Raw genomic sequence first — 113,075 nt, 5'->3', positions numbered from 1 at the left:
GCTCGCGGCGGGCGCGCAGGAAGCGGGCCAGTTCCCGCCGGGGCATAGCTGATCTCCCTGGTACGACTCGTCCCTGGCAGGCTGCTCGCTGCCGGGGAACCCTCGGGGCATGAACGATCGCACAGCACTCGTCACCGGTGCCAACAAGGGCATCGGCAAGGAAATCGCCCGGCTGCTCGCTCAGCAGGGCTGCGCGGTGCACGTCGGCTCCCGGGACGCCGAGCGCGGACGGCGCGCCGCGGAGGAGATCGGCCGCGGAGCCCGCCCGCTGGTGCTGGACGTGACCGACGGCGACGCAATCGGCCGGGCCGCGGCGCAACTCGACCGGCTGGACGTGCTGGTCAACAACGCGGGGATAGCGCCGTCGCTCGCGCCGCCGCAGGAGACCGGGATCGAGGAGTTCCGGCGGACCTACGAGACGAACGTGCACGGCGTCCTCGCCGTCACCAACGCCTTCCTGCCCGCGCTGCGCCGGTCGCCGCAGCCGCGCATCGTCAACATCTCCAGCGGGACCGGATCGTTGGCCTGGAGCACCGACCCCGATCACGGGTTCAGCGTCAGCGGGGGCGACGGGGCCGCATACCGCTCGTCGAAAGCCGCGCTCAACGCGCTGACCGTCTTCTACGCGCAGGCGCTGGCGGGGGAGGGGTTCAAGGTCAACGCGCTCGCCCCGGGACTGCGGGCGACCGACCTGAACGCCAGGGCGGCCGGTTCCGACGGAGACCCCGCGGAGGTCGCGCCGGAGGCGGTCCGGCTGGCTTGGCTACCGGCGGACGGCCCCACGGGCCGGTTCTTCTCCTGGGACGGCAGCTCCGTGCCGTGGTGATCCCCGGTGCGGCCGTCGATGCGCTCCCGGATGAGGTCGGCGTGCGCGCAGTGACCGATCACGTGGATGCAGATCCAGCGCAGGTTCACGACACTTCACCGAGAACGGCCCTGCGAGCGCAACTGCAGGAACAGCTCGGGCAGCATCAGGTAGCTACCGGCGAGGAACGCCGCACCCCCGGCCAGGAAGCCGAGCTTGACGATGATCGCGCCTTGCGGCGCTTCCGCGGTGGGCAGCCCGACGTCCGGGAAACCGGGCAGCGACCCCACGATGAACCCGACGGAACCGAGCACGAACAGCACACCGACCCACCAGGACACGTCCCGCGGCTCGAAGCTCAGGTAGCCGTGCCCGGCCTCGGCGAGCTGCAGCACGCTGGACACCAGGAACAGCACGCTGCCGAGCAGGCTCGTCCACCACAACCCGGCCGCGGGCAGCAGCTCGGCTTTCGCTCCCAGTGCGAAGATCGTCTCGTAGTTGAACACCAGCGAGCCGATCAGCAGCACGAACGGTGTCCAGAACGACAACCGCCGCGGCTCGAACCCGAACCACCGGTAGCGGCTCGGGGCGTGCGTGGTGCGGTCGATGCCGACCTCGTCGTCGGAGTTGAGGCTCTCGAACAGCTGCCCGTAGATGCTGACGGTGTAGAGCAGCGCGCCCAGGAAGTAGCAGGACTCGGCGTAGATGGCCATCGCGTGCTGGCCGCCGAACACCTCCGGCATCAGCGATCCGGCGGCCCCGGCGACGAACAACACCGAGCCGATCATGAACGCGACGGCGATCCACCAGGCCATTCGCTGCGGGGCCCAGAACCGCAGCCACGGGTTCGGGATCGGCGCGCCCACCGGCACGTGCGGGGCGGCGCGGCCGGTCGCGGTGACCGGCCCCGCCCCCTTGCGGCCGTGCCGCGACTCCCACAGGTATCTCGACCGGTCCGGCGTCCGGTAGGCGACCCACGAGGTGAACGGACGCGGACCACCGCTGCCGGAGACCGACCACTCGCGGGGGACCCGCGGGCCGATCCGGTGTCGTTCGGAACCGGTGTGCAACGGGCTTCCTGTCGTCGGGGTCGAGTGCGCACGCAGTCTCCGCCGCAGCGCCGCCGACCGCATCCGGCACCTGGCTGCGCTGCGGCGCAGAGCCCGCGCTTGCCGGCGAACCGGCCGCTCGAGCGATCGGCGCCGGGCACGGCTCGACGCTCAGCCCAGCAGCGCCGGGGCGAGTTCGCGCAGCGCGGGCAACGGGTCGTCGCTGAGGCTGTCGCCGAGCACCTGGATCACCACGTGGTCGGCCCCGGCCTCGAAGTGCTGCCGCACCCGTTCGGCGATGACGGCGGTGTCGCCCATCGCCACGACCCCGTCGGCGAGCTTGTCCGAGCCGCCGACCACCACGTCCGACTCGTCGAAGCCTTGCCGCAGCCAGGAATTCCGGTAGTTCGGCAGCCGCGAGTACATGTCCAGGTGGTTGTGCGCGCGGCGCAGCCCGGTCTCGCGGTCGGTGGTCAGCGCAACGGCCTGCTCGCTGACGATCCACTTGTCCGGCCCGAGCAGTTCGCGGGTGCGCGCGGTCTGCTCCGGGGTGATCAGGTACGGGTGCGCGCCGTCGGCCGCGGAGCCGGACAGCTCGATCATCTTCGGCCCGAGCGCGGCCAGCAGCTTCGCCGGTCGCGGCGCACCGGGCTCGATCTTGTCCGAAACCGAGTCCATCTTCTGCAGGTAGTCCCGCATGGTCGCCAGCGGTTTGGCGTAGCGGCCGTAGGTGTTGTCCACCAGCGGGCCGTGGCTGACGCCGAGCCCGAGCACGAACCGGCCGGGGTGCAGCGCGCTCAGCGTCCGGCTGCCTGCCTCGGCCGCCAGCGCATCGCGGGCGTGCACGTTGGCGATGCCGGTGCCGACCGCGAGCCGTTCGGTGGCGCCCAGCAGCGCCGCCGCCTGGGTCAGCGATTCCTTGCCCGCCGCTTCGCCGTAGAACAGCGAGCCGTAGCCCAGCTGCTCGATCTCGCGGGCGTGCGCCTGGACGTCGCGGACCGGCCAGGCGTCGCTGGTCCACCACACGCCGACGCGGGAACTGAAGTCGATCTTAGCCATGACCCCGATGCTAGTCCCGCGGCCGGGACCGCACCCATTTCCGCGTCATCGATGGCTGATTCCCGTTCCAGCAGGTACAGGCGAACGTCCGCACCGGACTGCGCCCATGCTGCGGTTCTCTGATCGAGGCGCGTCGTGGCGTGCTGCTGCGCAGTTCCGAAGGAACTTGGTCAGCCGTCGTGGACCGACAGGCCCCGTCTTGCACAACATCGATGCGCTCGCGGTAGTGCCCGGGCATGCTGTCATTCGAGGTCGGTGACCAGCACGTTGCCGCCGCCGTGGGAGGCGAGTTGGCGATGGGCGCGTGCGATGGCGTCTTTCTCGGTGCCGGTGAGCCGGGCGGTGTGCTGGCCTTCGGCATCGGTGATCTGCCACGCATCGTCGGACAGCGTGCGGGAGACGTACCTGGTGTGCCGGCTCATGCGTTCGCCGCGGTGTGCAGCGGTACCGGTGCGGACGCGGCCTGCGGCGCCGATGTGCGCACTCCCGCGGCCAGCAACGGGTCCTGCAACCGTAAACGTGCATTGATCACGCTGAACGCCAGCCCGCGATGCGCCGCGTAGGTGCGCACGGCGGCAAGTAGATCGATGCCCGCGTCGTCGATGTCACCGGCCGCGGAGAGGTCGAGGACCGTGTTCGGGGGCGCTGTCAACAGGTGCAGCCACAGCCTCTCGGCCAGTGCGGATGTTCCGGATCCGGTGATGTCACCGTCTACCGGGAAAGCGGCTGGGAAAGTGGGACAGGGGGTTGTTGTCCGCATTGGACTCCAATGCAATAAGAGGGCTCAGCCGACCCGGCGCGAGCGGTCGCGGCTGCAGGTGGCTGGATTCGGGAACGTCCGCGGGGAGCCGGGGCGACGGTCACGGACTCGGCTCTACCGGGCGGGAAAAGTGTGCGAGCGAGAAAACTCGCCGGGATGTCGTGCGCCCGTGGTGGGCTGTTCGGCACGAGTGGCGCGCTCCGGCGCGAAGGCGCTGCCCCGGGATCGACACGGCTCGACCGCGCGACGCGGGAGCAGTGTTGGGGGGTGCCCTGGTGCCCCGCAAAGCGGGGCACCGAGCGTGATTTCAGATCGCGCGGACGACTTCCGCCTGGGCGCCCTTGGGGCCTTGGGTCACCTCGAAGCTCACCTGCTGGTTCTCCTCGAGACTGCGGAAGCCCGTGCCGTCGATGGCCGAGTAGTGCACGAACACGTCCGGCCCGCCCTCGTCAGGGGCGATGAAGCCGAAGCCCTTCTCCGAGTTGAACCACTTCACGGTTCCGTTCGTCATGTGCTGTCTCCGTTCGAGAGATGGGAAGTATCACGGGCCGCCGCACCGCGCGACGATCCCGGGCCGGGGATCTCAGACGGCGGCTCAACTCCAGCAACACCAAAGACAGCAGCTCGCCCGCATCAACATCCTGCGAGCGTGCGCAAACACGAACCCAGAAACAACGACCACCACGAACACTACGCCTCGTTCGCGATCTTGCCGTCGCCACGCCGCCCGCGACCGGTCGAGGTGGTCGAGCCGACGGCGGCGCAAACCCCGGCGAGACACCTCTGCGCCCGCTGTCCGGTGCAGCCGACCTGCTTGTGCTCCGACCTGCACCCGGCGTCTGCTACCGCCGAGCTCGCCCTCCGGAGGATCAGTGCGGTCCAGGCGAGCCGTTTCCTCCAGGAATCCTCTGCCCAAGAGCCGGGTACCTGACTGGAAGCGCTGCTATCGCCGGGCGACGTTTCGCGTTGCGCAGCCAGAACGCGGGCACGCACGGCGGCCGCGGATAGCTCGCGCCGGTGCCGCGAGCCCGGTGTGGCGTGGGCGTGGTTCGGCGGTGGCAACAGCGTTCGAGCAATTCGGTGCCTGGTCGCCGAGGTGTGCGGAGAGGTGATTTGCAGTGGCGCAAGGTAGTTCGGGACGCGCCGACGTTCGGCCGTCGGTGCAGGAGCAGGAGGCTCGGATTCCGCAGAGCCGCGGCAGCGGCGAGTCCGCGCAGCCCGCGCAGGCATCGGAGCGAGGCAGGACGACCATCGCGGCGTCGGTGGTCCAGAAGATCGCCGGGATGGCCACGCGGGAGGTGTCCGGCGTGCATTCCATGGGTGGTGGAACCTCACGCGCCGTCGGTGCGTTGCGCGAGCGCATACCCGGTGGCGGTTCGACCTCGTCGACATCCGGCGTGCGGGTAGAGGTCGGTGAGAAGCAAGCGGCGGTGGACCTCGATCTCAGCGTCGAGTACGGGGTCTCGATCGTGGAGTTGGCGAGGTCGGTGCGCCGGAACGTCATCTCGTGCGTCGAGGAGATGACCGGGATGGAGATGGTGGAGGTGAACATTTCGGTCAACGATGTGCACTTGGACGAGAGTTCCGAGGGGTCCTCGGGTGAGGCGCGGCCGTCTTCCGGCGGCCGTGTCGAGTGAAACGGGCAAGGCGGCTGGAGGTGCGCACGCCCGTCTTGGCGCACGATGAGCCGGGCGCTGCTGCTGGTCTCGGCGTCGATCCGACGAACTGTTGCCGTGCGGGAGCCTGTCCAGGCTGCTGAGTATGGCTGCACGTCTGGTGACGGATCGGTCGGTGCCGCGAAGCTGGAAAATCGACGATGCAGCCGCGGCACTGGCGGCGGTGCTGGAATGGGTGGGGGAGGCCAGCAAGTACTTCGGGGCGACCATGCAGTTGTACTGGCTCCGCCCCGCTGACTTCGACCAGGTGCTGCAGGGCTCGCTGCCACTTGGTTTCGAGACCGAGTAGATTCCCGGCTTCCGCTCGCGCGCTCCGGCGAAGCCGCGTGCACCGATGAACCCGGTCGCGGCCGTTCGTACGCGGCCAGCCGGCGGATCACCAACGCCATTCCGAACCCGCCCGCGGCTTCGCCGGGGCATTTCCCGGACGCGGTGCTGGAACGGCGTCGCCGGTGACGAAACACAGCGACTGCCCGCGGTAAGTCCACTTCGGACAATTTGGGTCCCGTGACCCCAGCTGGCGGGCCGAGCGCGAATCCCGCCGTCGTTTCCGATGTGTTCCGGCACCGTGGGACGCAACGCAGTTCGGCGGCGTGCTCGAACGACGTTGATCACGCGAACAGGGCGGGAGCCCACGAACCGGCGTTTCCGGCAGGACACGCCGGAGCAGGGACGGGCGGGAAGGCCCCGCGACCGAACTTTACCTAGCTCACCGTCTGATACTCGGCGCAACGCACGGCCGCGTCCGTCGCCGCGGTGTGTGAACAGCCGTGATCGAGGGTAAGTCGGGTGACGTCAAGAGATCACGCGTGAAAGAAGGACCCTGCCGCAGATGCGGCACAGGCGGCGGTTCCACCGCCGCACGGGCCAAGGGCGTACAGCCGCGTTGCGCCTGGCGGGCTGCTTCCCGTGGGTGCTCGGTCGGGGCACGTCCGGTCCGACCACCGGTGAGGCGATGACCTGGGAGGAGCACTTGCGAGCCGGTACTACCGAGCCGCGCGAGTCCGGCTTCCGAGCGGTCGCCCGGTTGCCGTTTTCATGTCGCCGAATACCCGGCAAACTCGGTGATCCGCTGGTTTCGCCGCGCAGCTCGATCATGGATTCGATGGCCATGTCCCTGCGGAGTGCGGCCTTGATACACCGTGTCGGCGCCTATGGAGCTGCTCGCCCCCGGGAAAAAGCTCGTGCCGGTCCCGTGAGGCGCAGTGACCAACGATGATGAAGGGAGTGACATGGCTGGCAACGGTGGCCGGGGCGGAAATCCGGGAGCGCGCCCGCGTCATCGCAACCGGGTGACCTACGCGCTGCGTGAGTTCTTGGTGGTGCCCTCAGTGGTGACAGGCGTGTTAATCCTGTTGGCGGTAATCGCCAGCGTGCTCGATCGCAACGCGCAGCTATGGGCAATGCCGGCGTATCAAGCTATGGCGACGGTGGTACCGGCAGAGGCGACCACCACGTTGCTGTCCACAGTGACTCCGGGTCTGCTCACAGTCATCTCGATCATCTTCTTCGTGCTGCTGATGGCGGTGCAGCACCAGTCGGCGACCTACAGTCCGGTAGTGCTGGACCAGTTCCTGCGGCGCAGACTCAACCAGGTCTTCTTCGGTGTCTTCGTCGGCCTGACCGTGTTCTGCCTGCTGGCCTTGGCCCTGGTTCCAGCAGGAGCGATCATGGCGGGAACACTGGCCCTGCTGCTGACCGCGATCACGCTCGTGTGCCTGCTGGTGTTCGTCTACAGCACCGTCGACCAGATCCGTCCGAGTGCGACGGTGTGGATGTTGCAGCAGCTCGCGGTGCAAGCACAGAAAGGCCAGCAACCACTGCACGCTCGTTGCCGGGCGCAAGCAAAACTCACCGACATGCCGGCCACCGAGGTCACCTCGGGACAGGCCGGCTATGTCGTGCACATCAACGGCGACCTCTTGGACCGGGCCCTGCGCCCGGTCAGCGACACCGCCGAAGTCGAGCTACAAGTGTCCATGGGCGATCACGTGGTGCGCGGCGGCCTGCTGGCCGAGGTACGCGCCGAGGACCAAGCCGAACGCAACCGCCTCGCCGGGACCGTCCTCGATGCGCTGTGGCTCGGTCGCATGCGCGACCTAGGCCGCGACGCGGCCCACAGCGTCGATCACCTCTCCAACATGGCCTGGGCGGCCACGGCCACTTCCGCGGACCCGGAAGGTGCGCAGATCACGGTCGAGACGCTGCACAGCCTGCTCATCACGTTTCAAGAGCAGGAACGCTGGCACTCCGCCGGTGCGCACGGAGGCGAGCTGCCGCTGGTCTATAAGGACCCGGTCATCGAGAAGATCCTTGACGGGCTCACCAGCGTCATCGCCGCCTCCGGGCAGTCCGGACAACACCAAACGTGCGGTGCCGTCGTCACCGTCCTGTCCCGGGCACTGCCCCAGCTGGAGCCCGGCAACCAGCGCATCGCCTTCGACCGCCTTCAACGGGTACTGCCGACCGCGCTCGACCACGTATTCACCTCCGAGATCGAACACGCCTTCAACGCCATGCAGCACGCCATGCACCGGACCGAACTGCCCGAAGGTGCCAAGCGCATCCGGCAGATCAAAGAGCAAATTCAGCAGAACCAGCGCCTTGCCGATCCTGCCGAAGAATGAGCCCGCGGCCGGGAGGCAGTACAGGCATCGCCTTACCGAGCACCGGATCCGGATGCCTGGAAAGCACACCCGCGCCGAACCGGAACCGGCAACAGAGGCTCGTGATATCGCACCGCGCGGGCGATCCGCGCCGCGAGCGTGTTAGCTGGGCACGAGGCGGGATGAGACGATTTCATCGACGTTGATGTTTGGCCACGGCTCGTTTCGGTGACAGTGGCGATGTGAACGAGATGGAGATGCGCGGCGAGAAGCGCGTCGCCGCGGAAGAGGTTCCGCGAGGAGTACGTGTCGCGGGCGCGGTGTGCTGGCGGTTGCTGGCCATCGCCGCGGTGGTGGCGGTGGTGTGCTGGCTGGCCGTCACGCTCTACGCGGTTGTCACAGCGACGGCCGTTGCGTTGCTCCTGGCGGCGTTGCTGGCGCCGGGCGTGGAATGGCTCGTGGGTAAGGGCCTGCCGCGCACCTTGGCAGCAGCGGTGGTGCTCGTCGGTGGGCTGGCCGCGGTCGGCGGTGTGCTCACCCTTGTCGTCACCACCGTGATCCGTGGCTTGCCGGGCCTGCAGGAACAGATCGGCCACAGCGTCGAGGCCACCCATCAATGGCTGCAACACGGGCCGCTGCAGCTGAGCCAGGGGCAGCTCGACCAAGGGCTCGAACGGCTCACCACCACTATCCGCAACAGCGAAGCCACGTTGACCTCGGGCGCACTCAGTACCGCGAGTACCTTGCTGGGGTTCCTCACCGGACTGCTGCTCGTGCTGTTCACCCTCTTCTTCTTCCTGCGAGACGGGCGCAAGATCTGGGATTTCGTGCTTCGGGTGACGGTTCCGGGTTCCGTGAGGGCTCGTGTCGACGTCGCGGGATTGCGTTCGTTCGCGTCCTTGGTCGCCTACATCCGAGCGACCGCGGCCGTGGCCCTGATGGATGCGGCCGGTGTCGGAATCGGCACCGCGTTCGTCGGCGTCCCCCTGTCGGCTGTCCTGGCGGCCTTGGTGTTCCTGGGCGCTTTCGTGCCCTATGTCGGGTCGATGGTCACCGGGACCGTTGCGGTCCTCGTCGCCTTGGTCACCACGGGACCTTTCCCGGCGCTGGTCGTCCTGGCCATCGTGGTGGGCGTGATGCAGCTCGAAGGGCACGTGCTGCAACCGCTCATCCTCGGTCACGCCGTACGGCTGCATCCGCTGGCGATCGTCCTCGGTATCACGGCCGGATTCATCCTTGCCGGGGCGGTCGGCGCGGTGCTGGCGGTACCGATCACCGCCATTCTCAACGCGGCGATTCGCTCCCTGGTACTGGAACACGGCGAAACGGTGGCAGCGGACCCGACCGACACCGACGAGGCTCAGGTCCCCGCGACATCAGCACAGGCGTCCGGCAGCGAAGAATCCCGGTGACCGATACGCCCGGCGCCGGTGCCGCCGGGACGGGCTCGCAACGTCGGTGCCCACTCGCGATCCCGCGTTCAGCCCCCGCCCCTTGCCGTGCACCGTCGGCCTGGGTGCCGCAGGCGTGAGTCACCTGGCTGAGGGGTATTCCACGCCAGCCACCGCTAGAGCGACCGAGACGGACGACATGACCACGACCGCACCCCGCAGATTCCTCGCACGCCGGAGAATCGCCGGCCCCGGCCATCGGGGGCCGTCATTCGTCAGGAGCCATCGTCTTGATCACGTTGTTCACCGTCGGCCCCTTGCTCGCGCTGGGCGCTGCGGTCCCCTTCGCCTGGGGGAACGGTCTGGATCGTCACTTCACCCACCGTGCGTTCCGACCTGCGCCCGCCACGGTGTCGGTCGCGGGCGACTCGACGTCTCCGCCCGCGCGATCCGGGTGTTCGAGAAGCTCGGCTGGGCGCACCAAGTTCGGTGGGCCACACGGCAGCGCCTCCACAAACGGACGGCACGCAGCACCTGACCGCCACTGGACAGGAAGCGAGGTGGATTCGTGGGCGTACCCGGCTACGTCTGGGCGCTGACGATCGCGGGGATCGTCGCGCTGCTGCTGTTCGACTACTTCTTCCACGTGCGCAAGGCGCACACGCCCTCGTTGCGGGAAGCCGCCGGGTGGTCGGCCGTCTACGTCGGCATCGCGATCGTGTTCGGCCTGGGAGTGTGGATCTTCGGCGGTGTCGTCATGGGCACCGAGTACTTCGCCGGCTACGTCACGGAGAAGGCGTTGTCGGTCGACAACCTGTTCGTGTTCCTGGTCATCCTCGCCAGCTTCCAAGTCCCGCGGGCGGACCAGCAGAAGGTCCTGCTGTTCGGCATCGTGTTCTCGCTGCTGGCCCGGACGGGGTTCATCTTCCTCGGCGCCGCACTGATCAACACCTTCGCGTGGGTGTTCTACCTGTTCGGGCTGATCTTGCTGATCACAGCGGGGAACCTGGTCAAGCCCCAGACGTCCGAGCAGCGCACTGCCGACAACCTCCCGGTCCGGCTGGCCAAGCGGTTCCTGCGGACCTCCGATTCCTTCGACGGCGACAAGCTGCTGACCACCGTCGACGGCAAGCGGGTACTGACCCCGATGCTGCTGGTGATGGTCGCCATCGGAGCCACCGACGTCCTGTTCGCACTGGACTCCATTCCGGCCATCTTCGGGTTGACCCAGGACGTCTACCTGGTCCTGACGGCCACCGCCTTCTCCTTGCTCGGGCTGCGGCAGCTGTACTTCCTGATCGATGGTCTGCTGGACCGGCTGGTCTACCTGTCCTACGGGCTGGCCACCGTCCTCGCCTTCATCGGCGTCAAACTCGTCTTGCACGCGTTGCACGAGAACAACGTGCCGTTCATCAACAGCGGCCGATCGGTTCCCGTGGTCGAGATCAGCACGGGGTTGTCGCTGAGCGTGATCCTCGGCGTGCTGGTGGTCACCACTGTCGCCTCCCTGGTCAGCAAAAAGGGTCGCGCGCAGAACGCCATCTCGGGCGCCCGGCGGCACGCGGCGGAATACCTCGACGAGGGCTACGAAACCGATCCCGCCGTTCGCAGGCAGATCTACGACAAGATGCTCGCCAGGGAACGGCAGCTGAGCGCGCTGCCGGAGAAGTACCGCGAGAAGCTCCGGAACGATCAGGAACTGGTGAGCCTGCTTCGACAGGCCCATGCGAAGCATCAGGCCACCCGCGTTCACCCGTGAACCCGGCGCGGACGGCGGCCGATGAGATCCGCTCGGCAGCGCGGACCGCGTTCGGGAGCGGCGGCGGGGTCGCGAGTACGCACTCGGCATCGACAGTGCGGTGGCCAGTTCTTGGGTGAATATCGCTCGCCACCGGGTGGACTGCGGGGTCGACAGTGGCACGTGTGACCCGTAGCGTCGATGGTGGCTGGTTGAGCAGTAGCTGGCACACCGAACGAGGACGCCGCTTACTTGCTCCCGCCGCCCTTCCCCTCAGAACGGTGGCTCGATCGTTCTCGGCCCCTCACCGGCCCGGCGACCGCGAAAAGTCGTGATCGCGACGAACAGGAGACGCGCGTGCTGACACGCAGTTCTGCCATCGACCTTCCAGTCACCACTCCCGAAGTCGACATCGACGGGACGACAGCGGCCACGAGACGACCGACGTTGCTGCTGCGGATGAATTTTTCGGACCGGCACCTGGCGGTGTTGAGCGCGTTCGGAGAGCTGGACGCCGCGACGGCGCCGAGCTTGGCCGGGTTGCTCTGGCCCCGGCTGCAAACCAAGTTGGCGGCGATCGTGATCGATCTCAGCAACCTGACTTTCCTCGCCGTCGCCGGCCTGGAACTGCTTTCGGATGCCCACGCCCATGCCTGGCACCGGGGGATCGCCTTGGGCATCGTCAACAACACCCGAACGGTCGAGCACGCACTGGCGGCCGCCGGGCTGGCGGCCACTCTGCCGACCTTCGCCGACTTGCGCGAGGCCCGGGCGGCGATGTTGCCCGGACAGCCCGCATCAGCCGCTTGATCGTCCACTGTAGAAAGAGTTTCCGCGCCAAGAATTGCGAGCAGCGATGACGAACCGAACCCAGGACCGGTGCCCCCACTGGATCCGAACCGTGCGCACCGAGTCCGCCACCATCGCCGCGACCCGAGCCCGGTTCCTGCGCGGTCCCGGCCCGCGTCGCGTGCCAGACCGCTCGTGCAAGTCCGTGGTGTTCGCGGATCCGGCAGTGTAGCTGGTCACCTGCGAGGAGTGCGGCTGCTGGTGAGTTCGTCGGTGATCGCGGTGAAGAACCACGAATGCGTCGGGCCGTCGAAGACCTCGGCGACGTCGACCAGCGGATCGCGCCCCTCGGACTCCGCCTGCGCCCGCTCGGTGCGCTGGTAGCGGATCCACTCCTGCGCTTCGGCGAGCCTGCCTTCCGGGATCCGGTACAGCGCCAGGTACCGGTGCGGGCAACCGCCCTCGACCTGTTCGTCGGCGAGCACGAACCGCTGCGCGGTGGCGAACCCTTCGAGCTTCTCCAGCACGTCGAGCACGTGCTTGCCGCTGTACCAGTCGTTGAACTCCTGCTCGCGGTCCGGTTTGGCGTTGCTGACGACGAGCATCAGGTGTTCGGCCATCGTGGACTCCTCCGCCCTGCGGGTCGACTGCGACCAGCAAAGCAGAACCATTATTACCATTGCAATGGTCACTGCTCGACCGAGTCGAGCACGAACCGAGCCCGCTCGGCAACCGGCAGGCGCGGCAGTTCCACCAGCTCGTAGCCGTGCTCGGCGTAGGCATCGGCGACCGCCTCACAGGTCCGCTCGGCCAGTTCGGCCGGTTGTTTGCGCTCCTCGTCGGTGCGGTATATCGCCGGCCACGGCGGGGCGAGGAAAACCCTTGCGGCATAGCGGAATTCTCCCGCCGCGGCGTGCACGTGCGCGGGCACGGCAAGTCCTTCGACGCGCAGGTAGCCGATGATGTCGGGCAATCCGTGGTCGAAGAACGTGATTCCGGTTGCCATGCGGTGGGAACGCATTTCCCAGCACAGCATCAACTCGGCGAACAACTCCCGATCACGCCACGGCAGTCCGGGGCCGCCGAGAGCGGCCTGGTCCCGGATGATGCCGCGACCGGCCTCGGCCGAGCATGCATGACCGGCCGCGGCGAGCGCGTCGAGCAGCGTGGTCTTGCCGGCTCCCGGCCCGCCGGTGACGACGATCCGGGTGGGTGGTGCGCACACGTGTACTCCGTATTTCTTGCTGTCAGGGGAAAATTCGCAGCGATAGCTGGGCGCGGCAGGCGGAGATCCGGATTTCGCGGCAGGATCGCGTCGTTGACTTCGAGCGAACTGAAAGTTCTAGCGTCGTAGGCGGTGGGCACCGGGTCGCCGCGGACTCGATCCGCCCTGTCCGGGCGGTCCGGTGCCCACCGGCGGGCGGCCGGCCGGCCACCCGTTCCGCACCTGGCCGAGGAGCGACATGGAGCGAACTATCCCGCCTGAGCAGTTCGATCGCGGCTACGCCGAGGGCGATCCGCCCTGGGTGATCGGCGAACCGCAGCCCGTCGTGGCCGAACTGGCGCGCTCCGGCGCGTTCGGCGGCACCATACTCGACGCCGGTTGCGGGACGGGAGAGCACGCGATACATCTCGCGCTGCTCGGCTACGAAGTGGTCGGCGTCGACACGGCGGCGAACGCGCTGGAGCGGGCGCGGGCGAAGGCGGCCGAAGCGGGCTGCACGCCGCGCTTCGAGCTCGCGAACGCTCTGGAACTGCCGCCGGAGCCGCGTTTCGACACCGTCGTCGACAGCGCCCTGTTCCACGTTTTCGGGCCGGCGGATCAGCGTCGGTACGCGCGTTCGCTGCACCGGGTCTGCCTGCCGGGCGCTGTTGCCCACGTGCTCGCGCTGGGCGAGGCCAATGCGGAATTCGGTCCGAGCGTGCGCCAGGACGAGATCCGCGATGCGTTCGCCGATGGCTGGGATGTGGACTACGTGCAGCCGAGCCGCTACGCCGGAATCGCCTACGGGGAACCGGCCCGCGTGCTGGGTGTCCGCGACGGCGACCGCATCGAAGTCCCGGCATGGCTGGCGCGCTTCCGGAAGCGCTGAGCCGTTCCGGACCGCCCCGTTCTGTCCACTGAGGACTAGACGGTGCGCCGCGCCGGTGCGCGACCGCGGGAGGCGTTGACACGGGGGATGCCGGTTTCTAATGTCATCTACATAAGAAACCGGCATCTACATATGAAGATGAGTGGTTATGACCGCGACTTCGGATCCGCCTCCCGACACCGCCCGCTTCGTCGCACATCTCGACGCGCGGATGCGCGCCGGGGTGCTCTGCTTCCCGCTGACCCCCTTCACCGCCGACGGCGAACTCGACCTCGACGCCTTCCGGGAGTACTTCGCGGGCCAGCTCGAAGCCGACCCCGCTGCGGCCTTCGTGGCCTGCGGCACCGGTGAGTTCTTCTCGCTGACCCTCGACGAGTACTCCGCGCTGCTGCGCACCGCGGTCGAGGTCGCCGACGGCCGGGTGCCGGTGCTGGCCGGTGTCGGCTACGGCTGGGCGCTGGCGCGGCAGTTCGCCGAGCGCGCCGTCGACGCGGGCGCCGACGGCGGCCTGCTGATGCCGCACTACCTGGTCAAAGCCCCGCAGCACGGCCTGGTCGAGCAGGTCCGCAAGGTCGCCGAGCACACCTCGCTGCCGCTGATCGCATACCAGCGCGACTACGTCCGGTTCACCGCCGCCAGCGCGGCCCGGATCGCCGAGATCCCCACCGTGATCGGGCTCAAGGACGGGCACGGCGATCTGGACGGGCTGCAGCGCATCCGGCTGCGCACGCCGGAGGACTTCCTGTTCTTCAACGGTGTGGCCACCGCCGAGATGCAGGCGCGTTCCTACGCCGCCATCGGTGTCGGGCCGTACTCGTCGGCCGTGCACGCCTTCGCGCCCGAGATCGCCAAAGCGTTCTGGAGCGCGTTGCACGCCGGTGAGCACGAGCGCGTCGAGCGACTGCTGCGCGAGTTCTACCACCCGCTGGTGGAGCTGCGGGACCGCCAGCCCGGATACGCGGTTTCGCTGGTCAAGGCGGGCGCGCGGCTGCGCGGCTTGTCCGTCGGGCCGGTGCGCGCACCGCTGGCCGATCCCGGCACCGACGACCTCGCCGAGCTCGGCGACCTGATCGAAACGGGCCTCGCGCTCGTGTCCTGAACTCCGGAGGCCCCGCATGTCGAACTCCACGAGCATGTCGAACCCGGCACGCATCGCCGAAGTCCGCGTCACCCCCATCCTGATCAGCGACCCCCCGCTGCTGAACGTGCAGGGCGTGCACCAGCCCTACACGCCGCGCACGATCGTCGAAGTCGTCACCGGCTCCGGAGCGAGCGGCATCGGTGAGACCTACGGCGACACCGACTACCTCAAGATCGCCCAGGCCTTCGGGCCCGAGCTGGTCGGCGCGCCGCTGACCGCGCGCAACGACCTGTTCCGGCTGGTTTCGGCCGCGGCGGCGCAAGTGCGGACCGCCGAGCTGGACAACACCGTCGTCGCCGAGGGCCTGCGCGGCTCGCGGACGCAGCACAAATTGGTGCACAGCGTGGTTTCCGCGTTCGAGGTGGCGATGCTGGACGCGCTCGGGCACGAGACCGGGATGCCGGTGCACGCGCTGCTCGGCGGCAAGGTGCGCGACCGCGTGGAATACAGCGGTTACCTGTTCTACCGCTGGGCCGAGCATCCGGGCGAAGGAGAACCGTCCGACGACTGGGGCGCCGCGCTCGACCCGGCGGGCGTTGTCGCGCAGGCGCAGCGCTTCGCCGACCGCTACGGGTTCCGCTCGTTCAAGCTCAAAGGCGGCGTGTTCGAGCCGAAGCAGGAGGTCGCCGCGATCCACGCGCTGCGCGAGGCGTTCCCGGACGCGCCGCTGCGGCTGGACCCGAACGGGGCGTGGTCGGTCTCGACGAGCCTGGAAGTGGCCGCCGCGCTGGAAGGCGTCGCGGAGTACCTGGAGGACCCGACCGCCGGGACCACGTCGATGGCCGAGGTCGCCGAGCGCACCAGCCTGCCGCTGGCCACGAACATGTGCGTCACCGCGGTCGAAGAGGTAGCCGAGGCGTTCACCCGCGACGCGGTGCAGGTCGTGCTCTCCGACCACCACTACTGGGGCGGGCTGCGCGCCACCCAGGACCTGGCGGCGGTGTGCCGGACCTTCGGGCGCGAGCTGTCCATGCACTCCAACACGCACCTCGGCATCAGCCTGGCCGCGATGACCCACGTGGCCGCGACGATCCCGGAACTCGGCTACGCCTGCGACACGCACCGGCCTTGGCAGACCGAGGACGTCATCACCGTCCCGCACACCTTCACCGGCGGTGCGGTCGAGGTCACCGACACCCCGGGGCTCGGCGTGGCGCTGGACCGCGATTCGCTCGCGCGGCTGCACCAGCGCTGGCTGGACAGCGACGTGCGCGGCCGCGACGACGCCGCAGCGATGCGCCGCGTCCATCCGGAATGGACATCGCCGAGCTTCCCCGTCTGGTAACGCCAGCGGCCGGTTGGCCGCGCCGCACAAGAAAAATCGGAGACGTCAATGACGACGGTGCCGCCTTCGTCCACTGCGGACGACCCAGCGCTGCGCAGCGCGGTGCGCAAGTTCTTCCGCCGCATGATCCCGCTCGTGGTGCTGATGCTGATCATCAACCAGATGGACCGCACGAACATCGGGTTCGTGCGCGCGGACCTGGAGGCCGACCTGGGCATCGGGGCCGCCGCCTACGGGCTCGGCGCCGGGCTGTTCTTCGTCGCCTACGCCATCTTCGAAGTGCCCAGCAACATGCTCATGGAGCGCTTCGGCGCGCGGGTCTGGCTGACCCGGATCATGATCAGCTGGGGCGTGGTGGTGTTCCTGATGTCGTTCATCACCAACCCCGCCACGTTCTACCTCATGCGGTTCCTGCTGGGCGTGGCCGAAGCCGGCTTCTTCCCCGGCGTCATGTACTACTTCACCCGCTGGCTGCCGGACCGCTACCGCGGGCGGGCGACGGCGATCTTCCTGGCAGGCTCGGCGGGGGCCTACGTCGTCACCGGGCCGGTCACCGGCGGCCTGCTGGAACTGGACGGGGTCGCCGGGCTGGCGGGCTGGAAGTGGATGTTCCTGTCCCAGGGCGCGCTGTCGGTGCTGATCGGCATCGTCGCGGCGTTCTTCCTGGTCTCCCGGATCCCCGAGGCCAAGTGGCTCTCGGCGCAGGAGAGATCGGCGCTGTCGGCCGCGGTGGCCGCCGACGACGCGAACCGGCAAGCCGCCGGAGCGCGCACGTCCAAGGCGCGGTTGCTGCTGGAACCGCAGGTTCTGCTGCTGTGCTTCATCTTCTTCGCGATTTCGCTGACCGGCTACACCATCACGTTCTGGTTGCCGAGCCTGGTCGACGGCATCCGCGGGCTGCCCGACTTCGGCGTCGGGGTGGTGAGCGCGATCCCGTGGGCGTGCGCGATCGCCGCGATGTACGGCATGGGGCGGTTCACCGACCGCACCGGCGTCCGCAAGCCGTACGTCTCGGCGGCGCTGGTCATCGCGGCCATCGGCACGTTCCTGACCACTCTGGGCAGTCCGTGGTTCGGGGTGGCGGCGATGTGCGTGGCCGCGGTCGGGTTCAAGTGCTCGGCGTCGATCTTCTGGCCGATCGCCCAGCAGGGCCTGGACGGGCGGATCGTCGCACCGGGCATCGCGCTGGTGAATTCGCTGGGCAATTTGGGCGGGTTCGTCGCGCCCACGGTCATCGGATTCCTGGAGCAGTCGACCGGCTCGACGACCATCGGGCTGTACGGGCTGTCGGTCGCTTCGTTGCTCGCGGCGGGTTCGGCCACCCTGATCGGCCGGGGACGCGATCGCGCCGCCGCCGTCCCGGCCGGTTGTTGACCGCCGCAGCGCCCGTCGGCGCCGCCCGGACCGGGCGATGTGTACGGTTGCAGCGGGAAAGCGGGCGCGGGAAAAAGGGCGCCGTGGCGGCGTTTTCGCGGTCGCCGGGAAGTGCGGGATGAGCATGGCGGAGGGCCAGAAGGGCGTGCGCGACGTCAAGTCGGCTGCGCGCACCGTGGAAGTGCTGGAAGTGCTCGGCGCCCTGGAAGGGGAGCCGGTGAACCTGCGCGAACTCGCCGAGCGCACCGGTGTTCCGCGCAGCAGCCTCTACGCGCTGCTGCAGACCTTGGTGGCGCGCGGCTGGGTGCGCACCGACGCCACCGGCTCGCTCTACGGCATCGGGATGCGTGCGCTGCTGGTCGGCACGTCCTACATCGACGGTGACCGGCTGGTGGCCGAGACCAAGCCGTACCTGGACGAGCTGGTCGCCGAACTCGGCGAGACGGTGCACTTCGCCCGGCTGGACGGCGCGGACGTGGTGTACCTGGCCACCCGGGAGTCCAAGCACCACCTGCGCCCGTTCAGCCGCGTCGGCCGTCGCCTGCCCGCCAGCGCGACGTCGCTGGGCAAAGCGCTGCTGGCGGAGCGCGACGCGGCGGAAGTGGCCGCGCTGCTACCGGATCCGCTGCCGATGTTCACCGAGGCCACGCTGGACCGCGACGGACTGCGCTCGGACCTGGCCGCGACCCGCGAGCGCGGCTACGCGGTGGAGGACGGCGAAAGCAACCTCGGGGTGCACTGCATCGGGGTGGCGCTGCGCTACGACGAGCCCGCCCAGGACGCGATCAGTTGCTCGGTGCCGACCGCGCGGGTGACGCCGGAGTTCGAGCGCGAAGCGGTGCGGCACCTGCTGCGCGTCCGGGACGCGATCGAGCGGGCCGCCCGCAGCTGGCCGCGCTCGCAGGTGTCCTGGCGCTGATTCGTGCACAGTGGACTCATCCGGTTTTTGCCGTGCCACATCGGCAAAACCGGATTACTGTCCACAGTGGCTCATGAAGCGGTGAATCGCGGTGCGGAACGCATCCCGCACCGCGGCCCGCCTCCGCCGCTTCAGTCCTGCTCGAGCGAGAGCGCCTGCGCGGGACACACGTCGACCGCCGTGCGCACCGCCTCCGCGGTCTGCTCGGTGGTGCGTTCGGTCAGCAGCAGGACCGTGCCCTCTTCCTCGTCCTGGTCGAACACGTCGGGCTCGGTGAGCACGCACTGCCCGGCCCCGACGCACCGGTCCGTGTCGGCGATGATCCGCATGTTCCCTCCTACCAGGCCACCGGCAACCGGTGCAGCCCGAAGATGTTCGCATCGTTCTTGAACGGTAGCTCGGACACCGCGGCGTCCAGCCGCAACCCGGGAATTCGCCGGAACAGCGTGTCGAACACGATCCGCAGTTCCGCGCGGGCCAGGTTCTGCCCGAGGCATTGGTGCGGCCCGAAACCGAACGCCAGGTGGTTGCGCGCGCCCCGCTCGACGTCGAGCTCCTCGGGCCGGTCGAACACCTCGGCGTCCCGGTTGCCGGACAGCGCCAGGCCGATGACGCCCTCGCCGGCCTGGATCAGTCCGCCGCCGATCTCCACGTCCTCCAGCGCGACCCGGGAGGTCGCGAACTCCGCGATCGTGAAGTAGCGCAGCAGTTCCTCCACGGCGCCTGGGGTCTTGCCCGGATCCGCGGTGATCGCCGCCAGCCGTTCCGGGTTCTCCAGCAGCATCAAGGTGCCCAGCGAGATCATGTTGGCGGTGGTCTCGTGGCCCGCGATCAGCAGCAGCACCGCCGTCGCGACCAGCGCCTCGACGTCGACTTCGCCGGCCGCGCGCTGGGCGGCGACCTGCCTGCCCAGCAGATCGTCGGTGGGCTGGGCGACCTTGCCGCGGACGAGTGTGTCCAAATAGGACTTCAGATCGCCGATCGCGGAACCGCGCTGCTGCGGGGTCGCGTCCCGGTTGAGCAGCGTGGCGCTGCGGGACTGGAAGAAGTCGTGGTCCGCGTAGGGAACCCCCAGCAGTTCGCAGATCACCAGCGAGGGCACCGGCAGCGACAGCTCGCGCACCAAGTCCGCGTGTGGCGGCCCTGCCAGCATGGCCTCGACGTGCTCGTCGACGATCTGCTGGACGCGCGGCAGCAGCGCGTTGATCCGCCGGACGGTGAATTCGCCGAGTACCGCCCGGCGCGCGGCGGCGTGCTCGGCTCCGTCCATCGAGATCATCGATTTCGGGAACTGCTCGCCCTTGGGCCGTTCGACCTGGAGCGGGAAACCCGGATTGCGGCGGTCCGAGCTGAACCGCGGATCGGCGAGCATCGTCCGGACGTCCTTGTGCCTGGTCAGCACCCGGACCCCGCGGCCGTCCGGCAGTCGGCCGCTGCCGAGGCGGCCCTGCTCGCGAAGCTGCTGGTAGGCGGCGGGCTGGCGGAACGGGCACTCGCGGGTCATCGGGAAGGACGGTGCTTGGGAGGCGGCGGGGTCGGGCATCCCGGCTCCTTATGTGGAGGGAAACAGTCCGGTTACTCTCACCCAGGTTAGCGAAGCGGAGGATTTCCATCCACCTGCGTCCGGGTGAGAAGATCCGCGGCGACGAGGAGGAAGATCCCATGACGTCCGATTCGACAGTGCCGGATACGGCGGATCGGCGCGCTGTGCTCCAGCTACGTCAACTCCGGCAACCTCGGCATTCCGATCGCGGTGTACGTGCTGGGGGACGCGTCGCTGGTCGCGCCGGTCCTGCTGCTGCAGCAACTGGTCATCACGCCGATCGCGCTGGCGGTGCTGGACCTGTCCCGCCCCGGCGCGCGCGGGCCGTGGTGGTCCCGGCTGACCGCTCCGCTGCGTAATCCGGTGGTGATCGGGTCGCTCGGCGGGGTCGCGGTCGCCGCGACCGGCTGGCAGGTGCCCGGCGGCCTGTTCGACCCGATCTCGCTGCTCGGCGGGATGGCGGTGCCCGCGGTGCTGCTGGCCTTCGGGATCTCGCTGCGCGGCAGCAACCCGCCGGGCCGCAGCCCGGAGCGGGGCGTGGTGTTCCTGTCGGTGGCGTTGAAGTCGGTCGGCCAGCCCGCCGTGGCGTGGCTGCTCGGCGCGCTCGTGTTCGGCCTGAGCGGCGCGGTGCTGTTCGGCGTCGTGGTGACCTCTGCGCTGCCGGCCGCGCAGAACCTGTTCACCTACGCCGCGCGCTACGAGACTTCGATGACGCTGGCCCGCGAGTCGGTCCTGCTCTCCACGATCCTGGCCGCCCCCGTGATCGGAGTGGTCGCCGTCCTGCTGGGCTGACGAGCTCTCTTCCCGCGCGCGCCGAAATTCCCGAGCGAACGGACCGTTGGCCCGATCTATTGGGACCAACGGTCCGTTCACTCGGAAACGGCGTTGTCGGAAGCGGTGCGCGAGTCAGGGACGCGTCGTGGTGCGCACGAAATCGAGGGCCTGCGGCCAGGACAGCTTGTAGGCGGTCGCGTTGACCTCCTTGTCCTGCCTGCCGCGGGCGCTGAACCCGTGATCGGCACCCGGGTAGTTGTGCACGATGCTGGCCCCCGTTTCCCGGCCGTTGAGCGCGGAATCGAGCGCGTCGAAGCTCTCCCGCGGCACGAGGTGGTCCGCACCCGGGTACAGCATCATCACCGGCGCCTGGATCCGGGCGGCGTGCTCGGCGGCGTCCAGCGCGTGGTTCGCGGCCGGCGGGATCGGCACCGTCGGGTGGTAGGCCACCACGTTCGCCAGCCGCTGGTCCCGGCCGCCGAGCAGCAGCGCGAAGCGGCCTCCCATGCACCAGCCGATGACACCGACCCTGGACAGGCCGAGTTCGTCGAACATGTGCGTGAGCAGGCGTTCCAGCTCGGCAAGCACCGTCTCGTCGTCGAGCCGGCCCATCAGCTCGAACAGCTTCTCGTGCGCGGTGTCGTCGGCGTTCGGGCCCTGCCACGGGTCCCAGGACAGCGCGGTGACCCCGGTGCCGACCAGGTCCGCGGCGAACTCCCGCACCTGCTCGCTGACACCGGTGACCATCGGCAGCAGCAGCATGCCCGCACCGCCGTCGTCGTCCGGCCGGGCGAGGTACACGCGGGAGGAACCGACGCTGGTGAACTCAGCGGTGATCGTTTCAGCCATGGCGCCACCATATGCGCCGTCCCGGCACCCGCGCCCAGCCGGGAGCGGACGTTCGGGCGTGCGCACCCGATTCCCAACCCGTTGGATCGGGTTTACCCCGGGATCTCCGGCACCTACGGTCCTCGCATGCCGCACCGGCCGATGCTCACCACTCGGGAGCACGTCGACCTCTCCCGGGTCTGCGCCGCGCGCTGTCCGCGCTGTCCGCGCTGACGCCCCGGTCCCGCTTCACCTCATCCCGCGCTCCGCCGTTCGGGCGCGGCCGGCGCGCGTGCGCGCCCGATCCCCGGAGGAGTGCATGAGCACCTCGCGACGCTCGTTCCTGTCCGCGCTGACCGCCGCGCCGGTCGCGCTGAGCCCGATGTTCCTCGCGGCGTGCGGCGGCGATCCGGCGGTGCGCGCGGACGGCAGCGTCGACCTCAGCAAGGTCACGCTGACCGTCGGCGACCAAGCCGGGATCCAGCAGTCCCTTGTGGACGCCGCGGGCGTGCTGGGCGACGTGCCGTACCAGCTGCGCTGGTCCCAGTTCGCCGCCGCTTCGCCGCTGCTGGAGGCGTTGCGCAGCGGCGCCGTCGACATCGGGTTCGCAGGCGACGCGCCGACGCTGAACGCGCTCGGCTCCGGCGCCGACCTGAAGATCGTTTCGGCGACCCGGGCGCAGCGCTCGTTCGGGCAGGCGATCCTGGTGCCGCCCGGCTCGCCGATCAGCACCGTCGCCGACCTGCGCGGCAGGACCGTGTCCCCGACGACGCCCGGCAGCGTCGGGCACTACCTGCTGCTCAACGCGCTGCGCGAGGCCGGGCTTTCCGGGCGGGACGTGCGGATCAGCTTCCTCGAGCCGGTCAACGCCAGTGCCGCGCTGAGTTCCCGGGCGATCGACGCTTGGTCCACATGGGACCCCTACACCGCGGCGGCGCAGGTGGAGCAAGGCGCCACCATCCTGCGTGACGCGCGAGGGCTGTCCTACGGGCTCAGCTTCATCAACGCCTACCAAGAAGCGCTGGACGACCCGGCGCGCCGCGCGGCCATCCGCGATTTCATCGCCCGCTACAACCGGGCTCTGGAGTGGGCGCGGGCGAATCCCGCGGCGAACGCGCGGGTTTACGGCGAAGTCAGCCACCGCGGGCCGGAGGTAGCCGGGCTCGTCGCGCAGCGCCAGCAGCGCGTCGGCGGACCGGTCGACGGCCGGGTCGTCGGGCAGCTGCAGGAGATCGCCGACAACTACGAGCGGTTCGGCGTGCTGCGCGAGCACCTCACGATCGCCGAACACGTCGACACCGGGCTCTACTGACCCGCCCGCTCCGCTCGCCGGAGGGGCCGGGGCGCTGCGCTGCGAACCCCGGCCCAGGTGCGGATCAGCGCAGCGGCTTGCGGCCCACGCCCGCCCAGATCGCGGCCTCTTCCGGCGCCGCGAGGTCCAGGTCCGGGGTGTAGTTCGGGCTGCGATCCTCCGGGTGCCACTCCGAGGTCCAGGTCATGCCCGGCGCCAGCATCTCGAAGTCGCCGAAGAACGACCGGATCTCCTCCTGCGAACGCCAGATCACCGGGCTGGTGGAGCGGTCGTACATCTCCTTGATGCCGACCAGCTTCTCGTCCATTTCCGGCAGCACGCCGTCATCGGTGACCTGCGAGATCGCCAGGAAGGAACCGGGCGGCAGCAGCTCGCGGTAGCGGGCCATCACCTGCGGGGAGATGTCGGTGCCCTCGGGGCCGAGTTGCTGGACGTGCAGCACCGCGATCAGCAGCACCGCGATCGGCTCCTCCAGGTCCAGCACGCCGGTCTCGATGGCGCGCTGCCAGAGCTTGTCCGGGTTGCGGAAATCGGCGTTGATTACCGCGTGCCGGTCGGTGTCGCCGTCGGTCTCCAGCAGGACCTGCGAATGCGCGACGGCCACCGGCTCGTGGTCGACGTAGACGACCCGCGAGCCCGGCTCGACCTCGTCGGCCACCGAGTGCGTGTTGCCCATCGTGGGCACCCCGGAGCCGATGTCGATGAACTGGTGCACGCCCTGCGAGACCAGCCGCCGCACCGCGCGGTGCAGGAAGAGCCGGTTGTTGATGGCGATCGGGCGCAGCAACGGGTACTTGTCCAGGACGCTTTCCCCGAACGCGCGGTCGATCGCCCAGTTGGCGTCGCCGCCGAGGTAATAATCGTAGACCCGCGCGACGCTGGGCTTGCTCAAGTCCGCTTGCTGCGGGGGGAACGGGTCGTCGTCCACATCGCTCATTCGCATGGTCCTTCATTCACGACCGGGTGATCTTGGGACGCATAGTAGTCCTCCGGACGCCGGTTGTGACGGGCGCCCTGAGGAATTAATCCCAACTGTGATGCGCCAGGTCAGAAGGACATCTTCGAGCGGAACTCCGCGGCCAGCCCCTGCAGGAACTCCACCGACTCGTTGACCTCGAGCGCGGCGCCGCGCAGCCGGTCCCAGGAGTCGACGAACAGCTCGAAGTCGCTCTCGTCGTCCAGGTAGATCCCGCCCGCGGCGTGCTCGATGAACACGAAGTCCTTGGTGGCGTCGGAGAAGCGCATCATCGTGAAGTCGTTCGGCACGAACGCCAGCCGCACGTCGAACGGCAGCACGTGGATGAACACCCGCGGATAGCGCTCGCCGAGCTCCAGCAGGTGCTCGACCTGGTCCAGCGCCACCGGCGGGTTCGGCCCGCCCGGGATCCGGCGGAACGCTGCCTCGCCCAGCACGAACCGGTAGTACGGCGGGCGGTCCAGGTCGAAGACCTGCTTGCGGTCCTGCCGGTTGCGCACCAGCGATGTCACGTCGGTGGCCCGGTCCTCGCTGAACTGCGTGAGCATGTAGTGCTCGGACTGCAGCGGACCGGGAATGCGCTCGCCGTGCCAGCTCAGGATCTCCCCGGCGGCCGGTTCGAGGTCGGTGAAGGTGCGGAACCAGTGCGGCACCGCCGAGCGGTAGCCGGACCACTGGCCGCGCTGGCCTGCACTGCTGCGCGCCAGCTCCAGCATCACTTCGGCTTCGGTGTCGCTGGTCTGGAACGCTTCCAGCATCGACTTGAGCTCGGCCTGCTTGACCGCGACGGTGCCGGATTCGATCTTGTTGACCTTGCCCTGGCGGCACCCGAGCAGCTCGGCGACCTCCTGCTGCGTCATGCTCGCAGCGATCCGGGCCCGCCGGATCTCGTTGCCGAGCTGTCTGCGCCGCGACGTCACCGTGCTCGGCACTCGGACTCCCCGATCTTCGTTCGCTGACCCGACAAGCAGATCATGGTAGCCGAGGACGGTGGGCGGGACCGCCCACCCGGCCCGGTGCCTGAATTGCCCCGAGATTCACCCTTCAGGGGAATAATCGACCCGGGGCAACCGGACGATGGTGATCACGGCAGGTCGAACGCCCCGGTGCGGGCCGCCGACAGGAAAGCCCGCCACCGGCGGGCATCGAAGACCAGGACTCCGTCGTCGATGTTCTTGCTGTCCCGGACTCCGATCGGGCGACCGGCGCCGAGATCGTTCACCTCGACGCAGTTGCCGCCGTTGGGGCCGCAGCGGCCGGCGGAGATCCAGCCGTGCCGGGGGAAGTCCGGGGTGTGCGTTGTCGCGTTCGGGGTGTGCACCTCGCGCCCTCCTTGGGTCGACTCGACAACAAGATTAATCGTTCACTAGGATTAATCTCAACAACGGAGGGAGCAAAGATGCCCAGCGTTGCCGAAGGCTCCGCACGTCCTCGCCGCGCGCCCGCTGCTACCGGGTCCGACCAGCGCGTTTGGGTGCTGCGCAGGCATGTCCGCGTCTCGCTGCGCGAGGCGCACGCGATCACCACCGTCGACTGGGACGCCGGGGTGGCGCGGACCGCTTGCGGGCTCGCGCTACGGCCCGAATCCATCGCCGATGTCCCGGAGGGCGGTTGCATGCCCTGCGTGACGTGCGTGGCGGCCACCCCGATGCCGACCTCCGAGTCCAGCGACCCGGAAATCGACGAGCGGCGCTGAGCGCAGACCGGCCGTGCGTGCGGTTCGGCGCCCTACGCTCGACCGCGACCGGCACCCGACCGCGGCCGATGCTCGACCGCAGCAGGTCCTCGACCGCGGCGGAGACTCGCATCCGTCCGCGAGCCGTCCGGCCGCGGGGGTCGTCGCGTCCGGACGATTCGCCGACGCTGATCTGTCCGGAAAGCTCAATCGACTGACCGGCGATGTCATGACCTAGATCACTCGTACGACTTAGCGTTCTCGTCTGTCCGGCGTCGCGCCGTGCTCCACAAGGCGGACGACCGGTGCGGCCCTTGGCGCGGTGGCGTTCGCACGCCCGCTGCGAGGTCCGCGGTACGACGGGGTACGAGCTGACGGCGGTCCGGATGAGCAACACGAGCAGCCGCGCTACGGTGCGGCGGAGAATCCTGGGGTTAGCGCTGCTGCTGTGCGGGGCGCTGTTCATCGTCCTGACGGTGGCGACGTATCAGCGCGCGTTCACCTTCAGCACGGATGTGGTGTTGAAGGCGGCTTCGACCGGGAACCAGCTGCTGCCGGACTCGGACGTGAAGACCCACGGCATGATCGTGGGCCGGGTGTCCGAAGTGGAGCCGACCCGCAACGGCTCGGCGGTGCACCTGGAATTGGAGCCGGACAAGGCGAAGTTGTTGCCCGCCAACGTTTCGGCGCGGCTGCTGCCGCGGACGTTGTTCGGTGAGCGGTACGTGTCGCTGGACACGCCCGAGGATCCGGCGGGCCGGTTGCAGGCGGGGGATGTGATCTCGCAGGACCGCACGCGGGCTTCGGTGGAGCTGGAGCAGGTTCTGTCGGACACGATGCCGGTGCTGGAGGCGATCCATCCGGCCGAGCTGGCGACGACGTTGAACTCGCTGAACCACGCGCTGGAGGGCCGGGGCCGGTCGATCGGCGACACGATTTCGCGGCTGAACTCCTACGTGTCTGAGTTGAATCCGTCGTTGCCGGATCTGCAGGCGAATCTGCGCGAGGTGGTCGGGGTCGCGGAGACCTACGAGCAGGCGGCGCCGGATGTGCTGCAGGCGTTGGGGAATCTCTCGACCACGGCGCGGACGCTGGTGGATCAGCAGCAGAACCTGCGGACGCTGACCTCGCAGCTGACCACGACTTCGGGGGATGCGACGAAGTTCTTCGAAGCCAACGGGCAGAACCTGATCCGGTTCGGCGAGACTTCCCGGCCCACGCTGGACGTGCTGTCCAAGTACTCGCCGCAGTACCCGTGCCTGCTGCAGAGCGTCAGCGGGATCGTTCCGCGGGTCAACGAGGTCTTCGGCGCGGGCACCGACGAGCCCGGTGCGCACATCAAACTGGAAGTCGTGCCGAACCGCGGTGCGTACCAGCCGGGAGAGGACGAGCCGCAGTACTCCGACCAGCGCGGGCCGCGTTGCTACGACTATCCCGGAACCCGGCCGCAGTACCCGCCGGACGGCCCGATCGAGGACGGTTCCACGCCGCCCGCGGCAGGCGGGACGCCGGACTCCGGGCTCGGCCTGATCAACTCGCCGCAGGAGCGCAACGCCGTGTCGAGCACCCTGGCGCCGTCGATGGGCGTGCCCGCGCGCGAGGTTCCGCAATGGGGCTCGATGCTGGTCGGGCCGGTGTTGCGCGGTGCCGAGGTGGAATACCGCTGATCCGCGAGGTCCGGTTCACGACCGGCGGCGCGCGTAGGCCATCGGGGTGGTGCCGGTCCACCGCTTGAAGGCGTGGATGAAGCTGGCCGCTTCGGCGTAGCCGAGCCGGATCGCGATGTCGTCGACCGACAGCGTCCCGTCCCGCAGCATCCCTTCGGCCAGCGCCGAGCGGACTTCGTCGCGCACCGCCTGGAAATGCGTTCCCTCCGCGTGCAACCGGCGGTGCAACGTGCGGGCGGTGGTGTGCATTCTGCGGGCCACGTCCTCCATGCTCAGCCGGACCCCGTCCGGTGCGAGCAGTTGTTCGCGGACGTGCTTGGCGAACCCGGCGCGCTCGCGGCGCTCGGCGAGCAGGTCGCGGCACTGCGCTTCGCACATCGCCAAGGTGTGCGCGTTGGCCTGCGGCAGCGGGTGGTCCAGCAGCGCCGGATCGAGCAGCACCACGTCGGCGGAGCTGCCGAACTGCGGGGCGGTGCCGAAAAGCCGCTCGTACTCCGCGATGTCGGTCGGTTCCGGCATCGACAGCTGCACGCCGCGCAGCGGGATCGGCTGGTCCAGCAGCTCCCGGATGATCGTGTAGATCGCCGAGAGGTCCCGCCCGAGCAGAAACTCGCGCACATCGGCGGGGATCGCTCCGGTGTCCAGCTCGACCCGCAGCGCGCCGTCGCGCATCCGGATGCGCGGGATGCAGAACGCGAAGCTCAGCTCCAGGTAGCGCAGCGCCACCGCGATGCCGTCCCGCACGGTCGGGCTGCTGATGAACGCGAACCCGAGGATGCCGTAGGCGGTCAGGTGGTACTGCAACCCCGCCCGCATCCCGAGGTCCGGGTCGTCCGGCAGGGCCGCGACCAGGTTGCGCACGATCCGCAGCTCCTGGTGCGCGTCCACGGACCCGTTCGGGTCCTCCAGCTCCGCCTCGGTGAGTCCGGTGCCGTACAGCAGCGACTCCGGCGGCACCCCTTCGGCGGCGGCGAACCGGGTCAGCAGCTGGGCGCTGGTCGTGCTGCGCGGGAAGTCCCAGTCGCGCACGACCGGGTCCGGGATCGCGGGACGGGTGTTCTGCTCGGAGGGTTGCGCGGTGTCGCTTCGTTGCGGCATGGCCGGAAGTATCAATCACTTGACCGCCGGTGTCATAGCCCGCACGGCCGATCGGCTTAACGTGATCGGAACAGATCGGATGTGAGCGAGGAGGCGCCGATGACGCCGGTGCAGGCCGAACGCGCGGAGATCGAGGCGGCGATCGCGGGCCGCACGGTGCCGGACCTGCTCGCCGACATGGCGCGCGATCGCCCGGACGAGCGGGCCTTCTGCTCCGAGTCGCAGACGTGGACGTGGTCGCAGGCGCGCGGGCAGGTGCTCGGCGTGGCAGCGGCGCTGCGTTCGCTGGGGGTGGGCTCCGGTGACGTGGTGGCGCTGATGGCGAGCAACCGGCCGGAACACGTGCTGGCGGACCTGGGCGCTTCGGCTGCGGGCGCGACGACCACGACGCTGTATTCCACGCTGGCGCCGGAGCAGATCCGGCACGTGCTGGTGGATTCCGGCGCGAAGCTCGCGGTCGTGGAGGGCGAGGACGCTTGGCGGCGGTGGGGCGCGGTGCTGGGCGAGCCTGCCGAGCTGGGTGAGTCGGCGGAGCGGGACGAATCGGGGGAGCAGGGCGAGTCGGGGGAGCAGGGCGAATCGGGGGAGCAGGGCGAATCGGGGGAGCAGGGCGAATCGGGGGAGCAGGCGGAGCTGGACGTGCTCGTCGCGCTCGACGTCCCCGGCGCACCGGCACCGGCGGGTTTCGGCGGCCGGGTGCTGGACTGGCAGGACTTCCTGGAACTCGGCGCGGAGCCCGAAGCACCTGGCGACCGGCCGGACCCGGGGGACACCGCGGTGCTGATCTACACCTCCGGCACGACCGGCCGCTCGAAGGGCGTCCGGCTCAGCCACCGCGCGCTGCTCTACGAAGTCGAGGCTCTGGCCCGGGTGGCCGGATTGCCGGACCAGGTGGTGAGCCTGTCGTACCTCCCGCTGGCGCACGTGGCCGAGCGGGTGCTGTCGGTCTACCTGCCGCTGCGTTGCGGTGGGCGTACGCACTTCTGCGCCAGCGTCAAGGAACTGCCGCAGCGGCTCCCGCAAGTGCGCCCGACGATCTTCTTCGGCGTCCCGCAGGTCTGGGAGAAGCTGCGCGCGGGCATCGAGTCGAAGCTCGCCGAGCAGGGCGGATTGCGCGCTCGCCTCGGCCGCTGGGCGTTGCGCGCAGGAACCGCCGGTGCCGAGCCGGACGCGACACGAGGCCGGAAGGCGTTGGCACGCCTGGCGGATCGCGCGGTGCTGCACCGCATCCCGGCGGCGTTGGGGCTGGACCGGTGCGCGGTGCGCGCGGTCGGTGCGGCGCCGTTGCCGCCGGGACTGGAGCGGTTCTTCGCGGGAATCGGGCTCGGGTTGACCGGGGTTTACGGGCTCTCGGAGACCTGCGGCGCCGCGGTGATGCACCGGGCGGACGCCGACCGGTCCGGAACGGTCGGCTCGGCGATGCCGGGCGTGGAACTGGAACTGGCCGAGGACGGCGAGGTGCTGCTGCGCGGGCCGCTGTGCACGTCCGGCTACCGCAACCTGCCGGAGGCGACCGCCGATCTGTTCACTGTGGACGGTTGGTTGCGCACCGGCGACCTCGGGCGACTCACCGCGGACGGCCAGCTCAAGATCACCGGCCGGAAGAAGGAGGTGATCGTCACCGCGGGCGGCAAGAACATCAGCCCGGTCGCGGTGGAGTCGCTGCTGGTGGAGCACCCGCTGGTGGGGCAAGCGATGGTGCACGGCGACGACCGCCCGCACCTGGTGGCGCTGCTGATGCCGGACCCGGACGAGCTGGCGCGCTGGGCCGGCGCCCGCGGGCTCGCCGCGGCAGGGCGCGAGCAGCTGCTGACCGACCCGCGGTTGCGCGCCGAGTTCGCCGGTGCCGTGCGGGCGGCGAACGCGAAGCTCGCCAGGGTGGAGCACGTCCGCTCCTGGGGCCTGGCCGCGGACGAGTGGACCGAGGAGGCCGGTGAGCTCACGCCGACCCGCAAGATCCGCCGCAAGGTGCTGACCGAGCACCACCGCGAGCAGCTGGACGGGCTCTACCAGGCGTGACGCTCCGCGCGTGACCGGCTGACGATGCGACGGCGCCGCGCGGCGCCGCACCGGAAGTCACCGCACCGCCTCGCCGGAACCGCCGGAAGATCGAACGCGCCCCGAGCCGGCGCTCCGGAATCGGCGCGCCCGAGGCAGCGCCTCTGCACCAGCTCCTCCGGTCCCGTGCCGCGGACCCGGCGCCTACCGGCACCCGCGGCCCAGCCCGGCCCCGCACCGAGCACAACTAGATTCGGCGGCATGAGTTCCTGGCGGTCCACGACCTCGCACTGGGGTGCCTACCGCGCCCGCGTCGACCCGGACGGCGCGCTGGAGATCGGCCCGCACCCGGCCGATCCGGCCCCGTCCGAGCTGCTGGGCAACGTCGCGACCGCGGTGCACCACGCCACCAGGGTCGAGCGCCCGGCGATCCGGCGCGGTTGGCTCGAAGGCGGCGCCGGTCCCTCGGATCGACGCGGTCGCGAGGAGTTCGTCTCCGTGGACTGGGACACCGCGCTCGACCTCGTCGCGGGCGAGCTGCGCCGGATCCGCGAACGGCACGGCAACGAGGCGATCTACGGCGGCTCCTACGGCTGGTCGAGCGCCGGGCGCTTCCACCACGCGCAGTCCCAGCTGCACCGCTTCCTGAACACCATCGGCGGCTACACCGCGTCCCGGAACACCTACAGCTTCGGGACTTCATCGGTGCTGCTGCCGCACCTGGTCGGAGACGCGGGCACGTACCTGCACCGCGGCGAGAGCTGGCAGACCATCCGCGAGCACACCGACCTCGTCGTCGCATTCGGCGGTATGCCGCCGAAGAACGTGCAGATCAGCCCGGGCGGTGTCACCGAGCACAGCACGTCGCGGACGCTGGCCGATTGGGATTCCCGCGGCGTGCAGCTGGTGGTGGTCAGCCCGCTGCGCAGCGACCTGCCGGACTCGGCGCGGACCGAGTGGCTGCCGGTGCGCCCGGCCACCGACGTCGCGCTCATGCTCGGCATCGCGCACACGCTGCTCACCGAGGGGTTGCACGACGAGGAGTTCCTCGCCCGCTGCACGGTCGGCTTCGACCGGTTCGCCGACTACCTGCGCGGCGCGGACGGTCCGGAGCGGGACGCGGAGTGGGCCGCCGGGCTGTGCGACGTGCCCGCCGACGAGATTCGGGCGCTGGCCCGCCGGATGGCCGCAGGGCGCACCTTGGTGACGGTGAGCTGGTCGCTGCAGCGCATCGAGCACGGCGAACAGCCGCTGCACGCGGGCCTGGCGCTGGCGGCGATGCTCGGTGGAATCGGACTGCCGGGCGGCGGATTCGGCCACGGCTACGGCTCCAGCGGCGACGTCGGCGACCCCGGCCCGCTGCTGCCGCTGCCGACGTTGGCGCAGGGCACCAACCCGGTCGAGACGTTCATCCCGGTGGCGCGGATAGCCGACATGCTGCTGCACCCCGGCGAGACCTACGACTACGACGGGCAGCGGCTGACCTACCCGGACATCCGCGCGGTGTACTGGGCGGGCGGCAACCCGTTCCACCACCACCAGGACCTCAACCGGCTGCGGCGGGCGTTCCAGCGGCCGGACACGGTGATCGTGCACGAACCGCACTGGACGGCCACCGCGCGGCACGCCGATGTCGTGTTGCCGGTGACGAGCACGCTGGAACGCGCGGACATCGGCGCTGGCAGGCGGGACACCAGGCTGATCGCCATGCACCGGGTGCTGGATCCGGTCGGGCGGGCCCGCGACGACCACGACATCTTCGCCGCGCTGGCCGAGCGGCTCGGTACCGGTGCGGCGTTCACCGAAGGCCGCACGTCGCAGGAATGGCTCGAACACCTCTATTCGGACTGGCGGGACCGGATGCTGGAGCAGGGCCACGAGGCGCCGGCGTTCGCCGAGTTCTGGGCGGCGGGCGAACACGTGCTGCCGCAACGCGACCGGTCCACCCCGCTGGCCGAATTCCGCGCGGACCCGTCAGCGCATCCGCTGGCCACGCCCAGCGGCCGGATCGAACTGCGCTCCGCGACCATCGCCGGATTCGGCCTGCCGGACGTGCCCGGGCACCCGGTGTGGCGCGAACCGGCAGACGGTCTGCACGACGCGCGCCTGCCGCTGCGGCTGATCGCCCACCAGCCGCGTACCCGGCTGCACGGGCAAGGGGACGTCGGCGCGCTCAGCCGCTCGTCGAAGATCCGGGGCCGCGAGCCGCTGCGCCTGCACCCGGCCGAGGCGCGCGGACGCGGCATCGCCGACGGCGACGTGGTGCGCGTGTTCAACGACCGCGGCGCTTGCCTGGCCGGAGCACTGCTGACCGAGGACGTGCTGCCCGGCGTCGCGGTGCTGGCGACCGGGGCCTGGTACGACCCCGTGGACCACCCGGGGCAGCCCGGCGGCTCCTGGTGCGTGCACGGCAATCCGAACGTGCTCACCCCCGACCGGCCGACCTCGGCGCTGTCGCAGGGCTGCGCCGGGCAGCAGACCCGCGTGCAGGTGGAGCCGTTCGAGGAAGAACCACCGCCGCTGAACCACGACCGGCCACCCCGGATCGCCGCGGAAACGCCCGAGAGCGGCTGAACGAACGCCGCCCTGGCATTTCCCCGCGCCCGGTATCGCCGGTGTTGCCGCGAAACAGGACTTTCCCGCGGCAACGCCGACAAGCCGCGGCGAAGATATCGGTGCCGATCGCGCGCATCGGCATCACACCGGGTGATCATGGCTGGCCGCGGCGCGGGCGGAGCCCGGCGAAACCGGAAATCGAACTGCGATGCGACGTCATTCCGGTCACCGGTTGATCACAGGACACTGAGAAGAACCTGAGTTCGTTCGTCGATTCCGGCGGCCGCTTCGTCGAGCCGTGTGGCGCCTCCAACACGACGGCCAATGCTCCGCCGAGCCCGCAACGGCGGCGACTATTCTCCGGGCGTGCTCAATGCGGAGAAAGATGACACCGATCAGGCGACGGCGGATTCCGCGCCGCCCTCGGAGGCCGCCGCCGAGAGCCGCCCGCGCCGGCCGCTGCGGCGGCTGAAGCTGCTGGCGACGCTGTTCGGCCTGCTCGGCACCGTGCTGTCGCTGGCCGTGCCGTTCCTGCCGGTGACCCACGAGATCACCACGCTGCGCTGGCCCACCGCCAGCGGCACCACGCCGGTGTCGGCTCCGCTGGTCACGTTCTCCCCGGTCTGGCTGGACGCCCAGATCCCGTGCTCGAGCGCGCAGGACCTCGACGCGCGCACCAACGGTCCGGCGACGCTGCTGAGCACCAACCCGCCGGACTCCGACTACGGCAGGCTCACCGGGCTGACGCTGCAGGTCGACAACGGCCTGATCACGCTGCTGACCCAGGGCAAGCAGATCAACACGGTGCCGATCCCGGCGGGCGGGTGCGCGCTGGACCTGCATTCCGACGCCGTCGGGTTCAAAGCCCGCGTCGGGGACAACGTGCTCACCAACATCGCCGGTGATCACCGTCCACAGTTGACCGGGATCTACTCGGACCTCAACGCGCGCACCGACCAGGTCGACGGGCTCTCGTTCGAGGCCCAGGTGGACAACCGCTTCGAGAGCTCGCCGACCGCGCTGAAGCTCGCGGTGATCGCGCTGGCGCTGGTGGCCTTCGTCGCTTCGGTGGTGTGCCTGCGCAAGCTGGACACCCGCGCCGGGCGGCGACCACCGCGCTGGGTGCAGCCGGGATGGTGGAAACCGACGCTGCCGGACATCGCGGTGATCGGCTCGCTGCTGATCTGGTGGCTGATCGGGGCGATGAGCTCCGACGACGGCTACACGATGGCGATCGCACGAGCGCGTGAGAGCGCGGGCTACATCAGCAACTACTACCGCTGGTTCGCCAACCCGGAAGCTCCGTGGGGCTGGTTCTACGAGGTCTACGCGCTGTGGGTGAAGGTCTCCACGGCCATTCCGTGGATGCGGCTGCCCGCGCTGCTGATGGCGCTGGTGAGCTGGATGCTGATCAGCCGCGAAGTGCTGCCCCGGCTCGGCCAGCAGGTCCGCCGCAGCCAGGCCGCGGGTTGGGCCGCGGCCGCGGTGTTCCTCGCGTTCTGGCTGCCGTACAACAACGGCCTGCGCTCCGAGCCGGTCATCGTGGTGTTCTCGCTGGCCGCGCTCTGCGCGGTCGAACGCGCGGTGGCCACCAGCCGGTTGATGCCCGCCGCCCTCGGGCTGGTCGTGGCAGCGCTCGCGGTCGGTGCTGGGCCGCACGGGATCGTCGCCGTGCTGCCGTTCGTGGCCGCGCTGAAACCGCTGCTGAAGCTGCTGGGCAGGCGGGTGAAGGAGTTCGGCTGGCTACCGGTGCTGGCGCCGATCTCGGCGGCCGGATTCGTGGTGCTGAACCTGCTGGTGTGGGACCAGACCTGGCAGACGATCTCCGAGGCGACCTCGCTGAAGATCGACCTCGGGCCGAGCGAGAAGTGGTACCAGGAGCTGAACCGCTACAACATGCTGTTCAGCCCGATCCCGGACGGTTCGCTGACCCGCCGGTTCCCGGTGCTGCTGGTGATCCTGTGCCTGGTGACCTGCGCGGTGGTGCTGCTGCGGCGCAACCGGATCCGCGGTGCCGCGCTCGGGCCGAGCCGCCGCCTGCTGGCGGTGGCGGGCATGTCGTTCGTGGCGCTGGCGATGACGCAGACCAAGCACACCCACCACTTCGGGATCTTCGCGGCCGTCGGTGGCGCGCTGGCCGCGCTGACCGCGTTGGCGACGAGCACCACCGTGTTGCGCTCGCGGCGCAACCGGGCGGCGTTCTTCTCCGGGCTCATGGTGATCTGCGCGTTCTCGGCCACCGGGCCGAACGCCTGGTGGTACGTGTCCGGGTGGGGAGTGCGCTGGTCCGAGGAAACGCCGAAGATCGGCGGTTACGAGGCCAGCACGCTGCTGCTTGCGGTGGCGCTGATCGCGGCGATCATCGCGTTCGTCGAGCACGTGCGGGCGGACAAGCGGCTCGCGCCGCCGGGCGGCGTGGAGCACCGCAGCCGCGCGCTGCGCCTGGGTACCGCGCCGTTGTCGCTGTTGTGCGCGTTGCTGATCCTCAGCGAGCTGGCCGCGTTCGGCGCGGCGGTCGAAAAGCGCGCCGGTGGCTACAGCCTCGGCGGGGACAACATCAACGCGATGACCGGCGGCAGCTGCGGGCTGTCCGACTACGTCTACGCGGAGACCAACCCGCAGGCCGGGATGCTCAAGGTCGCCGACAAGCAGCCGGCGAAGGCGGCTCCGGCGGTGGATCCGGACGTGCCGGTGCCGTCGAACCGGCTGGAGGGCGAGGAATCGCCCGAGGACTACCTGAACGCGAAGCTCACCGGCTTCAACCGCTCCGGCCTGCCGCCCGGCAACGGCACCACCACCGAAGAACCGGACTGGAAGCCGCCGTACCAGTTCGGCGGGGACAACGCTCCGGTGTGGGGCAGCTACACCCAGCGCGGCACCGGCGAACTGCGCACCCAGTGGTACGACGTGCCGCAGCGCGCGGCCAGCGGTGAAGTGCCGATCGTGCTGGCGATGGCCGGCATCGAAGGCGGGGCCAACTCGCTGGCGGTGGAGTTCGGCAAGGACAGCCCGGAGGGCTTCCAGATCACCGACCGGCGCTACCTGCTGCAGCCCGGCGGGCCGAACTGGCGGGACAAGCGGCTGGTCGTGGACGGCAAGGCCGAGGGCACCACGAAGATGCGCATCGTCGCCGTGGACCAGTCGGTGTCCCCGCGCGGCTGGCAGGCGGTCAGCGCCCCCCGCGCGCCGCAGCTGACGAACATGACCGACGTGGTCGGCGACAGCCCGACGTTCGTGGACTGGTCGGCCGCGTTCGTGCACCCCTGCCTGCAACTGTCCGGTCTGAACAACGGCATCGCCGAGATGCCGCGGTTCCGCGTCGCGGGCGGTGCGGGCGTGCGCGCCATCGGCCAGGGCTGGTCGTCGCCGGACAAGGGCGGGCCGTTCGGCTGGATGAACGTCACCGCGAGCATGCGGGAACTGCCGACGTACATGAAGGACGACCTCAACCGCGATTGGGGCACGCTGTACGCGGTCGACCCGTACGAACCGAGCGCACTGCCCGCGGAGGCGGCGATGCGCACGCACCAGGAAACCCATTGGGGCACCTGGACGCCCGGCCCGCTGCCGCGGACCGTCTCGCTGCCCGGCGACGTGCCCAGTTCCGACGACCGCAACGACATCCGGCCGCTGGACGCGGGCACCGGCAGCGACAACTAGCGCCGCGCGCGAGGGCGCGGACTGATCGCAGCTAGAGGACCGTTCGCCCATCCGCATTGGGCGAACGGTCCGTTCGTTCCACGGACGATCGCTCCCGGCGGATGACGCTCGCGCGCAGTCCGAGTGAACGGCCTGTTCGTCCAGTCTATTGGGACCAACAGTCCGTTCACTCCAGGGCTTCGGCTCAGCCGAGCAGGGCCGCGAGCTCCTCGCGGGTGCCGCGGAAGGCGTTCGCGTCCACCGGGGACTGCTCGGCCACGGTCGCGGAGCTGGTGAACTGCAGGACGGCCACACCCAGGCCGCCGTAGCCGCCCCACTGCGCGTCGTAGAAGTCGCGGTAGCGCTCGTAGATCTCGCTGGCGTAGCCGCCTTCGTTGCTCGCGTAGCGCGAGTACCACAGCGCGGGCAGCCCGGTCAGGTCCGGCGAGCCGATCTGCTCCCAGTACCAGCGCGGCAGGTACAGCAGCGGGGAGCGGTACCCGGCCGCCACCAGCCGCCCGATGATGTCGCGGGACAGGTCGGCCCCGCCTCCGCCGTCCTCCACGTCGAGGATCACCGGCACGTCGGCGGGCACGGTCGCGGTGATGTGCGCGGTCTGCGCCTCGGCGCTGGAATCGCCGCGCTGGTAGTGGTACGCGGCCACCAGCAGCCCGGCGGCGCGTCCTGCTTCGAGGTTGGCGCCGAACCGGGAGTCGACGAACGAGCTGCCCTCGGTGGCCTTGAAGAACGCGAAGTCGAACCCTTCCGCCCGGGTGCGGGCCAGGTCGAACGCGCCTTGGTGGTGGGAGATGTCGATGCCGTAGAGCACAGCGGGCCTCACCTAGGAAGAGTTTGCGGATGGTGCGCGGATCGCCGTTGGTCAGGACTTGCGATCAAGCTAGCGGATCGGGCGTGCCGGGTGGGGCGTTTCGGAGGATTCGGACCGAAATGACCGGTGCGCGGAGACCGCGAGCCCCCAGGTTGGCCCACTGCCGACCGGGTTTCTTAGGGTTATCGCGCAGGTAGTCGAGCAGGGGAGTTCACGTGGCACAGACCGCCGTGGTGACCGGAGCGAGCAGTGGGATCGGTGCGGCGACCGCCCGCAGGCTGGCAGCGGATGGTTACGACGTGGTGGTGGCGGCCCGCCGCCAGGACCGGCTGGAGTCGCTGGCCGCCGAGATCGGCGGACGCGCGCTGGCGCTGGACGTGACCGACAAGGACTCCGTGGCCGCGTTCGCCGCCGAGCTGGACGACTGCGCCGTGCTGATCAACAACGCCGGTGGCGCGTGGGGTTCGGAGTCGGTCGCCGAGGGCCACGCCGAGGACTGGCAGCGGATGTTCTCGGTCAACGTGCTCGGCGTGCTGCACGTGACCCAGGCGCTGCTGCCGCTGCTGCGCGCCGGGGGCGGCGGCACGATCGTGAACCTGACCTCGACCGCCGCGTACGTGAACTACGAGGGCGGCGGCGGTTACAGCGCCGCCAAGCACGGCGCGCACGCGCTGACCGAGACGCTGCGGCTGGAGCTGGCGGGCGACCCGGTGCGGGTGATCGAGATCCAGCCGGGGATGGTGCACACCGACGAGTTCTCGGTGAACCGCTTCCGCGGTGACCAGGACAAGGCCGACGCGGTCTACGAGAACGTGGACCGGCCGCTGACCGCCGATGACGTCGCCGGGGTGATCCAGATGACGGTGGCGCAGCCGCTGCACGTCAACGTTGACCGCCTGGTGCTGCGTCCGGTGGCGCAGGCCGCGCAGCACAAGGTGCACCGCGGCCCGCTGTTCGAGGACTGATCCCGGGAGCCCGCCCGAAGCGGCCGGCGGCTCAGTCGCCGGTCCGCTCGCGCGCCGCGTAGCGCTCGGGGTCGCCTCAGCCGTCCGCGCGGTTCGGGCGCGGCCGCCAGTACTGCTGCTTCTTGCGGTCGTGCACCAGGTATCCGGCGCGGGCGAGTTCGGCGCGCAGCTGCGCCGCCTCGGCTCCGTGCCGCTTGGCGAGCGCGTGCTTGCGGGTCCGCAGCAGCGAGTTCGCTCGCACCCCTACATCCGGGTCGTCCTCGGCCCACAACCGGTACTCACCGGCGTGCGGGTCGCCTTGGCTCCACCGGTATCCGTGCGCCCGGAAAGCCTCGCGCAGCGTGTGGACCGGGATGGCGGTGGCTTCGTGGGCGAGTTCGTCCCCGTCGTCGTCCAGCAGCACCAGCGTTGCGCCGCCCGCGAACGCCGTGCGGACGCAGGTCCCGTCGATCGTCTGCGCGGGCCGCCTCCCGCGGCGCAGCTCCACGCCCTCGGCCGTCACCGACACCGCGAGCCGATCAGTGGCCATGTAGGAGGCGAAGCCGAGCCCGGCGACCATCCCGAAACCGGCCACCGCGAGCGTGCCGTGCGGCTGCGGCAGCGAGGCCACCAGCTCGAACGGCCCTTGGAACGGCGCCCACGGCAGCCCGGCGACCCAACCGGCCAGCAACGTCACCAGGCAGCCGAGCAGCCCGCCGGCCACCGGCAGCCCGATCCAGGCGCCGTAGCGCCGGTAGCTCGGCTCGACGGCCACCGTCGCGGTCTGCTGCGCCGGGGCGGAGTTGCGCGTCATGCACCCGATTATCCGAGCGGACGCCCGGTTCATCGCGGGCGGGGGTTGGTCAAGTGGCGAACCGGCCGCAGCGCCTGTGCAATGAGCGGCATGAGGACATCGCGGTGGGTAGCCACAGGATTTCTGCTCGTGTGCACGGCCGGAATGCTGGGGGCGACGACTCCGGCGGGAGCAGGCGGGGAGATCACGGTGACCGGCAAGGTCCAATCCGGGGTCGAGTCCCGCTGCATGGTGCTCCCCGCGCAAGGCCGCTCGCCGTACCTGTTGCTCGGAGGGGATCCGGCGGTGGTCAAACCTGGTGCGCACCTGGTGGTGCGTGGCCATCCGGAACCCGGCGCGCCAACCACGTGCATGCAGGGGACCCCGCTGCACGTGAGCGAGGCGCATCCGGCTTAGCCCGGACGAGGGGGGTTGAGTCGGAAGCGCCGGTCGGGGGCCGGTCTGCCGTGGTCGGGGCGGCAGACCGGCCCCCATTTTCGCGTCCGCGGCGGAAATCCGGGGACTGCAAGGCGCCTGCGGCCTGCCGCTCGCGCCGACCGCTCACGAAATGTGAGTGACGGGCTGGGGATCGGCCTTCAAAAGCACGGTGTCGGCGCCGTTGAGGATTCGTTGCGTGCTTGACCAGTGACCTGGTGTGTCCGATGACACCCGGCTCAGGACCAAGTACCCGGTGAAACAATCCGTTCGAGCGGCCACTCTGGAACTGCACGATCCGAGTGGTCCGCGCAAGGAGAACGACGATGATCCGAACCCCGTACGGCGCCCCGAAAACCCCGTTCGACCAAGCTGAGCGGCAGCACACCGCGGGAACGGTCCAGGTGCCCGCGCCGCGGGCCGATCGGCCGGGCACCGCCGAGGTGCCCGCGCAGCAGGGCGGGCCCCGCAGCGAGGTGGCCGCGCTGGTCGTCGCCCGCGGGGCGGACAAGGGCTCCGAGTTCCCGCTGGCGGGCGCGTGCACCGTGCTGGGCAGGCACCGCGATTGCGACATCGTGCTCGGTGACGTCACGGTTTCGCGCTACCACACCGAGATCCACCGCGTTGGCGACCAGTTCGTCGTCGCCGATGCCGGTTCGCTCAACGGCACCTACCTGAACCGGCACGTGGTGGATCGGGCCGAACTCTCCGACGGTGACGAGATCTGGGTGGGCAAGGTCCGCTTCACCTTCCGCTCCGGCCGGTGAGACGAGGCCGAAGCGCACGGGGCGGGTGGCTGTGCCGCCCGCCCCGAATGCCTGGCTGCGCGCCGCTTTCGGCCGGTCAGCCGGGGTGGGTTTCGCCGCCCACCGGGGCGAACACCTCGCCGGTGTAGTAGCTGGAAAGCCGGTCCGCGGCGAAGAACACGTAGGACGGGGCGATCTCGTCCGGTTCACCGCGCCTGCCCATCGGGGCTTGCTCGCCGAACCCTTCGACCTTCTCCGCGGGCATCGTCGACGGGATCAGCGGTGTCCACACCGGACCGGGTGCCACGCAGTTCACCCGGATCCCGCGTCCGGCGAACGATTGCGCCAGCGACTTGGTGAGCGTGTGCACCGCGCTCTTGCTGGCCGAGTAGTCCATCATCGACTTGTTGCCGCGAAGTCCGTTCACCGAGCCGGTGTTGATGATCGAGCCGCCGTCGCCCATGTGCGGCAGCGCGGCGCGGATCACCCAGAACGGCGCGTAGACGTTGACCTTGAAAGTGCGGTCGAACTGCTCGTCGGTGATCTCGGTGAAATCGCTTTCCACGGCTTGCGTTCCGGCGTGGTTGACCAGCAAATCGATCCCGCCGAGCTCTCCGGCCACTTCGGTCACCAGATGTTCGCACTCCGAGCGCGAGCCCAGATCTCCTTTGTGCAGCGAACAACGCCGCTGCTGCGCGGTCACGAGTCTGGCGGTGTGCCGGGCGTCGTCGTCCTCGGAGTCACCGAAGTAGACGATCGCGACGTCGGCTCCTTCCTTGGCGAACGCGGCCGCGACGGCCCGGCCGATCCCGGAGTCGCCGCCGGTGATCAGGGCGCGCTTGTCCTGCAGCAGCCCGCGTCCCTCGTAGTCGCGCATCTCGTCGCGCGGTAGCGGCGTCATCTCGCCGGTGGCTCCCGGCGGTTGCTGCTGCTGTGCGGGGACGCTGGTCTGTTGGCGGGTCATCGGATCCCCCCGTCTTCGGCGATCGGACGCGTGCGGTTCAGGCGTTGGCCGCGAGGCGGGATCGCTAAACCCGCTCGAATATCCGCCGGCAGCAGGGGGAATCGTTTTCCGATGATGATCCGCTTGGTGTGCCGGGGAATTCGCTCTCGATCCCTATGTCGAAGAGCTTCGTTGGGAGTACCGTCGAGAAGAACCCGGTGTCCGCGCAGCGGTCCGGCCCCGTGACTGTCCAAAATGGATGATAACGATCTGCCGCGCGCGACGCGGAATCGGTGATTCGGGAGGAGGTCGGTGATGCGGACGCAGGTTGCCGCAGCGGTGGCGCTGGGCTACTTCCTCGGGCGTACCAAGAAGATGAAGCTCGCCATCACCATCGGCGGGGTACTGGCCGGGCGTCGGTTCGGCACCGACCCGCAACAGCTGTTGCGGCAGGGGGCGAAGGTGCTGTCGTCCTCGCCGGGGCTGAGTTCGGTAACCGAAACCGTGCGGGGCCGGCTGGCCGACGCGGCGAAGGAAGCGGCCACTGCGGCGCTGTCCGGTCGCATCGATTCGCTCGGCGACAGCCTGACCGAACGTGCGGCGAAGCTGCGCGGCACCGGTGGCGGAGAATCCGGCGAGGAGTCCGGGCGTCGCGAGTCCGATCCGACTTCCTCGGCTGCCGAGTCGGCGCCCGATTCCGGCACCGAACGACCGCGCGCGCGGTCGTCGCGCCCGCGGCCGGAGCAGGCGGCGCGTTCCCGCGCGCAATACCGCCCGCGCCCGGAACAGGCACCGCGGAGCCCTTCGGAGGCACGTCCGCGCAGCAGGCGGGGAGGCGATGATGGCTGACCGGCGCGATCAGGAATCCGGCTCCGGGGCGGAGGCACAGCCGCTGGAACACCTCAAAAGCGCCGCCCAGGACCTGCTCACCGCCCTGGTGGAGCGAGTCGCGGGCTCGGCGGGCAAGCAGGTCGAGCAGCTGACCGATCGGCTCACCGACTACGCGGGCGACGGCGGTGGACCGGGCCTGATGGCCGCGGTGACCGGTGGCAAGAAGCTCGCCGAGGGCAGCGGGCCGTTGAAGGCGGCGCTCGGCGCGGGCACCGAGGCGGTGAAGCAGGCCGCCGGCGGTGGCGCTGGCGGCGGCGGATCGTCGGGCGGCAGCGCCAAGGTCGTCAACATCGTCGAGCAGAACGACGTCGGGCTGCCGCTGCGGGTGGTCTACGACCAGTGGACCCTGCTGGAGGATTTCCCCGGCTTCACCCGCAAAGTCGAAAGCGTCGAGCAGGAATCCGACGAGAAGGTCAACTGGCGCGCGCAGATCTTCCTGTCGCACCGCAGCTGGCAGTCCACGATCGTGGAGCAGGTCCCGGATTCGCGGATCGTGTGGACCTCCACCGGCTCGAAGGGTTCGGTGGACGGCACGGTGTCCTTCCACGAGCTCACGCCCACCTTGACCCGGATCCTGCTGGTGCTCGAGTACCACCCGCAGGGATTCTTCGAGAAGACCGCGAACCTGTGGCGTGCGCAGGGACGCCGGGTGCGTTCGGACTTCAAGCACATCAAGCGGCACATGATGACGCGCACCATCCTCGAGCAGGACGAGATCGAGGGATGGCGCGGGGAGATCCGCGACCGCGAGGTGGTTCGCAGCCACGACGACGCGGTGGCGGCCGAAGGTGAGCAATCCGAGGGCGCGGGACGCGACGAGGACCGGGACGAGGACGAATACCCGGAAGACGATGCATACCGCGACGACGAGTACAGGGACGACGAAGACCGGCGTGGCGAGTACGGGGACGGCGAGTACCGCGAGCGCACCGACGAGGACTACGCGGACCGCTACTCGGACGAGGAGTACGGCGACGACGAGGACGAGCCCGCGCCGACGCCGCGCCGTTCCCGGATGCGCACGCGCCGAAGCAGGTGATCACAAGTGACGGTGGCGAACGCGCAAGGCGGATCCGTCGAGCGGGGATCGGCGGGGAACCTGGCCGACGTCGTGGAACTGATCCTGGACAAGGGCTTGGTGATCGACGCTTTCGTGCGCGTCTCACTGGTGGGCATCGAACTGCTCACGGTGGACGCCCGGATCGTGGTGGCCAGTGTGGACACCTACCTGCGGTTCGCGGAGGCGACCAACCGCCTCGATCTGGATCAGAAGGGCGGCAAGGACCTGCCGGAGCTGATGCAGAGCATGTCCGAGGGCGTGACCCAGGGCGGCGCGCAGGGCAAGACCAAGGGCGTGCTGGACGCGGCCAAGGACAAGTACGACGAGATCCGCACCGAACAGGAACCGGAGCGCGAGCCGGCCCGGCCGCGGCGCGAACGGGGCAGGGAGCGCGAGCGATGACCGCGCAGCGAACTTCGGACACCGGCAGCGCCTCGGTCACCGCGGGCATCTACGTCTACGGCATCGTGCGCGCCGAGGTGCCGGTGCCGGACGACCTGCCGACCGTGGGCGGAACCGATTTGCAGCTGGTGCGTTCCGGCCCGTTGGCGGCGCTGGTCAGCGAGGTCGACTTGGACCGGCCGCTGGGCCTGCGCGACGACCTGCTCGCGCACGAAGGCGTGCTGGATGCGGTGGCGGCGGATTCCACCGTGCTGCCGCTGCGTTTCGGCGGCGTGGTGCAGGACTTGGCGGCGGTGCGCAACGAGCTGCTGGCGGGCAACCAGGACGACTTCGAGTCGATCCTCGCCGAACTCGACGGTCTCGTGGAATTCACCTTGCACGGCAGCTATCTCGACCAGATCCACCTGCGTGAGATCGTCGGGGACGATCCGGAGATCCGCGGCCTGCGCGAGGAATTGCAGGGCGTGCCGGAGGATTCCGGGCACGCCGCGCGCGTCCGGTTGGGCGAGCTGGTCAGCGCCGCGGTGGAGCGCAAGCGGGAGCTGACCGTCGGAGCCGCGGTGGCGGCGCTGTCGCCGCACTCGGCGGCCACTTCGGTGCGCGAGGTCAGCGGGCAGGACGATGCGCTGAGCGTCGCGCTGCTGGTCGACCGCGATCGGATCGAGGACTTCCAGCGCGCCGTCGACGAACTCGGCGAGGACTTCGCCGGTCGAGTCCGGTTGCGGCTGCTGGGGCCGTTGGCCCCGTACGACTTCCTTCCGGAGGACTGACATGGGTCTGTTGAGCGGAATTCTCACCGCGCCCATCGCCCCGGTGCGTGGCGTGGCGTGGATCGCCGAGCGCATCCGCGAACAGGCCGAGCGCGAGTACTACGACCTCGGCGCCATCCAGCGCGGCATGGCGCGGGCCGACGAGCTGCTGGCCGCCGGAGAGATAACCGAGCAGGAGCGCGACGAACTGCAGGACGCCTACCTGTCCCGGTTGTTCCAGGCGCAGCGGCGCAGGCAGGCGGGGCAGCGGTGATCCGCGGTGGCGGGCACGGGCGAGCAGCGGGGCGGGCGTCCGCGACGGCCTCCGCCGCAGGACGAGTCCCCCGCGCCGCAACGGTTGCGCGCGTCGAAAGCGGCCCGGCTGGCCTTGACGCAGCTGGGGGAGCTGATCGGCAAGGAACCCGAAGGCGCGACCTCGGTGCAGCGCGGCGAGCACGGCTGGCTCGTCGGCGTCGAGGTCGTCGAGATCCGGCGGGTGCCCGCCACCGCGGACATCCTCGCGGTCTACGAGGCGGAACTGGACGAGAACGGCGAGCTGGTCGGGTATCGGCGCACCGCCCGGTATCCGCGGGGCCAAGGGTGAGCGGCTCCACCGCGGGCGGCAGGTGCCGCGGCGCGGACGAAGTGCGGTGAGCGGAGGCTGCGATGACCGACAGCGGCGGCGCTCGTGCCCCGGCCTGGCACTCCGGCGGCGGCAGGCCCGCGCAGCAGGACGGCGCGAACCTCGCCGACATCCTGGAGCGGGTGCTGGACAAGGGCATCGTGATCGCCGGGGACGTGCAGGTGAACCTGCTGGACATCGAACTGCTCACGATCAAGCTGCGGCTGGTGGTGGCCTCGGTGGAACGGGCCAGGGAGATGGGCATCAACTGGTGGGAGTCGGATCCGGCGCTCTCGGCGGAGCACCGCGAGCTCGCGGCTGAAAACCGCGAACTGCGCGACGAGGTGCGCAAGCTGCGAGACGGGGAGGACGCCGCGCTCGAGGAGCACGACCGTGACTGAACCGATGACCTACCTCTACGCGATCAGCCGCGAGCCGCCCGCGCCGGAAGGCATCAGCGGCATCGGCGGCGAGCCCGTGCGCGTCGTGCCGGGCGAGGGCATCACGGCGCTGGTGAGCACGGTCGACGCGGCAGACTTCGGCGAGCGGGGACTGCGGGAGCACCTGGAGGACGTGCGGTGGCTGGAGGAGACCGCGCGCGCCCACAACCGCGTGGTCGACGCCGCCCGGACACCGATCGCGCCGCTGGGCCTGGCGACGGTCTACCTGTCCGATGACCGCGTCCGGGAAGTGCTGCGCGAGCGCGGTGCGCATTTCCGCGCGGTGCTGGATCGCGTCGCCGGCCGCACCGAGTGGGGCGTTAAGGCGTACGCGGATCCGCCCGCCGAGGAAACACCGCCGCAGGAACCGGAATCCGAGCGGCCGGGCGCGGCGTACCTGCAGCGGGCCCGGCGGCGTCGCGAGTTCTCCGAACGCTCGTGGGCCGACGCGGTGCACCGTGCCGAGCGGTTGCACGCGGACTTGGCCGCCTTCGCGCGTGCCAGCAGGGTGTTGCCGCCGCAGGACCGCGACCTGGCCGGTTACACTGGCCGGATGCTGCTCAACGGCGCTTACCTGGTCGACGACGAGCGCGGCGACGAGTTCGCCGGAGCGGTGACCGGCTCGGCCGACCGGGTGGGGCTGCGGGCCGAGTTGACCGGGCCGTGGCCGCCGTACTCGTTCGCCACCCTCGAGGACGAGGAGAACGCCGGAGGCCCGCGGTGACCGGGCCGGAACCGCAGCTCGGGACGCTCGCCGAGGCGGGCGGCTCGCCGGTGCGGGCCACGCGGGAGATCGCGCTGGTGGACCTGCTGGACCGGTTGCTGGCCGGTGGGGTCGTGCTCACCGGGGACATCACGCTGTCGCTGGCGGGCGTCGACCTGGTGCGGGTGTCGTTGCAGGCGTTGATCACCTCGGTCCGGGAGAGCGAGGGCATGACCGGCCTGGCGCCGCGTGTGGAGTCCGGTGATGGCTGAGCAGGAACCGCACGCCAGGGAGTTGCCGCGCCGGATCGAGTCGGATTCCGAGTCGGTGCAACGCGACCTGTTCAAACTCGTGCTCACCATCATCGAGTTGCTGCGGCAGCTGATGGAGCGCCAGGCGCTGCGCCGGGTGGACACCGGTGAGCTCGGCGACGAGCAGGTGGAGGACCTGGGGGTGGCGCTGCTGCGGCTGGAAGAGGCGGTGACCGAGCTGCGTGAGCGGTTCGACATCAGCCCCGAGGAGCTCAACCTCGACCTCGGTCCGCTCGGCCCGCTGCTGCCGCGTGACTGAAGCGGCCTGCGACCGTGCGAATGTTCCGGCACCGGACCTTCGTCCGTCCACTTCGGACGTAGGGCTCACTCCGCCCCGGAGGAACGAGCGAGCCGCTCGAAGTGCTCGTTGAACACTCGGCGGGCGCGGCGCCGCAACCGGCGGCGCGCGGCCGGGTCCGAACCCGCCAGCAGTCCGGTGCCGACCACGAGCGCGCCCAGCACCCGGACCTCGTGCGGCAGGTCCAGGCCGGTGGGCAGGTCGCCGTCCTCGACCGCTTCGGCCAAGTGCTGCTTGAGCAGCGCCCGCCAGACCTCGTAGCCGTCGCTGAACCCGCCGTCGCGCTCCTCCGGTGCGTGCGACCAGAACGCCAGCCACACCTGCCAGCAGGTGAGCTGCTGCTCGTCCACCGGCAGCAGTCCGTGCACCGCGCGGCGCACCGCGTCCAGTCCGCGCCGATTGCCGACGGAGTTGACGACCCGTTGCGCCGCGACCTCGCCGTTGTGCCGGAGCACCGCGGTCATCAGCTCCGCCTTGTCGTCGAAGTAGTGCGTGACCGAACCGGTGGTCACCCCTGCCTCGGCGGCCACCGCGCGCATCGTGGTGGCCGCCGCGCCGCGGGCGGCGACCAGGCGCCGGGTGGTCTCCACGAGGTGCTGGCGCGATCGGGGATCGCGGATCCGCTTGGCCACTGGCGCACCTCTCGTCCTCGCCTCGCGCGGGTGTCGGTCGCGCAACCCCGGTACGCGGTCGCGCTTCGCGAACCCACTGCACAACAGGGTGCGGGACCCGGGGAAACACGCGTAACAACTGTTGCGTAACTCATGCTACGCAACACTCGTTCTAGCCGGTGCAACGCCGCCCGCCGAAGGGAGCCACCGATGGCTCTGGAGATCCCGCCGTCGCGGGGCGCGTTCGCGGACGCGGCGACCCAGGCGGGGCTGCTGGTGGAGTTCGCTGTCACAACCCTGTTCGCAGGGCTGCGAGCGCTGGTCCGCGGTCGCCTGTCCTGGCGGGAATGCCTGGCTCAGGGGTGGTTCCTGGCTTCGGTGAGCACGCTGCCCGCGGTGCTGATGACCATCCCGCTGGGCGTGCTGGTGGCGGTCAACATCGGGGCGCTGGCCGGGCAGCTCGGCGCCGAGGGCTATGCGGGCGCGGTCGTGGCCTTCGTCGTGGTGGGGCAGGCTTCGCCGCTGGTGTGCGCGCTGATGATCTCCGGTGTCGGCGGCTCGGCGATCTGCGCCGACCTCGGGGCGCGCAAGCTGCGCGAGGAGACCGACGCCATGGAGGTCATGGGTATATCCACTGTGGAGCGTCTGGTGGTGCCCCGGGTGCTGGCGGCGGTCGTGGTGACCGTGCTGCTCGACGGCGTGGTGATGGCGATCGGGATCAGCGCGACGTTGTTCGTGCACGTGCTGATGGGTGGTTCGGCGGGCGGGTTCCTGGCGACGCTGACCGCCTACTCCGATCCGGGCGCGTTCCTGGTGGCCGAGGTCAAGGCCGCGGCGTTCGGCGTGCTGGCCGCGCTGGTGTCCGCGTTCAAGGGCTTGACGGCGAAGGGCGGTCCGAGCGGTCTCGGCGATGCGGTCAACGAAGCCGTGGTGATGGCGTTCGTGATGGTGTTCGTGGCCAACGTGGTGCTCACCGAACTGCATCCGCTGCTGCTGCCGCCGAAGGGCGATTACTGATGGCCGCTCCGCAACCGCGCAGCGCCCAACCGGTCCGCAAGTTCGTGGACGTGCTGGCCGGGTTCGGGATGCAGGCCACGTTCTACCTCCGGGCGATCGTCGCGCTGCCGCGCGCGCTGCTGCACTACCGCAAGCACGTGGCCAGGCTGGTCGCGGAGATCAGCTTCGGGGCGGCCTCGCTGTTCGCCGGTGGCGGCACCATCGGCGTGATCTTCGCGATGTCCTTCGTCGCCAGCACGCAGGTCGGCCTGGAGGGCTACCGCGGGCTCGACCTGATCGGGCTGACCCCCATGTCCGGGCTGATGTCGGCCATGGTCAACACGCGCGAGCTGGCGCCGCTGGTGGCCAGCATCGCGCTGGCGGCCAAGGTGGGCACCGGGTTCACCGCGCAGCTCGGCGCGATGCGCATCGCCGACGAGGTGGACGCGTTGGAGTCGATGGCGGTGCGGTCGTTGCCGTTCCTGGTCAGCACCCGGATGGCCGCGGCGTTCATCTCGGTGGTGCCGCTGTACCTGGTGGGCCTGTTCGCGTCCTACATCGCCACGCGGGTGGCGGTGGTGCACCTGCAGGGCCAGTCGGGCGGCACCTACGACTTCTACTTCCAATTGCTGCTGAGCCCGTCCGATGTGGGTTTGTCGCTGCTGAAAGCCGTCGTGTTCGCCATGGTCGTGACGCTGGTGCACTGCTTCTACGGCTACTACGCCACCGGCGGGCCGGAAGGCGTTGGGCGCGCGGCGGGGCGGGCGTTGCGCACCAGCATCGTGGCGATCACGTTCACCGACATGCTGCTGACCTTGCTTTTCTGGGGGCTGAGCCCGAGCCTGCCCGCGCTGGGGGTGCAGTGATGGCGGACCTCATGCGCGGCGGGGTGAGCAGGCGGTCGCTGGCGGTGCGCGGCGCACTGGCCGTGGTCGTGGTGCTCGGGGCGGTGGTGCTGTCCGCATCCGGCGGTGCCGAGCTGTTCAACGGCGCCCCCACGGTGACCTCGACCGTGCCCGCCGAGGCCGGTCCGGTGCGGGCGAACTCCGCGGTGCGCTACCGCGGGGTGGTGGTCGGCGAACTGTCCGAAGTGGAGGCCGGGACTCGCGGTTCGCGCCTCACGCTCCGCATGGAACCGGCAGAACTGGATTCCGTGCCCGCAGGCGTGCGGTTGCGGATCCTGCCGAAAACGCTGTTCGGCGATCAATACGTCGATCTGGCGGGAGATTCGTCGACCGGACAGGGCAGTTTGCGACCGGGGTCGGTAGTGGCGGCCGACGACACCCGCGGCACGGTGCAGATATACCGGGCCTACACCAGGATGTACGGGCTGTTGACCGCGCTGCGGCCCGCGGAGTTGCAGACCGCGTTGACCACCATGGCCGACGTGTTGCGAGGCCGCGGTGCGGAGATCGGCCGGACGATCGACACGCTGCACGACCTCTCCGGACGCTACGATCCGCAGCGCACGATCGGGAACATGTCCGAAATCGCCGGGCTGAGCAAGCAGCTCGCCGACGCGTCGCCGGACCTGCTGGCCACTTTGGACGATGCCGTGACGTTGTCGCGCACGATCGTGGACGAGCGCCAGGACTTGGCGAACCTGCTCAGCGCCGGGACCGCGCTCACCGCGGAGTCGCAGCGCTTCCTCGACGACAACGCCGCCAAGGCCATCGAGGTCGTGCACACCATGGAGCCCTCCTCCGAGGTACTGGGCGCGAACGCGGACCAGCTCACCGCGACGCTGCACAACCTGCGGGATTTCACGGGCAACGCCAGCCGTACCTTCAAAGACGACCGCTTCCACATCCGCGCGCCGGTCACGCTCGAAGACCCGCAGCCGTACGGCCCGCAGGACTGCCCGCGCTATCCCGGCCTGGACGGGCCGAACTGCGCGCAGCCCACGCCACCGGCTCCGCGGTTCGGCGGCACCGTCGGCCCGATCGGCACTGAGCAGGAGAAGCGGGCGCTGGCCGATCTGGTACCGCCACCTGCGACGGCTGGACCGTCCACACCGGACATCGACACCGATGTGGCGGGCCTGCTGTTCGGGCCGGTCGTGCGCGGAACCCGGGTGGTGGCGCCGTGAACATCGCCGGTCCCGCAGTGAAGTTCACCGTGTTCGTCGTCGTTTCCGTGCTGGCTGCGGTGCTCGTGGTGAACACGCTCAACCATCCGCTCGAAGGCGGCACGCGCACCTACCGGGCGGTGTTCACCGACGCCCAGGGCGTGCAGGAGGGCAACGAGATCCGCATCGCCGGGGTGCGCGCCGGGAAGGTCACCGACGTGCGGCTGCGCGATGCCCGGGCGCTGGTGACCTTCGACGTGCTCGACGACCAGCCGTTGCCCGCCACGTCGAGCGCCGTGATCCGCTACGCCGACCTGCTCGGCGGCCGGTACATCGCGCTCGATCCGGGTGCGGGTGGCGGCGAACTGCGGGAGGGCAGCACGATTCCGAGCTCGCGCACCCGGCCCGCGCTGGAGCTGACCTCGTTGCTCAACGGCTTCAAGCCGCTGTTCGATTCCATCGACCCCGGGCAGGCGAACCAGCTGGCGCACGAGCTGGTGGCGGTGTTCCAGGGCGAGTCGGGCACCTTGACGTCCCTGCTGCAGCGGGTGATCTCGGTGACTTCCGGGCTGGTCGAGCGCGACCAGGTCATCGGGCAGTTGCTGGGCAATCTCAACACGGTGCTCGCCACGACCAGCGAACATCGCGCGGACCTTGAGCAACTCATCGTCCGGTTAGGACAGTTGAGTTCCGCGGTGGCCCAAGACCGGGGACAGATCGCCGAGGCCCTGGACGCCGGCGGCGCGCTGGCGAACTCGGTGGACGGATCGTTGCAGCAGATCACTCCGAACCTGACCCGCGATGTGGACGCGCTGCGGCAGATGACGAGCGGGTGGGTGGCGAACGAGCAGCGCTTCGACGCCGCCGTGCAGGGACTTCCCGAACTGGTCACGAAGCTGAACCGGACAATGGATTACGGCACCTGGGTCAACATCTACGTCTGCAACCTGCGGTTGAGCGTCGGTGGTGCGCGCGTCGACCTCGGTGCGGCGCCGCTGCCGCATTCGGAGGTGTGCCGATGAGCCGCCGCAACCGCTTCCGGAACAACCCATTGGCGGTGGGCACGGCCGGAATCGTCGTCCTGCTGCTGTTGCTCGGGACGGTGGTGGCGGTCCCGCAGCTGTCGTTCCGGCTGCGAACCCGCGAGTACACCGCGGAATTCGCGAACGCGGCCGGGCTCACCACCGATGCGCAGGTGCATGTCGCGGGTGTCCCGGCGGGACGGATTAGTGCGATGGAGCTCGCCGGTGACCGGGTGCGGGTGCGGTTCCGGCTGGACCGGTCGCAGCGTCTCGGCGAGGCGACCTCGGCCTCGGTCCGGCTCGCCACGGTGATGGGCACCCGCTACTTGGCGATCGAGCCGGCGGGGATGGGCGAATTGCCCGCCGGGGCGGTGATTCCGCGTGACAGGACGCGAGTTCCGTACAGTTTGGACGAGCTCGGCTCGGACGCTACCGGCACCACCGAAGAACTCGACCTCGGTGCGCTGCGCGGAATGATGCGCACGTTGCAGCAGACGACTCCGGAGGATCCGGAACTGCTCGGCCGGGCGCTCACCGGCATCAGCGGCGCTGCCGAGCTGGTGGGCCGGCACGATCAGCAGCTCGACCAGCTGCTGCACGGCGCCCGGTCGACCACATCGGCGCTGGTGTCCCAACAGGACACGCTCGTGCAGCTGCTCGGTGACGCGGACGTGATCACGCGGACGCTCAGCGAACGACGCGACACGATCCGACAGCTGATCACCGACGTGGAGTCGCTGACCTCCCAGCTGGATGGTTTTCTGGCGGACAACTCCGCGAAGCTCGGCCCGCTGCTGACCGACCTGCACGCGATCACCGCGGCGCTGCGCCGCGATGAGCGGGCGATCGGGGAGACCATCGCGAAGCTCGCCCCCGCCGGGAAGCCGCTGGCGAACGCGACCGGCAACGGATCTTGGGGCGACGTCTCCGGGCCCGCGGGACCGTTGCCGGACAACCTGTTGTGCGTGGCCGGACTTGTCGAGGGGTGCCGATGAGCCGGAAATCGCGAATCGTGGCCGTGGCGTGCGTGGTGGCACTGCTGATCGCCGGTGGCTGGTACACGCTGCTGCGGCCGCAGCGGGTGCACACCGTATCGGCGGATTTCGCTACTGTGGACGGAATCTACCCGGGCAACAAGGTCCAGGTGCTCGGTGTTCCGGTCGGAGTGGTGAGATCGCTGCAGCCGCGCGGGCCGGTCGTCCGGGTGACCATGCAGGTGGAGCCGGAAGTCAGCATCCCGGCGGGCGCGCAGGCGTACATCCTGAGTCCGGCTTTGATCAGCGACCGGTTCGTGGAACTCGGTCCCGGCTACACCGGCGGGCCGAAGCTGCCCGAAGCCGCGGTGATCCCGGCCCAGCGAACGCACTCGCCGATCCGCTGGGACCAATTGATGTCCTCACTGGACACCGTGGTCGGCGCGTTCGGCCCGGACGGGCTCAACAAGGGTGGCGACCTCGGTTCGACGCTGCACCAGGCGGCCACCGCGGTGGACGGCAAAGGCCCGCAGGTGCGCGAAGCGATCGATCGGCTCGCCCGCGCGACCGACGTGGTCGCCGGGAACCGGGAAGAGCTGGCCGGGCTGATCGGCGATTTGGACGTGCTGGTGCGCACCCTGACCGAGCATCGCGGCACAGTGGACTCGTTGTCCGCGAACGTGCAGCAGGCCGGCCAGGACTACGGCGCGCAACGGCTCGACCTCAACCGCACCATCGGACGGCTTTCCAGGGCGTTGACCGAAGTGGACGAGCTGGTCCGGGAGCACGGCGATGAGATCACCGGCAGCGTGCACGACCTGGCGGGCACCACCGGTCAGGTCGCCGCGCAGCGGGAGGCGCTCGGCGAGGTGATGACGATGCTGCCGCTGGTGTTCGGCAACTTCAGCCGCGCGGTCACCGAGGACGAACGGCTCCGGATCCGGCTGAACATCTCCAGCAACCTTTCGCAGTTCCCCGCCACGGCACGGCTCTGCGACCGGATTCCGGTGCCGTTGTGCTCGGGACCGGGCATCGTGAACCCGATTCCGTTCCCGCCCGACCTCGATCCGCTGCGCGCGCTGGCCGGCAAGCAGGGAGGTGGCGGATGAGCAAGGCGGTCAAGGCCTCCGCTGTGCTGATCACGGTGCTGCTGACGAGCTCGTGCGGCCTGAGCCTGCACAATCTGCCGCTCGGCCGTGCAGCCGGGGGAGATTCCTACCGCGTGACGGCGGTGTTCGACGACGTGTCGAACCTTCCGATCGGGGGAGCGGTCCGGGTCGGCCAAGCCACGGTGGGCAAGGTCAATCAGTTGTCCACAAGGGACTTCAAGGCGTTCGTGGTGCTGGATCTGGACAAGAACGTCCCGCTGCCCCGCGACACCGCGGCGCGCCTGGAGCTGACTTCCGCGCTCGGTGAGCAATTCGTCGCGCTGGAACCGGGACCGGATCCGCACCCGCTCGGCGAAGGCGACCGGTTGACCGAGACCTCGCGCGGCCCGGACTTGGAGAACACCTTGGCCGCGCTGGGCACCGTGCTCGGCGGCAGCGGTCTCGACCAGGCCCGCACCGTGGTCACCGAGCTCAACACCGCCATCGGCGGCCGGGAGCGGAAGGTGTGCGACCTGCTGCACCGGCTCGACGAGCTGCTGACCGAAGTGGACTCGCACCGCGCCGAGTTCGACACCACGATCGACTCGCTGCACCGGCTCTCCGCCGAGACCGCGGCCAACACCCCGCTGCTGGAGTCCGCGCTGCGCGACCTCGACCCGGCCGTGCAGACCTTGCTGAGCCAGCGCGGTCAATTCGAGCAGCTGCTGAGCAAGGTCACCGAACTCGGGCGCAGCAGCGACGGCGTGGTCCGCGAAGCCGGGCCCGCGTTCACCAGGCAACTCGACCAGTTGCGTCCGGTGCTGGATTCGCTGGCCGGGTTCAACGGCGACGTCGCGGGCACGCTGGACCAGTTGCGGCTGTTCCAGCAGCGCCTCGGTGGAGCGATCCCCGGCGACTACCTGAACCTGGACGGCACCCTCGACGTGGCAGGAACCTTGGTTCCGTTGCTGACGGGGCGGAATCCACCGTTGCCGCCCGGATCGCCCGCCGCACCGACACCGCCCGGTGATGCCACCGGACTGTTGAGCGGAGGTACCCGATGAACCGCGCGGTGCTGGTCCAGCTGTCGATGTTCGTGGTGATCGCTTTGGTGTGCGCGGGTTTCGTGTTCAACACCGTCCTCGGGCCGCAGGCCGTGCGAGCGCCGATCCGGGTGGCCGTGCACCTGCCCGACGCGGCCGGGCTCGCTCAGACCTCGCAGGTGACCTATCGGGGTGTGCGCACCGGAACCGTCGGGGACGTTCGGATCGACCGGGCAGGGGCGGGCGTGACGCTGGATCTGCTGCTGGATCCCGGTAGTCGCGTTCCGGCCGATTCCACCGCGCGGATCAGCATGGACACCCCGATGGCGGTGCAGCACCTCGACCTGCAACCGGAAACCGACGGCCCACCGTACCTTTCGGACGGTGGCGAGATCCGCGCGGAACGCACCAGTGCACCGATGCCGTTGGAGACGCTGCTGGTGCACACCATGCGGCTCGCCGACAGCATCGATCCGCACGACGTGCAAGTCCTCTCCGAAGCTGCCTCCACCGGGCTGAACGGCACTGCTCCGCAGCTGCAGCGCGTCCTGGACGGAACTCGCGATCTCACGCAGCTGGCCGCGCGGCAGGAACCGAAGATCACGAATCTGATCGAGCACGGGCCGGAAGCGCTCGGTCCCGCTGAGGACCTGCCCGAACTCGCCGCGTCCATGCGCGACCTCGCCGATCAAGCGGGCGCGCAGGAGCCGCGGATCCGGCATCTGCTCGATACCGCGCCCGGCACCGCCACCGAGGTGACGAAGCTGCTGGCGCAGAACCAGCAGGCGGGTTCTGCGCTGCTCGGCAACCTGCTCGGCACTTCGCAAGTCCTCGGTGCACACGTCCCGGCGCTGAAGGAGACGATGACCGCGCTGCCGCGGGGACTCGGCGACTTGGGCAGCATCGTGCACGGCGATGTCGCGGACTTCTACCTCGTGGCCGCACAAGGCCCGGTTTGCTACTACGGCACCGAACGCCGGATGCCGACCGAGACCGGGCCGCGCGAGCCGCAGCTCGGCTGGAACTGCCCGTCCGGGCCGGGACTGCAACAACGCGGCGCCGACAGCGCACCGCGTCCGGGTTCGGCGACGGGCGGGACCACCTCGGCGGTATCGCCTTCCGCACCCGCACCGGAGCCCGCCCCGGCAGGCGCGGGTCAACGGCAAGTTCTGGGGCCACGACCGTGGTCTTCGATGTTCACCCAAGGAGTTCGATGATGCTCAGCGACCGAGCGGACCTCGATGGCAAGCGCCGCGCGGCGGACGATTCCGGGCCGGACGAGGCGGCTTCGGGTCAACGGCCATCGGTGCCGGAGACGCGTGCGGACGCTGCCGAAGGCGGGGCCGTGCACGTCGCGGCGGCGGATGATGTGACCACTGTGGATGAGTCCGATCCCGGATCGGAGGTCGCAACGGCGCCCGCCGCAAGCTCCGCAGCGGAAGAACGGTCGAGCAGCGCGGAAAGCGTAGCGGGGTCCAGTATGGACTCGCGAGCCACCGAAGGCCGTTTCCGCCGGTTGTTCTCGGCACTGCGCAGACCGCCGGTCTTGGCGACGACGCTGGTCGTCCTGCTGCTGGCCGCCGGGCTCGCCTACACCGGAACGCAACTGTGGCAGCGCGACGCGCAGGACTCGGCGCGGGAGAGCGCGATCGCTTCCGCGCGGCAGTACGCGCTGGCGCTGACCAGCTACGATCACCGCGACCTGGAGGGGAATTTCCGCACCGTCACGGACAATTCGTCGCCGGCCTTCGCGCGCCAGTACAAGCAGGTCAGCGACGGGCTCACCCAGCTCATCCAGCAGTACCAGGCGACATCTCGCGGCAACGTGCTCAACCAGGGCGTGGTCGAGGCCGACGAGGACCGCGCAGTGCTCGTGCTGTTCGTCGACCAGAGCATCACCAACACCAACAACCCGCAGCCGCGGGTGGACCGCACCCGGATGCAGATGACGCTGAGCCGTCCCGCGGACCGCTGGCTGATCGAGGACGTCCGGTTGGTGTGAGGAGTCCATTCGGGACGATAGCGGTGCCCCGCGACGAGACCCTCAGCGGTCCGCTAGCCGCGGTGTCGGCTCCGCATCACAGCAAACCCGACTGCGATGCCTTGGTGATGAGCTGGATCCTGTTGCGCGCGCCCAGTTTGCGCATCGCGTTGCGCAGGTAACCGGCGGTGGTGTGCCGGGTCAGGCCGAGTTGCGCGGCGATCTCCGGGGTGGTCAGCCCGGCCGCGGCCTGGCGCACCACGTCGTACTCGCGGCGGGTCAGTCCGGTGTCGTAGAGCCGGGCCTTCAGATGCGATGAGGCCCGCTCGCCCACCCGCGGATCGAAGATCCCGACACCGTGCACCGCTTTGCGCACGGCCGTGACGAGATCGGTGCCACCGGCGTCCTTGAGCAGGCAGCCGTCGACGCCCGCGTCGAGCGTCGCCTGCAGCGCCGCGTGCTCGCGGTAGGCGGTGAACAGCAGGATCCGGGTGGCGGCGGCGACTTTCCGGAACCGGCCGACGACTTCGCTGGCCAGCGCGTCCGGCAGCCGCAAGTCCAGCAGCACGATGTCGGGCTGCTCGCGTTCGGCGAGCGCGAGCCCGCCCGCGGCGTCCGGCGCGCTGCCGACCACCCGGATCGCCGGATCGTCGCGCAGCAGCAGGCGGACTCCGTCGAGCACGACGGGGTGATCGTCGACGACCGCGACCCGGACGGTGTTCGCGGTCACGGCGTCGGCATCCATACCCGCACCGTCAACCCGCCATCCTCGTTGACCACAGTGGACAACGTACCGCCGAGCGCACCGACCCGGTCGGCGGCCGAACGCAAGCCGATGCCGCCGGAATCCCGCACGCCCGCACCGTCGCCGTCATCCGCCACCGACACCGCCATGCCGCCGTCCAGCGCCACCGAACTGATCAGCACCGAGGACGCGCTGGAGTGCTTTTCCACGTTCAGCAGTGCTTCGCGCGCGACCGCGAGCAGCACGCTGCCCCGTTGCGGGTCACATTCGGCTACCGGTCCGATCTCGACGGATTGCGCCGAGATTCCGGTTCGCTTGCCGAACTCCGCGCAATCGCGGGTGAGCGCCGCGGCCAGCCTTCCCGCCGGCGGCTCGTCGTGGTCCAGGGCGTGCACGGATTCGCGGAACGTGGAAGCCGTTTCGGCCAGCTGGTCCTGCAGCGAATCCAGGCGGGCGAGCAGATCCGCCGCCTCACCGCCGACCGAATTGCGCAGATCCCGCAATTCCGCGCCCATCCGGAACAGCTGGGCGCCCACCGAGTCGTGCAGCTCGGATGCCATTCTCCGGCGCTCCGCGGAAACTGCGTTCTGCCGCTGCCGCTCTGCCGCCGACGCCGTCTGCAGCGCCAGCGCGCCGGTGCCCGCGATCTCCAAGGCGGTGTCCAGCTGCCGGTCGCTGAACCCGACGGGCTCGCGCATCGCCGCGTACAGCACGCCCTGCGTGCGGCCGTCGAGCATCATCGGCACCGCCATCATGCTGCGGACGTCGTCGGCCGAGATGGGGACGTCGAAGTCGTGCGTGATCAGATCGGAGCGCCGGTAATCGTCGACCCAGACCGGTTCGAGCTGCTCGTAGACCCGGCCGCCGAGCCCGAGACCGATCGGCACGTGCAGGTCGTGCAGGGTCGAGCCGGGCGTTGCGTCGCCCTGCCACAGCCCGTCCCACTGCCGCAGCACGAGCAGTTCCTCGGACTCCGCGAGCCCGGCGAGTCCGATGTGCACACCGCACTCCTCGCGCACCCGCTTCGCCAGCCCGCGCAGCGCCGCCGCCCGGTCCAGCAGGTCGAGCACCTGCGCGTGCGAACCGAGCAGCTCGCCGAACCGCAGCGCCCGCTCCGCAGGCGGATCCGGACGGTTCGCCCGCGTCGCCTTCGTTCCCCACCGCATCCGGAGCCGAAGCCTAGGCGGTGCGTCCGCGGTATCCAACCCCTCAACTGAGGGGGCCAGGTCACACGGCGTCCTTGACCGTTCGCAGGGTGCTGTCAGAGGGTGTGACACACTCAACGCCGAGTCCGAAAGGGATCGAATGGGAACCTGGCCGTCGCGGGCCGGAAAAACCGGGCAAACTCCCGGATCGGCGCAAGCGGTGGCGAATTCCCGTCCACTTCGGACTTCTGGCAGCGTGTAGTCGATTCAGCTTCATCCACATCGGTAATGCGGGGCCGCCCGTCGGGCCGGCCGAATCGGCGCACTCCGCATCCACGAACCGCAAAAGGAAGTACGGCAATGGCAACCGGGACCGAAGCGCAGGAAACCGATCCGCGCCCGGACAGCTCGCAAGACGCCGCCTCGTCGATCGCCGATCCCGGCCCCCTCGGGCTGGCCGCTTTCGCGCTGACCACGTTCGTGCTCAGCGTGTTTAACGCGGGTCTGCTCAGCGAGGACCTCGAACCGGTGGTGCTGCCGCTGGCCCTGTTCTACGGCGGGCTGGCGCAGCTGCTGGCCGGGATGTGGGAGTTCCGCAAGGCCAACACGTTCGGCGCGGTCGCGTTCACCTCCTACGGCGCGTTCTGGCTCTCGTTCGCGGCCTACGTCAAGTTCGTCTCCGAGGGCCTCGGGCCGGACGGGGACAAGGCCACCGCGCTGTTCCTGCTCGCGTGGGGCATCTTCACCGCGTACATGACCGTCGCCGCGCTGCGGGTGAACGTCTCGGTGCTGGCGGTGTTCGTCGCGCTGACGCTGACGTTCCTGGTGCTGGCCTACGGCGACTTCACCGGTGCGAAGACCGTTGTGCACGCCGGCGGCTACCTCGGGCTGATCACCGCGGTGCTGGCCTGGTACGGCTCGTTCGCGGCCGTGGCCAATGCCACCTGGAAGCGCACCCTGCTCCCGGTCGGCCCGCTCGCGCCCCAGTGAGCGCGCGCAGCTAGACCGAGCGGACGCTGAAGCACCGCCGCACGCTGAGCCGATTCTTCCGGCGCCCAGCGTGCGGCGGTGCTTTTTGCGCGCGCCAGTGGCTTTTCGGCGCACGGTGACCGAACTTGCTGTCGCTCGCGCCGTATGGGGTCCTTCGGCTGTTACAGGTTATGAGTAATTACGGGTCAATATGTGTTAAACTGTACGTGTGAAGTTGAAGGAGTGGGCGCGCGAGCAGGGTGTTTCGTACCGAACCGCGCTGAACTGGTTCCACGCGGGCACTCTGCCGGTTGCCGCTCGTCAGCTTCCTACCGGCACGATCCTGGTCGAGCCGCCAAAGGAATCGACTGGCCGCACTGTCGCGTACTGCCGCGTGTCCGGCGCCGACCAGAAAGACGATCTGCACCGGCAGGCCGGTCGTGTTGCGGAGGAATGCAGCAAACGCGGCATCACACTGAACGCGACCATCACCGAAGTCGGGTCGGGCATGAACGGCAGCCGCGCCAAACTTGCGAAACTCCTCGCCGATCCCGACGTCTCCTGCATCGTGGTCGAGCACCGCGACCGGCTGGCCCGATTCGGTGTCGAGCACCTGGAAGCCGCACTGTCCGCGACCGGGCGCAGCATCGTCGTGCTCAACAACGAAGAGGTCGCCGACGATGTGGTGCGCGACATCACCGAGGTTCTGACCAGCATGTGTGCCCGCCTCTACGGGCGCCGGTCGGCGAAGAAACGCGCCGATAACGGTCTTGCCGCGTGCGCTGCGGAGCCGCGATCGTGACCGAGGTGATCCAGGCGTACCGGTTTGCGCTCGACCCGGACTCGCAGCAGGAAGACCAGCTGCGGTCGCACTGCGGTGCTCAGCGATTCGCCTACAACTGGGGGCTCGCCCGCGTGAAGGCGGTCATGGACCAGCGCAGGGCCGAAGCGTCCTACGACCTCCCGGCCGAGGAGCTGACGCCGTCGCTGTCGTGGTCGGCGTACTCGCTGCGCAAAGACTGGAACCAGGCAAAGGACGACGTCGCGCCGTGGTGGAGCGAAAACTCCAAGGAGGCGTATGCGTCTGGCCTGGCGAACCTCGCGACCGCGCTGAAGAACTGGAACCACTCGAAGAACGGCAAACGCAAGGGGCCGAAGGTCGAGTTTCCCCGGTTCAAGGGCAAGCGCCACACCTGGTCGTGCCGGTTCACCACCGGCTCGTTCGGTCTCGCCGACTCGGACCGTAGCCATGTGAAACTGCCGCGCATCGGCACGGTGCGCACCCACGAGTCCACCCGCAAACTCGCCCGGCACGTGGAGCGCGGTTCCGCGACGATCCGGTCCGCCACGGTGAGCTTCCGGGGTGGCCGGTGGTTCGTGTCGTTCTCAGTGAAGATCGACCGCAACGATCCTGCACCCGCCGACCCGGACCGCGTCGTGGGTGTTGACCTGGGCATCAATTCCCTTGCGGTGCTTTCGACCGGCGAGGTTGTTCCGAACCCGCGCCACCTTGAAGCCGCGCAGAAGGAACTACGGCGACTGCAACGCCAGGCGTCCCGCCGAACCGGTCCGAATCGGCGTACCCGCCAGAAGCCGTCGAACCGGTGGCGCAAGACCCAAGTCTGCATCAACAGGCTGCACGCGTTCATCGCGAACGCTCGCCGAGACGGGCTGCACAAGCTCTCCAGCCGACTCGTGCGCGAGCACGGTGCGATCGTGCTGGAAGACCTCAACGTCAAAGGAATGATGTCCAACCGGCGCTTGGCCAGGCACGTTGCCGGGGTCGGCATGGGCCAGTTCCGACGTCAGATCGAGTACAAGGCAGCCTGGTCCGGCGTGCACACGTACGTTGCGTCCAGGTGGTACCCGAGTTCGAAGACCTGCAACGGCTGTGGCGCGGTGAAAGCCAAACTGCGCCTGTCCGAGCGGACCTATACCTGCGATCACTGCGGATACCGTGCTGATCGCGACCTCAACGCGGCCCGCAACCTCGCGGGCCTGGCGTCCTCCCCGAGTTGCGGGGCGACGGAAAACGAGCCCGCTGGAAACCCACGTAAGACCACCCCAGGTGGCGGCGGGTATTGCCACAGGAAGACCCCGACCGAAGCCGGGGTCAACGCTGCGCCGCGAGGCGACAGCTCAGGAACGTTTTTGCACGTTTCCTGAACGGCCACTGTGGACGAAGTGGCGCCGCGAATGCCGTGCGATCAGCGGGATCTCGCCGAACTTTGGTGCCGGATGATGTCCGGGCAGGAGGTTGTGGAGACCTTCGCGAACCTCGGGGTCGACGTGTTCGGCGAGCACGCGGAGGACTTCCCCGCGGAGTTCCGCGGCTACCTGGACGCCTCGCGCGGGCGCAGCGCGCTCGACGCGGTCCACGACGAGCAGCAGCGCACCGAGGTCTACGACGCGATCCAGGCCGTGTTCGCCGACCACGACCTGCTCGTCACGCCCACCGTGGCTTGCCCGCCGGTGCCGAACGCCGCTGACGGGAACACCCTCGGCCCGCACCGGGTCGATGGCGTGCAGGTGAATCCGCTCATTGGCTGGTGCTTGACCTACCCGCTGAACTTCTCCGGCCATCCGGCGATCTCGGTCCCGGCGGGCATGTCGGAGTCGCTGCCGGTCGGGCTGCAGATCATCGGGCCGCGTTACGGCGACCGCAGCGTGCTAGCGGCGGCGGCCGCGCTGGAGCGGATCCAACCGTGGCAGCCCGCCTACGCCCAGTGCCGACAGCGCCCGCTGAACGTTTGATGGGCGTCGTGCACCTCCGTTGACCGGCTCTCGAGACGCCTGCCGTCCGGAGTAATCATTAGAATCAATTTGATCGGAGTCGTTGACTCCGCCGGTGCAGCGCGTGCAAAGTCTTCGTGACGCCGATCGCGACCGTGCCGGCAGGCGGCAGTGCGCGCGAATTTCGCCCGTCGAGCGGAAAAGCGGTTTCGCCGGTGCCGGTAGCGGCGCTGCGGTGCGTCGGCCCGCAGCGTTTCGCCGCGTTGCCCCGAGTTCCCAAGGAGCGCTTCTCGCGATGCCCGTTCTGACGACCAGCGACGACATCCGCCTGCACTACGTCGACGAGGGGCCTCGGGATGCCCCGGTGTTGTTGATCGTCCCCGGCTGGAGCGGTTCGGCGCGCTGGTTCGAGCAGCAGATCAGCGGGCTTTCCGGGCGCTTCAGGGTGGTCTGCTTCGACCCGCGCGGGCAGGGGGAGTCGGAGCGCACCGACGCCGGGCAGCGGATGGAACGGGTCGCGAAGGACCTGCACGACCTGATCACCGCGCTGGACCTGCGCGAGATCACGCTGCTCGGATGGTCGCTCGGCGTTTCGACCGTCCTGTCCTATGTGGACGTGTTCGGCTGCGGCGTGCTGCGCAGGATCGCGCTCGTCTGCGGTGGTCCGCGGCTGATCAACTCGGGGGAGTGGGAGCTCGGCTTCGTCGATGTGCCGCAAGCTCTCGATTGGGTTGCGCTGCAACGCAAAAGCATGGAAGAAGCAGCGGATTTCGTGCTGCCGCAGTTCTTCCGCGACGAGCGTCCTGCCGAGCAGCTCGCGTGGCTGCGCTCCGAGATCACGAGCATGAACCCGGCCGGTTCCGCCGCGATGTGTTGGAACGTGCTCAACCAGGACTACACCGACGTGCTGGCCAAGGTGCAGGTGCCGACGCTGGTGCTCACCGGTGCCCACGACCGGGTCATCCCAGCGGGCAACGGCCCGTACCTCGCCGAGACGATCGGCGATGCGCGGCTGACGGTCTTCGACGACAGCGCGCACTGCCCGTTCATCGAGGAACCTGACCGGTTCAACGAAGAACTGGCGTCGTTCATGGCCTGACGTTCCGCGCCGCCGAGACCGGGTGGCGCGGCACTGTGCATGAGGTTGTCCTCATCGAAGGTTCACGCAACGCTCAGCAACGTGGCAGATCGTCTACGCCATGGACGCCCAGCGGGAAGCGGAGACGGTTCGCATCGGACCGGTGCGTTCCCGCCGGGTGCGGATCGGTGCCGCTGTTGTCGGGGCTATCGCCGTTTTCGGCGTGGTGGCCGCATTTCTGCACAACGTGCCGGATCCGGCCGGGCCGGGAGAGCTCGGCCGGGACGGGGCGCTCACGATCCTGGTGTTCATCGCAGCCGTAGCCGGCTGGATGAGCCGCCGTTCGGACGACACGTTCGTCGCGCTTGCCGCGGCCGTGGTGCTCGTCGTCTGCGGCGTCATGCCGTCCGAGGACGTTTTCGAGTCGTTGGGGCAGGACCAGATCTGGCTGCTGGTGGCGGCGTTCGTGCTGGCCGCCGGGATCGAGCGGACCGGGCTGCCCGCCCGCTCGGCGGTCGCGCTCGCGACGCGCGCCCGCCGGCCGCGAGGCTTGTTCCACCTGATCACGGTCGCGCTCGTGGGCACCGCGCTGCTGGTGCCCAGCACCAGCGGCCGGGCCGCGCTCGTGCTGCCGCTCTACCTCGCGCTGGCCGCGACGTTCGCGTCCAGGCAGCGGATGGTGCGGGCGCTCGCAGTCCTTTTCCCGGCGGTGGTGCTGCTGTCGGCCATCGCGAGCCTGCTCGGCGCCGGTGCTCACTTGATCACCAGCGAAATCCTGGACAGTACCATCGACGCGGAGATCGGCTTCGCGCGCTGGTTGCTGTGGGGATTGCCGTTCGCGGCGGTCAGTTCGCACCTCGCCGCCGAGATCGTGTTGCTGCTGTTCACCCGGCACTGCGATCGCAGCGACCCGTTGCGGATCGACGCGGGGACGTTGCGCCGACAGCTCGATGTTCCAGAACGGTTGCAGCGCAACGAAGTCCGCGCGGCGGTGTTGCTCGGCTGCGTGGTGCTGCTGTGGAGCACTGAGCCGGTGCACGGTCTGTCGCCCGCACTGGTCGCGCTGGTCGGGGCGTTGGTGATCACCTCACCCCGCGTCGGCACGGTGGGCATCAACGCCGCGCTCGCGGGGATCCCCTGGTCGCTGCTGCTGTTCATGGCCGCCACGAGCGGGCTCGGTACGGCATTGACCGAATCGGGCGCGGCGGCGTGGGTGGTGGGCGAGTTGCTCGGCAGGAGCCGTCCGGAGCACGTGCTGCTCGGCATCGTCGTGCTCAGCGTCGCCGCGCACTTGCTGGTGCAATCCCGCTCGGCACGGTCCTCGGTGCTGATTCCCGTGGTCGTGCCCGCGGCAGCGGCCGCGGGGCTGAACCCGGTGGCGCTGGCGTTCGCGTCCACGGCCGCGGCTGGTTTCTGCCACACCCTGACTTCCTCGGCGAAACCGGTCGCGATGTTCGCCGGGATCGAGCAGGCGCCCACCTTCGCGCCGCGCGACCTGCTGAAGCTCTCGGCGCTGCTCGGGCCGGCGCTGGGCGCGCTGGTCCTGCTGTTCGCCCGGTACGTCTGGCCGGTGCTCGGCCTGCCCCTAACCTGATCAGTCCACTATGGAGGTCATCGTGCTCCGAATCCTCGTCGCCCCGGCCGGGTTCAAGGAATGCCTCGATGCCGAAGACGTCGCCGCGGGGATCGGCACCGGCATCCGTCGGGTGGTTCCCGGTGCCGTCGTCGACACCGTCGGGCTGGTCGACGGCGGTGAAGGATCGACGCGGCAGCTGGCCGCGTCGACCGGTGGCGAGCTGGTCCCGGCTCGGGTGACCGGCCCGGTAGGTGAGCCGGTGGACGCCTGCTTCGCACTGCTCGGCGGAGCCGGTCCGCGCACCGCGTTCGTGGAGGTGGCCGCCGCCGCCGGACTTTCGCTGGTGCCGCACGCACAACGCGACCCGGCGCGCACGTCCAGCCGCGGTGTCGGCGAGCTGATCGCCGCGGCCTTGGACACCGGCCCCGCCAAGATCGTCATCGGCTGCGGGGATTCCGGAGTCGGCGACGGTGCGGCCGGCGCGTTGCAAGCGCTCGGGGTTCGAGTGCTCGACGGTGCGGGACGGGAGATCGGGCCGGGCGGCGGCCGGTTGGCCGACGCGGTGCGAATCGACGCCGGTGCCCTGGATCCGCGACTGTCCGCAGTGGAGCTCGTGGTGGCGGTGAACCCGAAGAACGTGTTGTGCGGGCCGAACGGCGTCGCCCGCGTCTACGGCCCGCAGAAGGGCGCAGCACCCGCCCGGATCGAGCGGCTTGCCGCGGCCATGGAGCACTGGGCGGAGCTGTTGCGCGAACACGGCGGCGCGCAGCTGGGCGACCGGCCCGGCGGGGGTGCCTCGGGCGGGCTCGGCGCCGGGCTGGCCGGCGTGCTCGGCGCCCGGCTCGTGTCCCGGTTCGACGTGTTCCTCGACGACGCGGATCTGGACGCGCGGTTGCAGGCCGCCGACCTGGTGATCACCGCGGAGGGCGCGATCGACGCGTCCACCGCGCTCGGCAAGATGCCCGCTGAGGTCGCGCGCCGCGCCAAGCGCCGGGGCAAACCGGTGATCGCGGTGTGCGGCACCATCGGGCCCGGCGCCGAGCGCAGCTACGACACCGGAATCGACGCTTTCACCGGCATCCTGACCGGACCGGTGTTGCTCCGGGAGGCGATCGCCGAAGCTCCCGAGCTCATCGCCGGCGCCACCGCCCGCGCCTTGCGGATGCTTCTCGTCGGCAGCGCCCTGCACGTTTCGCAGCACGCGTCCTGCGAAGCGCGCTGAATCCGCAGCGGCAGATGCTCCGCGAGCCCGTCGCGTGCTGCACGATTCGGGCGAGGCGGGCGTGCCCGCGCGGGCGGCGGGCTACCTTGCTGATGTGGACCTGTTCTCGCGCTCTTGGGCAGCGCTGCGCACCGCGGTCGCCGAGCTGCCGGACGAGGATTTCGCACGACCGTCCGGCTGTACCGGATGGCTCGTCCGGGACCTGGTGTGCCACCTGATCATCGACGCGCAGGACGTCCTGATCACCCTGGTCACACCCGCCGACACGGAACCGACCCGCGACGCGCTGAGCTATTGGCACGTCGCCGCGACGCCACCGGCCGGCGACGATCCGCTGGACGCGCTCACCGTTCGGCTGGCCGCCGCGTACGAGCAGCCGTGGCTGCTGCGCTTCCACCTCGACGACGTCGGTTCCGCCGCCGGTCGCGCCGCTGGACTCGCCGACCCGGCGGCCCGGGTGAGCACGCGCGACGAGGTGCTCACCGCGGGCGACTACCTCACCGCCTACGTCCTCGAATGGACGTTGCACCACCTGGATCTCGTCGCGCACCTCCCGGCCGCGGACGGACCACCCGCCGAAGGCCTGGCCCGTTCCCGCCGGATGCTGGAGGAGATCGCCGGGGCGGCGTTTCCCGCGTCGTTCTCGGACGCCGATGCGCTGCTCGTGGGGACCGGGCGGCGCGCCCCGACGGCTGCGGAGGATGCGGAGCTGGCGGAGCTGGCCGGGAAACTCCCGCTCGTGCTCGGGTGAACCGGCCTCAGCCGGGGGAGTCGGTCGTGTCCTTGGACCCCGCCAGCCGCGAATGCCGCACGCTGTAGCTGAAGTAGAAGATCAACGCGAGCGTGATCCACACCAGGAACAGCAGGTAGGTCACCGCGGGAAGGCTGTAGATCAGGTACAGGCAGGCCGCGATGCTCAGCGCGGGCGTGACCGGATAACCGGGAACGCGGAAGCCGCGGGTCAGGTCGGGCCTGCTGCGCCGCAGCACGATCACCCCTGCGGAGACCACGGTGAAGGCGACCAGCGTCCCCATGCTGGTCAGATCCGCGAGGGTGCTCAGCGGGACCACGGCGGCCAGCACTCCGACGCACCCGGAAACGATCAGCGTGTTGCGGGTGGGCGTGCCGGTGCGCGGGTGCACCTTGTGGAACGCCTCGGGCAGCAGACCGTCGCGGCCCATCGAGAACAGCACGCGGGTCTGCCCGTACAGCGTGGTGAGGGTGACGCCGAAGATCGACACCACGCCGCCCAGCGCCAGCACGATCGCGGGCCAGCCCGCCCCCGTGACGTCGCCGAGGATCACGACGAGTCCGGCGTCCTGGCCCTCGAACCGCTGCCACGCCTGGGCGCCGACCCCGGCCACGGCCACCAGCACGTAGATCACCGTGACGATCACGACCGTCCAGAAGATCGCCAGCGGCAGCGTCCGGCGCGGATTGCGCACCTCTTCGCCGCCGGTGGAGACGGTGTCCATGCCGATGTAGGAGAAGAACACCGTGGACGCCGCCGTGCCGATGCCCGCGACGCCGAACGGTGCGAACGGAGCCGCGTTCTGCGTGGAGAACGCGGTGAGCGCGATCGCGCTGAACAGCAGCAGCACCGCCAGCTTGATGCCCACGGTGACGGCGTTGATCGTCGCGGACTCGCGAGTGCCGCGCATCAGCAGCACGCCGCACATCGCGACGAGCACGGCCGCGGGCACGTTGATGATCCCGCCCTCACCGGGCGGCGCGCTCAACGCGGCCGGTATCTGCCACCCGGCGGTATCGGCGAGGAACGCGTTGAGGTATTCGCCCCAGCCCACCGCGACGGCCGACGCGGCCACTCCGTATTCCAACAACAGGCAGGCGCCGACCGCGTAGGCGACGATCTCGCCGAGGGTCGCGTAGGCGTAGGTGTAGGAAGCCCCGGAAACCGGGATCGTCGAGGCGAGTTCGGCGTAGCACAGGGCGGTCAGCGCGGCGGTGATCCCGGCGATCACGAACGAGAGGATCACCGCGGGCCCTGCCTCCGGCACGGCCTCGTTGAGCACGATGAAGATCCCGGTTCCGACCGTGGAGCCGACTCCGATCATGGTCAGCCGCACCACGCCGATCGACCGGCTGAGTTCGCCGCGGCCGTCTTCGGTGCCGCTCTCGGCGAGCAGCGTGCGAACCGGCTTGCGCCGCAGCAGCTGCTGCCACCCCGGCCGGTTCACGAGTGCCTGCCTGCGTTGCTCGCCGGCGACGGGTGGGCGGCGAGTGGTGGTAACCCGCGGGTACGGGACATGCGCGATCCTTTTCGTGCGGTTCGCCGGTAGCGGGGCGGTGCTGCGGTGACCCGCGGGCGGAACCTGGTGTTCGGGCGGAGTTCGGTCGGTGATCAATCGGCGGACGTCATCAGTACTCGCGCCCGGGGTGTCGGGGCAACCGTCGCGGCGGTGGCGGCTGCCGTTTCGTGACCGGGCAGGAGACGGTCCGGTGCTGATCGTCGCGGCCGGACTGCGGAGCGGACCGTATATCGGGCGGCTCATTATGATCAGTCTCGAGTGAAATAAATCCTTCCGGTGCGCCCCAGCCGTCCTTGGTGTCGGCGAACCGCCGGGACGTCGTCGCGCGAACGGAATGGTGCGCGCACAGCAGGTGTTCACCCGCCATGCAGCAGCCGCAGGAGGAGACCCGCGCGCGGCTGGCCGAGGCGCGCGCCGGTGCGCTGGCCCGGATCGAGTCGCTGCGGCGCGATCTCGCCGCGATCCGGGAGACCTCGACCTGGACCGGCACCGACGACGAGCACGACCCCGAAGGCGCGACGATCGCGTACGAGCGCGCCCAGGTGCGCGGGCTGTTCGACGATGCTCGCCGAGAGCTGGAAGCGCTGGACCGTGCGGCTGCCCGCGTGGACGCGGGCAGCTACGGCGTGTGCGAGCGGTGCGGGGCGGCCATCGGGGCCGAGCGGCTGGAGGCGCTGCCCGCCGCGGCGACGTGCATCGCCTGCGCGACCTGACCGAATTCGCGTTCGACGGCGCCGATCAGCGAGAACCGCTGTGCGCCGGTGCTGTGCACAATCGACGAGCGCGTCGGCCGCGGGTGTCGGAGGCCCTCCTGTTGCGCGATTCATTCCGAAGGGGCGTCGGTTTCCGCACCGGTGCGGAGTTCGTTTATTGATTCCCGTGATAACCGGGATGGTCGGTTGTCGCACACCGCGGACCATGAATCCACCTATTTCCGGATCCGCCGCCGTGCTGCGGTAAATTCCGGATCACGTATCCGTCGCCGCGTGGCTGATCGATGATGACGGTGGAGGGGTGTCGCGGGTGAGTGGACCGGGTTCGCAGGCCGAAGTACGAACGATCGGGGACGGGCGCTATGCGCTGCTGGAAGAGGTCGGCAGAGGCGGAATGGGGGTCGTCTGGCACGGGGAGGACCGGCTCATTCAGCGGCCGGTCGCGATCAAGGAGATCTCGGTGCCTCGCAATCTCACCGCGCAGGACCGGGACTCGTCCATCCGGCGGCTGCTGCGGGAAATCCGCGGGGCCGGGCGGATCAACGATCCGGCCGCGGTCACCGTCCACGATGTGCTCTGGGACAGCGATGCCGGTGTCGTCCACATCGTGATGGAATTCGTCGAGGGTTCTTCGCTCGCCGAAGTGCTGGACCGATTCGGGCCGATGCGGCCGGAATGGGCCGCGGCGATCGCGCTGGAAGTGCTCGACGCGCTGCAGAGCGCGCACCGCATCGGAATCGTGCACCGCGATGTCAAACCCAGCAACATCCTGCTGCCGTCGGCCCGTTCGCGCGCGAAACTCGCGGATTTCGGGCTCGCCTGGATGCAGGAGGACACCCGGCTCACCCGGTCCGACATGATCATGGGTTCGCCCGCCTACCTGAGCCCGGAACAGGTCAACGGCGACCCGGTGAGCACCGCGACCGACATGTGGCAGCTCGGCGTCACGCTCTACAGCATGTTGTCCGGGCATTCCCCGTTCGGCCGCACCGAACAGCAGGCGGGGTTGTACGCGGTGGTCAGCTATTCGCCGCCGAAGCTGGACTGCGGCGAGCCGCTCGCCTCCACCGTGGCCGGGCTGCTGGACAAGCGCGCCGAGCGGCGCCCGGATGCCGACGACGTGCGGGGCGTCCTGGAGCAGTACGCGCCCGACGGGCGGAGCGGGTCGCAGGACCGCACGACCTCCGTCAGGCGGCGGCGCGCACCGCGGCGGCGGATGGCGCTGGTCGTCGCCGGGACGGCGCTGGCGATCGCGGCCGCGCTGGTGGGAGGCATCGCCATCGGCGGAGCCACCGCCACCGGCGATACCGGCGTCGCCATCCCCGCGCGGGTCGTCGGCACGTCTGCGACGACCTGGAACAGCCAGATCCACGACGGCACCCCGAACCCGGAAGACGTGGATCTGACCGAGACCACCTACGGCAACACCTGGTGCGCCGACGGGGACGCGCGGCCCGGCGGGCGGATGGACCCGGTCGGCTGCGATGCGGCGCACGACATGGAGGTGTTCGCCGGCATCCAGCTGGCCAAGGACGAGGCCTACCCGCCGCCGGCGGACGCGGCGACGCTGTGCCGCGACAGGTTCGGCTCCTACAGCAACAACCCGTGGCTGCAGGAGCGCGAAGTCGAGGTCACGGCGTTGGCGCCCGCCAGGGAGCGGTGGGACGAGCGGCAATCCGAGTACCGGCACGTGGTGTATTGCGCCGTGAACTACGCGTCCGGGGCGAAGCTTCCGGGCAGCGGCTTGGTGGCGCAGTGAGCAGCCGTGCCGCTGGCCCGCTCGCGGCTTGCCCGAGGCCGCGCAGCGCGCCGGAGTCCTGCGCGCAGGCGCGGCTCGATGCCGCACGCGCTCCGGGCCGCACCCGCTGAACCGGTAACAACCAGCGATCGCGCCCACATTCGACGGCCATTCCTGGCCCCGGCCACGTTGTCCGTGCAAGGATTCCGGGGTTTGTTCTTGCAAGGAGTTGGTCGTTGCGCATCAGGTGCACTTGGCTGGTCTTCGGACTAGTGCTGGCCGTAGCCGGCTGCGGCTTCACCGGTGGTGCCGCGGACCCGGCGGCGCTGCGGGTCGCCATGGCGATCCCGCCGCGGGCGAACTGGTCCCCGGCCTCGGACGACGCGCTGCTGCTGATGCGGCTCGGCGTCACCGAGACGCTGCTCGACGGCTCACCGGACGGCACGGTCCGCCCGGGCTTGGCGGAGTCCTGGCAGCGCACCGGCCCGACCGAGTGGCGTTTCACGCTCGCCGAGGGCGTCCGGTTCCAGTCCGGTGAGCCGCTGACCGCGCAGGCCGCCGCGGACTCGGTGAACCGGGTCGTGCACGCGCCCGCACCGCCGCGTGCGCTGCGCGGCACGATCGAGCAGGCCGCCGCGCTGGACGACCGGACCCTCTCGGTCCGCACGGTTGCGCCCGATCCGATCCTGCCGCAGCGGATGAGCACGGCGAACACGGCGGTGCTGGCGCCCTCCGCGATCCGCCCGGACGGTTCGGTCGACCCGCTCAAGGGGCCGGGCACCGGGCCGTTCGAGATCACCGGAGCGGACGGTGCGCAAAGCGTGTCGCTGCGCCGCTTCGACGGTCACCGGGCAGGCCCGGCCAAGGTCGCGCAGGCGCAGGTGCGTTTCGTGGAGGATTCCGCTGCGCGGGTCAGCGGGTTGCGCAGCGGCGAGTTCGACCTGATCGACAAGGTTCCGATCACGCAGCTGGATGCGCTGCGCGGCGACGAATCGCTCGCGCTGTCCACCGTGGACCTGCCGCGCACGACCGCGTTGCACCTCAACACCTCGCGGCCGCCGTTCGACGATCCGCGGGTTCGCGGCGCCGCGGCCGAGGCGATCGACCGCGCCGAACTCGTCTCCGGTGTCCTTCGAGGACAAGGCAAGCCCGCGAGCCGCTACTTCGGTCCCGCGGTCCCGTTCAGCGCCGAGAAACCCCCACCGCCGGGCGATGTTCCCGCTGCGCGGCAGGCGTTGGCCGCGGCGACCGGCGGGCGGCCGGTGCCGATCACCATCGGCACCTACCCGGACCGGCCGGAGCTGCCGGCGCTGGCCACGGCGGTGGCCGACGAACTGGGCCGAGCCGGTTTCCAGGTGCGGATCGTGCAGCAGCCACCCGACCGGATCGAGGCCCGCGCGTTGTCGGGCGAGTTGGACGCCGTCGTGTACTCGCGCAACCAGCTCGTCGACACCCCGGACGCCGCGACGCACCTGACCAGCGACTTCAGCTGCCGGGGCGGGTTCAACCTGGATCACTTCTGCGCGCCGGAGTTCGAGGCGCTGCTCGCCGAGCTGCCGCGGCTCACCGACCCGGCCCGCCGGGCCGAGGTGTTCCGCCGGGCCGACGACCTGCTGGCCGAGAAGGTGGCGGGGATCCCGCTGGTGCACGAGCAGCAGCGCTTCGCGCACCGCGCCGAAGTGCGCGGCATCCCCGCCGACCCGCTGGAGCACGAGTTCCTGACCCGGGAGGTCACGCTGGGATGACCGAGGCACCAGAAGCGGTCGTCGAGTACTGGGACGCCCGCGCGCGGCTCGGCTACGACAGCCAGCCCGGACAGGACCCGGCCCGCGCGCTGTGGGCCGAACGCGTCGGACCGCTGGTGTCCGATGTGGTCGGACGCGGTGCCGAAGTGCTCGATTCCGGATGCGGGACCGGATTCCTGGCGCGGCTGTTCGCCGCGGACGGGCACCGGCTCACCGGGCAGGACGTTTCGGCCGGGATGCTCGCGGTCGCGGCCGAGCGCGGCGCGGCCGAAGGGCTCGGCATCAGGTGGGAACTGGGCCAATCGGACCGGCCGCCGCGCGGTCCGTTCGACGCCGTGGTCAGCCGCAACGTGCTGTGGACGCTGCCCGATGCCCGGCAGGCGGTCAGCGCGTGGGCGCGGTTGCTGCGGCCCGGCGGGCTGCTGCTGTTGACCGATGCCCGGTGGGACTCGACCGCCAGCAGCGACGCCGCCGCCGAGGAGCGGTTCCGCGAGTCCTATTCGGACACCGCGGGGCAGTTGCCGATGGGTTACGACTTCGCGGCGTGCCGGGAACTCGTGGCGCGGGCCGGGCTGGTCGACATCGCCGACCGAACCTCCGTGTTCGACGACGTCCCGTACCCCAGCGCGCCCGGGTTCTTCGTGCTCACCGCGCGCGCCCCGCGGCGTTGACGGCCGGACGGGCGCTGCTGCTGCGGCTCGCGCTGGCACCGGTCGTCGTGGCCGCGTTCGCGGTGCTCGCGGTGGCGCTGCCGGAACTGTCCGGAGTGGACGCAGCACGCACCGTGCTCGCCACCCGCTACGCCGACGGCGATCCCGACCCGGTGGTGCTGGCCGCGACGCGCGCCGAGCTGGGCACCGACCTGCCGTGGCCGCACCGGATCGCCGAACGGCTCGGCGGCTGGGTGCAGGGCGACCTCGGCACTTCCTGGGTCTCGGGGGCGCCGGTGCTGTCGGTGGTCGGGCCCGCGCTGCAGATCTCGCTGAGCATCATGGCCGGCGCCTGCGCGGGCTCGTTCGCGGTCGGTTACGTCGCCGGGCTGTTCGCCGCGCGGCGACCCGGATCGGTGGCCGACCGCGTCATCTCCGCGCTGGTGCGGGTGTTCTCGGCGGTCCCGGAGTTCGCACTGGCTCCGCTGCTGGTGCTGCTTTTCGCGGTCGGGCTGCGGATGCTGCCGAGTTCCGGGTGGAGCGGACCGGCGTACGCGGTGCTGCCGCTGCTGGCGCTGGTACCACCGCTGGCCGCGCCGATCGCCGCGGTCACCCGCGAGCAGGCGATCGCGCTGCGCGGCGAGAACTTCGCGACCGCGGCGCGCGCCCGCGGGTTGCGCGAGTTGCGCGTGTGGTCGGTGCACCTGTCCAGACCGGCGCTGCCCGCCGCGCTGTCTCTGTTGAGCTACAACGCCGCCGGAGCGATCTCCGGCACCGCCGCGATCGAGGTGGTCTTCGACATCCCCGGCCTGGGCAGCACCGTGGTCGAAGCGGTGCGCTCGCAGGACGTTCCGGTGGTGGGCGCTGGGCTGGTCTTCGCCGCGGTCGGGGCGTTGTTCGTGGGCGCGGCCGGTGACCTGCTGGGCACGCTCGCGGAGCCGCGTTCGCGCCGGGCGGTGCGCGGATGAGCGCGCTGCGCCGGGTCGGCGGTTGGACCGCGGGCTGCGTGCTGGCCGTGACCTGCGGCACCGGGCTCATCCGAGATCCGTTGCGCACCGACCTGAGCTCGGTGCTGCTGGCGCCATCGCCCGCGCATCCGCTGGGCACCGACGACCTGGGCCGGGACGTGCTGGCGCGGCTCGCGCACGGCGCGGTGAGCACGCTCGCGACGGCGGGTGTCGCGCTGGTGGTCTCGGCGCTGCTCGGCGTGCTCATCGGCATCGCCACCGGGTGGAGCGCGGGTCGCGCGGCGCTGCTGGTGCGCTCGTTGGTCGACGTGGCCGTAGCGGTGCCGCCGTTGATCGTCGCGTTGGTGACCGTGCTGGTCGCCGGGCCGAGCACCGCGGCGCTGCTGCTCGCGCTGATCGCGGTGGGATGGCTGCCGTTCGCCCGCCAGGCCGACGCGTTGGTCGCCGAGCTGCGGACCCGCAACTGGGTGCTCGCGCACCGGGCGCTCGGGGCGGGCCGGGTGCGGATCTGGCGGGGGTCGATGCTGCCGTTCCTGGCTCCCGCGACCGGCGCGCTGGCCGGTGTGCGGCTGCCCGCGATGGTCAACACCGTTGCCGCGCTCGGCTTCCTGGGACTGGGACCGCCGCCGCCGAATCCCGAGTGGGGAGCGATGATCGCCGAGTCGGTCGAACACCTCTCCACCGCGCCGTGGCTGCTGCTCTCGCCGGTGGTGGCGCTGGTGTGCGTGCAAGTGCTCGTGGCGGCTTGGGGGCCGCAGAAGTCCTGATCGCGATTGTGCGCGTCACGCGCGGTTATGACGGGAACCACGATCCAATCAGGAACATCGATCGGGCCGCGACGCGTTGGCACTGCGGATTCCACGCGCTCCGCGTTCCGCCGACCCGCCGATCGGGTTCACCGCGGGGCGCCGAATGCGCGAGCCAGCTCTGGAAGGAGGTGCGATGACGATGGCGCAGATGGATTGGCGGGACCGGGCCGCTTGCCTGGACGAGGATCCGGAACTGTTCTTCCCGATCTCCGAAATGGGGCCCGGTGCCGAGCAGGTGCGCCGCGCCAAGTCGGTGTGCGCTCGCTGCCCGGTGCGCGCCGAATGCTTGAACCACGCCGTGGAGAACGGCCTCGACTTCGGTGTCTTCGGCGGCACCACCGCTCAGGAGCGGCGGCGGCTGCCCGCCGGGTCGCGTCCGGAGGCCGCGGGCGAGCCGGGCGGGTTCGCCGAAGCGAGCTGATTCGGCCGGAACCGCTCCGGCCCCGGAAACCGGGCTGCCGCGCCGGTTTCCGGGATGGTCCCGGCGATGCCTCGGGTGGTGCGGCTTTCGTCGGCGATGGGCAAGCACTTCGCCGAGATCAAGCGCAGACTCGACGCGGCCCGATCAGCTGCCACGTCCTGATCGGCCGCGCCCTGGCGAGCTAAGGGTGAGCCGGCGGCCGGCGCATTCGGAGTTGAGTCCGGAATGGACGCCGGCCGCCCGCGGAAAACCCCGCGAGGTCAGGTTCCTGCCTGCGGTGCACCGCTTTCCGACTGCGCCGCGACGGGTGCGGCGGACGCCGGGACTTCCGGCGAATCCCCGTTCGAGGGCGCGGAATCGTCCGCGGTCGAGGTCGTGCGGCTGAGCTGTTCGCGCACCTGCTGATCGGTGCTGAGCCATCGGTAGAACGACAGCATCACCGTGCCCAGCACGAAGATCAGCGGGAACGCGGTGATGACCGACAGCGTCTGCAACGTGTCCAGCCCGCCCGCGTACATCAGCACGATCGAGACCACCGCCAGCACCACAGCCCAGAAAACCCGGTGCCAGCGCGCCGGATCCGCGTCCCTGGGCAGTTCCTTTGAGGCGACCGTGGCCATCGTGTAAGCCGCGGAGTCCAGCGTCGTGGCCAGGAAGACCACCAGCAGCAGCACGAACACCCCGAGCACGAGGTCGCCGAGCGGCAACTGCCGGAGGGTGGCCATGATCCCGGCGGTGTCGCCCTGTTGCGCGACCAGGTCGGCGACCGGCACCAGGTTCTTGATCTGATAGTACAGCCCGGTGTTGCCCAGCAGCGCGAACGCGAGCCAGCAGCCCGCGCTGCCTGCCAGGCACATGGCACCGATCATCCCGCGGACGGTGCGGCCCTTGGAGATCTTCGCGGTGAACAGCCCGACGAACGGGGCGTAGGAGATCCACCAGCCCCAGTAGAAGATCGTCCACTGCTCCTCGAACCCGGACCCGCCGACCGGGTCGGTGTAGAAGCTCATCCGCAGCACGTTCTGCACCATCAGCCCGATGCTGTTGGTGAACGTGTCGATCAGGAACACGGTCGGTCCGGCGATCAGGATGAACGCGCCGAGCGCGCCCGCGAGCCACACGTTGAAGTCGGCCAGCCGCTTGAGCCCCTTGCGCAGCCCGAGGAAAACGCTCGCCCCGAACATGGCGGTCCACAGCGCGATCACCCCGACGTCGAGCAGCGGCCCCGGCCGCAGCGGCGTGATCGAGCTGATCGCGTCGGAGACGATCGGGACTTCGAGCCCGAGCGAGGTTCCGGCCGCGCCGACCAGCCCGAAGATGAACAGCACGTCGATGAGCCCGCCGAGCCAGCCGTCGGCCCGGTCGCCGATCACCCCGCGGCACGCGTCGGACAACCGCAACGTGCGCTGCTTGCGCACGTGGTAGGCGTAAGCGAGGGCCAGCGCCGGGAGGCAGAACAGCGCCCACGCGGTGATGCCCCAGTGGAACATCGGGTAAGCGGCCGACCACTCGGCGGCTTCGGTGCTGCGCGGGGCCATGCCCATCGGCGGCTCGTTGTAGTAGTACGCCCACTCGATCACGCCCCAGTACATGATCCCGCCGCCGATGCCCGCGGTGAAGATCATCGAGATCCAGCTCAGCGTGGAGAACTCCGGCCTGTCGCCGGGGTCGCCGAAGGTGACCCGGCCGTAGCGGCCGGCCGCCAGCCAGATCAGCATCGCGGCGACCGCCGCGGCAAACCACAGGTACAACCAACCGAACTGCCCGGTGAGCAGGCCCAGCACCCCGTCCAGGGCCGCTTTGCCGCGTTCCGGGGCGACCGCGACCGGAACCACGATCGCCGCGGTCAGCAGCAGGGAGAACCCGAAAACCCGTTTATCCAGCCGCACTTTCGTGTTCGGCACGTCGATGACGGAAGCACCTCCACCCTTCGCCGGTCCGCGCCCCGGACGGTCGTCCGGCGCGCACGCACCATGATCAACCGTTGCGATCCGGTTGATACGTCAGTCATTCGGACGAGTGGACACCTTCGCCGAAGTGTGCAACGCGGTCAAGTAACGGTGCGGAAAAGTTCGAACATCGCGTCCGGGTGGGCGCGATCGAGCGGTCGGTGGATCGCAACGGACGACCAGCTATTGCGATTATCGCAATGCTTCGCTAGCTTGAAGGCTGATCCGGAACCGAAGCGACCGCGAGTGGCGCGCGATGCGGAGCGAGCATGACCGAACACCGACAACGGGTGGTGACCCCGTACGAAGGCACGGGACACCGCCCGTGGGACGACGATGCGGAGATCCCCGCTCCGCTGCGGCTGCACGAGACCCCGGTCAGCCCGCGGTGGGTCGACTACAACGGCCACATGAGCGAGTCCTGCTACCTGCTCGTGTTCGGTGATCACTCGGATGCCTTCTTCCGCTACATCGGCATCGACGAGCAGTACCGGGAGCAGGGCCGCTCGCTGTACACGGTGCAATCCCACCTGCACAACCTGCGAGAGGTCGCCGAGGGCGAGCCGCTGGCGCTGTCGGTGCAGCTGCTCGACCACGACGCCAAGCGCGTGCACCTGTTCCACGAGATGCGCCACGGCGGCGACGGCGCCCTGCTGGCGACCGCGGAGCAGCTGCTGGTGCATGTGGACGCGACGCTCGGGCGATCCCGGGCCATGCCGGAGTTCCTGCAGCAGCACCTCGCCGCGGTGCACCGCGCGCACCAGGCGCTCGCCGTTCCCGAACTCGCCGGAAGGCCGATCGGGATTCCCCGGAAGAACCCGCAATCCCCGGACTGATCCGGCATCCCCTGGACGATTAAGGAGTAGCCGTGGACTTCGGCCTCACCGACGAGCAACGAATGATCGTGGACACGGTGCGTTCGTTCACCGCCGCGGAGTTGGAGCCCTACGAGGAGCAGGTGGAGCGCCTGGACCGAGTGCCGGACGGGGTGGCCGAGCGGATCCGCGACCGAGCCTTGCAGGCCGGTCTGTACGCCGCGAACATGCCGGAGGAGCTGGGCGGCGCAGGCTTGGACGCGGTGAGCATGACGCTGGTCGAGCGCGAGCTCGGCAAGACCAGCTACGCGTTGCAGTCGCTGGTCGCCCGCCCGAGCAACATCTTGGAGGCTTGCGAAGGCGAGCAGCGCGAGCGCTACCTGCTGCCCGCGATCCGTGGGCAGCGCCACGACTGCCTGGCGATGACCGAGCCCGGCGCCGGTTCCGACGTGCGGTCCATGTCCACCAAGGCGGTGCGCGACGGGGACGACTACGTCATCGACGGCACCAAGCACTTCATCAGCCACGCCGACGCCGCGGATTTCGTGATCCTGTTCGCCGCAACCGGAGTCGAGCGTCCCGGCCGCAACCTGATCACCGCTTTCCTGGTAGATCTGGACGCGCCTGGAGTCGAAGTGCGGCGCGGGTCTTCGTGCGTGTCGCACCGCGGGTACCACCAGTGCGAACTGTCCTTCGTGGACTGCCGGGTACCGGTGGCGCAGCGGCTCGGCGCCGAGGGGCGTGGCTTCGAGCTGATGAACGAGTGGCTCGGCGCCAGCAGGCTGAGCGTCGCGGCGACGAGCGTCGGACGCGGCAGGCGGGTGCTGGAGCTGGCCACCGAGTGGGCGGCGCAGCGCAACCAGTTCGGCGAGCCGATCGGACGCAAGCAGGGGGTGGGCTTCCAGCTCGCCGACATGGCGACCGAGCTGGACGCGGCCGAGCTGTTGACGCTGCGCGCCGCGGCGAACCTCGACAACGGCGGGATGAGCGACCGCGATGCCGCGATGGCGAAGCTGTACGCGAGCGAGGCGCTGGCCCGGATCACCGATCGGGCGGTGCAGATCTTCGGCGGCATGGGGCTGATGGACGAGCTGCCCATCGAGCGCTTCTGGCGGGACGCCCGGGTGGAGCGGATCTGGGACGGCACCAGCGAGATCCAGCGGCACATCATTTCGCGTTCCATGCTGCGCCCGCTGGGGTCGTGATGGGGCGGCGGGACCTGCGGCGGCTGCTGGCGCCGCGGCACCTTGCGGTCTTCGGTGGGCAAGCGGCCGCCGAGTGCGTCCGGCAGTGCCGCCGGGTCGGTTACACCGGGCGGATCTGGCCGGTGCACCCGACGAGAACCAGCATCGAAGGCATACCGTCCTACCCGGACATCGCAGCGTTGCCCGCGGCGCCGGATGCGGCTTTCCTCGCCGTGCGGCCGGAAATCACGGTGTCGCTGCTCGGTGAACTCGCCGAGCTGGGAGCGGGTGGTGCCGTGTGCCATGCCGCCGGGTTCGGGGAACACGACGCGGACGGTGCCCGGCTGCAGCGCGAATTCGTCGCCGCAGCAGGGGAAATGCCGGTAATCGGACCGAACTGCATCGGCGTGCTGAACTACTTGGACGGCGTGGCGATGTGGCCGGACCAGCACGGTGGAGCCCAGGTGCAGGACGGCGTCGCGCTGATCACCCAGAGCGGCAACATCGCGCAGAACATCTCCATGCACCGGCGCTCGCTGCCGATCGCGCAACTGATCACCGTGGGCAACAGCGCGGTGATCGGTGTGGCCGAGCTGATCGAGTCCGCATTGGACGATCCGCGGATCACCGCGATAGGGCTGCACCTGGAGGACATCTCGGACGCTGCCGGGCTCTCCCGGGCCGCGTGCGCGGCCGCGCGGCGCGGAATTCCGATCGTGGTGCTCAAAACAGGCGGTTCCGAGCTCGGTGCGGCCGCGGCGCTGAGCCACACCGGTTCGCTGGCCGGGCCGGACGTGCTCTGCGACGCCTTCTTCGAGCGCTACGGGATGGCACGCGTGCGCGATCCGGGCGAACTCGTGGAAACCCTGAAATTCCTGCACGTGCACGGCACGTTGCCGGGTGTGCGGATCGCTTCGGCGAGCTGTTCCGGCGGCGAGGCCGCGTTGGCGGCGGACCTGGCCGAGTCGGGCGGTGCGGAAATGCCGCCGCTGCCGGAGGAATCGGCGCAGCGGCTGCGCGAAGTGCTCGGTTCCCGGGTGTCGGTGCGCAACCCGCTCGACTACAACGCCTACATCTGGGGCCGGTCCGAGGAGCAGACCGAGTGCTTCACCGCATTCCTCGGCGGCGGATACGACGCGCACCTGCTGTTGCTGGACATTCCGCGGCAGGACCGGTGCGAACCGGAGCAGTGGGAGACCACTGTGGACGCTCTGATCGCGGCGCACCGCGCGGTTCCCGCCGTCACCTGCGTGGTCAGCTCATTACCGGAAGGGATTCCGGAGCCATTGGGCCAGCGGTTGCTCACCGAGGGCATCGCACCGATGCAGGGCCTGCGCGCCGCTGTCACGGCGATCACCGCGGCCGGGGCACTGCGGAAGGCGCACGAGTCGACAGGTGATGTCGCGCCATTGCAGCCCGGTAATCCTCCGCCGGACGAACCGCAGCGACAGCTGGACGAGCGTTCGGGCAAGCGAGCGCTCGCGGAGCACGGCCTCTCCATCCCGGCGGGCCGGGTCGTCGACTCCTCGGAAGCAGCCGGGGATGCCGCCGCGGAACTCGGATTTCCGGTGGTCGCGAAGGCGCTTTCGCCGACCCTGGCGCACAAGAGCGAAGCCGGCGGCGTCCGGCTCGGGTTGCGCGAGCGCGAGCAGGTCGTCGGGGCGGTGCGCGAAATGGCGCAGCTGTCCGGGACGTTCCTGATCGAGCGCGTGGTGCCGGATGCGGTGGCGGAACTGATCGTCGGAGTGCACCAGGACCGCTGGTTCGGCCAGGTGCTGACCATCGGCACCGGTGGCGTGCTGGTGGAGGTGCTGCGCGACTCGGTCACGCTGCTGACGCCGGTGACCGAGCAGCGCATCGAGACCGCGCTGCGGTCGCTGCGGGTGTGGCCGCTGCTGGCGGGATTCCGGGGCGCACCGGCGGCCGACGTGCCCGCGGTCGTCTCGGCCGTCGCCGCGATCGCCCGGTTCGCCGCTGAGCAGGCCGACCGGCTGCTGGAAATGGACGTCAACCCCCTGCTGGTGCTGCCCGCAGGCCGTGGCGCGGTGGCGGCGGACGCGCTGGTCAGGCTGGGCGGAACCGCGACGGAAGGTGCGCGATGAGCGGAAAGACCGACGAACCGCCGGTCCGGGTGGCCGTGACCGGCCCCGTGCTGGTGGTGACCTTGGACCGGCCCAAGGCCAACGCGATCGACGTGACCACCAGCCGCGAGCTGCACGCCGCGTTCGACCGGCTTCGGCGCGACGACGAGCTGCGCGCCGCGGTGATCACTGGCGGCGGGGACCGGTTCTTCTCGGCCGGCTGGGACCTGAAGGCCGCCGCGGGCGGGGAAGCGGTGGACGCGGATCACGGGCCGGGCGGATTCGCCGGGCTCACCGAGTTCTTCGACGTCGGCAAACCGGTGATCGCGGCGGTGAACGGCCTCGCGGTGGGCGGCGGTTTCGAACTGGCGCTGGCGGCCGACCTGATCGTCGCCGCGGAGCACGCGGAATTCGCGCTGCCGGAGACGGGCTTGGGAATCGTGCCGGATTCCGGCGGGGTGTTGCGGCTGCCCCGGCGGCTGCCGCGGCCGGTGGCCATGGACATGTTGCTGACCGGGCGGCGGATGGGCGCCCGGGAAGCCGAGCACTGGGGCCTGGTGAACCGCGCGGTCCCGGCTTCCGAGCTGCTCGACGAGGCGCGCGCGTGGGGCGAGCGGGTCGCGGCGTCGGCTCCGCTGGCGGTGGCCGCCGTTGCGGAGATCACCGCGGCCACCGAGGACTGCGGGGTCGAGGCCGGTTTCGCCCGGATGCGCGGACTGCCGGGCTACCAGCGGATGCTGTCCTCGCAGGACGCAGCGGAGGGCCTGCGGGCGTTCGCCGAGAAGCGGCGACCGCGCTGGTCCGGCAGCTGACCGGTTCCCGCCGAGCGACCGGGCGTGCCGGGCACCGCTCTCCCGCGCCCGGCCGCCCGGGCCGGATCAGTTGATCTGCCGGTCCGCGTCGCGCCAGAACGGTTCGCGCAGCTTGAACTTCTGCACCTTGCCGGTCGCCGTGCGCGGCAGCTCGCCGAGGAAGTCGACCCGCTTCGGGCACTTGTACCCGGCGAGGTGCTTTCGGCAGTGCGCGATGAGCTCCTCGGCCGTGGCCGCGTCCGCCGTGTCCGCTGCGTCCGCGGAGCGCACCACCAGCGCGGTGACCAGCTCGCCCCACTTCTCGTCCGGGATCCCGATCACCGCCGCTTCGCGGACGCCCGGATGCGAGTTCAGCGCGTCCTCGACCTCGATGGACGACACGTTCTCGCCACCGGAGATGATCACGTCCTTCTTCCGGTCGGAAATGGTGAGGTAGCCCTCGGTGAACGTCCCGCCGTCGCCGGTGTGGAACCAGCCCCCGGCCTGCACCCTGGCGGTTTCCTCCGGGTTCTCCCAGTAGCCGTCGAGGTTCGTGTTCGATTGGGTCAGCACCTCGCCTTCGGAGTCGATGCCGACCCGCACGCCCAGCGCCGGAGTCCCTGCGCGGCCGAGCCGCGCGGCCTGCTCGTTCGGCGTCAGCTCGGCCCACTCGCTGCGCATCCGATTGACCGTCAGCAGGGGAGAGGTCTCGGTGAGCCCGTAGATCTGGATGAACTCCCAGCCCAGCTCGGCGCGGATCCGCTCGATGGTGCGCGTCGGCGGCGGCGCACCGGCGACCACGATCCGCACCCTGTCGCGCCCGGGCACCTCGCCGTCCCAGCTCTGCGCGGCGTCGAGCGCCGCGGAAACGACGGCGGGAGCCGCGCACATGATCGTCACGCCGTGCTGCTCGATGCGGCGCAGGATCTCGTGCCCGTCGACCTTGCGCAGCACCACGTGCTGCCCGCCGAGACCGGTGACGGCGTAGGGCATCCCCCAGCCGTTGGCGTGGAACATCGGCAGCGTGTGCAGCAGCACGTCGTTGTCGTCCAATGTGGTGTGCAGGCCGAAAACGGTGGCGTTGAGCCAAAGGTTGCGGTGGGTCAGCTGCACGCCCTTGGGTCGTGCGGTGGTGCCGGATGTGTAGTTCAGCGTCGCGGTCGCGTTCTCGTCGCCCGCCCACGGAAGCGGCCGGCGATCACCGCCGAACACGTGCTCGTCGTCCTCACCGAGCACGAACACGTGCTTCGCGGTGACCTCCTCGAGCAGCGGCCTGAGCTCGGGATCGACCAGCAGCACTTCCGCTCCGGAGTGCTCCACGATGTACTGCACCTCGGCGGCGGCCAGCCGGAAGTTCACCGGCACCAGCACCCGGCCCCAGCCGGAGACCCCGAAGAACGACGTCAGCAGCCGGGCGGAGTTGTGCGAGACGATCGCGACACGGCCACCGGCGGGGACCTCCAGCGCGTCCAGGTTCGCCGCCTGCGCCCTGGCCCGGCGGGCGAGTTCGCGGTAGGTCAGCGATCCCCACGAGTGCGCGGGCTGGTCGGGTTCGTCGACCACCGCGACCCGGTCCGGGTACACCGTCTCCGCGCGGTCCAGGAAATCGCGGATGCCGAGGTCGTAGAACATGTTGGCCCCTTCGTCAGCACGGGCTGCTCTGCCCGACGCGCGCATCGTGCTCCGGGACCGGTTCCGGTACCACCCCACAACGGGGGTGGGCGTCACAGCAGGCCGGCCGACCGCGCCCGGTTCACGGCCTGGATGCGGTTGGTGACGCCGAGCTTGCGCATCGCGTGCTTGAGGTAGGACTTGACCGTGTTGGGCAGCAGTTCCAGGTGCGCCGCGGCTTCGTCGTTGGTGTGGCCGTCGGCGACGCAGCGCAGCACGTCGACCTCGCGCGGTGTCAGCTCGACGCCGGGCTCGGCGTGCTGCCCGCGCCATCGATCGCACAGTTCCAGCAGGCGGTTGCGGGAATCCTCGTCGCTGGTCCGGCCCGCGATGTCGAGCAGTTCGGCGTGCAGGTCGTCGGAGTCGCCGGGCACCTGCCGCGCAGCCGTGCCCCGTCCCGAGCCCGCGACCTGCTGCGGAGCCGCGACGCGGCGGCGGACCTCTTCCTCCACCTCGATGTCCCGCTCCAGCCGCGCGGCCACCCCGGCGGCGGCCCGCAGCGTGCGGTCACCGAGCAAGGTCTGCTCCCGGGTCGCCGCGTAGAGCACCGCGCGTGTGGCGGCATCGACGCGGACCGGGATGGCGAGCATCGCCCGCAGCTGCTCGGGCTCGACGGCGCGGTCGTACTTGTGCGTGATCCCGCGCGCGTGCAGGTAGTCGACGACGGTCGACGGGCGCTCCAGCGCGACGGCTTTGCCACCCAGCCCCGCACCCGTGTCCACGCGCAGGTGCTGCAAGGAGCGGGTCCGGGTGCCGCCGAGCTGGTCGATCAGCAACGCGCGGTCACCGCCCACGGGCCCGCCGAACACGACGGGCAGGCCGGTGGCGGTCGTGAGCTGCCGCAACGCGCCGGTGACCAGCGGACTGTTCGCGAGCGCGAGCTTGCACCGCTGGGTCATGGGCAGCACCTCCCGGAACATGCGAGCACCGGCCGCGGACCACGGCTGGGAGGTGAGATCTTGCACCAAGCGAGGGTTCGCACGCGACCCCGCGCAGCATCCTGCTGCTCCGTGCGCGGGCCGGTGTTGCCCCGCTCAGCCGTGCCGTGCACACGGCGGATGCCTTCGTCGAGGTCATGAAATCCAGCACGTGTTCGTCGCTGCTAGCGACTGCATGACGCACATCCTGGTTCTTCCAATATTGCGCACCGCCACCTCCGTTCGTCGGCCGTCAGGAAAGCTGAAATAGGCGGACTGTCGGTCCTGCCGGCTAGCCGCTGCCAGATCTGCTGATGCCAGGAGTCGAAATTCGCAGGTTCCCAAGATCGAGCGATCGGAGCTGAGATACGCGACAAGGCGCGCGCGTTCTGCTCATGCACGCGGTATGGAAGCCTGTGCGCGCAGGAAGACACTTAGCTCGGTCCGCCACCCACGGTAGCTCCAGCCGTCCGCGGGAGGGTGGTACTCCAGCTCCAACTTCCGTAGCAGCTTCGAGTCGGTGCTCAGCGCTATCTCTTTCGAGAAGTGTCCGGACCTGTTCCTCCGGCGTGCGCCACCGACTCGGGCGGGTGCCCGGCGCAAAAGTCCTGAACCGCGTCCCATGGACCGTCGTATTCATCTATAAAGTACTGGTTCAGATATGCACCGAACACCTGGCCCAACTCTTCGGCTGAAAAACGTCGGATCACGTGATCACGCCGCTCGTAGTTGTGCGAGCGACAAGTTCAGGTCAGCTCGAAACCTGTTCTATGGGATGGGGTCGGCAATTTCGATCTATGAAAGTACTTGCTCGATCGTGTCGCGAAGAGGTCCCATGTCCTCGTCTGTGGCGTGGTATGCCTCGTAGATGGCGTCTTCGGCACCTTCTGCCGGATCGTCAGCGAAGGCAGCGACCAGCGCGGTTGCGGCGCGAGCCTTGGCGAATGCGCGGGCATAGTCGTCGTCGGAACCAGTGCCGTCCTCGACCCGGTCTTGTGCGTCGAAGGCCGCGTTGTCGAGGTCTTCCACAGCTGCATTCGCCCTGGTGAGATCGGGCACCTCAGCCACGTCAGCCCGCAAAATGGCCAAGATCGAGGCCAACCGCTCGTCATCGAGGCCGACGTGCTCGGCCGCAGCGAGCGCCACGTTGCGTGCGACCGCCCGCTGCGCCTCCGGCCCAGCTGCGCTGATCCGGTCTGCGAGGGTGGCGTCTACGAGGCTAAGGCGATTGACCACGAGGCGGCGCTCCCTTGAGTGGGCTTGCTGGCGAAGCGCCAGCGTCACGAATGACCGGTTCGCATTGGTGGCAAATGGGGCGACCAGCACCTACTGAGCCGGGCGTGATGCCTTCTCGCTCCATATGGGACACGATTCGTTGTTCCGCGTGCATGTTACCGCGCACGCTCGCGACTTCGTCGGACTCCCCGAGGGATTCCGCGACCGGTTTGCGCAGATAGCCGTTGCGCTCGCTGGAGCCGACCACGTTGCGAACATTGCCGTCGGCGTCCCGGCCGACGCCGAACCCGATCGTGACACGACCCCGGGTGTTCTCCGGCAAGCTGTTCTGCAACTCCTGCGCCCGGCCATCCACCTCACGCAGCGGCACCCCGGTCACCGCATCGGCCTCATCGAGGTTCTTCGCGGTTGCTTCGGCGGCTTCGTCAGTGCCTTCGGTGACGGCTTTGACGCCTTTTCCGGCGAACTTGCTGCCGGTGGCGGCCCAGCCGCCGATGGGGATCATGGCGGCGGCTGAGAGGCCGGCGTTGAGGTGGTCGCCTTCGGCGGCGTACCAGGCGGCGTTGGCGCCGTCTGCGAGTTCGCCGATGCCGGGGATGAGGCCGCCGAGGTCGAGGGCGGTGTGGCCGAGGTCGGCGAGGGGGTTGCTGGTGTCTTCGGCGCGTCCCCAGGGCAGGCCGTGGTCGCTGCCTGCGGCGGCTGAAAGTTGGTCGGTCGAGTAGCCGTACTCACCAGCGGTCTGGTGGCCGTCGGTGTTGGTGGGGCTGTAGTGCTGGCCGCCGTAGAGCCCGGTGATTGCATTCGCGCAGCGGCGTTGGGCGGCCATCCAGTCGGCGATGGCTTGGTTGACCGCGGCCATCAACTGGTTGTCGCGGTCGGTGAGGTTAGAGTCGTCGGTCCAGTCCTTGTCCGGCACTATGCCGGTCTTGGCCGACGCGGCCATCTCCGAGGTCGACGGTTTCTGGTTCTCGTAGGCGTGGATGTCGGCGACCAGCTGCTCGGCCTGCGCCCTCAAGTCCCGGAGGCGTTGTTGGATCGGGCGGACTTCGTCGGCGTAGCGCTGCAACGCCCCGGCCACGGCCTCGACGTCGCGGCCGATGTTGCCGGCGGTCTCGGTGACCGGCCGGGTGGCCTGCAACAGCTGCTCGGATTCCGGGGCCAGGTAGGCGGGTGCCAAGCCTTGCCAGGTGGCATGCACATCCGCGCCGGTGTCGGCGAAACCCGTCCCGGCCATGCGCAAACCGGCCGCGTGGGCGGCGAGGGTGTCCATGTCGCCGGGGATCTGTGGAATCGCGCCGGGGTTGATCACCGCCGTCCTCCCGGCATGTGTGCCCGTGGATCGGGAGCCGAGGCGACGCCGCGTTGGGCGTTGAGGACCATGTCGTGATCACCCTGCAGATAGGCGCCGACCGCGGTCGAGGCGCCGCCGATGGCGGACTGGATGCGGGAGAACACGAACTGCATGTCCGGGCCACGGGCTTCGGCGAACCCGGCCAGGGCTTGTCCGATGATTCCGGAGGAGGCTTGCCCGGCCGCGCCCTCGATCTCCGAGCGCATCGCGGTCACATGCGAGTCGAACTCCCCGGCCACGTTCGCCGTGCGCGCCAGCACACCCCGGACCTGCTCCGGGTGAATGTCCCACTCCACGCCTGCAAACCCCCTACGACCAACCAACCCCGCAGCGAGACACAGTCAGCCGATGCCCTGCACCGACGACCGCTCCCGCGAGATCGCGGTGGTCGATCTCCACGGCGAGATCCGCCAACGACACACCTCGCGAACACCATAACGATCAGGCAGTGCGCCGTGGGCCGGTTGCGCCAACATCGCGTGCCGCATCGCCACCCGGGTTCGTCGGGCGCGGATCGGCCTGAGCGAGCGTGCCGCCGGCCCGGCAGGAAGCGGCGACCGGCCCGTTCACTCCGTATCCGACCAGCGGCGTCGGCGCGCTGTTTGCGGGACGGTTCCGGCCGGGTAGGCCGAGCCGAGTCAGCAGGGTTCCGCGGAGTGAGGGGTGTAGTCGTGCACGCACCGTTGGCGTTGCCGGTGGGAGGTTCCGCCGACTTCAGCGAGGGCAGCGTCCACTTCATCGGGAACGCCACCACGCTGATCCGCTACGGCGGGTTCACGATCCTCACCGACCCGGCCTTCCTGCACCAAGGCGATCACGTGCACCTCGGCCACGGCATGTACGCCCGGCGCGAAGTCGAACCGTCCTGCCAGATCGCCGATCTTCCGGAGCTGGACTTCATCGTGCTCTCGCACCACCACGGCGATCATTTCGACGATGTGGCCGCTGCCGAACTGGACCCGGGCACGCCCATCATCAGCACCGGACACGCGGTCGGCCTGCTTTCCGAGCAGGGCTTCACCGCGGGCCACGCGCTGGACACCTGGCAATCCCAGCTGGTGACGAAGGGGGATGCGCAAGTGCGCGTCACCGCGATGCCCGCCAAGCACGATCCGGATGCGGTGGCCGGGATGCTGCCGCCCACGATGGGCAGCGTGCTGGACTTCGGGCGCGGCGACGCGGCGGATTTCCGGCTCTACATCAGCGGGGACACGTTGCTGCACGATCGGCTGCACGACATCCCGCAGCGGTTTCCCGGGATCGACCTGGCGCTGGTGCACGCGGGCGGGACCACACTGCTGGGCATCGTGGTCACCATGACCGGCGAACAAGCCGTCCGGGCCGTGGAGATCGTAGAACCCCGGGTCGCCGTGCCCATCCATTACAACGACTTCTCCGTGTTCCAGTCCGGACTGGACGACATCAAGGCAGCCGCGGCGGAATCCGCGACAGCGGCGGAATTCCGCTACCTCAGCCACGGCGAGACCTACCGCTTCCGCCCGATCGCTCCGTGATCGAGGCTGCGCGTGATCAGCCGAGGGTGCTGGCCAGGACGACGTGCACCACGGTTCCGGCGAGGATGCTCAGCAGCGGATTGCGGCGCCACAGGTGCAGGCCGATGGTGACCGCCAGCGCCACCAGCGGGATCAGCGAAGACGGCTCGGACGGCGCGAGGTCGGGCAGCGAGTAGACGAGCAGGATCAGCATGACCCCGGCGGGCATCCTGGTGCTCAGGAAGTGCACGACCGGGCTGGCACGCAGCTGGGACAGCGCCGCGAACGGCAGCGCGCGCAGACCCCAGGTGACCGCGGCGGAAACGGCCACGGCGGCGAGCAGATAACCGGTGTCAGGCATGGCGGGTCCTGGCGAGGTAGCGGGCCACGAGCCCGGCGGTGAACAGGGTGAACGCGACCGGCAGCAGCTGGCCGGGCGTGACCAGCCGGGCCACGAGTGCACTGAGCAGGGCCAGCAGCGGAGTCGGCAGGTCGCCCCGGCTGGAGCGCACGCCGTCGATCGCGAGCACGGCGAACAGCGCGGTCATCGCGAAGTCCATCCCGGTGACGCCGTCGGGGATGAACGAGCCGAGCAGTGCGCCCGCGGTCGCTGCGCCCACCCAATACAGGTGCGTGAACCCCTGCAGCCACAGGATGTGCGCACCGGTCCAGTCGCGGGCGTGTTCGGTCGTGGTCAGCGCATACGCCTCGTCGGTCAGCGCGAAGGTGCTGTAGGTCTTGCCGAGGCGGCCCCGGACCCGGTGCAGCGGGAACGACAACGCGTAGAACACGTGCCGGAGGTTGACCAGCAACGCGGTCAGCGCGATCGACGACAGCGGCGCCGCGGCCGTGACCAGGCCGACGAGCAGGAACTCGAACGATCCGGCGTAGATGAGCGCGGCGCACGCGGTGGCCCACCACCACGCCAGCCCCGAATGGCTCAGCAGCACGCCGAACGCGAGCCCGATCGGCACGAGCCCGAGCCCGACCGAGCCGGAATCCTTGAGCGCGGCCAAGGCTTCCGGTGTTCTCGACGGGCGGTCGGGGTCCCTGATGACGACCGGAGTGCTCATGCGGGGAATTTTAGGAGAAAACCCGCGTCATATGGTTTCCTGATATGCCGCTACACTCGCCCTGTGAGCAATGCTATCGACCTGGACCCGACCGACCGTGAAATTTTGTTCCACCTGCGTCAGGACGGTCGGCTGACCAACGTCGAACTGGCCAAGCGGGTGGGGCTGACCCCGCCGCCGTGCCTGCGCCGGGTCAAGCGGCTGGAAGAATCCGGGGTGATCAGCGGGTACCGGGCGGTCATCGACCCGGACGCCCTCGGTCGCGGATTGGAAGTGCTGATCGAGGTCGAGGTCTACGCCACCGACCTGAAGACCATCGAGGCTTTCGAGGACACCGTGTCCGGCTACGAAGAGGTCATCGAATTCCGCAAGTTGTTCGGCCGCCCCGACTACTTCCTCCGCGTCGCGGTGGCCGATCACGCCGCCTACGAGGCGTTCCAGACCGGCAAGCTCAGCGGTCTGTCCGGCGTCCTGCGGATCACGTCGCACCTGACCATGAAGAAGATCAAAGACGGCTGAGCGCCTGTGGTTGAGCTCGTTCAGCGCAGACAACCGGCGGCAGAGCCGAATTCGGGCAAGCGCTGAGAACGCGCACCGCTCGACCGCAGTCCGATGTGGACCCCGCCGCTACGGCGAGTGTTCTCGCGGCGCGATGTCCACGTGGCAGCGGGCACCGCGCCGCGGGCGGATCAGGGCTGCACGAGGACCTTCAGCGCCTCCCGGTCGGCCATCGCCCGGTAGCCCGCGGGGACGTCGTCGAGACCGACGGTCCGGTCGAACACCTTGCCGGGCTGGACCCTGCCGATGAGCACGTCGGGCAGCAGGTCCTCCACGTAGGCGCGGGCCGGCGCGACACCGCCGGTGAGCGTGATGTTGCGGAAGAACGTGCCCGCGCCCATCGGCACCTGCTCGTACTGCGGCGCACCGACCCGGCTGACCGCACCGCCGTCCCGGACCACCTCGAGCGCGGTCTCCAGCGCCGGTTCCAAGCCCACGCATTCCAGCACGGTGTGCGTGCCGTCGCCGCCGGTCAGGTCGCGCACCCGCGCGGCGCCCTCCGCGCCCCGCTCCGCGACGACGTCGGTGGCGCCGAACTCGCGGCCGAGGTCGGTGCGGTCGGTGTGCCTGCCCATCAGCACGATCCGCTCGGCGCCGAGCCGCTTGGCCGCCAGCACCGCGCAGAGCCCGACCGCGCCGTCGCCGATCACGGTCACCGACGTGCGCGGCCCGACTCCCGCGGTCACGGCGCTGTGGTGGCCGGTGGGGAACACATCGGACAGCGTCAGCAGCGAGGGCAGCAGCTCCGAATCCTCACCGACCGGCAGCTTCACCAACGTGCCTTGAGCTTGCGGGACGCGCACGGCCTCGCCCTGGCAACCGTCCACATCGCCCACGCCCCACATTCCGCCGTGGCGGCAGGAGGTTTGCAGGCCCTCGGCGCAGAAGTCGCAGGTGTTGTCCGCCCACACGAACGGCGATACGACCACGTCTCCGGCCTTGAGCCCGGTGACGTCCGAGCCGGTCTCTTCGACGACGCCGAGGAATTCGTGCCCGATGCGCTCGCCCTGCTGCGAAGGTCCCATCGACCCGTACGGCCACAGGTCGCTGCCGCAGATGCAGGAGCGCAGCACCCGCACGACGGCGTCGGTGGGCTCGTGCAGCTTCGGATCCGGCACGTGTTCCACTCGCACGTCACCGGCACCGTGAATCACAGTCGCTCGCATTGCAGCTCTTCCAATCCAACGAGAGTCCTTCCGCGCGGCATACCCGCTGCGCGGTCCGGTCATTACCGGCCCGGCGCGGTGTCCCGGCAGGCTCGATCCCTGCGGAGCGCGGCCGCCGGTCCCGGCGCGCGGCACCGGCAATGCAACAGGTGCGGGCGGGGATGTGGGAGGGCCTGTCGAGCCGGGTAACGCCGGAACCCCCACTGCCTTGCCCCCGGGCGGCGCTGTCCGATGTAGTGGCAGCGACATCGATCGGTGCCGCAGCGTCGCGGGAAGGCGGGGTCCCAGCATGGCCGGAGACAGCATGGCCGAAGACGAGTCCGTGGCGCGCGCACGCCAGCACGCGATCGGCGATCTCCTGCACCGGACCGCCCGGCGCAACCCGCACAAGCTCGCCGTGGTGGCCGGTGCGCAGCGGTTCAGCTACGCGGAGTTCGACGCCGCGGTGAACCGGACCGCGCACGCGCTTGCCGAGCGCGGGCTGGTCAAGGGCGACCGGCTGGCGCTGCTGAGCCGCAATTCGTGGCAGTTCGCGGTGATCGCGTTCGCCACCGCCAAGCTGGGTGTGGTGCTGGTGCCGATCAACTTCATGCTCACCGCCGACGAGATCGCCTACATCCTCGGCCATTCCGGGGCCGGCGGCGTGATCGTCGAGGATTCGCTGGGCACCACGGCCGAGCAGGCGCTGCACCAGGCCGATGTCCGCGGTGGCGTCCGCGGCTGGATCCCGCTCGGCGGCCAGGACCCGTCGCCCGGGTGGGAAAGCGTGGACCCCTGGTGGCAGGACGGCCCGGCGCACGCCCCCGACGTGCTCATCGCCGATGACGACCCGCTGCGCCTGATGTATACCTCGGGCACCGAGTCGCGGCCGAAGGGCGCGATGCTCAGCAGCCGCTCGCTGATCGCGCAGTACGTCAGCTGCATCGTCGACGGCGGCATGAGCGCCGACGACGTCGAGGTGCACGCGCTGCCGATGTTCCACTGCGCGCAGCTGGACTGCTTCTTCTCCACCGACGTCTACCTCGGCGCGACCAACGTCATCCTGCCCGGCCCCGACCCGGCGGCGCTGCTGGCGACGATCGAGCGGGAGCGGGTCACCAAGCTGTTCTGCCCGCCTACGGCGTGGATTTCGCTGCTGCGCCACCCGGATTTCGACAAGACGGATTTGTCCAGTCTGCGCAAGGGTTACTACGGTGCGTCGCCGATGCCGGTGGAGATCCTGCGGGAGCTGCGGGAGCGGTTGCCCGGCGTGGCGCTGTGGAACTTCTACGGGCAGACCGAGATGGCCCCGCTGGCCACGATCCTGCGCCCGCACGAGCAGCTGGAACAGGCGGGCAGCGCGGGTGTCGCGGCGACCAATGTGGAGACTCGGATCGTCGACGAGCGCGACGAACCCGTCGCACCCGGCGAGGTCGGGGAGATCGTGCACCGCAGCCCCCACGCCGCGCTGGGCTACTACAACGACCCGGACAAGACCGCGGAGGCCTTCCGCAACGGCTGGTTCCACACCGGCGACCTCGGCACCTTGACCGCGGACGGCTACCTCTCGGTGGTCGACCGGAAGAAGGACATGATCAAAACCGGCGGGGAGAACGTCGCCAGCCGCGAAGTGGAGGAGGCCGTCTACGAACTCGCCGGGGTGGCCGAGGTCGCGGTGTTCGGCATCGCCCACCCGCGTTGGGTGGAGGCGGTCACCGCGGTCGTGGTGCTCAAGGACGGCGTCGCGCTCACCGGCGAGGACGTCCGCACGCACCTTTCCGGCAGGCTGGCCGGGTTCAAGCGGCCGAAGTACGTCGTGTTCACCGATGCGCTGCCGAAGAACCCCAGCGGCAAGATCCTCAAGCGGCAGCTGCGCACCGATTACCAGTCACTGTCCGAACAGGACGGATGAGCGCGGCGAACCGCCGCCCTCGCCCGGCGTCGCGGGCGAGGGCGGCGCATCCGGTCACGGCCGCGGAATGTTGCGCAGGTTGCTGCGCGCCAGGTCGAGCATCTTGCCGACACCGCCGCTGAGCACGGTTTTGCCCGCGGCCAGCGCGAATCCGCGCACCATCTCACGGCTGATCTTCGGCGGGATGGACAGCGCGTTCGGGTCGGTGACCAGCTCGACCACCGCCGGGCCCGGCTCGGCCAGCGCCTTGCTCAGCGCCTCGCGGACGTCGCCGGGCTCGGTCACCCGCCGCGAGCGGATCCCGCAGGCTTCGGCGATGGCGCTGAAGTCGACCGGCGCGTGGTCGGTCTCGTAGTCCGGCAGCCCGTCGACCATCATCTCCAGCTTGACCATGCCGAGGCTGGCGTTGTTGAACAGCACCACCTTCACCGGCAGGTCGTAGGCGGCGAGCGTGAGCAGATCGCCCATCAGCATGGCCAGCCCGCCGTCGCCGGAGACCGAGACGACCTGCCTGCCGGGCTCGGCCAGCTGCGCCCCGATCGCGTGCGGCAGCGCGTTGGCCATGCTGCCGTGCCGGAACGAACCGACGACGCGGCGCTTGCCGTTCGGAGTGAAGTACCGGGACGCCCACACGTTGCCCATCCCGGTGTCCACTGTGAACACGGTGTCGTCGGCGGCGACGTCGTCCAATATGGACGCCGCGTACTCCGGGTGGATCGGTTTGTGGTCCTCGATCCTGGTGGTGTAGGCGTCGACGACCTTCTCCAGGGCGCGGGCGTGCTCGTGCAGCGTCCGGTCCAGGAACTCGCGGTCGGTGCGCTGCGCCAGCTTCGGCAGCAGGCCGTCGATCGTCGCCTTGACGTCGCCGTGCACGCCGAGGTCCAGCGTGGTGCGCCGACCCAGCCGCTCCGGATCGATGTCCACCTGCACGGTCCTGGCCTGCGGCAGGAAGTCGTCGTAGGGGAAGTCGGTGCCCAGCAGCACGACCCGGTCGGCTTCGTGCATCGCGTCGTGGCAGGCGCCGTAACCGAGCAGCCCGCTCATGCCGACGTCGTAAGGATTGTCGTGCTGGATCCACTCCTTGCCGCCGAGCGAGTGCCCGACCGGGGCGTTCAGCCGCCCGGCCAGCTGCATGACCTCGTCGTGCGCGTCGGCGCAGCCCGCGCCGCAGAACAGCATGACCTTCTTGCTGTCGTCGAGCAGTCCGGCGAGTTCGTCGAGCTGCTCCTCGCGCGGAACGACGGGCGCCGACGGGGGAAGCGTGACCTGCTCCTGATCGGGGTGCGCGGCCTTCTGCTCGGAGACGTCGCCGGGCAGCGTCAGCACCGACACGCCACCGCGCCCCAGCGCGGTCCGCATCGCGGTGCGCAGCAGCCGCGGCATCTGCCCGGACTGCGACACCAGCTCGCTGAAGTGGCTGCACTCCTGGAACAACCGGTCGGGGTGGGTCTCCTGGAAGAACCCGGTGCCGATCTGCGCGGACGGGATGTGCGAGGCGATGGCCAGCACCGGGGCGCCGCTGCGGTGCGCGTCGTACAAGCCGTTGATCAGGTGCAGGTTGCCCGGGCCGCAACTGCCCGCGCACACCGCCAGCTCGCCGGTGACCTGGGCCTCGGCGGCGGCCGCGAACGCCGCGGTCTCCTCGTGCCGAACGTGGACCCACTCGATCCCGTCGGTGCGGCGCACCGCGTCCACGATCGGATTGAGGCTGTCGCCGACGATGCCGTAGATCCGGCGGACACCTGCGTTGCGCAAGGTGTGCACCAGCTGCTCGGCCACTGTGGTCACGTTCGACCTCCCTCGTTTCCGGTTGCACTTCCAGGCTGCCGCAGTACTCCTGATGCGTCCAATGCCTGGATGTCCTGAGCCTCATGCGGTGGGAGCATGAGTGCCATGGAACTGCAGGTCTTGCGCTACTTCCAGGAGGTCGCCGACGGGGCGACGGTGACCGGCACCGCATCCCGCGCGCACCTCACGCAGTCGGCGTTGTCCCGCGCGCTGGGCCGGCTGGAGCACGACCTCGGCGCGGCGTTGTTCCAGCGGGTCGGCCGGTCGCTGCGGCTGACCACCGCGGGCCGGGTGTTCAAGGAGTACGCGGACACCATCTTGGAGCAGTACGACCGCGCCGGACGAGCCGTCGCCGAAACCGTCGACCCCGAGGCGGGCGTGATCCCGCTGGCGTTCCTGCACACCTTGGGGACCTGGCTGGTTCCGCCGCTGCTGAGCGGTTTCCGCGAGCAGTACCCGCGCACCCGCTTCCAGCTGCGCCAGCACGGCGAGGAGGCGCTGCGCCGCGAGCTGCTGGACGGCACCGCCGACCTGGTGATCACCAGCGGTGATCCGGGCGATCCGCTGATCCGCTGGCAGCGGTTGCTGGTGGAACCGCTGCGGCTGGCCGTCCCGCCGCACCACCGGCTGGCCCGGCGCAGGCGGGTGCGGCTCGCCGAAGCCGCCGGGGAGACGTTCATCCTGCTGCGTCAGGGGTACGGGCTGCGCGCGCGGACCGAGGACCTGTGCGGGCAGGTCGGTTTCACCCCCAGCATCGGTTTCGAGGGCGAGGAGGTCGACACCCTGCGCGGCCTGGTCACCGCCGGTCTGGGCGTTTCGCTGCTGCCGCTGCCGCAGACGGCCACGGACCCGCCGTCCACGACCGAGCCGCCGGCGCCGCACTTGGAGGTCACCGACGTGGAAAGCAGCCGCGACATCGGGTTGGCCTGGCTCGCGGGCCGCGCGCTGCCGCCCGCCTCGGAGCGGTTCCGCGAACACGTGCTCAGCCACCCGGCGCGGGCGATGAGCTGACGCCGCGACAACTGCTACGAAGTGAATAGGGGGACCGTTCGCCCCACCTATTCGGTCGAGCGAGTCCTTCACGCCCATGAATCCCCGATGAAGGAGACCGCACGTGCGCACCATTCGTGATGTTGCTGCACCGTTGCACATGCTCGATCCGGACGCCCCCGATGCGTCCGATCTCGAGGCGTTGCGCGAGGTGGTCGGCGACGCCCGCGTCGTCTGCCTCGGGGAGAGCGCGCACTTCACCACCGAGTTCGCCCTGCTGCACGACCGGGTGCTGCGGTTCCTGGTCCGCGAACTCGGTTTCTCCGCGTTCGTGCTGGAATCCGGGCTGCCGGAAGGCTTGGCCGTGGACGACTGGGTGCGCGGCGGAGCCGGGGACGTCGCGGAGATCGCCCGCACCGGGATCACCTGGTCGCTCGGCCGTTGCAGCGAGATGCACGACCAGTTGCGCTGGATGCGCGAGCGCAACCGAGCCGCAAGGCCGGTGCGCTTCTACGGGATGGACGTGCCCGGTTGGTGCCTGAATCCCGCGCCCGGCGTCGCCGGTTGTCTCGCCCGGATCCCCGCGCGGGCAGGCGACGGCGAGCTGCTGGCCACTGCCGACCTGGGTGCACCCGGTAAAGCACCGGCCCCGGATGCGCCGGGACCTGATACGGCGACAGTCCCGGACGGGCTGGAGCAGCGGATCGACGAACTCGTCGAACGGGCCGAGTCGGCAGCCGACCGGCTTGCGCTGCGCTGCGCCCGCGGCGCCCGCAGCGTGCTCGAGTTCCGCCGTGGCGGTCTTTATCCCGCACCCGGGCGCAACCTGCGCAACGAGGTGATGGCCGAGAACCTGCGGTGCATCCTGCAACGCGAGGAGCGCATCGTCGTTGCAGCGCACAACGTGCACCTGCAACGCACGCCCGCCTTCGACGGCACCGCGGCCATCGGCGGCCTGCTGGCTGCCGAGCTCGGCGAGGACCTGGTCGTGATCGGCACGACCCGCGGCCCGGGCATCGTGCCGGACGTCGATCTCGACGCCGAGCCGTCGCAGCGCTTCGCCACACCGGCCGGACGGATCACTCCACCACCGCATTCGCTGGACGCGATCCTGGACACCGCGGGCCTCCCGCACCACCTGGTGGACCTGCGGCGCGCACCCGCGGAGCTGTTCACCGGGGTCACCTGCATGGCCGGGGAGAACCTCCTGGTCGACATCGATCCGCGGCAAGCCTTCGACGCCGTCATCCACGTCCGGCAGATCACTCCAGCACGCGGCACAGCCGACTGAGGCCGCGCCGCTCAGGACCGCCAGCGGGAGAGGCGGCGTTCCAAGGTCACCAGGGTCTGGTTGAACGCCAACCCGAGCAGCGAGATCGTGATGATGCCCGCGTACATCTGCGGGACCTGGAAGTTGTACTGCGAGGTGTTGATGAGGTAGCCGATGCCCGCCTTGGCGCCGACCATTTCGGCCGCGACCAGCACGAGGATCGAGTTCGCCGCGGCGAGCCGGATCCCGGTGAACACCATCGGGACCGCGGCGGGCAGTACGACCTTGGTGAACACCGCCGTCGAGCCGAATCCCAGCGACCGCGCCGATTTGATCAGCAGCGGGTCCACCGTGCGGACCGCGCTGATGGTGTTGAGCAGGATCGGCCAGGTGCAGGCGAACACGATCAGCGCGATCTTCGAGGACTCGCCCAGGCCGAGCAGCAGCACGAACACCGGTAGCAGCGCGAGTGCCGCGGTGTTGCGGAACAGTTCGAGCAGCGGGTTGAGCAGTTCGCCGACCAGCCGGTACCAGCCGATCACGACGCCCAGCGGCACCGCGACGACGATGGCGATGCCGAAGCCCGCGACGGAACGGCCCAGACTCGCCCCGAGGTTCTCCCACAGCTGCCCGTTCGCCGCGAGCTGCACCCACTGTCCCAGTACTTCGCTGAACGGTGGCAGGAAGATGCTGTCGGCCAGCCCGATGCGCGGCGCGAGTTCCCACACCAGCAGGAAAACCACGATTGCCGCCGAGGACTTCAGCACGCGCTCGGCGACGTGCCGCGCCGGAATCGCCGACGTGGCACCGGAAGTGGCGGGTGGTGCGATGCTAGCCAATCGAGATTACCTCAGGGTCTTGGTCGTTCGACGGCGCGTCCTGCGATTCCCGGGCGGCCGCGCGCTCGGCTTGCTGCGCGCGGTCCACTTCGGAGCGCAGCAGGCTCCACACGTGGTGGCGGTAGTGCGCGAACTCGGGTGCGGAGCGGACGTCCGCGGTGCGCTCGCCCAGATCGATGTCGACGACGTCCTTGACCGTGCCCGGCCGCGATGTCAGCACCGCCACCCGCTGCCCGAGGTGCACCGCCTCGTCGATGCCGTGCGTGATGAACACGATGGTCTTGCCGGTGCGTTGCCACAGCCGCAGCAGCTCGTCCTGCAGCGTTTCCCGTGTCTGCGCGTCGAGGGCGGCGAACGGCTCGTCCATCAGCAGCACGTCCGGGTCGAAGGCGAGGCTGCGCGCGATCGCGACGCGCTGCTTCATCCCGCCGGAGAGCTCGTGCGGGTAGCGGTCGGCGAACCCGGACAGGCCGACCAGATCCAGGTGTTCCCGCGCGCGTTCGCGGCGCTGCGCGGCGGGCACCTTCTTCGCCTCCAACCCGAATTCCACATTGGACTGGGCGGTGCGCCACGGCAGCAGCGCGTACTGCTGGAACACGACACCTCGGTTGAGCCCCGGCCCGGTGATCGGCGTGCCGTCCAGCAGGATCCGCCCGGTAGTCGGTGCGTCCAGCCCGCCCAGCAGGTCCAGCAGCGTCGATTTGCCGGACCCGCTCGGCCCGACGATCACGGCTAGTTCGCCGGAGCGGATCCGCAGGTTCACGTCCTGCAGCGCGGTGAGCTCGCCGTCCGGCGCACCTCTGCCCCCGCGCACGGGGAAAGTTCGGGACACGCCCTCGAAACTGATCTCGGCCATGGTCTCCTCAGTTCTGCGCGCTCGCGCGGAACGGGTTGAATTCGTTGGTGTAGAGCCCGCGGACGTCGACCGCGCCCGGGGCGACTCGCCCGCTGGTGGTCAGCCGATCCAGCCACGTGGTGAACTCGCGGTCCTGGATCAGCCCCCCGGGGCTGGGAACTCCAGGGGAACGCCAGTAGGACACGGTGCTGAGGTCCTCGTTCCGGCCGCGTCTGCGGATGATGTCGGAGTAGCGGGCCACGACCTCGTCGCGCGGCCGGGTCTGCGCCCAATGCACCGCGTTCGCGGTGCCCGTGACCAGTTGGCGAGTGGTTTCCGGGTTCCGCTCGATGAACTCGTCCCGCAGGACGTAGCAACCGGCCGTGAACGCGCCCAACATGCCGAAGTCGCTGAACACCGACCGCAGGCCGCCGTGCGCGAGCGCCTTCTCGCGCTTGACGTCGGACAGCGACGAAACGTCGAGCTGGCCGGACCGCAACGCCTGCTCGGCACTCACCGGCGGAACCACCACCAGCTGCACCGAGTCGACCTCGTCCTGGGTGAGGCCGCCGCGCTCCAGGTAGATCGCGAGCACGTCCTCGTAGTGCGCTCCGAGCGTGTTCACGCCGACCTTCTTGTCGATGAAATCGCGCGGCCCGCGGATCGGGCTGCGCTGCATGGCGTAGTAGCCGCCGTAGCTGAGGGCGTCGGCACCGTAGTAACCCACGACCGCGGTGACGGGTGCCCCCGCGGCGGCGAGCCGCACGATGGCTCCGTTGAAGGCACCGCCGATGTCGGTGTCGCCGGTGACGGTGGCCTGGATGTCCTGCGGACCGCTGGTGGTGTTGCCGATCCACTCCAGCCGGACGTCCCCGAGCAGTCCGAGATCTTCGGCCAGTTCCGGGTAGAGGACTTCGCCGCTCCAGCCTTGGTAGCGGATCACGTTCGTCCGCGGGGAAGCGCTGCTGTGCGCGCATCCACTGAGGACGGAGGTGGTGGCGAGGCCGGACAAGCCGCGCAGGACGGCTCGTCGATCGATCGTGCTGGACACGGTGAACTCGCTTTCGCGGGCACTTCGCGGCAGGGCGCGGTGCGGGCGGAGGTGCTGCGGACGGCGCAGGCCGCAGCGAGCTGAAGACGACCGCCGGGACGGCGGTCAGTGCGGGGCAGCGGTGGTGGTCAGCGGCAGCGGACGCGCGTGCGGTGACACGAGGCGCTGTTCGCGCGGTGACACTGGGCGCTGTTGGCGCGGTGACACGGCGCGCTGCTCCCGCGGCGACACCGGGCGCTGTTCGCGCGGCAGCAGTCCACGCAACGGCGCCGCACCAGAACGAGCCCTGCTGACATGGCGGAGATGCAATCCGCTCCGCCCGGCGGGCGTCAAGCTCGCGATCGAATCCACCCGGAGGTTTCCGAATGCCGGGACGACGCCGGGCGTGATTGACCGGCTGTCGCGGACGTGCTTGCATCCAGCTCATGCGGCCGTTGCTGGTGTTCCGCGAGCACATCGACCTGGTGCGCGTCGCGTCCGCGGTCTGTCACCGCGGCTGAGCCCGCTCGCCTGAACCTTCGCCGCACGAGCCGACAGTGCCGTGCGTGCGCGCTTTTGGGGTCGTTTCAGTATGGTTTTGGTCTTGTCTTGTCAGCGGCGGAGCCGCTGAGCAGCGACCATGCAAGCAACCGGACCACCGGCGGGTTCTCAGCGGCTTCCTCGCGAGGACAGCGATTTCGCCGCGTATGGGCATACGTCAGAAATTGATCCCGCAGCGAGGAAGCCGCTGAGGTTCCGCTACCCGCACCGCTACGCAAATCATTCTGAAGGAATTCTTAGTCCTTTGTGGATCTCCAGCCAGGAGGCTGAACATGACCAACGAGAACCTGAAGTCGGACGTGCTGCGCGTCGCAGGCCGCATCGGAGCCGAGATCACCGGTGTGCAGCTGGCCGACCGGCTTTCCGAAGAGACCGTCGCGCACATCCGGAACGCCCTGCTGCAGCACAAAGTCGTCTTCTTCCGGGGGCAGCACGGGCTCACCGACGACGAGCAGGTCGAGTTCGCCGCGCGGCTCGGCACCGTGACCACCGCTCACCCCACGGTCCCGGGCGAAGAGCACGCCGCGCACGTACTCCCGCTGGACGCCGACCGCGGCGCGCGGGCGAATTCCTGGCACACCGACGTCACGTTCGTCGAGAATCCGCCCGCGTTCTCGGTGTTGCGGGCCGTTACCGTGCCTCCCTACGGCGGGGACACGGTGTGGGCGAACACCGTGGCGGCCTACGAAGGGCTCACCCCCGAGTTGCAAGAGCTCGCGGGGCGACTCCGGGCGTTGCACTCGAACGCCTACGACTACGCGGCGAAACGCCCCAACCCGACCGACGCCGAGCAGGAGCGGCACAAGCAGTTCGTCTCGACGGTCTACGAGACCGAGCATCCGGTGGTGCGGGTGCACCCCGAAACGGGAGAACGTTCGCTGCTGCTCGGGCATTTCGTGCAGCGGTTCCTCGGATTCGGCAAGTCGGACACGGCGCGGCTGTTCGACCTGCTGCAATCGCACGTGACCCAGCTGGAGAACACCGTCCGGTGGCGGTGGGCTCCCGGCGACGTGGCGATCTGGGACAACCGCGCCACCCAGCACTACGCGGTCGACGACTACGGCGAGCTGGCGCGCAAGGTCAGCCGGGTCACCGTCGCCGGTGATGTGCCGGTGGACGTCGAGGACGGGCGCAGCGTGGCGCGCCGCGGCGACGCTGCGGCCTACTCCGCGGGCAGCGCGGCGTAGGCCGCCGCCTTCCCGGAGTCCACTGAGGACCGAGCCCGGTCCGCGAGACGCGAAGGATCCCGATGTCGCAACGCCGATTGCACCTGAACGCCTTCCTGATGAACGCAGGTCACCACGAAGCCGCCTGGCGCCTGCCGGAGAGCGACCCATTCGCGGCGACCCGCCTGGACCATTACGTGCACCTGGCGCAGGCCGCCGAGCGCGGCACGTTCGACTCGCTGTTCCTCGCCGACAGCCCGGTGCTGCGCGCCGACGTGGGCCAGCGCCCGGCGGTCGCGCTGGAACCGACCCTGCTGCTGACCGCGCTCGCCTCGGCCACCAGCCGGATCGGGCTCATCGCCACCGCGTCGACGACCTACGAACAGCCGTACAACCTCGCGCGGAGGTTCTCGGCGCTGGACCACCTCAGCGGTGGCCGCGCGGGCTGGAACATCGTCACGAACGCGACGGTCGAGGCGGCGCGGAACTTCAGCTTCGACGACTTGCCCGCGCCCGACCTGCGCTACCGCCGCGCGGCGGAGTTCGTCGAGGTCGCGAGCAAGCTCTGGGACAGCTGGGAGGACGACGCGCAGGTCGGGGACAAGGACGGTGTGTGGGCGGACGCCGCGAAGGTGCACCCGATCCGGCATCGCGGCGAGTTCTTCGGCGTCGACGGACCGTTGAACGCACCGAGATCGCCGCAGGGCCGTCCGCTGCTGGTGCAGGCAGGATCCTCGGAGGACGGCAAGGATCTCGCTGCCCGCTACGCCGAGGCGGTGTTCACCGCGCAGCAGACGTTGAACGACGGCAAGGCCTTCTACGCGGACTTGAAGCAACGCGCCGCCGAGCGCGGCCGGGAACCGGACGAGATCAAGATCCTGCCCGGCATCGTCCCGGTGATCGGTTCGACCGAGTCGGAGGCGCAGCGCAAGGATTCCGAGCTTACCGAGCGCATCGTGCACGGCTACGCCCTCGCACGGCTGGCCGACACGCTGGGGATCGAACTCGGTGAGCGGGATCTGGACCGGCCGCTGCCGGACGACCTGCCGGGCGAGGAGCGGATCGAGACCGCCAAGAGCCGCTACGCGCTCGTCGTCGACCTGGCACGCCGGGAGAAGTTGACCGTGCGCCAGATCATCCACCGCCTCGGCGGCGGGCGCGGGCACCGCACGTTCACCGGCACGCCGGAGCAGGTCGCGGACACCATCGAGCACTGGTTCACCGCGGGCGCCGCCGACGGGTTCAACATCATGCCCGCGGTGCTGCCGTCCGGATTGGACGAGTTCGTGGACCACGTCGTGCCGATCCTGCGGGCGCGCGGCCTGTTCCGTTCCGACTACGGCGGAAGCACCCTGCGTGAGCACTACGGCCTGGCCCGCCCGGCGAACCGGTTCGCGCCCGGAGAAGGCACCGCATTGCCGCGTTGAGCTTCGACCGCGCTACCTACCCGCGCCACCGGGTGTATCCAAAGTAGACGATCGGGTCAGGAAGGCACGACCGGTGCCACGTAACCGTCCGAGGCCGCGGTCCAGTCGGCACTGCGGGTCCACCCGGCGGTGCGGAGCCGTTCGTCGGCCTGTTCCGGTCCGGGCTGCCCGGCGGACAGCTCGAGCTCGACGACCGAGCTTCCCCGGTCGTCCCGGACGGTCACCGTCGGCGTCGGTCCGGTGTTGTTGAAATGCGCGTTGTTCGCCATCGTCGCTCACCCCGTGCGGTCGGTCCTGGAACTGCTGTACCCGTCCAGGCGGCCGGGCATGCTCGCCGAGCGGGTGCGGTCAGAGCCGGAACGCGATGCGCGGCTGCCGGTCGTTGAGGTCGTGGATGATCCGGGCCGCATCCTGCTCGCTGAGCACGTGCTCGGCCACGAGCCCGGCCAGGTGCGCGGCGTCGACCCGGCGCGCGGTGTCGTGCCGGGCCGGGATGGAGCAGAACCCGCGGGTGTCGTCGATGAACCCGGCGTTGCGGTGGAACCCGGCCGTTTCGGTGACGGCGTCGCGGAACCGCCGCATCGCCCGCGGCGCGTCCAGGAACCACCACGGTGCACCCAGGTACACCGATGGGTAGAAGCCGGCCAGCGGCGCGAGTTCGCGGGAGAAGACGGTCTCGTCGAGGGTGCACAGCACGGTTCGGAACCGGGGGTGGGTGCCGAACCGGGACAGCATCGGTCGCAGCGCTTCGGTGTACTCGGCGCGCATCGGGATGTCGTGGCCGGTGTCGGCGCCGAACCGGCGGAACGTCTCCGGGTGGTGATTGCGCATGCTGCCGGTGTGCAGCGCCATCACCAAACCGTCCTCGGTGGACATCCGGGCCATTTCGCCGAGCAGTTGGCGGGAAAGCCGCCGCGCTTCGCCGGGGTCGGCCCGTCCGGCGCGGACTCGGCGGAACAACCCGGATGCCTCGTCGGTGTCCAGGAACTCCATTCCCGCGTCTGGCGCGCTGTGGTCGGTGGCCGTCGCGCCGTTGGCCCGGAAGAACTCCCGGCGTTCTTCCAGTGCGCGGATCAATCCCGCGTAGTCACCGGTGTCGATGCCGCTGGCAGCAGCGAGGCGGTCGAGGGACTGCGGCCAGTCCGCCCGGGTGGCGTCGAGGTAGGCGTCCGGGCGGAACGTCGGCACCACCCGCCCGGACCAGCTGGGATCGGCGGCCAGTGCGCGGTGGTGGCGCAGCTCGTCGGCGGGATCGTCGGTGGTGGCCAGCACCTCGATGCCGAAGGACTCGAACAGTGCGCGGGGGCGGAACTCCGGTTCGCGGAGTCGGGCGGACAGTTCGTCGAACAGCTCGTCGGCGGTTTCGGCCGAGGGCTGCAGCCTCGCTCCCAGCACGTCGTGCAGCTCCGCCTCCAGCCATTGCCTGGAGGCCGTGCCCAGCAACAGCGGCCAATGCGCGCAGAACGTCCGCCACACCTCGCGCGGCTCGGCGGGGGCGGAACCGTCGCGGTCGGCCAGCCCGAGCCGCCGCATCGGCACGCCGTGCGCGTGCAGCAGGCGGGTCACGTAGTGATCGGGTGTCACCAGCAGGGCGGCGGGATCGCCGAACGGGCGGTCCGCGGCCAGCAACTCCGGATCGACGTGCCCGTGCGGGCTCAGCAGCGGAAGCTCCCGCACGCTGTCGTAGAGGCGGCGGGCGATGCCGCGCTGCCCGGGATCGGGCGGTAGCAGCCGATCGGGATGCGGCTGCAGGGGCGCGCGACCGCCGTAGCGGGCGGCGAGGTCGGATCCGGTGCTCGAGGTGCTGCCGCCGTCCATGCCGCACAGCTTCGCCGCCGGTCGATCGCCGCGACAACTAGTTGCCAGCAGTTGCCGGGCGGGGCGGCGCGGTGGAACCGCGGGTGACCAAGTGCGCCTCGAACACCATCGACTCCGGTGCGGACAACGGCTTGCCCAGCTGCGCGTCGAGGATGTCCACCGCGTACTTGCCGACCCGCTCGGTCGGCCCGGAGATCGTGGTCAGGGCCGGTGCGATCAGGTCGGCGCCGAAGATGTCGTCGCAGCCGACGAGGCTGAACTCGGCCGGAACCCGCACCCCGGCGGCTTGCAAGCGCTGCAGCGCCCCGATCGCGATGAGGTCGTTGTAGGCCAGCGCAGCGGTCGGGTTCCGCAGCATCAGCGCGTCGGCGGCTTCCTGACCGCCCTGCCGGTTCGGCGCGTACGGCCCGAGGAACTCCGCTTCCACACCCAGCGCACCGGTCTCTTCCTGCACCGCGCGCCAGCGGGCGCTGTTGATCCAGGAGTTGTGCGGCCCCGACAGGTAGGCGATGCGGCGGTGCCCGATGGCGGCGAGGTGGCGAACCGCCTTGCGCATCCCGTCCGCGGTGTCCACGACCAGGCTGGGCACGCCGTCGACGGCCCGGTTGACCATGACCAGCGCCCGGTACCGGGCGAGCCGGCGGATGGCCTCGTCGGAGAGCCTGGAGGTGGCCAGGATGGCGCCGCTGGCGGTCGCCAGCAGTTGCCGCAGGTTGCGCACCTCGACGCGCGGCGACTCGTCGCTGTCGGCCAGCGCGAGCGTGTAGTTGTTCGCCAGCGCCTGCTGCTGGGCCGACTTGATCAGGCTCGCGTAGTACGGGTTGGAGATGTCGGTGACGACCAGGGTCAGCGTCCTGGCCCGGCCCGGCGCTTCGGCGCGCGCCAGCGGGCGCGGGGTGTAGCCGAGCTGCTGCGCGGCGGAGTGCACCTTCTCCCTGGTCGCCGGATTCACCCGGCTCGGGTGGGAGTAGGTGCGGGAGACCGTCGAGGCGGCCAAGCCGCAGTGCTTCGCCACGTCGTAGATCGTCGGCCTGCCCACCTGAGTAGTCCTTTCGGCAGGATTTGCGTGGCGGTGCCGGTTGCTTGCACGGTCGCTGCTCAGCAGCTCCGCCGCTGACGAGGCTTGAAATTCCCGGAGCTTGCAGCCTCCCTGCAACCGTGCAGCAACCGGTTGCCACGCTAGTTCCCGAGTCCGGGTGGGAACAGGGTGCGTTACGGAGCCGTCGGCTGGGCCGCGGATTCGCGCTCGTCCTCGGCAAGGGCGGCGGTGATCTCCTCGGCGGCCGGGGGAGCGTCCCGGTGCAGCGTTCCTACGAGTCCGAACAGCGCCAGCGACACGAGCACCGGCGAGACCACGGTGATCGCTTCCTGCAGTTGCAGCACGTACTTGGTGACCGCGAACGTGATCAGCCCGCCTGCCCACGAGGACAGCGCCGCGGCCGGCCCGATGCGCCGGAACGGGCGCAGCATCCCCAGCATCATCGGGATCGAGATCGGCCCGATCAGCGCACCGACCCATGCGACGATGATGCCCAACACCCCGCCGAGGTTTTCGGCGTTGATGGCGATCACGACGCTGAGGAACACGAACGCCACGGTCAGCACCCGGCCCGCCGCCAGGAACTGCTTGTCGGTGAATCCCTTGGCACGGCGCCAGATCTTCGGCAGCACGTCGCGGGTCATCACCGCGGAGATGGCGGTGGCGTCGGAGGCGGCCATGGCCATCGTGTGCGAGAAGACGCCGACGAGCACCAGTCCGAGCAGGCCCGCGGGCAGGAATTGCAGGGCCATCTCGGCGTAGACGTCCTCCGGGTCGGACACCTGCACCAGCAGCGGCCCGGCGAACATCGGCAGCATCAGCACTACCGGCCACAGCAGGTACAAGCCGCTGGACAGCAGCGCGGTGCGGCGGGCGGCGCGGGCATCGGGGGTGGCGATGTAGCGCTGCGCCAGGTTCCACATGCCGCCGTTGTACTCGAAGGTCTTCACGATCACGTACACCAGCAGGAAGTAGGCGGGGTAGTCGCTCGTGGTCGGGTCGGTGTGCCCGGACGGCAGCGCGCTCCAGAACGTCGCGTAGTTCAACCCCTTGTCCGCCAACGCGATACCGACCGCCGCGATCATCGCGAACGCCGCGACGCCCTGGATGACGAACTGCCCGAGCTCGGTCAGCGCGTCCGCCCACAGGCCCCCGGCGGTGCAGTACACGAGCGTGACCACGGCGGTGATGACGATGCCCCGTACCAGCGGCACGCCGACGAACTCCTGCAGCAGCAGGGCGATCGCCGACCACTTCGCCGCCACGTCGAAGACCTTCAGCAGCGACCCGCTCCACGCCAGCACCTGCTGCGTGGTGACGTTGAACCGGCGCGCGAGGTACTCCAGCGGGGAGGCGATGCCGTAGTGCAGGCGCAGCCTGTTCCACTTCGGCGCGAACAGGAAGGCGCCGATGCCGGTGGCGATCGCGAGCGGGAACATGAACACGACGTAGGACACGATGCCCTGCTCGTAGGCCACTCCGGCGTAGGCGACGAACACGACCGCGCTGTAGCCGGACATGTGGTGCGAGATCCCGGCCAGCCACCACGGCATCCGCCCGCCTGCGGTGAAGAAGTCCGCGGTGTCTGCGACCTGGCGGTGCGCCCAGACCCCGATGCCCAGCATGACCAGCAGGTAGCCTGCCACGACCGCCCAGTCCAGCGGATGCATGTCGATTCCTCTCCCGGCGCCGGTACGGTTCGCTCCGTTCTCCGGCTTCCACCTCGTTGTGCGGGATCGCCGCGCGACTCGGCCCGCAGGCCGACTTCGAGCGCGTACAAGCTAGGCAAGCGCGCAACCGCGCGGCAATCGGTTGCCAACAGTTGCCTCGCTCCGGCCGGGGCGTGGGCTGCGCGGATCCGGCGCCGGCCGGCGTCGGCAACTCGCGGCAACTCCTTGGCTCCCGGCGGTTTCCGCGATGACGATCACACGACCGCCGGGTCGCGGCGTTCGGCCGGTCGGCCCGTGGAAGTGCTCAGGGCGTGCGCCAGCTAGGCGTGCGCGCCCGTCCGGATGGAGGAGCAGCATGGTCAACGCGCGGTTCTCCCGGCGTCAGGTCGTCCTCGGTGCCGCTGCGGTACCACTGGCATGGTCCGTCTTGCCGCGCGCGGTCTCCGCGGCACCGTCCCCTATGCGGGAACAGGTCGAGCTGGACACCGGTTGGTCGTTCCGCTTCGGCGAGCGGGGCGATTGGCAGCGCATTCGGTTGCCACACAGCTGGAACGCCCGCGACGGTCAGGACGGCGGTGACGATTACCGGCGCGGTGCCGGTTGGTATCGGCGCGAGTTGCCGTTGAGCGCGGAATCGGCCGGCAGGCGCGCCTTTCTGGAATTCGACGGTGCGAACACGACCACCGACGTGTGGCTCAACGGTGTTCACTTGGGACAGCACAGCGGCGGCTACACGCGGTTCCGGTTCGACGTGACCGAGGTGCTGCGCCCCGGTGCGAACGACTTGCTAGTTCGCGTGGACAACGGGGAAAATCCGGATGTGGCGCCACTTTCGGCGGACTTCACGTTCTTCGGCGGGCTGTACCGAGGTGTTCGCCTGCAGCTGACCGAGCCGGTGCACCTGGACTTGCTCGATCACGGCGGGCCGGGCGTCTACCTGCGGCAGCGCGAGGTTCGCGCGGATGCGGCCACGGTGGAGGTCACGGCGAAACTGGCCAACGATTCCGAGCAGGCCCAACACGTGGATGTGCGCGCCACGATCACTGATGACGATGGTCGCGTGGTGGCGGAGGAATCCGCGCCTGCCGTGTCCCTTGCCGCTGGCGGGCGGCGACAGTGCACCTTCCCGGTCCACATCGGATCACCGCGGCTGTGGAACGGGCGCGCCGACCCGCATGTGCACCGCGTGCAGGTGCAGCTGCGGGAGGTGGACACCGGCAGGCCGCTCGACGCGGTGACGGAACCGTTGGGACTGCGGACGTTCGCCGTCTCGCCGTCAGACGGGTTCTCGCTCAACGGCGAACCCCTGCGGCTGCGCGGTGTCAACCGCCACCAAGACCGGCGGGGCAAGGGATTCGCCGTCGACGACGGCGACCACGAGCAGGATTTCGCGCTGATGCGCGAGATGGGCGTCAACGCGCTGCGCACCGCGCACTATCCGCAGGACCCGCTGGTCTACGATCTCGCCGACTCCGCGGGTTTCGCGGTTTACACCGAGGTTCCGTGGGTCAACGAGATCACCGACTCAGCGGCTTTCCGGGACAACGTCAAGCAGCAGCTGCGCGAGCTGATCCGGCAGCACTACAACCACCCTTCGGTGCTGTTCTGGGGCATCGGCAACGAGCTGGGCTTCCACCAGACGGACAAGGACCCGCAGATCAACGCGCTGCTGGCAGAACTCGCCGAGCTGGTCCGCACCGAGGACCCGGAACGCGCCTCCGCCTACGCCAACGTGCTCAAACGCGCCGACGACGACCCGTTCACCGAGCACGCCGAGCTGTCCGGCTACAACCGCTACGAGGGCTGGTACGAGGGCACGGCAGACCAGTTCGGACAGTGGGCCGATTCCCTGCACGCCGCCGATCCGATGCGCAAGATCGCGGTTACCGAGTACGGCGCCGGAGCCAACATCGACCAGCACGGCCCCGCATCACTGGCCGCGCCACCGGTTCCGGACGGGCAGTGGCATCCCGAGGAATACCAGGCGTTGCTGCACGAATCCTTCATCGCCCAGATCGACGAGCGCCCGTACCTGTGGGGAACGTTCTTGTGGAACATGTTCGACTTCGCCTCCGACAGCCGCGATGAGGGCGCTGCGCCCGGCATCAACGACAAGGGTCTGGTCACCCACGACCGTGCCGTCCGCAAAGACGCCTTCCACTGCTACAAAGCACATTGGAGCGACGAAGCGGTTCTGCACATCACCAGCAGGCGGTGGACGCACCGAACGGAGCCGGACACGACCGTGCGGGTGTACTCCAACGCCGAATCGGTGGCACTGACCCTCAACGGCGCGCCGCTCGGCGACGGCACGCGCGACGGCCGGGTGTTCAGTTGGCCGGTGCGCTTGCGGCCGGGCTCGAACGTGCTCACCGCACAGGCCGAAGTGCACGGATCGGTGCACACCGACGAGGTCACCTGGCAGCTGAGCCAGCAGTGACGATGTCGTTCACCAAACGAACGTAGCGCGGATGCCTCGCCCGTCAGGGCGGGGAGTAAGCGCGTCCAGTCCGTGGGCGACGTGCCCAGCGGTGACCTACACAGGCGGACGCTGTTGTTGCTCGATGTACTGCCGCACTACCGATAGCGGCGCGCCACCCACGGAACCGGCGAAGTAGCTGCCGGACCACAGTCGGACGCCCTTCCAGTACGAGAACCGCAGGTCCTCGAACTCCTTCCGCAGCATCCGCGAGGACACACCCTTCAGGCTGTTGACCAGCTTGGACACGGCGACCTTGGGTGGGAAGTGTACGAGCAGGTGCACGTGGTTCGACTCGCCGTTGAACTCGGCCAATTCGGTTTCAAAGTCCTCACACACCGCCCGCATGACCTCTTCCATCCGCCGCAGGTGCGTGTCCTTCCGACCAAGGTTTCTCGCGAAGACCACGATGGCCCGTAAGGCCGCTGACGCTGCGATCGGCGCTACCAAGACTGCGCTGGTCGAGCAGGCCCGCAAGCACGACCGCGTGCTGCGGCTGGTCGACCCGAAGCACACCACGATGGACTGCGGACAGTGCGGCGCGAGAGCCAAGCACCGCCTGCCGCTGTCGGAACGTACCTACACCTGCACTGCGTGCGGAGCCTGGTCCCCGAGGGACAAGAACTCCGCACGCGTGATGCTAGTTCGGTTTCAACCCGGCTGATGTTGAGGGCGTGAGTCCTGACCGCGTGCAACGCGGTCAGGCTGCCTGAGTCAGGAATCTCCCGCCTTCAGGCGGGAGGATTCAAAGCAACGCCATTCCGGGATCGGCCAGGACCGCGGCGGTGTCCGCCAGCAGTTCGGAGCCCTGCTGGCCGTCCATCACCCGGTGATCGAACGACAGCGCGAGTTGCAGCACCGAGCGCGGTTCGATGCGTTCGCCCTGCTCGTCGTGCACCACCCACGGCATCCGGCGCACCGCCCCGACCGCGAGTATCGCGGTCTGTCCGGGATTGAGGATCGGCGTGCCGGAATCCACGCCGAAAACGCCGATGTTGGTGATCGTCGTGGTGCCGCCCGCCAGCTGCCCGGGAGTGGTCGCGCCCGCGCGGGCGGTTTCGGCGAGCTCGTTGATCGAGGAGGCCAATTCCCGGAGGGAGAGCCGTTGCGCCGCTTCGACGTTGGGCACGACCAGCCCGCGCGGCGTTGCGGCGGCGATGCCGAGGTCGACCTGTTCGCGCAGCACGATCTCCTGGGCGTCCTCGTCCCACCGGGCGTTGGCGATCGGAGTCCGGGCGATCGCGGCCAGGTAGGCGCGCGCCGCGAACGCGAGCGGGGTGAGTTTGACGTCGCGGAACTCGCGCCGCTGCTGGATCTGCTCGCGCAGCTGCATCGTGCGGGTGACGTCGATCGTGCTGAACTCGGTGACGTGCGGTGCGGTGAAAGCCGACGCGACCACCGCCTCCGCGGTGCGCTTGCGCACGCCCTTGATCGGCACCCGGGTCTCGGTTCGCCCGGCCCCGGTTCCCCGGGTCTCGGTTCGCCCGGTCTCGATCGGGGCCTCGTTCTTCTCGGCGTGTGCGAGCACGTCTTGGCGCGCCACGATGCCGTGCTGCCCGCTCGGCCGGATTTCCCCGAGGTCGACACCGAGTTCCTTGGCGAGCTTGCGCACGGGCGGCTTGGCCAGGGGGCGGTGCCGGGCCGTAGCCGATTCTTGTTGCTGCGGTTGCGAATCCCGACGCTGCCGGCGACTCCGCCGAGAATTCGCACCGGTGTTGCCGTATCCGACGAGAAGCTTCGGTTCGTCCTCAGCGGACTCTGCAGCGTCCGCTTTGGACGACGAGGCATCGCCGGCAGGCTGCTCCGGTCCGGCGGGCGAGCCGATGCGCAGGATCGGTGTGCCGACCTGGACCGTTTCCCCTTCGGCGGCGAGCACTTCGAGCACTTCACCGCCGTGCGGTGCGGGCAGTGCCACCACGGACTTCGCGGTCTCGATGTCGACGACGGCCTGGTTGACCGCGACGGGGTCGCCTTCGGCGACGTGCCACGTCACGATCTCGGCTTCGGTCAGGCCCTCGCCGACATCGGGAAGGTGGAACTCCTGGGCGGTGCTGTTCACGCGGACTCCTGCTCGCGACCTCGGGTCAATGCGCGTAGGACTCGTCGCAGCCCTCCAGGATGCGATCGAGGTTCGGCAACCAGTCCGCTTCCAGCCGCGCAGCCGGGTACGGGGTGTCGTGCCCGGTGACGCGCACGATCGGTGCCTCCAGCGAGTAGAACGCGGCGGCCTGCACCCGGGCTGCGAGTTCGCCGCCGAGCCCGGCGGTCCGCGAAGCCTCGTGCGCGATGACCAGCCGTCCGGTGCGCCGCACCGACTCCACCACCGTCTCGTCGTCCACGGGCGAGAGCGACCGCAGGTCGACGACCTCGACGTCGCGGCCCTCTTCGGCCAGCGCTTCGGCCGCTTCCAGCGCGATCGGCACCAGCGCTCCGTACGCCACCAAGGTCAGGTCGCCGCCGCGCCGAACCACCCGCGCACTATCCATTGCGGACGGTTGTGCCGCG

At 69.9% G+C, this 113,075-nt stretch carries 112 protein-coding genes and 1 pseudogene (2 of these 113 cut by a window edge); 70 read left to right on the top strand and 43 right to left on the bottom strand.

Going from position 1 to position 113,075, the window contains the following annotated elements; translation table 11 throughout:
* Positions 1-46 carry the 5' end (the start) of a helix-turn-helix transcriptional regulator gene (locus INP57_RS13580; protein ID WP_200070554.1) on the bottom strand. Its footprint begins 764 nt before the window's first position, so only the first 46 of its 810 coding nucleotides appear in the window; its start codon is at positions 44-46; its stop codon lies off the left edge, out of view.
* A 63-nt stretch (positions 47-109) separates the two neighbouring features.
* On the opposite strand from INP57_RS13580, the gene INP57_RS13575 reads away from it, so the two are divergent.
* Positions 110-826, top strand: a complete 717-nt coding sequence (locus INP57_RS13575) for an SDR family oxidoreductase (protein WP_200070553.1) — start codon at positions 110-112, stop codon at positions 824-826.
* Positions 827-828: 2 nt separating this feature from the next.
* On the opposite strand, the pseudogene INP57_RS29545 reads toward INP57_RS13575, so the two are convergent.
* From INP57_RS29545 to INP57_RS13550, 6 genes and pseudogenes are all read right to left on the bottom strand, one after another.
* Positions 829-915: pseudogene (locus INP57_RS29545) on the bottom strand (Mini-circle protein); the annotation flags it as partial.
* 6 nt (positions 916-921) lie between these two features.
* The gene (locus tag INP57_RS13570; RefSeq protein WP_200070552.1) at positions 922-1,875 is read right to left on the bottom strand and encodes a hypothetical protein; all 954 of its coding nucleotides are present in this window, start codon (positions 1,873-1,875) and stop codon (positions 922-924) included.
* A gap of 150 nt (positions 1,876-2,025) precedes the next feature.
* Positions 2,026-2,913 (bottom strand): LLM class F420-dependent oxidoreductase, encoded by an 888-nt coding sequence (locus INP57_RS13565; protein ID WP_200070551.1) that lies wholly within the window; start codon positions 2,911-2,913, stop codon positions 2,026-2,028.
* A gap of 242 nt (positions 2,914-3,155) precedes the next feature.
* A complete protein-coding gene (locus tag INP57_RS13560) occupies positions 3,156-3,335 on the bottom strand; it encodes a DUF2188 domain-containing protein (RefSeq protein ID WP_200070550.1) in 180 nt (59 codons plus the stop codon).
* A complete protein-coding gene (locus INP57_RS13555) occupies positions 3,332-3,565 on the bottom strand; it encodes a hypothetical protein (protein ID WP_233627510.1) in 234 nt (77 codons plus the stop codon). Before INP57_RS13555 ends, INP57_RS13560 begins: the two co-directional genes overlap by 4 nt.
* A gap of 415 nt (positions 3,566-3,980) precedes the next feature.
* On the bottom strand, positions 3,981-4,184 hold the full coding sequence (locus tag INP57_RS13550) for a cold-shock protein (protein WP_200070548.1): 204 nt from the start codon (positions 4,182-4,184) through the stop codon (positions 3,981-3,983).
* Between the two features lie 607 nt (positions 4,185-4,791).
* Here INP57_RS13550 and INP57_RS13545 point away from each other — a divergent pair.
* From INP57_RS13545 to INP57_RS29535, 6 genes are all read left to right on the top strand, one after another.
* Complete coding sequence (locus INP57_RS13545) at positions 4,792-5,310, top strand: Asp23/Gls24 family envelope stress response protein (protein ID WP_200070547.1); 519 nt, start codon at positions 4,792-4,794, stop codon at positions 5,308-5,310.
* Positions 5,311-5,434: 124 nt separating this feature from the next.
* A complete protein-coding gene (locus INP57_RS13540) occupies positions 5,435-5,638 on the top strand; it encodes a hypothetical protein (protein WP_200070546.1) in 204 nt (67 codons plus the stop codon).
* 1,003 nt (positions 5,639-6,641) lie between these two features.
* Positions 6,642-7,976 carry a DUF2254 family protein gene (locus INP57_RS13535; protein WP_200070545.1) on the top strand — a complete coding sequence of 445 codons (1,335 nt, stop codon included), beginning with the start codon at positions 6,642-6,644 and terminating at the stop codon, positions 7,974-7,976.
* 230 nt (positions 7,977-8,206) lie between these two features.
* Positions 8,207-9,367, top strand: coding sequence for an AI-2E family transporter (locus INP57_RS13530; RefSeq protein ID WP_200070789.1), 1,161 nt, complete (start codon positions 8,207-8,209; stop codon positions 9,365-9,367).
* A gap of 547 nt (positions 9,368-9,914) precedes the next feature.
* On the top strand, positions 9,915-11,105 hold the full coding sequence (locus INP57_RS13525) for a TerC family protein (RefSeq protein ID WP_200070544.1): 1,191 nt from the start codon (positions 9,915-9,917) through the stop codon (positions 11,103-11,105).
* Positions 11,106-11,336: 231 nt separating this feature from the next.
* On the top strand, positions 11,337-11,894 hold the full coding sequence (locus tag INP57_RS29535) for an STAS domain-containing protein (RefSeq protein ID WP_233627509.1): 558 nt from the start codon (positions 11,337-11,339) through the stop codon (positions 11,892-11,894).
* A gap of 215 nt (positions 11,895-12,109) precedes the next feature.
* On the opposite strand, the gene INP57_RS13515 is transcribed toward INP57_RS29535, so the two are convergent.
* Together INP57_RS13515 and INP57_RS13510 are read right to left on the bottom strand one after the other, a co-directional pair.
* A complete protein-coding gene (locus tag INP57_RS13515) occupies positions 12,110-12,493 on the bottom strand; it encodes a DUF4286 family protein (protein ID WP_200070543.1) in 384 nt (127 codons plus the stop codon).
* Between the two features lie 68 nt (positions 12,494-12,561).
* Positions 12,562-13,098, bottom strand: coding sequence for an AAA family ATPase (locus INP57_RS13510; RefSeq protein ID WP_200070542.1), 537 nt, complete (start codon positions 13,096-13,098; stop codon positions 12,562-12,564).
* 181 nt (positions 13,099-13,279) lie between these two features.
* Between INP57_RS13510 and INP57_RS13505 the strand changes: the two genes are divergently transcribed.
* The 5 genes from INP57_RS13505 to INP57_RS13485 all read left to right on the top strand — a co-directional run bounded on the left by INP57_RS13505 (position 13,280) and on the right by INP57_RS13485 (position 18,685).
* Positions 13,280-13,966, top strand: a complete 687-nt coding sequence (locus tag INP57_RS13505) for a class I SAM-dependent methyltransferase (RefSeq protein WP_307850059.1) — start codon at positions 13,280-13,282, stop codon at positions 13,964-13,966.
* Positions 13,967-14,114: 148 nt separating this feature from the next.
* Positions 14,115-15,065, top strand: a complete 951-nt coding sequence (locus INP57_RS13500; RefSeq protein ID WP_255520853.1) for a 5-dehydro-4-deoxyglucarate dehydratase — start codon at positions 14,115-14,117, stop codon at positions 15,063-15,065.
* 16 nt (positions 15,066-15,081) lie between these two features.
* Positions 15,082-16,392 (top strand): enolase C-terminal domain-like protein, encoded by a 1,311-nt coding sequence (locus INP57_RS13495; protein ID WP_233627508.1) that lies wholly within the window; start codon positions 15,082-15,084, stop codon positions 16,390-16,392.
* Positions 16,393-16,440: 48 nt separating this feature from the next.
* Positions 16,441-17,766 (top strand): MFS transporter, encoded by a 1,326-nt coding sequence (locus INP57_RS13490; RefSeq protein WP_200070541.1) that lies wholly within the window; start codon positions 16,441-16,443, stop codon positions 17,764-17,766.
* A gap of 118 nt (positions 17,767-17,884) precedes the next feature.
* A complete protein-coding gene (locus INP57_RS13485; protein WP_200070540.1) occupies positions 17,885-18,685 on the top strand; it encodes an IclR family transcriptional regulator in 801 nt (266 codons plus the stop codon).
* A gap of 131 nt (positions 18,686-18,816) precedes the next feature.
* Here INP57_RS13485 and INP57_RS13480 read toward each other — a convergent pair whose 3' ends face one another.
* Together INP57_RS13480 and INP57_RS13475 are read right to left on the bottom strand one after the other, a co-directional pair.
* Entirely contained in the window at positions 18,817-19,014 is a 198-nt protein-coding gene (locus INP57_RS13480) for a ferredoxin (protein ID WP_200070539.1), read from the bottom strand.
* 8 nt (positions 19,015-19,022) lie between these two features.
* A complete protein-coding gene (locus tag INP57_RS13475; protein WP_200070538.1) occupies positions 19,023-20,228 on the bottom strand; it encodes a cytochrome P450 in 1,206 nt (401 codons plus the stop codon).
* A 210-nt stretch (positions 20,229-20,438) separates the two neighbouring features.
* Between INP57_RS13475 and INP57_RS13470 the strand changes: the two genes are divergently transcribed.
* Positions 20,439-21,020 (top strand): AEC family transporter, encoded by a 582-nt coding sequence (locus tag INP57_RS13470; protein WP_307850058.1) that lies wholly within the window; start codon positions 20,439-20,441, stop codon positions 21,018-21,020.
* Between the two features lie 114 nt (positions 21,021-21,134).
* On the opposite strand, the gene INP57_RS13465 is transcribed toward INP57_RS13470, so the two are convergent.
* Positions 21,135-21,851, bottom strand: a complete 717-nt coding sequence (locus tag INP57_RS13465) for a dienelactone hydrolase family protein (RefSeq protein ID WP_200070537.1) — start codon at positions 21,849-21,851, stop codon at positions 21,135-21,137.
* A gap of 298 nt (positions 21,852-22,149) precedes the next feature.
* Here INP57_RS13465 and INP57_RS13460 point away from each other — a divergent pair, with 298 nt between their 5' ends.
* Entirely contained in the window at positions 22,150-23,142 is a 993-nt protein-coding gene (locus INP57_RS13460; protein ID WP_233627507.1) for an ABC transporter substrate-binding protein, read from the top strand.
* Positions 23,143-23,206: 64 nt separating this feature from the next.
* Here INP57_RS13460 and INP57_RS13455 read toward each other — a convergent pair whose 3' ends face one another.
* The 3 genes from INP57_RS13455 to INP57_RS13445 all read right to left on the bottom strand — a co-directional run bounded on the left by INP57_RS13455 (position 23,207) and on the right by INP57_RS13445 (position 25,439).
* Entirely contained in the window at positions 23,207-24,079 is an 873-nt protein-coding gene (locus tag INP57_RS13455; protein WP_200070536.1) for an SAM-dependent methyltransferase, read from the bottom strand.
* A 110-nt stretch (positions 24,080-24,189) separates the two neighbouring features.
* Positions 24,190-25,050, bottom strand: coding sequence for a helix-turn-helix domain-containing protein (locus INP57_RS13450; protein ID WP_200070535.1), 861 nt, complete (start codon positions 25,048-25,050; stop codon positions 24,190-24,192).
* Positions 25,051-25,202: 152 nt separating this feature from the next.
* Positions 25,203-25,439 carry a DUF397 domain-containing protein gene (locus INP57_RS13445; RefSeq protein WP_200070534.1) on the bottom strand — a complete coding sequence of 79 codons (237 nt, stop codon included), beginning with the start codon at positions 25,437-25,439 and terminating at the stop codon, positions 25,203-25,205.
* Positions 25,440-25,517: 78 nt separating this feature from the next.
* On the opposite strand from INP57_RS13445, the gene INP57_RS13440 reads away from it, so the two are divergent.
* The gene (locus tag INP57_RS13440; protein ID WP_200070533.1) at positions 25,518-25,814 is read left to right on the top strand and encodes a hypothetical protein; all 297 of its coding nucleotides are present in this window, start codon (positions 25,518-25,520) and stop codon (positions 25,812-25,814) included.
* 365 nt (positions 25,815-26,179) lie between these two features.
* Positions 26,180-27,460 (top strand): MCE family protein, encoded by a 1,281-nt coding sequence (locus tag INP57_RS13435; protein WP_200070532.1) that lies wholly within the window; start codon positions 26,180-26,182, stop codon positions 27,458-27,460.
* A 15-nt stretch (positions 27,461-27,475) separates the two neighbouring features.
* Here INP57_RS13435 and INP57_RS13430 read toward each other — a convergent pair whose 3' ends face one another.
* The gene (locus INP57_RS13430; protein WP_200070531.1) at positions 27,476-28,558 is read right to left on the bottom strand and encodes an AraC family transcriptional regulator; all 1,083 of its coding nucleotides are present in this window, start codon (positions 28,556-28,558) and stop codon (positions 27,476-27,478) included.
* 99 nt (positions 28,559-28,657) lie between these two features.
* Between INP57_RS13430 and INP57_RS13425 the strand changes: the two genes are divergently transcribed.
* From INP57_RS13425 to INP57_RS13415, 3 genes are all read left to right on the top strand, one after another.
* Positions 28,658-30,577 carry an AMP-dependent synthetase/ligase gene (locus tag INP57_RS13425; RefSeq protein ID WP_200070530.1) on the top strand — a complete coding sequence of 640 codons (1,920 nt, stop codon included), beginning with the start codon at positions 28,658-28,660 and terminating at the stop codon, positions 30,575-30,577.
* Between the two features lie 240 nt (positions 30,578-30,817).
* Entirely contained in the window at positions 30,818-33,130 is a 2,313-nt protein-coding gene (locus INP57_RS13420) for a molybdopterin-dependent oxidoreductase (protein ID WP_200070529.1), read from the top strand.
* A 348-nt stretch (positions 33,131-33,478) separates the two neighbouring features.
* A complete protein-coding gene (locus tag INP57_RS13415; RefSeq protein ID WP_307850056.1) occupies positions 33,479-36,772 on the top strand; it encodes an arabinosyltransferase domain-containing protein in 3,294 nt (1,097 codons plus the stop codon).
* 184 nt (positions 36,773-36,956) lie between these two features.
* Here the strand turns inward: INP57_RS13415 and INP57_RS13410 are convergent, their stop codons facing one another.
* Positions 36,957-37,592 (bottom strand): glycoside hydrolase family 25 protein, encoded by a 636-nt coding sequence (locus INP57_RS13410; protein WP_295145184.1) that lies wholly within the window; start codon positions 37,590-37,592, stop codon positions 36,957-36,959.
* A gap of 203 nt (positions 37,593-37,795) precedes the next feature.
* Between INP57_RS13410 and INP57_RS13405 the strand changes: the two genes are divergently transcribed.
* Complete coding sequence (locus tag INP57_RS13405; RefSeq protein ID WP_295145187.1) at positions 37,796-38,545, top strand: SDR family oxidoreductase; 750 nt, start codon at positions 37,796-37,798, stop codon at positions 38,543-38,545.
* 76 nt (positions 38,546-38,621) lie between these two features.
* Here the strand turns inward: INP57_RS13405 and INP57_RS13400 are convergent, their stop codons facing one another.
* Positions 38,622-39,338, bottom strand: a complete 717-nt coding sequence (locus INP57_RS13400; protein WP_200070527.1) for a YqeB family protein — start codon at positions 39,336-39,338, stop codon at positions 38,622-38,624.
* Between the two features lie 90 nt (positions 39,339-39,428).
* Between INP57_RS13400 and INP57_RS13395 the strand changes: the two genes are divergently transcribed.
* Both INP57_RS13395 and INP57_RS13390 read left to right on the top strand, forming a co-directional pair.
* Positions 39,429-39,734, top strand: a complete 306-nt coding sequence (locus INP57_RS13395; protein ID WP_233627506.1) for a hypothetical protein — start codon at positions 39,429-39,431, stop codon at positions 39,732-39,734.
* Between the two features lie 344 nt (positions 39,735-40,078).
* The gene (locus INP57_RS13390) at positions 40,079-40,519 is read left to right on the top strand and encodes an FHA domain-containing protein (RefSeq protein WP_200070525.1); all 441 of its coding nucleotides are present in this window, start codon (positions 40,079-40,081) and stop codon (positions 40,517-40,519) included.
* Positions 40,520-40,595: 76 nt separating this feature from the next.
* On the opposite strand, the gene INP57_RS13385 is transcribed toward INP57_RS13390, so the two are convergent.
* On the bottom strand, positions 40,596-41,462 hold the full coding sequence (locus INP57_RS13385) for an SDR family oxidoreductase (protein WP_200070524.1): 867 nt from the start codon (positions 41,460-41,462) through the stop codon (positions 40,596-40,598).
* Between the two features lie 294 nt (positions 41,463-41,756).
* Between INP57_RS13385 and INP57_RS13380 the strand changes: the two genes are divergently transcribed.
* The 10 genes from INP57_RS13380 (at position 41,757) to INP57_RS13335 (ending at position 46,878) form a co-directional block, all read left to right on the top strand.
* Positions 41,757-42,290, top strand: coding sequence for a hypothetical protein (locus INP57_RS13380; protein WP_200070523.1), 534 nt, complete (start codon positions 41,757-41,759; stop codon positions 42,288-42,290).
* Positions 42,283-43,371: an SRPBCC family protein gene (locus INP57_RS13375; protein ID WP_233627505.1), complete on the top strand. Its 1,089-nt coding sequence runs from the start codon at positions 42,283-42,285 to the stop codon at positions 43,369-43,371. Before INP57_RS13380 ends, INP57_RS13375 begins: the two co-directional genes overlap by 8 nt.
* 6 nt (positions 43,372-43,377) lie before the next feature.
* Positions 43,378-43,794, top strand: coding sequence for a gas vesicle protein GvpJ (gvpJ, locus tag INP57_RS13370; RefSeq protein WP_200070521.1), 417 nt, complete (start codon positions 43,378-43,380; stop codon positions 43,792-43,794).
* A complete protein-coding gene (locus INP57_RS13365) occupies positions 43,791-44,564 on the top strand; it encodes a GvpL/GvpF family gas vesicle protein (RefSeq protein ID WP_200070520.1) in 774 nt (257 codons plus the stop codon). The genes gvpJ (INP57_RS13370) and INP57_RS13365 overlap by 4 nt, the downstream gene beginning before the upstream one ends.
* A gap of 1 nt (position 44,565) precedes the next feature.
* Positions 44,566-44,817 carry a gas vesicle protein GvpG gene (locus INP57_RS13360; protein WP_200070519.1) on the top strand — a complete coding sequence of 84 codons (252 nt, stop codon included), beginning with the start codon at positions 44,566-44,568 and terminating at the stop codon, positions 44,815-44,817.
* Positions 44,818-44,823: 6 nt separating this feature from the next.
* Positions 44,824-45,147, top strand: a complete 324-nt coding sequence (locus INP57_RS13355) for a gas vesicle protein GvpO (protein ID WP_200070518.1) — start codon at positions 44,824-44,826, stop codon at positions 45,145-45,147.
* Positions 45,148-45,209: 62 nt separating this feature from the next.
* The gene (gene gvpJ, locus INP57_RS13350) at positions 45,210-45,566 is read left to right on the top strand and encodes a gas vesicle protein (RefSeq protein WP_200070517.1); all 357 of its coding nucleotides are present in this window, start codon (positions 45,210-45,212) and stop codon (positions 45,564-45,566) included.
* On the top strand, positions 45,559-46,329 hold the full coding sequence (locus tag INP57_RS13345) for a GvpL/GvpF family gas vesicle protein (RefSeq protein WP_200070516.1): 771 nt from the start codon (positions 45,559-45,561) through the stop codon (positions 46,327-46,329). The genes gvpJ (INP57_RS13350) and INP57_RS13345 overlap by 8 nt, the downstream gene beginning before the upstream one ends.
* A 50-nt stretch (positions 46,330-46,379) precedes the next feature.
* Positions 46,380-46,580 (top strand): gas vesicle protein, encoded by a 201-nt coding sequence (locus INP57_RS13340; RefSeq protein WP_295138926.1) that lies wholly within the window; start codon positions 46,380-46,382, stop codon positions 46,578-46,580.
* Positions 46,573-46,878 carry a gas vesicle protein K gene (locus INP57_RS13335; protein ID WP_200070514.1) on the top strand — a complete coding sequence of 102 codons (306 nt, stop codon included), beginning with the start codon at positions 46,573-46,575 and terminating at the stop codon, positions 46,876-46,878. Before INP57_RS13340 ends, INP57_RS13335 begins: the two co-directional genes overlap by 8 nt.
* Positions 46,879-46,943: 65 nt before the next feature.
* On the opposite strand, the gene INP57_RS13330 is transcribed toward INP57_RS13335, so the two are convergent.
* Positions 46,944-47,549 carry a TetR/AcrR family transcriptional regulator gene (locus INP57_RS13330; RefSeq protein WP_200070513.1) on the bottom strand — a complete coding sequence of 202 codons (606 nt, stop codon included), beginning with the start codon at positions 47,547-47,549 and terminating at the stop codon, positions 46,944-46,946.
* Between the two features lie 189 nt (positions 47,550-47,738).
* Here INP57_RS13330 and INP57_RS13325 point away from each other — a divergent pair, with 189 nt between their 5' ends.
* From INP57_RS13325 to INP57_RS13285, 9 genes are read left to right on the top strand one after another with little or no spacing between them, the layout of a single operon-like run.
* Positions 47,739-48,545 (top strand): MlaE family ABC transporter permease, encoded by an 807-nt coding sequence (locus INP57_RS13325; RefSeq protein WP_200070512.1) that lies wholly within the window; start codon positions 47,739-47,741, stop codon positions 48,543-48,545.
* Positions 48,545-49,390 (top strand): MlaE family ABC transporter permease, encoded by an 846-nt coding sequence (locus INP57_RS13320; RefSeq protein ID WP_200070511.1) that lies wholly within the window; start codon positions 48,545-48,547, stop codon positions 49,388-49,390. The genes INP57_RS13325 and INP57_RS13320 overlap by 1 nt, the downstream gene beginning before the upstream one ends.
* A complete protein-coding gene (locus INP57_RS13315; RefSeq protein WP_200070510.1) occupies positions 49,390-50,613 on the top strand; it encodes an MCE family protein in 1,224 nt (407 codons plus the stop codon). The genes INP57_RS13320 and INP57_RS13315 overlap by 1 nt, the downstream gene beginning before the upstream one ends.
* Positions 50,610-51,614, top strand: a complete 1,005-nt coding sequence (locus INP57_RS13310) for an MCE family protein (RefSeq protein ID WP_200070509.1) — start codon at positions 50,610-50,612, stop codon at positions 51,612-51,614. The genes INP57_RS13315 and INP57_RS13310 overlap by 4 nt, the downstream gene beginning before the upstream one ends.
* Entirely contained in the window at positions 51,611-52,609 is a 999-nt protein-coding gene (locus INP57_RS13305; RefSeq protein ID WP_200070508.1) for an MCE family protein, read from the top strand. The genes INP57_RS13310 and INP57_RS13305 overlap by 4 nt, the downstream gene beginning before the upstream one ends.
* Entirely contained in the window at positions 52,606-53,697 is a 1,092-nt protein-coding gene (locus INP57_RS13300) for an MCE family protein (protein ID WP_200070507.1), read from the top strand. The genes INP57_RS13305 and INP57_RS13300 overlap by 4 nt, the downstream gene beginning before the upstream one ends.
* The gene (locus tag INP57_RS13295) at positions 53,694-54,740 is read left to right on the top strand and encodes an MCE family protein (protein WP_200070506.1); all 1,047 of its coding nucleotides are present in this window, start codon (positions 53,694-53,696) and stop codon (positions 54,738-54,740) included. The genes INP57_RS13300 and INP57_RS13295 overlap by 4 nt, the downstream gene beginning before the upstream one ends.
* Positions 54,737-55,936, top strand: coding sequence for an MlaD family protein (locus INP57_RS13290; RefSeq protein ID WP_200070505.1), 1,200 nt, complete (start codon positions 54,737-54,739; stop codon positions 55,934-55,936). Before INP57_RS13295 ends, INP57_RS13290 begins: the two co-directional genes overlap by 4 nt.
* Positions 55,936-56,721 carry an Rv1363c family protein gene (locus INP57_RS13285; RefSeq protein WP_200070504.1) on the top strand — a complete coding sequence of 262 codons (786 nt, stop codon included), beginning with the start codon at positions 55,936-55,938 and terminating at the stop codon, positions 56,719-56,721. Before INP57_RS13290 ends, INP57_RS13285 begins: the two co-directional genes overlap by 1 nt.
* Before the next feature lie 76 nt (positions 56,722-56,797).
* Here INP57_RS13285 and INP57_RS13280 read toward each other — a convergent pair whose 3' ends face one another.
* Both INP57_RS13280 and INP57_RS13275 read right to left on the bottom strand, forming a co-directional pair.
* On the bottom strand, positions 56,798-57,445 hold the full coding sequence (locus tag INP57_RS13280) for a response regulator transcription factor (RefSeq protein WP_200070503.1): 648 nt from the start codon (positions 57,443-57,445) through the stop codon (positions 56,798-56,800).
* Positions 57,427-58,611, bottom strand: a complete 1,185-nt coding sequence (locus INP57_RS13275) for a GAF domain-containing sensor histidine kinase (RefSeq protein ID WP_200070502.1) — start codon at positions 58,609-58,611, stop codon at positions 57,427-57,429. The genes INP57_RS13280 and INP57_RS13275 overlap by 19 nt, the downstream gene beginning before the upstream one ends.
* Before the next feature lie 339 nt (positions 58,612-58,950).
* Between INP57_RS13275 and INP57_RS13270 the strand changes: the two genes are divergently transcribed.
* The 8 genes from INP57_RS13270 to INP57_RS13235 all read left to right on the top strand — a co-directional run bounded on the left by INP57_RS13270 (position 58,951) and on the right by INP57_RS13235 (position 66,919).
* Positions 58,951-59,580: an acetate uptake transporter gene (locus INP57_RS13270; protein ID WP_200070501.1), complete on the top strand. Its 630-nt coding sequence runs from the start codon at positions 58,951-58,953 to the stop codon at positions 59,578-59,580.
* Positions 59,581-59,788: 208 nt separating this feature from the next.
* Positions 59,789-60,361 (top strand): IS607 family transposase, encoded by a 573-nt coding sequence (locus tag INP57_RS13265; RefSeq protein WP_200070500.1) that lies wholly within the window; start codon positions 59,789-59,791, stop codon positions 60,359-60,361.
* Positions 60,358-61,725 (top strand): IS607 family element RNA-guided endonuclease TnpB, encoded by a 1,368-nt coding sequence (gene tnpB, locus INP57_RS13260; protein WP_307850055.1) that lies wholly within the window; start codon positions 60,358-60,360, stop codon positions 61,723-61,725. Before INP57_RS13265 ends, tnpB begins: the two co-directional genes overlap by 4 nt.
* Before the next feature lie 75 nt (positions 61,726-61,800).
* Positions 61,801-62,313, top strand: coding sequence for an amidase family protein (locus tag INP57_RS13255; protein ID WP_200070499.1), 513 nt, complete (start codon positions 61,801-61,803; stop codon positions 62,311-62,313).
* A gap of 274 nt (positions 62,314-62,587) precedes the next feature.
* Positions 62,588-63,391 carry an alpha/beta fold hydrolase gene (locus tag INP57_RS13250; protein WP_200070498.1) on the top strand — a complete coding sequence of 268 codons (804 nt, stop codon included), beginning with the start codon at positions 62,588-62,590 and terminating at the stop codon, positions 63,389-63,391.
* A 100-nt stretch (positions 63,392-63,491) separates the two neighbouring features.
* A complete protein-coding gene (locus INP57_RS13245) occupies positions 63,492-64,964 on the top strand; it encodes an SLC13 family permease (protein ID WP_200070497.1) in 1,473 nt (490 codons plus the stop codon).
* Positions 64,965-64,986: 22 nt separating this feature from the next.
* A complete protein-coding gene (locus tag INP57_RS13240; protein WP_307850054.1) occupies positions 64,987-66,168 on the top strand; it encodes a glycerate kinase family protein in 1,182 nt (393 codons plus the stop codon).
* A 94-nt stretch (positions 66,169-66,262) separates the two neighbouring features.
* The gene (locus tag INP57_RS13235) at positions 66,263-66,919 is read left to right on the top strand and encodes a maleylpyruvate isomerase N-terminal domain-containing protein (RefSeq protein WP_200070780.1); all 657 of its coding nucleotides are present in this window, start codon (positions 66,263-66,265) and stop codon (positions 66,917-66,919) included.
* 7 nt (positions 66,920-66,926) lie between these two features.
* On the opposite strand, the gene INP57_RS13230 is transcribed toward INP57_RS13235, so the two are convergent.
* Positions 66,927-68,366, bottom strand: a complete 1,440-nt coding sequence (locus INP57_RS13230) for an amino acid permease (protein WP_307850053.1) — start codon at positions 68,364-68,366, stop codon at positions 66,927-66,929.
* Positions 68,367-68,803: 437 nt separating this feature from the next.
* On the opposite strand from INP57_RS13230, the gene INP57_RS13225 reads away from it, so the two are divergent.
* From INP57_RS13225 to INP57_RS13195, 7 genes are all read left to right on the top strand, one after another.
* Positions 68,804-69,151: a TraR/DksA family transcriptional regulator gene (locus tag INP57_RS13225; RefSeq protein ID WP_200070494.1), complete on the top strand. Its 348-nt coding sequence runs from the start codon at positions 68,804-68,806 to the stop codon at positions 69,149-69,151.
* A gap of 310 nt (positions 69,152-69,461) precedes the next feature.
* Complete coding sequence (locus INP57_RS13220; RefSeq protein ID WP_200070493.1) at positions 69,462-70,910, top strand: serine/threonine-protein kinase; 1,449 nt, start codon at positions 69,462-69,464, stop codon at positions 70,908-70,910.
* Positions 70,911-71,125: 215 nt separating this feature from the next.
* The gene (locus INP57_RS13215; protein WP_200070492.1) at positions 71,126-72,634 is read left to right on the top strand and encodes an ABC transporter substrate-binding protein; all 1,509 of its coding nucleotides are present in this window, start codon (positions 71,126-71,128) and stop codon (positions 72,632-72,634) included.
* Positions 72,631-73,305, top strand: a complete 675-nt coding sequence (locus INP57_RS13210) for a class I SAM-dependent methyltransferase (protein WP_200070491.1) — start codon at positions 72,631-72,633, stop codon at positions 73,303-73,305. The genes INP57_RS13215 and INP57_RS13210 overlap by 4 nt, the downstream gene beginning before the upstream one ends.
* Positions 73,302-74,252 (top strand): ABC transporter permease, encoded by a 951-nt coding sequence (locus INP57_RS13205; protein WP_200070490.1) that lies wholly within the window; start codon positions 73,302-73,304, stop codon positions 74,250-74,252. The genes INP57_RS13210 and INP57_RS13205 overlap by 4 nt, the downstream gene beginning before the upstream one ends.
* Positions 74,249-75,019, top strand: a complete 771-nt coding sequence (locus INP57_RS13200) for an ABC transporter permease (protein ID WP_200070489.1) — start codon at positions 74,249-74,251, stop codon at positions 75,017-75,019. Before INP57_RS13205 ends, INP57_RS13200 begins: the two co-directional genes overlap by 4 nt.
* Before the next feature lie 175 nt (positions 75,020-75,194).
* The gene (locus INP57_RS13195; RefSeq protein WP_374220944.1) at positions 75,195-75,482 is read left to right on the top strand and encodes a WhiB family transcriptional regulator; all 288 of its coding nucleotides are present in this window, start codon (positions 75,195-75,197) and stop codon (positions 75,480-75,482) included.
* Positions 75,483-75,742: 260 nt separating this feature from the next.
* Here the strand turns inward: INP57_RS13195 and INP57_RS13190 are convergent, their stop codons facing one another.
* Positions 75,743-77,386, bottom strand: a complete 1,644-nt coding sequence (locus INP57_RS13190) for a BCCT family transporter (RefSeq protein WP_200070488.1) — start codon at positions 77,384-77,386, stop codon at positions 75,743-75,745.
* A 314-nt stretch (positions 77,387-77,700) separates the two neighbouring features.
* On the opposite strand from INP57_RS13190, the gene INP57_RS13185 reads away from it, so the two are divergent.
* The 4 genes from INP57_RS13185 to INP57_RS13170 are packed head-to-tail and all read left to right on the top strand — an operon-like array spanning position 77,701 to position 82,323.
* Positions 77,701-78,267 (top strand): thioesterase family protein, encoded by a 567-nt coding sequence (locus INP57_RS13185; RefSeq protein ID WP_200070487.1) that lies wholly within the window; start codon positions 77,701-77,703, stop codon positions 78,265-78,267.
* Between the two features lie 32 nt (positions 78,268-78,299).
* On the top strand, positions 78,300-79,451 hold the full coding sequence (locus tag INP57_RS13180) for an acyl-CoA dehydrogenase family protein (RefSeq protein WP_200070486.1): 1,152 nt from the start codon (positions 78,300-78,302) through the stop codon (positions 79,449-79,451).
* The gene (locus tag INP57_RS13175; RefSeq protein ID WP_200070485.1) at positions 79,451-81,532 is read left to right on the top strand and encodes an acetate--CoA ligase family protein; all 2,082 of its coding nucleotides are present in this window, start codon (positions 79,451-79,453) and stop codon (positions 81,530-81,532) included. Before INP57_RS13180 ends, INP57_RS13175 begins: the two co-directional genes overlap by 1 nt.
* Complete coding sequence (locus INP57_RS13170) at positions 81,529-82,323, top strand: enoyl-CoA hydratase-related protein (RefSeq protein WP_200070484.1); 795 nt, start codon at positions 81,529-81,531, stop codon at positions 82,321-82,323. The genes INP57_RS13175 and INP57_RS13170 overlap by 4 nt, the downstream gene beginning before the upstream one ends.
* A gap of 66 nt (positions 82,324-82,389) precedes the next feature.
* On the opposite strand, the gene INP57_RS13165 is transcribed toward INP57_RS13170, so the two are convergent.
* The 5 genes from INP57_RS13165 to INP57_RS13145 all read right to left on the bottom strand — a co-directional run bounded on the left by INP57_RS13165 (position 82,390) and on the right by INP57_RS13145 (position 87,773).
* On the bottom strand, positions 82,390-83,934 hold the full coding sequence (locus tag INP57_RS13165; protein ID WP_200070483.1) for an AMP-binding protein: 1,545 nt from the start codon (positions 83,932-83,934) through the stop codon (positions 82,390-82,392).
* 92 nt (positions 83,935-84,026) lie between these two features.
* Positions 84,027-84,872, bottom strand: a complete 846-nt coding sequence (locus tag INP57_RS13160) for a helix-turn-helix transcriptional regulator (RefSeq protein WP_200070482.1) — start codon at positions 84,870-84,872, stop codon at positions 84,027-84,029.
* A gap of 813 nt (positions 84,873-85,685) precedes the next feature.
* Positions 85,686-86,126, bottom strand: a complete 441-nt coding sequence (locus INP57_RS13155; RefSeq protein ID WP_200070481.1) for a hypothetical protein — start codon at positions 86,124-86,126, stop codon at positions 85,686-85,688.
* Positions 86,110-87,435, bottom strand: a complete 1,326-nt coding sequence (locus tag INP57_RS13150; protein ID WP_200070480.1) for a hypothetical protein — start codon at positions 87,433-87,435, stop codon at positions 86,110-86,112. The genes INP57_RS13155 and INP57_RS13150 overlap by 17 nt, the downstream gene beginning before the upstream one ends.
* Positions 87,432-87,773 carry a DUF6507 family protein gene (locus tag INP57_RS13145; protein WP_200070479.1) on the bottom strand — a complete coding sequence of 114 codons (342 nt, stop codon included), beginning with the start codon at positions 87,771-87,773 and terminating at the stop codon, positions 87,432-87,434. The genes INP57_RS13150 and INP57_RS13145 overlap by 4 nt, the downstream gene beginning before the upstream one ends.
* 375 nt (positions 87,774-88,148) lie before the next feature.
* Between INP57_RS13145 and INP57_RS13140 the strand changes: the two genes are divergently transcribed.
* Positions 88,149-88,991 carry an MBL fold metallo-hydrolase gene (locus INP57_RS13140; RefSeq protein WP_200070478.1) on the top strand — a complete coding sequence of 281 codons (843 nt, stop codon included), beginning with the start codon at positions 88,149-88,151 and terminating at the stop codon, positions 88,989-88,991.
* Between the two features lie 16 nt (positions 88,992-89,007).
* Here the strand turns inward: INP57_RS13140 and INP57_RS13135 are convergent, their stop codons facing one another.
* Both INP57_RS13135 and INP57_RS13130 read right to left on the bottom strand, forming a co-directional pair.
* Positions 89,008-89,331, bottom strand: a complete 324-nt coding sequence (locus INP57_RS13135) for a branched-chain amino acid transporter permease (RefSeq protein ID WP_200070477.1) — start codon at positions 89,329-89,331, stop codon at positions 89,008-89,010.
* Positions 89,324-90,043, bottom strand: a complete 720-nt coding sequence (locus INP57_RS13130) for an AzlC family ABC transporter permease (RefSeq protein ID WP_200070476.1) — start codon at positions 90,041-90,043, stop codon at positions 89,324-89,326. Before INP57_RS13130 ends, INP57_RS13135 begins: the two co-directional genes overlap by 8 nt.
* A gap of 63 nt (positions 90,044-90,106) precedes the next feature.
* Here INP57_RS13130 and INP57_RS13125 point away from each other — a divergent pair, with 63 nt between their 5' ends.
* Complete coding sequence (locus tag INP57_RS13125; protein WP_200070475.1) at positions 90,107-90,562, top strand: Lrp/AsnC family transcriptional regulator; 456 nt, start codon at positions 90,107-90,109, stop codon at positions 90,560-90,562.
* A gap of 170 nt (positions 90,563-90,732) precedes the next feature.
* Here INP57_RS13125 and INP57_RS13120 read toward each other — a convergent pair whose 3' ends face one another.
* Complete coding sequence (locus tag INP57_RS13120; RefSeq protein WP_200070474.1) at positions 90,733-91,767, bottom strand: zinc-binding dehydrogenase; 1,035 nt, start codon at positions 91,765-91,767, stop codon at positions 90,733-90,735.
* A gap of 289 nt (positions 91,768-92,056) precedes the next feature.
* Here INP57_RS13120 and INP57_RS13115 point away from each other — a divergent pair, with 289 nt between their 5' ends.
* Positions 92,057-93,658: an acyl-CoA synthetase gene (locus INP57_RS13115; RefSeq protein ID WP_200070473.1), complete on the top strand. Its 1,602-nt coding sequence runs from the start codon at positions 92,057-92,059 to the stop codon at positions 93,656-93,658.
* Positions 93,659-93,712: 54 nt separating this feature from the next.
* Here the strand turns inward: INP57_RS13115 and INP57_RS13110 are convergent, their stop codons facing one another.
* A complete protein-coding gene (locus INP57_RS13110) occupies positions 93,713-95,446 on the bottom strand; it encodes a pyruvate dehydrogenase (protein ID WP_200070472.1) in 1,734 nt (577 codons plus the stop codon).
* Positions 95,447-95,542: 96 nt separating this feature from the next.
* Between INP57_RS13110 and INP57_RS13105 the strand changes: the two genes are divergently transcribed.
* Positions 95,543-96,457: a LysR substrate-binding domain-containing protein gene (locus INP57_RS13105; RefSeq protein WP_233627504.1), complete on the top strand. Its 915-nt coding sequence runs from the start codon at positions 95,543-95,545 to the stop codon at positions 96,455-96,457.
* Positions 96,458-96,560: 103 nt separating this feature from the next.
* On the top strand, positions 96,561-97,727 hold the full coding sequence (locus INP57_RS13100; protein ID WP_307850051.1) for an erythromycin esterase family protein: 1,167 nt from the start codon (positions 96,561-96,563) through the stop codon (positions 97,725-97,727).
* 11 nt (positions 97,728-97,738) lie between these two features.
* Here INP57_RS13100 and INP57_RS13095 read toward each other — a convergent pair whose 3' ends face one another.
* From INP57_RS13095 to INP57_RS13085, 3 genes are read right to left on the bottom strand one after another with little or no spacing between them, the layout of a single operon-like run.
* Positions 97,739-98,536: an ABC transporter permease gene (locus tag INP57_RS13095; RefSeq protein ID WP_374220945.1), complete on the bottom strand. Its 798-nt coding sequence runs from the start codon at positions 98,534-98,536 to the stop codon at positions 97,739-97,741.
* Between the two features lies 1 nt (position 98,537).
* Entirely contained in the window at positions 98,538-99,401 is an 864-nt protein-coding gene (locus tag INP57_RS13090; protein WP_200070471.1) for an ABC transporter ATP-binding protein, read from the bottom strand.
* Positions 99,402-99,408: 7 nt separating this feature from the next.
* Positions 99,409-100,431: an ABC transporter substrate-binding protein gene (locus tag INP57_RS13085; RefSeq protein WP_200070470.1), complete on the bottom strand. Its 1,023-nt coding sequence runs from the start codon at positions 100,429-100,431 to the stop codon at positions 99,409-99,411.
* A 425-nt stretch (positions 100,432-100,856) separates the two neighbouring features.
* Here INP57_RS13085 and INP57_RS30500 point away from each other — a divergent pair, with 425 nt between their 5' ends.
* The 3 genes from INP57_RS30500 (at position 100,857) to INP57_RS13075 (ending at position 103,564) form a co-directional block, all read left to right on the top strand.
* The gene (locus INP57_RS30500) at positions 100,857-100,931 is read left to right on the top strand and encodes a putative leader peptide (protein ID WP_367269011.1); all 75 of its coding nucleotides are present in this window, start codon (positions 100,857-100,859) and stop codon (positions 100,929-100,931) included.
* Between the two features lie 312 nt (positions 100,932-101,243).
* Complete coding sequence (locus INP57_RS13080; RefSeq protein ID WP_200070469.1) at positions 101,244-102,158, top strand: TauD/TfdA dioxygenase family protein; 915 nt, start codon at positions 101,244-101,246, stop codon at positions 102,156-102,158.
* A 62-nt stretch (positions 102,159-102,220) separates the two neighbouring features.
* Complete coding sequence (locus INP57_RS13075) at positions 102,221-103,564, top strand: LLM class flavin-dependent oxidoreductase (RefSeq protein WP_200070468.1); 1,344 nt, start codon at positions 102,221-102,223, stop codon at positions 103,562-103,564.
* A 56-nt stretch (positions 103,565-103,620) separates the two neighbouring features.
* Here the strand turns inward: INP57_RS13075 and INP57_RS13070 are convergent, their stop codons facing one another.
* From INP57_RS13070 to INP57_RS13055, 4 genes are all read right to left on the bottom strand, one after another.
* A complete protein-coding gene (locus INP57_RS13070) occupies positions 103,621-103,833 on the bottom strand; it encodes a hypothetical protein (protein ID WP_200070467.1) in 213 nt (70 codons plus the stop codon).
* Positions 103,834-103,912: 79 nt separating this feature from the next.
* On the bottom strand, positions 103,913-105,382 hold the full coding sequence (gene uxaC / locus INP57_RS13065; protein ID WP_200070466.1) for a glucuronate isomerase: 1,470 nt from the start codon (positions 105,380-105,382) through the stop codon (positions 103,913-103,915).
* Positions 105,383-105,419: 37 nt separating this feature from the next.
* Positions 105,420-106,421, bottom strand: coding sequence for a LacI family DNA-binding transcriptional regulator (locus INP57_RS13060; RefSeq protein ID WP_200070465.1), 1,002 nt, complete (start codon positions 106,419-106,421; stop codon positions 105,420-105,422).
* Between the two features lie 173 nt (positions 106,422-106,594).
* On the bottom strand, positions 106,595-108,091 hold the full coding sequence (locus tag INP57_RS13055; RefSeq protein WP_200070464.1) for a sodium:solute symporter family protein: 1,497 nt from the start codon (positions 108,089-108,091) through the stop codon (positions 106,595-106,597).
* Positions 108,092-108,446: 355 nt separating this feature from the next.
* Here INP57_RS13055 and INP57_RS13050 point away from each other — a divergent pair, with 355 nt between their 5' ends.
* Complete coding sequence (locus INP57_RS13050) at positions 108,447-110,531, top strand: glycoside hydrolase family 2 protein (protein ID WP_200070463.1); 2,085 nt, start codon at positions 108,447-108,449, stop codon at positions 110,529-110,531.
* A gap of 96 nt (positions 110,532-110,627) precedes the next feature.
* Here the strand turns inward: INP57_RS13050 and tnpA are convergent, their stop codons facing one another.
* Positions 110,628-111,020 carry an IS200/IS605 family transposase gene (tnpA, locus tag INP57_RS13045; RefSeq protein ID WP_374220943.1) on the bottom strand — a complete coding sequence of 131 codons (393 nt, stop codon included), beginning with the start codon at positions 111,018-111,020 and terminating at the stop codon, positions 110,628-110,630.
* Here tnpA and INP57_RS30495 point away from each other — a divergent pair.
* Positions 110,917-111,234 carry a zinc ribbon domain-containing protein gene (locus INP57_RS30495; protein WP_200070461.1) on the top strand — a complete coding sequence of 106 codons (318 nt, stop codon included), beginning with the start codon at positions 110,917-110,919 and terminating at the stop codon, positions 111,232-111,234. The two genes, tnpA and INP57_RS30495, sit on opposite strands and share 104 nt — an antisense overlap.
* Before the next feature lie 81 nt (positions 111,235-111,315).
* On the opposite strand, the gene INP57_RS13035 is transcribed toward INP57_RS30495, so the two are convergent.
* Entirely contained in the window at positions 111,316-112,629 is a 1,314-nt protein-coding gene (locus INP57_RS13035) for a dihydrolipoamide acetyltransferase family protein (RefSeq protein WP_200070460.1), read from the bottom strand.
* Positions 112,630-112,654: 25 nt separating this feature from the next.
* Positions 112,655-113,075, bottom strand: the final stretch of a protein-coding gene (locus INP57_RS13030; RefSeq protein WP_200070459.1) for an alpha-ketoacid dehydrogenase subunit beta. The gene runs 554 nt beyond the window's last position; 421 of the gene's 975 nt are visible here — the last part of the coding sequence; its start codon lies beyond the right edge, outside the window; its stop codon occupies positions 112,655-112,657.

This window comes from Saccharopolyspora galaxeae, assembly GCF_016526145.1.
GTDB lineage: Bacteria > Actinomycetota > Actinomycetes > Mycobacteriales > Pseudonocardiaceae > Saccharopolyspora_C > Saccharopolyspora_C galaxeae.
The sequence above is the reverse complement of the archived record's forward strand: the minus strand, read 5'-3'. Positions and strand labels throughout refer to the sequence as shown.

What these genes read in the sequence shown, in the direction of transcription:
- INP57_RS13575 (WP_200070553.1), top strand. Translation starts at nt 110, where the DNA reads ATGAACGATCGCACAGCACTCGTCACCGGTGCCAACAAGGGCATCGGC.
- INP57_RS13565 (WP_200070551.1), bottom strand. Translation starts at nt 2,913, where the DNA reads ATGGCTAAGATCGACTTCAGTTCCCGCGTCGGCGTGTGGTGGACCAGC.
- INP57_RS13560 (WP_200070550.1), bottom strand. Translation starts at nt 3,335, where the DNA reads ATGAGCCGGCACACCAGGTACGTCTCCCGCACGCTGTCCGACGATGCG.
- INP57_RS13550 (WP_200070548.1), bottom strand. Translation starts at nt 4,184, where the DNA reads ATGACGAACGGAACCGTGAAGTGGTTCAACTCGGAGAAGGGCTTCGGC.
- INP57_RS13540 (WP_200070546.1), top strand. Translation starts at nt 5,435, where the DNA reads ATGGCTGCACGTCTGGTGACGGATCGGTCGGTGCCGCGAAGCTGGAAA.
- INP57_RS13530 (WP_200070789.1), top strand. Translation starts at nt 8,207, where the DNA reads ATGGAGATGCGCGGCGAGAAGCGCGTCGCCGCGGAAGAGGTTCCGCGA.
- INP57_RS13515 (WP_200070543.1), bottom strand. Translation starts at nt 12,493, where the DNA reads ATGGCCGAACACCTGATGCTCGTCGTCAGCAACGCCAAACCGGACCGC.
- INP57_RS13500 (WP_255520853.1), top strand. Translation starts at nt 14,115, where the DNA reads ATGACCGCGACTTCGGATCCGCCTCCCGACACCGCCCGCTTCGTCGCA.
- INP57_RS13495 (WP_233627508.1), top strand. Translation starts at nt 15,082, where the DNA reads ATGTCGAACTCCACGAGCATGTCGAACCCGGCACGCATCGCCGAAGTC.
- INP57_RS13490 (WP_200070541.1), top strand. Translation starts at nt 16,441, where the DNA reads ATGACGACGGTGCCGCCTTCGTCCACTGCGGACGACCCAGCGCTGCGC.
- INP57_RS13485 (WP_200070540.1), top strand. Translation starts at nt 17,885, where the DNA reads ATGAGCATGGCGGAGGGCCAGAAGGGCGTGCGCGACGTCAAGTCGGCT.
- INP57_RS13480 (WP_200070539.1), bottom strand. Translation starts at nt 19,014, where the DNA reads ATGCGGATCATCGCCGACACGGACCGGTGCGTCGGGGCCGGGCAGTGC.
- INP57_RS13475 (WP_200070538.1), bottom strand. Translation starts at nt 20,228, where the DNA reads ATGCCCGACCCCGCCGCCTCCCAAGCACCGTCCTTCCCGATGACCCGC.
- INP57_RS13465 (WP_200070537.1), bottom strand. Translation starts at nt 21,851, where the DNA reads ATGGCTGAAACGATCACCGCTGAGTTCACCAGCGTCGGTTCCTCCCGC.
- INP57_RS13460 (WP_233627507.1), top strand. Translation starts at nt 22,150, where the DNA reads ATGAGCACCTCGCGACGCTCGTTCCTGTCCGCGCTGACCGCCGCGCCG.
- INP57_RS13455 (WP_200070536.1), bottom strand. Translation starts at nt 24,079, where the DNA reads ATGAGCGATGTGGACGACGACCCGTTCCCCCCGCAGCAAGCGGACTTG.
- INP57_RS13440 (WP_200070533.1), top strand. Translation starts at nt 25,518, where the DNA reads ATGCCCAGCGTTGCCGAAGGCTCCGCACGTCCTCGCCGCGCGCCCGCT.
- INP57_RS13435 (WP_200070532.1), top strand. Translation starts at nt 26,180, where the DNA reads ATGAGCAACACGAGCAGCCGCGCTACGGTGCGGCGGAGAATCCTGGGG.
- INP57_RS13430 (WP_200070531.1), bottom strand. Translation starts at nt 28,558, where the DNA reads ATGCCGCAACGAAGCGACACCGCGCAACCCTCCGAGCAGAACACCCGT.
- INP57_RS13425 (WP_200070530.1), top strand. Translation starts at nt 28,658, where the DNA reads ATGACGCCGGTGCAGGCCGAACGCGCGGAGATCGAGGCGGCGATCGCG.
- INP57_RS13420 (WP_200070529.1), top strand. Translation starts at nt 30,818, where the DNA reads ATGAGTTCCTGGCGGTCCACGACCTCGCACTGGGGTGCCTACCGCGCC.
- INP57_RS13400 (WP_200070527.1), bottom strand. Translation starts at nt 39,338, where the DNA reads ATGACGCGCAACTCCGCCCCGGCGCAGCAGACCGCGACGGTGGCCGTC.
- INP57_RS13395 (WP_233627506.1), top strand. Translation starts at nt 39,429, where the DNA reads ATGAGGACATCGCGGTGGGTAGCCACAGGATTTCTGCTCGTGTGCACG.
- INP57_RS13390 (WP_200070525.1), top strand. Translation starts at nt 40,079, where the DNA reads ATGATCCGAACCCCGTACGGCGCCCCGAAAACCCCGTTCGACCAAGCT.
- INP57_RS13385 (WP_200070524.1), bottom strand. Translation starts at nt 41,462, where the DNA reads ATGACCCGCCAACAGACCAGCGTCCCCGCACAGCAGCAGCAACCGCCG.
- INP57_RS13380 (WP_200070523.1), top strand. Translation starts at nt 41,757, where the DNA reads ATGCGGACGCAGGTTGCCGCAGCGGTGGCGCTGGGCTACTTCCTCGGG.
- INP57_RS13375 (WP_233627505.1), top strand. Translation starts at nt 42,283, where the DNA reads ATGGCTGACCGGCGCGATCAGGAATCCGGCTCCGGGGCGGAGGCACAG.
- INP57_RS13365 (WP_200070520.1), top strand. Translation starts at nt 43,791, where the DNA reads ATGACCGCGCAGCGAACTTCGGACACCGGCAGCGCCTCGGTCACCGCG.
- INP57_RS13360 (WP_200070519.1), top strand. Translation starts at nt 44,566, where the DNA reads ATGGGTCTGTTGAGCGGAATTCTCACCGCGCCCATCGCCCCGGTGCGT.
- gvpJ (WP_200070517.1), top strand. Translation starts at nt 45,210, where the DNA reads ATGACCGACAGCGGCGGCGCTCGTGCCCCGGCCTGGCACTCCGGCGGC.
- INP57_RS13335 (WP_200070514.1), top strand. Translation starts at nt 46,573, where the DNA reads ATGGCTGAGCAGGAACCGCACGCCAGGGAGTTGCCGCGCCGGATCGAG.
- INP57_RS13325 (WP_200070512.1), top strand. Translation starts at nt 47,739, where the DNA reads ATGGCTCTGGAGATCCCGCCGTCGCGGGGCGCGTTCGCGGACGCGGCG.
- INP57_RS13320 (WP_200070511.1), top strand. Translation starts at nt 48,545, where the DNA reads ATGGCCGCTCCGCAACCGCGCAGCGCCCAACCGGTCCGCAAGTTCGTG.
- INP57_RS13315 (WP_200070510.1), top strand. Translation starts at nt 49,390, where the DNA reads ATGGCGGACCTCATGCGCGGCGGGGTGAGCAGGCGGTCGCTGGCGGTG.
- INP57_RS13305 (WP_200070508.1), top strand. Translation starts at nt 51,611, where the DNA reads ATGAGCCGCCGCAACCGCTTCCGGAACAACCCATTGGCGGTGGGCACG.
- INP57_RS13300 (WP_200070507.1), top strand. Translation starts at nt 52,606, where the DNA reads ATGAGCCGGAAATCGCGAATCGTGGCCGTGGCGTGCGTGGTGGCACTG.
- INP57_RS13295 (WP_200070506.1), top strand. Translation starts at nt 53,694, where the DNA reads ATGAGCAAGGCGGTCAAGGCCTCCGCTGTGCTGATCACGGTGCTGCTG.
- INP57_RS13290 (WP_200070505.1), top strand. Translation starts at nt 54,737, where the DNA reads ATGAACCGCGCGGTGCTGGTCCAGCTGTCGATGTTCGTGGTGATCGCT.
- INP57_RS13285 (WP_200070504.1), top strand. Translation starts at nt 55,936, where the DNA reads ATGCTCAGCGACCGAGCGGACCTCGATGGCAAGCGCCGCGCGGCGGAC.
- INP57_RS13280 (WP_200070503.1), bottom strand. Translation starts at nt 57,445, where the DNA reads ATGGATGCCGACGCCGTGACCGCGAACACCGTCCGGGTCGCGGTCGTC.
- INP57_RS13275 (WP_200070502.1), bottom strand. Translation starts at nt 58,611, where the DNA reads ATGCGGTGGGGAACGAAGGCGACGCGGGCGAACCGTCCGGATCCGCCT.
- INP57_RS13270 (WP_200070501.1), top strand. Translation starts at nt 58,951, where the DNA reads ATGGCAACCGGGACCGAAGCGCAGGAAACCGATCCGCGCCCGGACAGC.
- INP57_RS13255 (WP_200070499.1), top strand. Translation starts at nt 61,801, where the DNA reads ATGTCCGGGCAGGAGGTTGTGGAGACCTTCGCGAACCTCGGGGTCGAC.
- INP57_RS13250 (WP_200070498.1), top strand. Translation starts at nt 62,588, where the DNA reads ATGCCCGTTCTGACGACCAGCGACGACATCCGCCTGCACTACGTCGAC.
- INP57_RS13245 (WP_200070497.1), top strand. Translation starts at nt 63,492, where the DNA reads ATGGACGCCCAGCGGGAAGCGGAGACGGTTCGCATCGGACCGGTGCGT.
- INP57_RS13225 (WP_200070494.1), top strand. Translation starts at nt 68,804, where the DNA reads ATGCAGCAGCCGCAGGAGGAGACCCGCGCGCGGCTGGCCGAGGCGCGC.
- INP57_RS13210 (WP_200070491.1), top strand. Translation starts at nt 72,631, where the DNA reads ATGACCGAGGCACCAGAAGCGGTCGTCGAGTACTGGGACGCCCGCGCG.
- INP57_RS13200 (WP_200070489.1), top strand. Translation starts at nt 74,249, where the DNA reads ATGAGCGCGCTGCGCCGGGTCGGCGGTTGGACCGCGGGCTGCGTGCTG.
- INP57_RS13195 (WP_374220944.1), top strand. Translation starts at nt 75,195, where the DNA reads ATGACGATGGCGCAGATGGATTGGCGGGACCGGGCCGCTTGCCTGGAC.
- INP57_RS13185 (WP_200070487.1), top strand. Translation starts at nt 77,701, where the DNA reads ATGACCGAACACCGACAACGGGTGGTGACCCCGTACGAAGGCACGGGA.
- INP57_RS13175 (WP_200070485.1), top strand. Translation starts at nt 79,451, where the DNA reads ATGGGGCGGCGGGACCTGCGGCGGCTGCTGGCGCCGCGGCACCTTGCG.
- INP57_RS13170 (WP_200070484.1), top strand. Translation starts at nt 81,529, where the DNA reads ATGAGCGGAAAGACCGACGAACCGCCGGTCCGGGTGGCCGTGACCGGC.
- INP57_RS13165 (WP_200070483.1), bottom strand. Translation starts at nt 83,934, where the DNA reads ATGTTCTACGACCTCGGCATCCGCGATTTCCTGGACCGCGCGGAGACG.
- INP57_RS13160 (WP_200070482.1), bottom strand. Translation starts at nt 84,872, where the DNA reads ATGACCCAGCGGTGCAAGCTCGCGCTCGCGAACAGTCCGCTGGTCACC.
- INP57_RS13135 (WP_200070477.1), bottom strand. Translation starts at nt 89,331, where the DNA reads ATGCCTGACACCGGTTATCTGCTCGCCGCCGTGGCCGTTTCCGCCGCG.
- INP57_RS13130 (WP_200070476.1), bottom strand. Translation starts at nt 90,043, where the DNA reads ATGAGCACTCCGGTCGTCATCAGGGACCCCGACCGCCCGTCGAGAACA.
- INP57_RS13120 (WP_200070474.1), bottom strand. Translation starts at nt 91,767, where the DNA reads ATGCGAGCGACTGTGATTCACGGTGCCGGTGACGTGCGAGTGGAACAC.
- INP57_RS13115 (WP_200070473.1), top strand. Translation starts at nt 92,057, where the DNA reads ATGGCCGGAGACAGCATGGCCGAAGACGAGTCCGTGGCGCGCGCACGC.
- INP57_RS13105 (WP_233627504.1), top strand. Translation starts at nt 95,543, where the DNA reads ATGAGTGCCATGGAACTGCAGGTCTTGCGCTACTTCCAGGAGGTCGCC.
- INP57_RS13090 (WP_200070471.1), bottom strand. Translation starts at nt 99,401, where the DNA reads ATGGCCGAGATCAGTTTCGAGGGCGTGTCCCGAACTTTCCCCGTGCGC.
- INP57_RS13080 (WP_200070469.1), top strand. Translation starts at nt 101,244, where the DNA reads ATGACCAACGAGAACCTGAAGTCGGACGTGCTGCGCGTCGCAGGCCGC.
- INP57_RS13075 (WP_200070468.1), top strand. Translation starts at nt 102,221, where the DNA reads ATGTCGCAACGCCGATTGCACCTGAACGCCTTCCTGATGAACGCAGGT.
- INP57_RS13070 (WP_200070467.1), bottom strand. Translation starts at nt 103,833, where the DNA reads ATGGCGAACAACGCGCATTTCAACAACACCGGACCGACGCCGACGGTG.
- uxaC (WP_200070466.1), bottom strand. Translation starts at nt 105,382, where the DNA reads ATGGACGGCGGCAGCACCTCGAGCACCGGATCCGACCTCGCCGCCCGC.
- INP57_RS13055 (WP_200070464.1), bottom strand. Translation starts at nt 108,091, where the DNA reads ATGCATCCGCTGGACTGGGCGGTCGTGGCAGGCTACCTGCTGGTCATG.
- INP57_RS13050 (WP_200070463.1), top strand. Translation starts at nt 108,447, where the DNA reads ATGGTCAACGCGCGGTTCTCCCGGCGTCAGGTCGTCCTCGGTGCCGCT.
- INP57_RS30495 (WP_200070461.1), top strand. Translation starts at nt 110,917, where the DNA reads ATGACCTCTTCCATCCGCCGCAGGTGCGTGTCCTTCCGACCAAGGTTT.